This is a genomic window from Stomatohabitans albus, assembly GCF_036336025.1.
In the GTDB taxonomy this organism is placed as follows: Bacteria; Actinomycetota; Nitriliruptoria; order Euzebyales; family Euzebyaceae; genus Stomatohabitans; species Stomatohabitans albus.
Map to the genome: position 1 here is coordinate 670,476 of NZ_JAYKKE010000001.1, position 115,343 is coordinate 785,818.

At 52.1% G+C, this 115,343-nt stretch carries 113 protein-coding genes, 2 tRNA genes and 1 pseudogene (2 of these 116 cut by a window edge); 59 read left to right on the plus strand and 57 right to left on the minus strand.

Annotated features, from left to right (window positions below; all coding sequences use genetic code 11):
- Window positions 1-364: the end of an ImmA/IrrE family metallo-endopeptidase gene (locus VCU37_RS02900; RefSeq protein WP_336249128.1), read on the plus strand. Its footprint begins 734 nt before the window's first position; 364 of the gene's 1,098 nt are visible here — the last part of the coding sequence; its start codon lies beyond the left edge, outside the window; the stop codon is at window positions 362-364.
- 102 nt (window positions 365-466) lie between these two features.
- On the opposite strand, the gene VCU37_RS02905 is transcribed toward VCU37_RS02900, so the two are convergent.
- A complete protein-coding gene (locus tag VCU37_RS02905; protein ID WP_336249129.1) occupies window positions 467-1,324 on the minus strand; it encodes an SDR family oxidoreductase in 858 nt (285 codons plus the stop codon).
- 62 nt (window positions 1,325-1,386) lie between these two features.
- On the opposite strand from VCU37_RS02905, the gene VCU37_RS02910 reads away from it, so the two are divergent.
- A complete protein-coding gene (locus VCU37_RS02910; RefSeq protein ID WP_336249130.1) occupies window positions 1,387-1,785 on the plus strand; it encodes a winged helix-turn-helix transcriptional regulator in 399 nt (132 codons plus the stop codon).
- 219 nt (window positions 1,786-2,004) lie between these two features.
- Here VCU37_RS02910 and VCU37_RS02915 read toward each other — a convergent pair.
- A pseudogene (locus VCU37_RS02915) lies at window positions 2,005-2,718 on the minus strand (class I SAM-dependent methyltransferase); the annotation flags it as partial.
- A 54-nt stretch (window positions 2,719-2,772) separates the two neighbouring features.
- Here VCU37_RS02915 and VCU37_RS02920 point away from each other — a divergent pair.
- On the plus strand, window positions 2,773-3,057 hold the full coding sequence (locus VCU37_RS02920) for a hypothetical protein (protein ID WP_336249551.1): 285 nt from the start codon (window positions 2,773-2,775) through the stop codon (window positions 3,055-3,057).
- 259 nt (window positions 3,058-3,316) lie between these two features.
- On the opposite strand, the gene VCU37_RS02925 is transcribed toward VCU37_RS02920, so the two are convergent.
- From VCU37_RS02925 to VCU37_RS02935, 3 genes are all read right to left on the minus strand, one after another.
- Window positions 3,317-4,165, minus strand: coding sequence for an AraC family transcriptional regulator (locus tag VCU37_RS02925; RefSeq protein ID WP_336249131.1), 849 nt, complete (start codon window positions 4,163-4,165; stop codon window positions 3,317-3,319).
- 141 nt (window positions 4,166-4,306) lie between these two features.
- Complete coding sequence (locus VCU37_RS02930; protein WP_336249132.1) at window positions 4,307-4,723, minus strand: VOC family protein; 417 nt, start codon at window positions 4,721-4,723, stop codon at window positions 4,307-4,309.
- A 73-nt stretch (window positions 4,724-4,796) separates the two neighbouring features.
- Window positions 4,797-5,612, minus strand: a complete 816-nt coding sequence (locus VCU37_RS02935; RefSeq protein ID WP_336249133.1) for a helix-turn-helix transcriptional regulator — start codon at window positions 5,610-5,612, stop codon at window positions 4,797-4,799.
- A 185-nt stretch (window positions 5,613-5,797) separates the two neighbouring features.
- Between VCU37_RS02935 and VCU37_RS02940 the strand changes: the two genes are divergently transcribed.
- Complete coding sequence (locus VCU37_RS02940) at window positions 5,798-6,676, plus strand: M48 family metalloprotease (RefSeq protein ID WP_336249134.1); 879 nt, start codon at window positions 5,798-5,800, stop codon at window positions 6,674-6,676.
- A 248-nt stretch (window positions 6,677-6,924) separates the two neighbouring features.
- The gene (locus VCU37_RS02945) at window positions 6,925-9,636 is read left to right on the plus strand and encodes a cation-translocating P-type ATPase (protein ID WP_336249135.1); all 2,712 of its coding nucleotides are present in this window, start codon (window positions 6,925-6,927) and stop codon (window positions 9,634-9,636) included.
- Window positions 9,637-9,649: 13 nt separating this feature from the next.
- Here VCU37_RS02945 and VCU37_RS02950 read toward each other — a convergent pair whose 3' ends face one another.
- The 3 genes from VCU37_RS02950 to VCU37_RS02960 form a co-directional block, all read right to left on the minus strand.
- Window positions 9,650-11,458, minus strand: a complete 1,809-nt coding sequence (locus tag VCU37_RS02950; RefSeq protein ID WP_336249136.1) for an ABC transporter ATP-binding protein — start codon at window positions 11,456-11,458, stop codon at window positions 9,650-9,652.
- A gap of 68 nt (window positions 11,459-11,526) precedes the next feature.
- A complete protein-coding gene (locus VCU37_RS02955) occupies window positions 11,527-11,940 on the minus strand; it encodes a VOC family protein (protein WP_336249137.1) in 414 nt (137 codons plus the stop codon).
- Between the two features lie 120 nt (window positions 11,941-12,060).
- The gene (locus VCU37_RS02960; protein ID WP_336249138.1) at window positions 12,061-13,047 is read right to left on the minus strand and encodes an NADP-dependent oxidoreductase; all 987 of its coding nucleotides are present in this window, start codon (window positions 13,045-13,047) and stop codon (window positions 12,061-12,063) included.
- A 149-nt stretch (window positions 13,048-13,196) separates the two neighbouring features.
- Here VCU37_RS02960 and VCU37_RS02965 point away from each other — a divergent pair, with 149 nt between their 5' ends.
- From VCU37_RS02965 to VCU37_RS02980, 4 genes are all read left to right on the plus strand, one after another.
- Window positions 13,197-15,263: a heavy metal translocating P-type ATPase gene (locus tag VCU37_RS02965; RefSeq protein ID WP_336249139.1), complete on the plus strand. Its 2,067-nt coding sequence runs from the start codon at window positions 13,197-13,199 to the stop codon at window positions 15,261-15,263.
- A 71-nt stretch (window positions 15,264-15,334) separates the two neighbouring features.
- Complete coding sequence (locus VCU37_RS02970; RefSeq protein WP_336249140.1) at window positions 15,335-15,541, plus strand: hypothetical protein; 207 nt, start codon at window positions 15,335-15,337, stop codon at window positions 15,539-15,541.
- Between the two features lie 116 nt (window positions 15,542-15,657).
- Window positions 15,658-16,419, plus strand: coding sequence for a hypothetical protein (locus VCU37_RS02975; protein ID WP_336249141.1), 762 nt, complete (start codon window positions 15,658-15,660; stop codon window positions 16,417-16,419).
- Window positions 16,420-16,539: 120 nt separating this feature from the next.
- Window positions 16,540-18,003 carry a cell wall-binding repeat-containing protein gene (locus VCU37_RS02980; protein ID WP_336249142.1) on the plus strand — a complete coding sequence of 488 codons (1,464 nt, stop codon included), beginning with the start codon at window positions 16,540-16,542 and terminating at the stop codon, window positions 18,001-18,003.
- A gap of 65 nt (window positions 18,004-18,068) precedes the next feature.
- On the opposite strand, the gene VCU37_RS02985 is transcribed toward VCU37_RS02980, so the two are convergent.
- Window positions 18,069-18,911 carry a class I SAM-dependent methyltransferase gene (locus VCU37_RS02985; protein ID WP_336249143.1) on the minus strand — a complete coding sequence of 281 codons (843 nt, stop codon included), beginning with the start codon at window positions 18,909-18,911 and terminating at the stop codon, window positions 18,069-18,071.
- Between the two features lie 108 nt (window positions 18,912-19,019).
- Window positions 19,020-19,634 (minus strand): cell division protein CrgA, encoded by a 615-nt coding sequence (locus VCU37_RS02990; RefSeq protein ID WP_336249144.1) that lies wholly within the window; start codon window positions 19,632-19,634, stop codon window positions 19,020-19,022.
- Between the two features lie 98 nt (window positions 19,635-19,732).
- Here VCU37_RS02990 and VCU37_RS02995 point away from each other — a divergent pair, with 98 nt between their 5' ends.
- On the plus strand, window positions 19,733-19,948 hold the full coding sequence (locus VCU37_RS02995) for a hypothetical protein (protein ID WP_336249145.1): 216 nt from the start codon (window positions 19,733-19,735) through the stop codon (window positions 19,946-19,948).
- On the opposite strand, the gene VCU37_RS03000 is transcribed toward VCU37_RS02995, so the two are convergent.
- Window positions 19,945-20,679: a VIT1/CCC1 transporter family protein gene (locus tag VCU37_RS03000; RefSeq protein ID WP_336249146.1), complete on the minus strand. Its 735-nt coding sequence runs from the start codon at window positions 20,677-20,679 to the stop codon at window positions 19,945-19,947. The genes VCU37_RS02995 and VCU37_RS03000 overlap by 4 nt on opposite strands.
- Window positions 20,680-20,859: 180 nt before the next feature.
- Between VCU37_RS03000 and VCU37_RS03005 the strand changes: the two genes are divergently transcribed.
- A tRNA-Ile gene (locus VCU37_RS03005) sits at window positions 20,860-20,933 on the plus strand.
- 174 nt (window positions 20,934-21,107) lie between these two features.
- Here the strand turns inward: VCU37_RS03005 and VCU37_RS03010 are convergent.
- The 6 genes from VCU37_RS03010 to dnaN form a co-directional block, all read right to left on the minus strand.
- Entirely contained in the window at window positions 21,108-21,551 is a 444-nt protein-coding gene (locus VCU37_RS03010; protein ID WP_336249147.1) for a DUF3566 domain-containing protein, read from the minus strand.
- Between the two features lie 19 nt (window positions 21,552-21,570).
- Complete coding sequence (gene gyrA, locus VCU37_RS03015) at window positions 21,571-24,135, minus strand: DNA gyrase subunit A (protein ID WP_336249148.1); 2,565 nt, start codon at window positions 24,133-24,135, stop codon at window positions 21,571-21,573.
- Window positions 24,136-26,112 carry a DNA topoisomerase subunit B gene (locus VCU37_RS03020; RefSeq protein WP_336249149.1) on the minus strand — a complete coding sequence of 659 codons (1,977 nt, stop codon included), beginning with the start codon at window positions 26,110-26,112 and terminating at the stop codon, window positions 24,136-24,138.
- A 153-nt stretch (window positions 26,113-26,265) separates the two neighbouring features.
- Window positions 26,266-26,580: a DUF721 domain-containing protein gene (locus VCU37_RS03025; protein WP_336249150.1), complete on the minus strand. Its 315-nt coding sequence runs from the start codon at window positions 26,578-26,580 to the stop codon at window positions 26,266-26,268.
- A gap of 17 nt (window positions 26,581-26,597) precedes the next feature.
- Window positions 26,598-27,734 carry a DNA replication/repair protein RecF gene (recF, locus tag VCU37_RS03030; protein ID WP_336249151.1) on the minus strand — a complete coding sequence of 379 codons (1,137 nt, stop codon included), beginning with the start codon at window positions 27,732-27,734 and terminating at the stop codon, window positions 26,598-26,600.
- A gap of 1 nt (window position 27,735) precedes the next feature.
- Window positions 27,736-28,866, minus strand: coding sequence for a DNA polymerase III subunit beta (gene dnaN / locus VCU37_RS03035; RefSeq protein WP_336249152.1), 1,131 nt, complete (start codon window positions 28,864-28,866; stop codon window positions 27,736-27,738).
- A gap of 370 nt (window positions 28,867-29,236) precedes the next feature.
- On the opposite strand from dnaN, the gene dnaA reads away from it, so the two are divergent.
- The 9 genes from dnaA (at window position 29,237) to VCU37_RS03080 (ending at window position 36,305) form a co-directional block, all read left to right on the plus strand.
- Window positions 29,237-30,631, plus strand: coding sequence for a chromosomal replication initiator protein DnaA (dnaA, locus tag VCU37_RS03040; protein WP_336249153.1), 1,395 nt, complete (start codon window positions 29,237-29,239; stop codon window positions 30,629-30,631).
- A 66-nt stretch (window positions 30,632-30,697) separates the two neighbouring features.
- Window positions 30,698-30,835, plus strand: a complete 138-nt coding sequence (gene rpmH / locus VCU37_RS03045; RefSeq protein WP_336249154.1) for a 50S ribosomal protein L34 — start codon at window positions 30,698-30,700, stop codon at window positions 30,833-30,835.
- Window positions 30,836-30,841: 6 nt separating this feature from the next.
- Window positions 30,842-31,201, plus strand: a complete 360-nt coding sequence (rnpA, locus tag VCU37_RS03050) for a ribonuclease P protein component (protein ID WP_336249155.1) — start codon at window positions 30,842-30,844, stop codon at window positions 31,199-31,201.
- A gap of 75 nt (window positions 31,202-31,276) precedes the next feature.
- On the plus strand, window positions 31,277-31,489 hold the full coding sequence (gene yidD / locus VCU37_RS03055; protein WP_418896439.1) for a membrane protein insertion efficiency factor YidD: 213 nt from the start codon (window positions 31,277-31,279) through the stop codon (window positions 31,487-31,489).
- Window positions 31,490-31,492: 3 nt separating this feature from the next.
- Window positions 31,493-32,290, plus strand: a complete 798-nt coding sequence (locus VCU37_RS03060; protein ID WP_336249157.1) for a YidC/Oxa1 family membrane protein insertase — start codon at window positions 31,493-31,495, stop codon at window positions 32,288-32,290.
- 9 nt (window positions 32,291-32,299) lie between these two features.
- Window positions 32,300-32,782, plus strand: coding sequence for a Jag family protein (locus VCU37_RS03065; protein ID WP_336249158.1), 483 nt, complete (start codon window positions 32,300-32,302; stop codon window positions 32,780-32,782).
- Between the two features lie 1,137 nt (window positions 32,783-33,919).
- Window positions 33,920-34,612 (plus strand): 16S rRNA (guanine(527)-N(7))-methyltransferase RsmG, encoded by a 693-nt coding sequence (gene rsmG, locus VCU37_RS03070; RefSeq protein WP_336249159.1) that lies wholly within the window; start codon window positions 33,920-33,922, stop codon window positions 34,610-34,612.
- A complete protein-coding gene (locus VCU37_RS03075; RefSeq protein WP_336249160.1) occupies window positions 34,609-35,463 on the plus strand; it encodes a ParA family protein in 855 nt (284 codons plus the stop codon). The genes rsmG and VCU37_RS03075 overlap by 4 nt, the downstream gene beginning before the upstream one ends.
- Entirely contained in the window at window positions 35,460-36,305 is an 846-nt protein-coding gene (locus tag VCU37_RS03080) for a ParB/RepB/Spo0J family partition protein (protein ID WP_336249161.1), read from the plus strand. Before VCU37_RS03075 ends, VCU37_RS03080 begins: the two co-directional genes overlap by 4 nt.
- A 179-nt stretch (window positions 36,306-36,484) precedes the next feature.
- Here VCU37_RS03080 and VCU37_RS03085 read toward each other — a convergent pair whose 3' ends face one another.
- From VCU37_RS03085 to VCU37_RS03115, 7 genes are read right to left on the minus strand one after another with little or no spacing between them, the layout of a single operon-like run.
- On the minus strand, window positions 36,485-37,585 hold the full coding sequence (locus VCU37_RS03085) for an N-acetylmuramoyl-L-alanine amidase (RefSeq protein WP_336249162.1): 1,101 nt from the start codon (window positions 37,583-37,585) through the stop codon (window positions 36,485-36,487).
- Between the two features lie 3 nt (window positions 37,586-37,588).
- Window positions 37,589-37,909: a thioredoxin gene (trxA, locus tag VCU37_RS03090; protein WP_336249163.1), complete on the minus strand. Its 321-nt coding sequence runs from the start codon at window positions 37,907-37,909 to the stop codon at window positions 37,589-37,591.
- Window positions 37,910-37,957: 48 nt separating this feature from the next.
- On the minus strand, window positions 37,958-38,896 hold the full coding sequence (gene trxB, locus VCU37_RS03095) for a thioredoxin-disulfide reductase (protein WP_336249164.1): 939 nt from the start codon (window positions 38,894-38,896) through the stop codon (window positions 37,958-37,960).
- A 29-nt stretch (window positions 38,897-38,925) separates the two neighbouring features.
- On the minus strand, window positions 38,926-40,359 hold the full coding sequence (locus VCU37_RS03100; RefSeq protein WP_336249165.1) for a serine/threonine-protein kinase: 1,434 nt from the start codon (window positions 40,357-40,359) through the stop codon (window positions 38,926-38,928).
- A 7-nt stretch (window positions 40,360-40,366) separates the two neighbouring features.
- Entirely contained in the window at window positions 40,367-42,046 is a 1,680-nt protein-coding gene (gene murJ / locus VCU37_RS03105; protein ID WP_336249166.1) for a murein biosynthesis integral membrane protein MurJ, read from the minus strand.
- The gene (locus VCU37_RS03110) at window positions 42,043-43,965 is read right to left on the minus strand and encodes a DUF6049 family protein (RefSeq protein ID WP_336249167.1); all 1,923 of its coding nucleotides are present in this window, start codon (window positions 43,963-43,965) and stop codon (window positions 42,043-42,045) included. The genes murJ and VCU37_RS03110 overlap by 4 nt, the downstream gene beginning before the upstream one ends.
- Window positions 43,962-44,507 (minus strand): NUDIX hydrolase, encoded by a 546-nt coding sequence (locus tag VCU37_RS03115; protein WP_336249168.1) that lies wholly within the window; start codon window positions 44,505-44,507, stop codon window positions 43,962-43,964. The genes VCU37_RS03110 and VCU37_RS03115 overlap by 4 nt, the downstream gene beginning before the upstream one ends.
- A 63-nt stretch (window positions 44,508-44,570) precedes the next feature.
- Between VCU37_RS03115 and VCU37_RS03120 the strand changes: the two genes are divergently transcribed.
- Together VCU37_RS03120 and VCU37_RS03125 are read left to right on the plus strand one after the other, a co-directional pair.
- Window positions 44,571-46,040 carry a CCA tRNA nucleotidyltransferase gene (locus VCU37_RS03120; protein WP_336249169.1) on the plus strand — a complete coding sequence of 490 codons (1,470 nt, stop codon included), beginning with the start codon at window positions 44,571-44,573 and terminating at the stop codon, window positions 46,038-46,040.
- A 128-nt stretch (window positions 46,041-46,168) separates the two neighbouring features.
- Entirely contained in the window at window positions 46,169-46,645 is a 477-nt protein-coding gene (locus tag VCU37_RS03125) for a low molecular weight protein-tyrosine-phosphatase (protein ID WP_336249170.1), read from the plus strand.
- Here VCU37_RS03125 and VCU37_RS03130 read toward each other — a convergent pair whose 3' ends face one another.
- From VCU37_RS03130 to VCU37_RS03155, 6 genes are all read right to left on the minus strand, one after another.
- Window positions 46,646-47,851 (minus strand): Fic family protein, encoded by a 1,206-nt coding sequence (locus VCU37_RS03130; RefSeq protein ID WP_336249171.1) that lies wholly within the window; start codon window positions 47,849-47,851, stop codon window positions 46,646-46,648. It lies immediately after the preceding gene.
- Window positions 47,852-48,155: 304 nt separating this feature from the next.
- Window positions 48,156-49,487, minus strand: a complete 1,332-nt coding sequence (gene gdhA / locus VCU37_RS03135; RefSeq protein ID WP_336249172.1) for an NADP-specific glutamate dehydrogenase — start codon at window positions 49,485-49,487, stop codon at window positions 48,156-48,158.
- Between the two features lie 284 nt (window positions 49,488-49,771).
- Window positions 49,772-50,257, minus strand: a complete 486-nt coding sequence (locus VCU37_RS03140; RefSeq protein WP_336249173.1) for a GNAT family N-acetyltransferase — start codon at window positions 50,255-50,257, stop codon at window positions 49,772-49,774.
- A 121-nt stretch (window positions 50,258-50,378) separates the two neighbouring features.
- On the minus strand, window positions 50,379-51,527 hold the full coding sequence (locus VCU37_RS03145; protein ID WP_336249174.1) for a glycosyltransferase family 4 protein: 1,149 nt from the start codon (window positions 51,525-51,527) through the stop codon (window positions 50,379-50,381).
- A complete protein-coding gene (locus VCU37_RS03150) occupies window positions 51,527-53,662 on the minus strand; it encodes a transglycosylase domain-containing protein (RefSeq protein ID WP_336249175.1) in 2,136 nt (711 codons plus the stop codon). The genes VCU37_RS03145 and VCU37_RS03150 overlap by 1 nt, the downstream gene beginning before the upstream one ends.
- On the minus strand, window positions 53,655-54,107 hold the full coding sequence (locus VCU37_RS03155; protein WP_336249176.1) for a DUF5318 family protein: 453 nt from the start codon (window positions 54,105-54,107) through the stop codon (window positions 53,655-53,657). The genes VCU37_RS03150 and VCU37_RS03155 overlap by 8 nt, the downstream gene beginning before the upstream one ends.
- Before the next feature lie 127 nt (window positions 54,108-54,234).
- On the opposite strand from VCU37_RS03155, the gene VCU37_RS03160 reads away from it, so the two are divergent.
- The 9 genes from VCU37_RS03160 to VCU37_RS03200 all read left to right on the plus strand — a co-directional run bounded on the left by VCU37_RS03160 (window position 54,235) and on the right by VCU37_RS03200 (window position 64,502).
- On the plus strand, window positions 54,235-56,148 hold the full coding sequence (locus VCU37_RS03160; protein ID WP_336249177.1) for a 2-oxoacid:acceptor oxidoreductase subunit alpha: 1,914 nt from the start codon (window positions 54,235-54,237) through the stop codon (window positions 56,146-56,148).
- An 18-nt stretch (window positions 56,149-56,166) separates the two neighbouring features.
- Window positions 56,167-57,225: a 2-oxoacid:ferredoxin oxidoreductase subunit beta gene (locus VCU37_RS03165; RefSeq protein ID WP_336249178.1), complete on the plus strand. Its 1,059-nt coding sequence runs from the start codon at window positions 56,167-56,169 to the stop codon at window positions 57,223-57,225.
- A gap of 16 nt (window positions 57,226-57,241) precedes the next feature.
- Window positions 57,242-58,465: a YibE/F family protein gene (locus VCU37_RS03170; protein WP_336249179.1), complete on the plus strand. Its 1,224-nt coding sequence runs from the start codon at window positions 57,242-57,244 to the stop codon at window positions 58,463-58,465.
- Window positions 58,466-58,538: 73 nt separating this feature from the next.
- Window positions 58,539-59,315, plus strand: a complete 777-nt coding sequence (locus VCU37_RS03175) for a conjugal transfer protein (RefSeq protein ID WP_336249180.1) — start codon at window positions 58,539-58,541, stop codon at window positions 59,313-59,315.
- Window positions 59,308-59,577, plus strand: a complete 270-nt coding sequence (locus VCU37_RS03180) for a hypothetical protein (protein WP_336249181.1) — start codon at window positions 59,308-59,310, stop codon at window positions 59,575-59,577. Before VCU37_RS03175 ends, VCU37_RS03180 begins: the two co-directional genes overlap by 8 nt.
- A complete protein-coding gene (locus VCU37_RS03185; protein ID WP_336249182.1) occupies window positions 59,578-60,219 on the plus strand; it encodes a hypothetical protein in 642 nt (213 codons plus the stop codon).
- Window positions 60,216-62,495: an ATP-binding protein gene (locus tag VCU37_RS03190; protein WP_336249183.1), complete on the plus strand. Its 2,280-nt coding sequence runs from the start codon at window positions 60,216-60,218 to the stop codon at window positions 62,493-62,495. The genes VCU37_RS03185 and VCU37_RS03190 overlap by 4 nt, the downstream gene beginning before the upstream one ends.
- 1 nt (window position 62,496) lies before the next feature.
- A complete protein-coding gene (locus tag VCU37_RS03195; RefSeq protein ID WP_336249184.1) occupies window positions 62,497-63,879 on the plus strand; it encodes a hypothetical protein in 1,383 nt (460 codons plus the stop codon).
- Window positions 63,876-64,502, plus strand: a complete 627-nt coding sequence (locus VCU37_RS03200) for a M23 family metallopeptidase (RefSeq protein ID WP_336249185.1) — start codon at window positions 63,876-63,878, stop codon at window positions 64,500-64,502. Before VCU37_RS03195 ends, VCU37_RS03200 begins: the two co-directional genes overlap by 4 nt.
- Before the next feature lie 9 nt (window positions 64,503-64,511).
- On the opposite strand, the gene VCU37_RS03205 is transcribed toward VCU37_RS03200, so the two are convergent.
- From VCU37_RS03205 to VCU37_RS03220, 4 genes are all read right to left on the minus strand, one after another.
- The gene (locus VCU37_RS03205) at window positions 64,512-65,468 is read right to left on the minus strand and encodes a 1-phosphofructokinase family hexose kinase (protein WP_336249186.1); all 957 of its coding nucleotides are present in this window, start codon (window positions 65,466-65,468) and stop codon (window positions 64,512-64,514) included.
- A gap of 209 nt (window positions 65,469-65,677) precedes the next feature.
- Window positions 65,678-66,949 (minus strand): biotin synthase BioB, encoded by a 1,272-nt coding sequence (gene bioB, locus VCU37_RS03210; RefSeq protein ID WP_418896438.1) that lies wholly within the window; start codon window positions 66,947-66,949, stop codon window positions 65,678-65,680.
- Window positions 66,950-67,146: 197 nt separating this feature from the next.
- Window positions 67,147-68,013, minus strand: a complete 867-nt coding sequence (locus VCU37_RS03215) for a PrsW family intramembrane metalloprotease (protein WP_336249187.1) — start codon at window positions 68,011-68,013, stop codon at window positions 67,147-67,149.
- Window positions 68,010-68,789 carry a hypothetical protein gene (locus VCU37_RS03220; RefSeq protein ID WP_336249188.1) on the minus strand — a complete coding sequence of 260 codons (780 nt, stop codon included), beginning with the start codon at window positions 68,787-68,789 and terminating at the stop codon, window positions 68,010-68,012. Before VCU37_RS03220 ends, VCU37_RS03215 begins: the two co-directional genes overlap by 4 nt.
- Before the next feature lie 86 nt (window positions 68,790-68,875).
- Here VCU37_RS03220 and VCU37_RS03225 point away from each other — a divergent pair, with 86 nt between their 5' ends.
- On the plus strand, window positions 68,876-69,517 hold the full coding sequence (locus VCU37_RS03225; protein ID WP_336249189.1) for an MBL fold metallo-hydrolase: 642 nt from the start codon (window positions 68,876-68,878) through the stop codon (window positions 69,515-69,517).
- 109 nt (window positions 69,518-69,626) lie between these two features.
- Here VCU37_RS03225 and VCU37_RS03230 read toward each other — a convergent pair whose 3' ends face one another.
- The 3 genes from VCU37_RS03230 to VCU37_RS03240 all read right to left on the minus strand — a co-directional run bounded on the left by VCU37_RS03230 (window position 69,627) and on the right by VCU37_RS03240 (window position 72,605).
- Entirely contained in the window at window positions 69,627-70,640 is a 1,014-nt protein-coding gene (locus tag VCU37_RS03230) for a hypothetical protein (RefSeq protein WP_336249190.1), read from the minus strand.
- Window positions 70,641-70,792: 152 nt separating this feature from the next.
- On the minus strand, window positions 70,793-71,767 hold the full coding sequence (locus VCU37_RS03235) for a hypothetical protein (protein ID WP_336249191.1): 975 nt from the start codon (window positions 71,765-71,767) through the stop codon (window positions 70,793-70,795).
- A 4-nt stretch (window positions 71,768-71,771) separates the two neighbouring features.
- Window positions 71,772-72,605: a DUF5684 domain-containing protein gene (locus VCU37_RS03240; protein WP_336249192.1), complete on the minus strand. Its 834-nt coding sequence runs from the start codon at window positions 72,603-72,605 to the stop codon at window positions 71,772-71,774.
- A gap of 164 nt (window positions 72,606-72,769) precedes the next feature.
- Between VCU37_RS03240 and VCU37_RS03245 the strand changes: the two genes are divergently transcribed.
- Window positions 72,770-73,576: a sulfurtransferase gene (locus VCU37_RS03245; RefSeq protein ID WP_336249193.1), complete on the plus strand. Its 807-nt coding sequence runs from the start codon at window positions 72,770-72,772 to the stop codon at window positions 73,574-73,576.
- 83 nt (window positions 73,577-73,659) lie between these two features.
- Here the strand turns inward: VCU37_RS03245 and VCU37_RS03250 are convergent, their stop codons facing one another.
- The 4 genes from VCU37_RS03250 to dnaK form a co-directional block, all read right to left on the minus strand.
- Window positions 73,660-74,052: a heat shock protein transcriptional repressor HspR gene (locus VCU37_RS03250; protein ID WP_336249194.1), complete on the minus strand. Its 393-nt coding sequence runs from the start codon at window positions 74,050-74,052 to the stop codon at window positions 73,660-73,662.
- The gene (dnaJ, locus tag VCU37_RS03255) at window positions 74,049-75,248 is read right to left on the minus strand and encodes a molecular chaperone DnaJ (RefSeq protein ID WP_336249195.1); all 1,200 of its coding nucleotides are present in this window, start codon (window positions 75,246-75,248) and stop codon (window positions 74,049-74,051) included. Before dnaJ ends, VCU37_RS03250 begins: the two co-directional genes overlap by 4 nt.
- Window positions 75,249-75,384: 136 nt before the next feature.
- Entirely contained in the window at window positions 75,385-76,038 is a 654-nt protein-coding gene (locus VCU37_RS03260; protein WP_336249196.1) for a nucleotide exchange factor GrpE, read from the minus strand.
- On the minus strand, window positions 76,035-77,876 hold the full coding sequence (gene dnaK / locus VCU37_RS03265) for a molecular chaperone DnaK (protein ID WP_336249197.1): 1,842 nt from the start codon (window positions 77,874-77,876) through the stop codon (window positions 76,035-76,037). Before dnaK ends, VCU37_RS03260 begins: the two co-directional genes overlap by 4 nt.
- Window positions 77,877-78,062: 186 nt before the next feature.
- Here dnaK and VCU37_RS03270 point away from each other — a divergent pair, with 186 nt between their 5' ends.
- Genes VCU37_RS03270 through VCU37_RS03285 form a run of 4 tightly spaced genes read left to right on the plus strand, consistent with a single transcriptional unit; the run spans window position 78,063 to window position 82,022 of the window.
- Entirely contained in the window at window positions 78,063-78,995 is a 933-nt protein-coding gene (locus VCU37_RS03270; protein ID WP_336249198.1) for a hypothetical protein, read from the plus strand.
- 9 nt (window positions 78,996-79,004) lie between these two features.
- The gene (locus VCU37_RS03275; protein WP_336249199.1) at window positions 79,005-79,514 is read left to right on the plus strand and encodes a glycine cleavage system transcriptional repressor; all 510 of its coding nucleotides are present in this window, start codon (window positions 79,005-79,007) and stop codon (window positions 79,512-79,514) included.
- Window positions 79,514-80,011, plus strand: coding sequence for a peptide deformylase (def, locus tag VCU37_RS03280; protein ID WP_336249200.1), 498 nt, complete (start codon window positions 79,514-79,516; stop codon window positions 80,009-80,011). Before VCU37_RS03275 ends, def begins: the two co-directional genes overlap by 1 nt.
- Window positions 80,012-80,015: 4 nt before the next feature.
- Window positions 80,016-82,022 (plus strand): hypothetical protein, encoded by a 2,007-nt coding sequence (locus VCU37_RS03285; protein ID WP_336249201.1) that lies wholly within the window; start codon window positions 80,016-80,018, stop codon window positions 82,020-82,022.
- Window positions 82,023-82,044: 22 nt separating this feature from the next.
- Here the strand turns inward: VCU37_RS03285 and VCU37_RS03290 are convergent, their stop codons facing one another.
- Window positions 82,045-82,860: an inositol monophosphatase family protein gene (locus VCU37_RS03290; protein WP_336249202.1), complete on the minus strand. Its 816-nt coding sequence runs from the start codon at window positions 82,858-82,860 to the stop codon at window positions 82,045-82,047.
- A gap of 48 nt (window positions 82,861-82,908) precedes the next feature.
- Window positions 82,909-84,465, minus strand: a complete 1,557-nt coding sequence (locus tag VCU37_RS03295) for an MFS transporter (protein WP_336249203.1) — start codon at window positions 84,463-84,465, stop codon at window positions 82,909-82,911.
- Between the two features lie 94 nt (window positions 84,466-84,559).
- Here VCU37_RS03295 and VCU37_RS03300 point away from each other — a divergent pair, with 94 nt between their 5' ends.
- From VCU37_RS03300 to VCU37_RS03325, 6 genes are read left to right on the plus strand one after another with little or no spacing between them, the layout of a single operon-like run.
- A complete protein-coding gene (locus tag VCU37_RS03300) occupies window positions 84,560-84,769 on the plus strand; it encodes a hypothetical protein (RefSeq protein ID WP_336249204.1) in 210 nt (69 codons plus the stop codon).
- Between the two features lie 9 nt (window positions 84,770-84,778).
- A complete protein-coding gene (locus VCU37_RS03305) occupies window positions 84,779-85,399 on the plus strand; it encodes a class I SAM-dependent methyltransferase (RefSeq protein ID WP_336249205.1) in 621 nt (206 codons plus the stop codon).
- A 46-nt stretch (window positions 85,400-85,445) separates the two neighbouring features.
- Entirely contained in the window at window positions 85,446-86,492 is a 1,047-nt protein-coding gene (locus tag VCU37_RS03310) for an HD domain-containing protein (RefSeq protein ID WP_336249206.1), read from the plus strand.
- Between the two features lie 53 nt (window positions 86,493-86,545).
- Complete coding sequence (gene topA, locus VCU37_RS03315; protein WP_336249207.1) at window positions 86,546-89,233, plus strand: type I DNA topoisomerase; 2,688 nt, start codon at window positions 86,546-86,548, stop codon at window positions 89,231-89,233.
- Window positions 89,234-89,235: 2 nt separating this feature from the next.
- Window positions 89,236-89,844, plus strand: a complete 609-nt coding sequence (gene tmk / locus VCU37_RS03320; RefSeq protein WP_336249208.1) for a dTMP kinase — start codon at window positions 89,236-89,238, stop codon at window positions 89,842-89,844.
- A gap of 1 nt (window position 89,845) precedes the next feature.
- Window positions 89,846-90,952 (plus strand): DNA polymerase III subunit, encoded by a 1,107-nt coding sequence (locus tag VCU37_RS03325; RefSeq protein WP_336249209.1) that lies wholly within the window; start codon window positions 89,846-89,848, stop codon window positions 90,950-90,952.
- Between the two features lie 270 nt (window positions 90,953-91,222).
- On the opposite strand, the gene VCU37_RS03330 is transcribed toward VCU37_RS03325, so the two are convergent.
- A complete protein-coding gene (locus tag VCU37_RS03330; protein WP_336249210.1) occupies window positions 91,223-91,957 on the minus strand; it encodes a hypothetical protein in 735 nt (244 codons plus the stop codon).
- A 218-nt stretch (window positions 91,958-92,175) separates the two neighbouring features.
- Between VCU37_RS03330 and dcd the strand changes: the two genes are divergently transcribed.
- The 13 genes from dcd to VCU37_RS03395 all read left to right on the plus strand — a co-directional run bounded on the left by dcd (window position 92,176) and on the right by VCU37_RS03395 (window position 104,061).
- Window positions 92,176-92,742: a dCTP deaminase gene (gene dcd / locus VCU37_RS03335; protein WP_336249211.1), complete on the plus strand. Its 567-nt coding sequence runs from the start codon at window positions 92,176-92,178 to the stop codon at window positions 92,740-92,742.
- Between the two features lie 189 nt (window positions 92,743-92,931).
- The gene (locus tag VCU37_RS03340) at window positions 92,932-94,263 is read left to right on the plus strand and encodes an HNH endonuclease family protein (protein WP_336249212.1); all 1,332 of its coding nucleotides are present in this window, start codon (window positions 92,932-92,934) and stop codon (window positions 94,261-94,263) included.
- A 115-nt stretch (window positions 94,264-94,378) separates the two neighbouring features.
- Complete coding sequence (locus VCU37_RS03345) at window positions 94,379-95,215, plus strand: HNH endonuclease family protein (RefSeq protein ID WP_336249213.1); 837 nt, start codon at window positions 94,379-94,381, stop codon at window positions 95,213-95,215.
- Window positions 95,216-95,438: 223 nt separating this feature from the next.
- Window positions 95,439-96,638 carry an HNH endonuclease family protein gene (locus VCU37_RS03350; protein WP_336249214.1) on the plus strand — a complete coding sequence of 400 codons (1,200 nt, stop codon included), beginning with the start codon at window positions 95,439-95,441 and terminating at the stop codon, window positions 96,636-96,638.
- 115 nt (window positions 96,639-96,753) lie between these two features.
- Window positions 96,754-97,833: a GmrSD restriction endonuclease domain-containing protein gene (locus VCU37_RS03355; RefSeq protein ID WP_336249215.1), complete on the plus strand. Its 1,080-nt coding sequence runs from the start codon at window positions 96,754-96,756 to the stop codon at window positions 97,831-97,833.
- Window positions 97,834-97,890: 57 nt separating this feature from the next.
- Window positions 97,891-98,778 carry a sensor histidine kinase gene (locus VCU37_RS03360; RefSeq protein ID WP_336249216.1) on the plus strand — a complete coding sequence of 296 codons (888 nt, stop codon included), beginning with the start codon at window positions 97,891-97,893 and terminating at the stop codon, window positions 98,776-98,778.
- Window positions 98,775-99,476 (plus strand): response regulator transcription factor, encoded by a 702-nt coding sequence (locus tag VCU37_RS03365; RefSeq protein WP_336249217.1) that lies wholly within the window; start codon window positions 98,775-98,777, stop codon window positions 99,474-99,476. Before VCU37_RS03360 ends, VCU37_RS03365 begins: the two co-directional genes overlap by 4 nt.
- A 157-nt stretch (window positions 99,477-99,633) precedes the next feature.
- Complete coding sequence (locus VCU37_RS03370; RefSeq protein WP_336249218.1) at window positions 99,634-100,395, plus strand: hypothetical protein; 762 nt, start codon at window positions 99,634-99,636, stop codon at window positions 100,393-100,395.
- A gap of 47 nt (window positions 100,396-100,442) precedes the next feature.
- On the plus strand, window positions 100,443-101,177 hold the full coding sequence (locus VCU37_RS03375; protein ID WP_336249219.1) for an ABC transporter ATP-binding protein: 735 nt from the start codon (window positions 100,443-100,445) through the stop codon (window positions 101,175-101,177).
- Complete coding sequence (locus tag VCU37_RS03380; protein WP_336249220.1) at window positions 101,174-101,947, plus strand: hypothetical protein; 774 nt, start codon at window positions 101,174-101,176, stop codon at window positions 101,945-101,947. The genes VCU37_RS03375 and VCU37_RS03380 overlap by 4 nt, the downstream gene beginning before the upstream one ends.
- 197 nt (window positions 101,948-102,144) lie before the next feature.
- Window positions 102,145-102,996, plus strand: a complete 852-nt coding sequence (locus VCU37_RS03385) for an ABC transporter ATP-binding protein (RefSeq protein ID WP_336249221.1) — start codon at window positions 102,145-102,147, stop codon at window positions 102,994-102,996.
- Complete coding sequence (locus tag VCU37_RS03390) at window positions 102,996-103,826, plus strand: ABC transporter permease (RefSeq protein WP_336249222.1); 831 nt, start codon at window positions 102,996-102,998, stop codon at window positions 103,824-103,826. Before VCU37_RS03385 ends, VCU37_RS03390 begins: the two co-directional genes overlap by 1 nt.
- Before the next feature lie 4 nt (window positions 103,827-103,830).
- Window positions 103,831-104,061, plus strand: a complete 231-nt coding sequence (locus VCU37_RS03395; protein WP_336249223.1) for a helix-turn-helix transcriptional regulator — start codon at window positions 103,831-103,833, stop codon at window positions 104,059-104,061.
- On the opposite strand, the gene VCU37_RS03400 is transcribed toward VCU37_RS03395, so the two are convergent.
- From VCU37_RS03400 to rpsF, 11 genes are all read right to left on the minus strand, one after another.
- Window positions 104,055-104,720 carry an endonuclease III domain-containing protein gene (locus tag VCU37_RS03400; protein ID WP_336249224.1) on the minus strand — a complete coding sequence of 222 codons (666 nt, stop codon included), beginning with the start codon at window positions 104,718-104,720 and terminating at the stop codon, window positions 104,055-104,057. The genes VCU37_RS03395 and VCU37_RS03400 overlap by 7 nt on opposite strands.
- Before the next feature lie 714 nt (window positions 104,721-105,434).
- Window positions 105,435-105,686, minus strand: a complete 252-nt coding sequence (locus VCU37_RS03405; RefSeq protein ID WP_336249225.1) for a hypothetical protein — start codon at window positions 105,684-105,686, stop codon at window positions 105,435-105,437.
- Between the two features lie 22 nt (window positions 105,687-105,708).
- Window positions 105,709-106,098 carry a nuclear transport factor 2 family protein gene (locus VCU37_RS03410; RefSeq protein WP_336249226.1) on the minus strand — a complete coding sequence of 130 codons (390 nt, stop codon included), beginning with the start codon at window positions 106,096-106,098 and terminating at the stop codon, window positions 105,709-105,711.
- Between the two features lie 147 nt (window positions 106,099-106,245).
- A complete protein-coding gene (locus tag VCU37_RS03415) occupies window positions 106,246-107,013 on the minus strand; it encodes an Abi family protein (RefSeq protein ID WP_336249544.1) in 768 nt (255 codons plus the stop codon).
- A gap of 405 nt (window positions 107,014-107,418) precedes the next feature.
- Window positions 107,419-107,492 (minus strand) — tRNA-Gly (locus tag VCU37_RS03420).
- 14 nt (window positions 107,493-107,506) lie between these two features.
- A complete protein-coding gene (locus VCU37_RS03425) occupies window positions 107,507-107,986 on the minus strand; it encodes an SRPBCC family protein (RefSeq protein ID WP_336249227.1) in 480 nt (159 codons plus the stop codon).
- Window positions 107,987-107,995: 9 nt separating this feature from the next.
- Complete coding sequence (gene dnaB / locus VCU37_RS03430; RefSeq protein WP_336249228.1) at window positions 107,996-109,480, minus strand: replicative DNA helicase; 1,485 nt, start codon at window positions 109,478-109,480, stop codon at window positions 107,996-107,998.
- A gap of 85 nt (window positions 109,481-109,565) precedes the next feature.
- Window positions 109,566-110,192, minus strand: a complete 627-nt coding sequence (rplI, locus tag VCU37_RS03435; protein ID WP_336249229.1) for a 50S ribosomal protein L9 — start codon at window positions 110,190-110,192, stop codon at window positions 109,566-109,568.
- Between the two features lie 9 nt (window positions 110,193-110,201).
- The gene (rpsR, locus tag VCU37_RS03440) at window positions 110,202-110,447 is read right to left on the minus strand and encodes a 30S ribosomal protein S18 (RefSeq protein WP_336249230.1); all 246 of its coding nucleotides are present in this window, start codon (window positions 110,445-110,447) and stop codon (window positions 110,202-110,204) included.
- Between the two features lie 52 nt (window positions 110,448-110,499).
- Entirely contained in the window at window positions 110,500-110,970 is a 471-nt protein-coding gene (gene ssb / locus VCU37_RS03445; protein ID WP_336249231.1) for a single-stranded DNA-binding protein, read from the minus strand.
- Between the two features lie 36 nt (window positions 110,971-111,006).
- On the minus strand, window positions 111,007-111,309 hold the full coding sequence (gene rpsF / locus VCU37_RS03450) for a 30S ribosomal protein S6 (RefSeq protein WP_336249232.1): 303 nt from the start codon (window positions 111,307-111,309) through the stop codon (window positions 111,007-111,009).
- Window positions 111,310-111,631: 322 nt separating this feature from the next.
- On the opposite strand from rpsF, the gene VCU37_RS03455 reads away from it, so the two are divergent.
- The gene (locus tag VCU37_RS03455; protein ID WP_336249233.1) at window positions 111,632-112,099 is read left to right on the plus strand and encodes a hypothetical protein; all 468 of its coding nucleotides are present in this window, start codon (window positions 111,632-111,634) and stop codon (window positions 112,097-112,099) included.
- Here VCU37_RS03455 and VCU37_RS03460 read toward each other — a convergent pair.
- Both VCU37_RS03460 and deoC read right to left on the minus strand, forming a co-directional pair.
- Window positions 112,071-112,316: a helix-turn-helix domain-containing protein gene (locus VCU37_RS03460; RefSeq protein ID WP_336249234.1), complete on the minus strand. Its 246-nt coding sequence runs from the start codon at window positions 112,314-112,316 to the stop codon at window positions 112,071-112,073. The two genes, VCU37_RS03455 and VCU37_RS03460, sit on opposite strands and share 29 nt — an antisense overlap.
- Before the next feature lie 64 nt (window positions 112,317-112,380).
- On the minus strand, window positions 112,381-113,052 hold the full coding sequence (gene deoC / locus VCU37_RS03465; RefSeq protein ID WP_336249235.1) for a deoxyribose-phosphate aldolase: 672 nt from the start codon (window positions 113,050-113,052) through the stop codon (window positions 112,381-112,383).
- Window positions 113,053-113,179: 127 nt separating this feature from the next.
- Here deoC and VCU37_RS03470 point away from each other — a divergent pair, with 127 nt between their 5' ends.
- Together VCU37_RS03470 and clpB are read left to right on the plus strand one after the other, a co-directional pair.
- Window positions 113,180-114,157: a CpaE/TadZ family protein gene (locus VCU37_RS03470; RefSeq protein WP_336249236.1), complete on the plus strand. Its 978-nt coding sequence runs from the start codon at window positions 113,180-113,182 to the stop codon at window positions 114,155-114,157.
- A gap of 95 nt (window positions 114,158-114,252) precedes the next feature.
- A protein-coding gene (gene clpB, locus VCU37_RS03475; protein ID WP_418896460.1) for an ATP-dependent chaperone ClpB crosses the window boundary here: on the plus strand, window positions 114,253-115,343 show its beginning. The gene runs 1,540 nt beyond the window's last position; 1,091 of the gene's 2,631 nt are visible here — the first part of the coding sequence; the start codon lies at window positions 114,253-114,255; its stop codon lies off the right edge, out of view.

The following is a 115,343-nucleotide window of genomic DNA, read 5'->3' on the forward strand; positions in this document are numbered from 1 at the left end:
GTCTTTGCGAGGTAAAAAGGACGATCAGTGCTGGTTTACCCTCTTCCATGAAATTGGCCATGTACTCTTGCACGGAGACAACGATCTCTATCTTTTGGATGATGAATCCATGGTTGAAGAAGAGGCCAATGCCTTTGCAGCTTCAACGTTGGTCCCAGAGCTCTACCAAGCTCGTCTCCCTGAAAACCGAGATATCGAAGCCATCAAAACCCTCGCCACAGAGCTAGACATCGCACCAAGCTTGGTACTCGGTCAAGCTCAGCGAAAAACCCGTGATTTTAGCTGGGGGCATAAACTTAAGCGTCCGGTGAACCTTGAAACCAGACTGGTTGATAACCGTCTTGTCATCACCCCCACTACCTAGGCGCTTTTCGTTTTCCAATTCTCAAGACGAAGGTAAGTCCATGTAACGTTCTGGGCCTGAAACGTTACCTTTGTCTACCTTCATCGTTGGAGAGAGGTTACGTCACATCTCGCGTAGCCAGGTAGCAACACTACGTGGGGTGTAGCCGAGGACGTTTTGGGCGGCGGTGCGGCGCACGAGTTCGTTGTCGGTGTTGGCGCCGATAGCTTTGTACATGAGGGTAACCGCATGGGCAGATTCGGGGCCGAAAACCGGCTCAAGGCGTTTCCCAAAAGCTTCGGGGGTGATGGCCTCATAAAAGACCGGTTTGCCAAGGTGCTCACTAAATCCTGTGGCCAAATCTTCGCCGGTCAGCCCAGGGAGATGGCCAAGCCCCACCACACCTTCAACCGCTGGAGAGTCAAAGAGGCGAACGGCCACATCGGCCACATCTAAATGCGAACACCACGACACCCGCAAGGTGGCAGGCACGGGATAGTGCAATACCCCTTCGGCTTGAACATCGTCTTGCACCACAGGCAATAACAGGTTTTCGAGATAGAGGCGTGTAGCAATCACTGCCACAGAAATACCACTCTTTCCAAGACCTTCCAACAAGACTTGAATGGCTGATTCGGGTGGGGATTGTAAGCACAGGTCGGGCCGGTCAATCACGCGCCCACTGGTGGATACCACCACTCGGCTGGGTCGAACGGCCTCAACGGCGGCAATCACATTGGTTGCATAGGTAACCAACTCATCTGCCCCACCCAACGGCAGATGCACAAATACCCCATCAACTTGGGCATACGCGTCTTTCAACGTATTGACATCACCGAGGTCCACAGTCACACCTTTCACGCCTGGTGGTACCTGGTCAACATGGCGCACCGCCCCGAGCACATGATGCCCGCGAGCCAAAAGTGCCTTACATACAGGAGATCCTTGGGCCCCACTGGCCCCATGCACAAGATAGTTCATGCCTCATTAGTACAATCATTGCACTAGTTACATCAACTGCACTACAAGGAGTTTTACAAATAATGACTGAGCGCGCACTCCCAGCATGTGGGGTAGCCCGTTGTCTTATCCTCCTCGACGGCCCATGGGCAACCCTGATCATCCGTGAACTCCTCCACGGCCCGCGCCGATTTAACGAACTCCGTAGTGCTCTGCCAGGGATCAGCGCACACACCCTCACCAGCCGGCTACGTAAATTTGAAACCCATGGCGTGATCACCAGAACCGCCCATGCCGAGGTACCCCCACGGGTTGAATATGCCCTCACTAGCCTGGGTGAAAGCCTCCGCCCGGTGCTCGACGCCATGAATACCTGGGGTGAACAAACCCCTGACGCGGCCCTCACCACCGGACACCGATCACCCACCCCTGCATCTCGCAACGGCAGCGCACCACGTGCTGCACCTATGCCCACTAGCTAGAGGACCAACCCCTGCGGGCTACTCACGGCTATCCACTGCCAGGCTCACTTGTGTTGAATACCGCAACTATGCGTTGAATCTCAGCTCAGACAGCCAACACCATGAACCAACCTATACCCGGGCCAAACCAAAGCACCCCGGGCCAGCAGAGAGCACCAGCTGACCCAGGAGCTGCTTTTCATACTGGGTTTGCGTTTAGAAACAGAGAATAGGTCTGGCCTAGGCTTTGGTGGCAGTCCAAATAGTCCAATGGTCCGCGTCAACCACCTTGCCAGGGGTGAGGCGTTCGCCCAGCTGGTCAACCATGGCCATCAACTCAGCTTCGTCGATTCCACGGGTAAACCGGAGTTCAGACCCATCACGCAATGCCTCGATATACGCCTCAACGGTGTCGTATACATGCCGGGTTTCCCACACTTCTTGTTCGGTAACGTCACTCAAGCCAGCGCTGGTTACTAGGTCATGCACGACCTGGCTAGTCACCGCCATATGAGATCGACGTTCGCGCAAGGCCGGCAGCATCTCAACCTGGTAGCCAAAGGGGTAAGTATTGCTCCCCGGTTGCGCATGATTATCCTCAGTAAAATCCTGAATAATCACCTTGCCGCCGGGGCGCAAAATACGTGCAGCCTCGCGGGCAAACCCATCAAAATCCTCCAAATGATGCAACGCTGCACGAATAAAGACCACATCGACGCTGGCATCGTTCAGGCCTGTTGCACTTGCATTACCAAGAACGTGGCGCTGGTTTGACCCGGCCGCAGCCGCCTCACGGGCCACTTCGAGACTGACTTCGTTCGTATCTACACCGGTTGCACTGCTGGCACCCATGCGCAGCCACCCACGCACATACACCCCAGCCCCACTACCAATATCAACCACATCCTTGCCCTTGGGATTGATCAAACCCTGGATAATCTCAATCCAACTCTCATGAACCTCACGGCCTACCTCCGGCCTGAAGTGGTGAGGATGATCACCGTGCCCATGTCTATGCTTACTGTGGCCATGATGGCTGTGACTACCATGTTCATGCTCGCCGTGCGCGTGATGGCTGTGGCCCTCGCCGTGACCCTTCCCACTATGGCCGTGGCCTTTGCAACACCCACCCTTGCCTTCACCATGCGTATGGTGTCCATGCCCATGACCTTTGCCACCACAACAACCTCGGCGCCCCTCGCCGTGATGCTCGCCATGCCCTTGACTATGGCCATCACCATGTTTTTCACTGTGGTGGTGATGGCCGTGATGATGATGCTCGTGATGGTGTGAATTGTCGTGATGGTGTGAATCGTTGTGATCGTAATCGCGGGTGTGTGACATCATTCGCCTTTCTGCTACATCTCAGATGCACGATATACGCACTGTCACCTTTACCCATCCAACCGTTTGGCCAATACACACCCCACCTGGCCTACACCACTGCGCGCAGCAAGCAACTACCCTAACCTAACCATATCTGACCAGCCAAAATAGATGGCTTTATGTGCTTGGCCTTGCCCTACAACACGTATGTATACGGCACAACCTGTCACGCAGCTTTTGCCACAGGAATCCAAACCTCATAGCGTCCCGTCTCTGGATCAGGCTCGATATACACCTCGATGTCTGGGCCACCGGCATAGTCAAACCCAGAGTTTGGAAGCCAATCAACCATGATGTCATGAAAGAGTTGGGTCATCGTGTCGTGCACACCTTTGCCTTCAAAAACGGCATAGGTCAACGCGGGCACGATGAAGGCTTCTAAACCGTCAGTGGGTTCTTTAGTACTGGGGACTGCAACCCAATACTTAGCTGACTGGCCATCCATGGTTGTCAGCCCAAGGCAAGCAAATGGTTCGGCGTTGATCATGGCTGATAGCTTCTCCAGCGTGCCATCACTGACCGCATCTTCCCAGGCTTGTCTAAATATCGGCCCGTTTTCTTCCATGCGCTGACTGAGTTCAACACTCCGGCCAACAACCCGAATCGCATCCTTGTGCTCAATTCGATAGTTCATTTTTTCGACTCCTTTAACCGTGAGCGTGAAGTGAATCGGTGGGTAGGACGTCAAGATGGCACCTTGTTGACGAGCCGCTGATGGGCTCAACCCATGCACAGACTGAAACGCACGATTAAACGCCGTTGGTGATGCATACCCATACTTCAGACCAATTTGCAGCACCGTTTGGTCACTGTGTTGCAAGTCGGTAGCAGCCAATGACATGCGCCTACGTCGGATATATTCGCCCAATGGGATGCCAGCAAGGTAAGCAAACATCCGCTGGTAGTGAAATGACGAACACTGCGCAATCCGGGCCAACTCTTCATAGCTAATCTCACCACACAAGTTCGCCTCAATATGTTCAATGGACGTATTAAAATGCGTAACCCACTTCATCACTTCCTCCTTACAAAACGGAGTGTAGGAGCCACGTTTCTGTACATCCTCTCTTTCTGTGCACCATAAGGCGAGCCACGCCATGAATAAACATGAACAGGCGCAACCAGTTGATCGCGCCTGTCTCCAACCACGGATGAGTTAATCTTCACTCCCGTCGTTGGTGAACACCATCCAGTGAACCCCAAACCGGTCAATAAAGTCACCATATTGGCCAAAGGATTGAAGCCCAAAAGGAACCTGGATTTCACCGCCTTCTGACAATTGTGCAAATGTGCGTTGTGCGAGTTCGAGGTCATCAAACAACATGCTGAGTGACACATTTGTGCCATGCGTAAATGTTTCCCCTAATCCATCTGAGGCCATCAATACAAATGCATCATTAATTGATAACTGCGACCACATCACTTTTGATGGATCCTCTACGCTGTCAATGCCATGCTCAGCAAACGTAGTAACGACCAGTTCACCACCTAAAACCTGTTGGTAGAACGTGACCGCATCGTTGCACTCACCTTTTGAGAAGCGAATAAAAGGGACAAGCGTCCGATTAGCCATGGGTTTCTCCTCTATTGTTTCGGATTCCCTGACCGTACCGTTCTCAGGAGTAGACACTTATCCGATTCTGCGCTCAACTACCTTCGGGTTCGAATACTCGTGCTTCATCAACAAAGGCACGCGATGTGAGCACTGGAAGGGTGATAACAATATGAGCAGGTAAGTCCTTGGGGTCAGCAAGCACAACCTTGAACGGTCTAGTTGACCTTCCCGGTGGTAACACCCTGAGCGGAATACCGCCTTGGATAGGCCGGTCAGTAAGGATTTGCTGAGCCATATCGCTCGGAGAAATAGCGGTTGCTAGCACCCAATAATCCCCCGGTGTCACGTTATGAAACACTACTCGGGTTTGCCCCCGTGGTAGAAGTGTGCCCGTTTCTGGAATGCCCTTGGCAGCACGATTCGGGAAGAGCCCAACATACACATCCAGCGATTCTGCTCCTGATGGCAGTACCGCGTCACCTTCAACCCGACTGCCACCGGGAGTTGTGCCACAAAGATGAAGATGACGAACGGGATAATCGGTGAACATATCGCCTACCCGCTTGAATGCACGTGGTGAAAGTCCAACCTCCGCATGGAAACGTCGACTGAATGTGCCGAGCGAACTAAACCCCAACCCAATCCCAATGTCGGTAATCGATGCGTGGTTATGAAAGATGAGCTCTTTAGCCGTCTTGAAGCGTTGGGTTGCCAGCCATGCGTTCGGCGATACCCCCATGACGGCGCTGAACATGCGAGTGAAGTGTGCCGTTGAATAGCCCAGTTCTTCGGCCAATTCAGGCATTGTCGGCGGTTGGCCAAGGTTGGCGGTTAGAAAGGTCATCGCCCGAATCACAACGCCGACAGCATGCGGCGTAACACCATGTGGGTCCAGGAGATCAGCCATGTCATCAGTATAGGAAGGTGAACCACAAACACCTTCACAACGAATGGTACGAATCAACTGATTCTATGGCGAACATGCAATATTTCTCATAAACCAGCTAGGCTTAGCGTGCACATCCAAGGGGCCAGGTAAGGCCCGGTCCTAGTGACTAGCAACCGCTTTGACCAGTACACGTTAGGTTTTTAGTGACAAAATTAGACAACATCGCAAATAATCAAGTCCTTCAAAAGAAGATCTCTTTTGGGAACTTCCAGCTGACTCTTTCAGCGATCGCAACGGTCCTGTTAGTTGCGCTCGCCGTCCTGGTATTCCTTCAACCTGACATAGACGAAAAGGTCTTATCAGCGGTTGGAGCTGCAATTGCATTCCCCTTTGGTAGCTTCTTGCTCCATCGCTACAAGGTTGCGAAAGCTCGCCTGAATTATGTCGGTATTACAGCCGACCAGTACCCCGAGGTATTTCGCTTAGCTAACGAACTCTGCGCCCAGGCCGGTATCTCACCAACACCGCCCATCTTCTTGATTCGAGATCCCAGCGTTGACCCGTGCACCTTGAACCCGGGCTTACGTAACGCAATCGTCCTTGGCACTGACTTTCTTGCCGGTTCACGTGAAAACAACACGCCAAATGCTGTTCGATTCATGCTTGCCCATCAGATCGGACATTTTGTTGCTAACCACCACAAGAAGCGCTGGCTCCTCTTCTCCGCTGCAGCCATGGGGATGCTAGGCACCAAAACCCTCATCATTCGAAACCTTGAGTTCACTGCTGACGCCTATGCGGCAACCGTTGTTCCTGAGGGCACGATTGATGCTCTTGCCCTCTGTGCCGTCGGCAAAGACAACTACCCCTATGTCAACCCTGATGAACAAAACCGTGTTGCCAGGATGAATCAAGGATTAATGGGTTTTCTTGCCAAGTGGAGTGCTGATCAGGTGCCGCCTCCTGAACGTCTCCGTCGCCTTGACACGGATGGCTTATTGGAGCGGCCTGAGGATCGTGTGGTCCCTGATCACCGTGAGCTCTTCCATGACGATTATTTCACACAATTCAAGAAGGCTTAACGAATCCGATACAAGGGGTTCTCACTATGAGACTTGTAGAGAACCCTTTTATGCATAGCTGTGTATTGCTACCTCTGCTTCACCATATTCATGAATAGGTGGAACCCTTTGGCATGTCTAGGGAGTTGGCAAGTTGCAACTATCCCTGGGTCATCGCACAGGAATAGACACGCTTGATGGTCTCCGTGCCTAGAGCTCTCGGGGCTAACCAACACGGAGTCCAGTAGTGCAACGATAAGGTTGAAGTAATGTCTGACATTCTCCCATCACCGATCAACCTTGAGCAACCGTGGGCACTATCATCCCAAGACGCCCTTAGCCAGTTAGAGACCAGTGAAGAGGGCTTAACCAGGGAACATGCCGAATCAAGGTTGGCCGCCTATGGGAGGAATGAACTCCCTTCACCCGAAGCCACGCCCTGGTGGCGACGCCTATTAGATCAGTTTGACGACATCCTTGTCTATATTTTGATGGGTGCCGCGGTCTTAAAGGCGATTAATAGTGAGTGGGTCGATTTCACGGTTATTGCCGTAGTTGTTATTGCGACAGCTGTAATCGGAGTCATTCAAGAAGGCCGCGCCGCTTCAGCACTATCAAGCCTGAAACAGATGCAGTCGTTAGATGCCCAGGTGCGCCGAGATGGTGCATGGGTGCTCGTTGATGCCGCCACATTGGTTCCTGGTGACCTCGTGCGAATCAGAGCTGGAGATCGCGTACCTGCAGATCTCCGGCTTCTCCGTGGTACCAACATGCGCCTTGATGAGGCGGCGTTAACAGGCGAATCAGAGCCGAGTGAAAAGAGCCCAGAGCCGGTTTCACGTGAAGCAGGGGTTGGTGACCGTGCAAGCATGCTGTTCTCCGGCACCATTTTGACGGCCGGTGAAGGTGTTGGTGTCGTGGTGGCTACTGGCATGCACACGGAGATTGGCAAGATTTCTACCCTTGTCGCAGATCAAGAAACGATTGCGACACCACTTAACCGCCAACTTGCCCACCTTGGTAAACAGCTCTCTATCCTCATTGGAGTATTAACCGTTGCGATGGTGCTCGTTGGTCGCCTCATCCATGATGCCCCAACAGAAGAATTGCTTGAAGCCGCCATTGGGTTTGCCGTAGCTGCGGTTCCTGAAGGTCTCCCTGCCCTTGTCACCATCACATTGGCGTTGGGTGTACAACAAATGGCTAAACGTAATGCGATTACCAGAAAAATGGAATCTGTTGAAACGTTGGGTGCAGTGACGACCATTTGTTCGGATAAAACCGGCACGCTCACCCAAAATGAGATGACTGCTCGGGTTGTTATTACTACTGAAGGCACCTACCGCGTAGAGGGAACCGGATATGACCCGGAGGGTCGAGTCGTCGCGCCTGACGGGAGTAATGCGGCGTTGGCTGATCACCGTGGCCTCGCCGAACTCGTCATTGCGGGTGGGGTCAGTAACGATGCCGGCATTGAACAAACCGCAGTTGGCTGGCGTGTTGTTGGACAACCCACAGAAGGTGCGCTTGATGTGCTGGCCACCAAAGCTGGGGTCAATATTGATAGGGTTACCCGGGTAGCCCATGTGCCCTTTGAGTCAACGCATAAGTTCTCAGCAACCTTGGATGATGTGCCAACAGCTACGGGAACAGAGCGTGTTGTACATGCCGCCGGTGCCCCCGACCGACTCCTTGACCGTTCAACGTATCAGCGCAGCCCTGAAGGCAAGCGTGTACCCCTTGACCGAGCCATGTGGGAAGAACAACTAGAAACATTGACCGACCAGGGCCTTCGTGTACTTGCGGCTGCATCACTTCCCGGTGAGGGGTTAACCGATTTAACCCATAGCGATCTTGATGAAGGGCTTACATTCCTTGGTTTGGTTGGCATTGTTGACCCACCACGCCCGGAAGTTATGGAGGCCATTGACCGAGCCCACCAAGCCGGTATTCGGGTGAAGATGATCACCGGTGACCACAAGGGTACGGCAACCGCAATCGCCCGTGAATTAAAGATTGCCCCACAAGAAGGCCCGGTTGAAGCCTTAACGGGTGCAGATATTGAGCGCATGAAACAGGACGAACTCTGCCAGGTTGTGCGCGATGTAGATATCTATGCCCGCACGTCACCTGAGCATAAGTTACGTATCGTTCGTGCTTTGCAATCCCACGATGAGGTTGTGGCAATGACCGGGGATGGGGTGAATGACGCGCCCTCGATTACTCGTGCCAATGTCGGTGTGGCCATGGGAATTAAGGGTACGGAAGCTACAAAAGAAGCAGCCGACATTGTGCTGGCTGACGATAACTTTGCCACCATTGAACGGGCTGTTGAGGAAGGTAGACGGATCTATGACAATATCCGAAAGTCGGTTGTGTTCTTATTGCCGTCAAATGGGGCCCAGTCCTTGGTGATTCTTTCAGCGATTGTGTTCGGGTACACCCTCCCATTGACCCCACTCCAGATTCTGTGGGTCAATCTGGTCAATGCCATCACCTTGTCACTGGCCCTGGCTACTGAGCCTGCGGAACCAGGCATTATGAACCGACCACCGCGCCCCAAAGATGAACAGATTTTGAACCGTTCATCGTTGTGGCTCGTGCTCCTTGCCTCTCTGTTGATTGGTGCGGCTGCGCTGGCATCCTTCTTGATTACCCTTGACTTAAGCGGTGACCTGCCGACTGCGAGAACTACTGCGGTAACGCTTCTTATTCTTGGCCAGGGTGCCTATCTCTTTAACTGCAGACTGTTGAATACTTCTGCCTTCACACCACGAGTACTCACGGGCAACCCAACAATCTGGATTTCTGTTGGCATCATGATGGCACTCCACTTGCTCTTTACCTACGCCCCATTTATGCAGGCCTGGTTCGCCTCTGCACCCATCGGGATCCTCCCGTGGGGACTAGCCGCTGGCTTTTCAGCACTCATCTTCTTGATTGTTGAAGCTGCTAAGGCCTGGTTACGCCAGTCTCACTGAACACCTGCGATCTTTATTCGTTAATCATCATCGCTTCAACAAAGGTGCGGTACAGCTCATCATCTGCAAGAAGCTGCTGGTGAGAACCTTGTGCGCGTACCCTGCCAGATTCAAGCACGATGATCCGGTTGGCATCTTGAACCGTTGAGAGCCGATGGGCAATGGTGATCACGGCACCACGTTTGGCTTGATCTCTAATCACTTGCTGAATCGCGGCTTCGGTAACCGCATCAAGTTGAGCAGTTGCTTCATCTAAGAGAAGTACTGCCGGTGTGCGCACAAGGGCACGGGCAACGGCGAGTCGTTGCCGCTCCCCTCCAGATAGATTTGTACTGCTGATAAGGGCGTCCAATTGCCCAGGTAAGGTTCGTACTTTTTGGTCGAGTTGAACCTGCTTAAGCGCATCCCAGGCTTCTTGATCCGTGCCATCGTCAAAACGAAACAGCACATTGTCACGGATGGAGCCATCTATGACAGGTGTTTCTTGTTCGACGTAGGCCATTGCACGACGGACAGTACGAACCGTGAGCTCATCATAGGAAGAGCCGTCCAAAAGGATCATTCCAGCATCAATATCGATCAGGCGCAGGAGTACAGAAAAAACGGTGGTTTTGCCCGCCCCTGACGGTCCAACAATAGCGGTATGGCCCGTGCGTGGAATGTCGAGACTGATCTGGTTGAGTACCGGCGTTGATTCATCAGCATAGGTGACGGTCACGTCACGCAACTGAATAACTGCCGATGGGGTACCACAGTTTGTGGTAACAGCTTTTACCTGTGATGGGTCGTTGTCGTCTCGTGTCTTGTTGGGTAACTCGTCGAGTTCTTCGGGGTCTAGTCCGGCTGTCTCTCGAATTCTTTCCGCTGCGGCTAATCCTGACTGTAACTCCATAAATGCTGAGGTCAGGCTGCCAATCGGGTCAACTAAGTTGAAGGTGTAGAGCAAAAAGGCAACGAGGGCAGAGACGCTGAGCGCACCGATACTGACCCGCCAGACCCCGAGCGCAAGGATGCCAATAATGGCGAGTTGCATCCCACCGCCCGCCACTGGCAGGGTGAATGCAGAAATCCAAATGGCCTTGATGCTGAATGCTTTCGCTGCTTCCGCATGGCTAAGAATGCGACTAATCTCACGCTGTTCCGCACCACTCGATTTAACCGTTCGGATAGCGTTAATACGACTTACAAGCGCAGCTCCTACCTTTCCGGTTTCATCTTGGGCAAGTTTTTGGTATTGACCAATCTTTGGCACAAGTATGAGCAACATCACGCCAATAAGTACAACCGCAACAATGGTCACTACGAGTAGTACCCAGTCCAGCAATGCCATCAATACAACGGTGCCAATTAAACTAATCAACCCATTAATGAGTAGGGAAATCGACGATGTTGTTGATTCACGCAATAACACCGTGTCACTTGTAATACGGGTAACCAATTCACCAGCACCAAACTGTTGAACAAGTGATAACTTCGCGCGGATAAATCGTTTCACCAACTGCGCGCTCGCATCATAAACAACTGTTTCAGCAACCCGCCCCAACATAACTGACTGTATAAACATTGCGATAAGTCCAATGACAAGGACAACAACAAGCAATGTAATAGGTTGTGCTAGCGACTGACCAGTACCCAAGGAATCTAGAATCAGCTTTGTCACCATCGGTGTTGCCAGTGATGAGACCGTTCCAATCAAACCTACGACTACACCCAGAATTAAAATACTTATGTGGGGTCTGGCGAATGCCCACAGAAGATATATGTTTTCGCGTTTAAGCACCGCTTTGTCTCGTGGTGAGTCATCAGTCTTGTTGGTGTTCATAGAAACCCCGATATGGCACGACAAACAAATGCACCCAGATCATTCTGGGTGCATGACGCTAGTGAGTACTATTCGTTCGGGCTGATATTAAACATCCAGTTGACACCAAACTTGTCAACAACCGCACCAAACTCCGCACCCCACATCTGCTTTTCAAGTTCCACGTCAATCTCACCACCTTCTGACAAGGCGTCAAAGAGAATATGACCACGATCATGGTCTTCGGTCACGATAGCCAATGAGATACTGGTGCCATAGGAAACGGGCTCACCCGCACCATCGGTGCCCATGAAGGTCATGCCTTCCGGCGTGATCAGCTGGGCATGCATGATGTACTCAGGATGAGGCGCTTCGATGACGCCAGCTTCTTCAAAGCTCGTCATAGACAGATCGCCACCAAACGCCTCCAGGTAAAAGGCCATGGCCTCGCGGCATTTGCCTTGGAATCGGATATAGGGGGCGAGATAATCTGTGGTTTCCACGAGTAATCCTTTCATGAGATGCCCGTTCGGCATCATTTCTGCACAACACTAATACGACTCGGTGGACCCTCGCGCACTACGCAAGGTGATACCTAACTCTTAGCCAGGATTGAGTGCCTTTTATTCGTGCGACAGTTCTGCTGAATCAAGGGATTCGTTGAACACAATTACGCGTTTACCACCTGCAGATGCTGTTTCGAAGTCAGTAAAGGCCTCAATAACCCGATCAACCGGATAGGTTTCGCTAATGACGGGGCGAATAATCCCAGCTTCAACAATCCGAGTCAATCGCTGCAAATCTTGGTTCCGAGGAATGGTTGTTACGACCCGAATGCGCAGGCCCTCAGCGAGCAGTGAGTTCACAAGGGCTGGTGGGTTGGTTGGGGCAACCGTGGCCATGATGCCGCCAGGTACGAGAAGATGCTGGTACTCGTGCAAATTGGGTAGTTCGGCGGCACCCAAGATGGCATCATATTGGCCTTCAATATCAGCAGGGGTAAGGTCATGATAGTTAAACAGGGTTTCTGCTCCCGCCTCACGAGCAACCTCACCGTTGTGACCAACTACAGCATCAATCTTGTCGGTGTAGTGGCGTGCAAGCTGGATAACCGTCGACCCGATACCGCCATTTCCGCCAACGACAAGCAACCTGAGCCCTGGCTGAAACTTCAGGACACGCAGGCACTGCATTGCGGTGAGCCCGGCTGACGGCAGTGCTGCGGCTTCAACAAGCGTGAGATTCTCTGGGGCTCGTCCAATCACCCACCGATGTGTGGTGATCATCGATTGCATCGCCCCGGACCGGCCTGGGTTCATCACGATCCCCCAAACCCGCATTCCGGTACGAATTGAACGCCAATTCGTTGGGACTTTACGGGCAATGCCAGCATAGTCAAACCCGATACCTTTCGGGAAACCGGCACCTTGAATCACCCGCACCCGGCCAGACCGCACCATAACATCCATGTTGTTGATATTGGATGCCGCGACTTCAACGAGTGCTTCATATGGCAGTGGCTGGGGAGGGTTGACGGACTCAACTCGGAGTACGTCTGGGTCCCCATACCGGTAATAGCGAACAGCTCGACATGTGGTCAGATCGGACATTTGGCCTCCCTTAGCTCGCCACTTCTCTTAAGCGATCCTAAGTTTTTTCGCCAAATAATTTGACATATGCGTATATTCGCATATATTTGATTACAACACATGCGATTGTCCCTATATATCGCACTGACTCCCGAAACCTGGTGAATCCCATGAGCGCTTCATGTTGTGGCAAAGACGAAGTTACGCTTGTAGAAACAACGAATTCCGACACCCTGTCCTGGTTTAAAGACATCAACGTCTTGATTCCCATTTTCTCCGGTGTCGCATTCCTTTCAGGCATGGGTATTGAATGGTTTGCACCATCATCCATGCACACCATTGCACACGTCCTCTTTTGGATTGGGCTCGTGCTCGGTGCTTACACCTTCGTACCAAACACCCTGAAACTCCTATTCACAAAGGGGTTTGTTGGTGTTGGGTTACTTATGACCATCAGTGCGATTGGAGCTATCGCCTTAGGCTACGTTGAAGAAGCCGCAGCGCTGGTCTTTTTGTACTCCCTTTCGGAAGCCTTAGAAAGCAAGGCCATGGAAAAGGCGCGTTCTGGGTTGCGTGAGCTCCTTAAACTCGTTCCTGAGACCGCCACACGCATCCAAAACGGTGAAGCGGTCGAGGTTGATGTGAAAGACCTCCTTGTTGGTGATGTCATTAAGGTTCGTCCTGGTGAACGCATCGCAACAGACGGGGTAATCCTCGTCGGCCACTCAAGTGTTGATACCTCTGCCATTACCGGCGAATCCATCCCCGTTGAGGTCGTGCCTGGTGATCTTGTGTACGCCGGCTCAATTAATGCTTCCGGTGTGCTTGAGGTTGAAGCAACAAATGCGGGCACCGATAACTCACTGACTACCATCGTTGACCTTATTGAACAGGCTCAGTTGGAAAAGGGCGATCGTGCTCGCTTGGCTGATCGCTTGGCTCGCCCACTCGTGCCTGGGATTGTAGCTATCTCCGCCCTCGTTGCGATCATCGGCACGCTGGTTACCGGCGATATGTCCTTGTGGGTTACTCGTGCGCTTGTGACACTCGTGGCTGCATCACCTTGTGCGCTTGCCATCTCGGTTCCATTAACGGTGGTCAGTGCCATTGGTGCCAGCTCAAAGTTCGGTGTTGTCATTAAGTCTGGTGCGGCCTTTGAACGCTTTGGTGACATCAACCACATCGCCCTTGATAAGACCGGTACGCTCACCCGTAATATTCCCACCGTCACCCGTTTAGTTTTGGTTCGGGATGCTGACCGTGCTGAGGTTCTTGGCTGGGCTGCTGCGCTCGAAGCCCATTCCACCCACCCCCTCGCAAATGCGATTGTGAAGGCTGCACCAAAGGTATTTGAAGCAACGAACGTTGAAGAACGTGCCGGTGAAGGCGTGACTGGTTTGGTCAACGGATCTATGGTGACCGTTGGTAGCCCACGGTGGCTTGATGCTGCTGAGGCGGCCAAAGACGTTGAAGCCCTTGAAGCTGAGGGCATGACGGTTGTCATCGTTCAACGGGATGGTGTCACGGTTGGGGCAATTGGTGTACGCGATGAGCTTCGTCCAGAGGTACCCGCCGTTATCGCCGCACTTAAGGAGCGTGGTATCGGTGTAACGATGTTGACTGGCGACAATGACCGCGCCGCCCAGGCCCTTGCAGCCCAAGCTGGTATTGATGACGTGCGTTCAGAGTTGAAACCCGAAGATAAGGCTGCAGCGATTGCTGAACTCAATGCCAATATTTCTACCGCCATGGTTGGCGATGGTATTAACGATGCGCCTGCGTTGGCGAGTGCTGACCTTGGTATCGCCATGGGTGCAACCGGTTCAGATGCTGCCATTGAAACCGCTGATGTGGCCTTCACCGGCCATGACATGCGCCTCTTGCCACTCGCCATTGACCATGCGCGCCGTGGTCGCAGGATCATGATTCAGAACATTGTGATGAGCCTGGCCATCATCGTTATTCTCCTGCCCTTGTCTGTCTTTGGGGTACTTGGACTCGCGGCAGTTGTGTTTGCCCATGAGTTTGCAGAAATACTTGTCATCATGAATGGTGTTCGGGCTGGTAGAGTGGATAAACCTGAGATTTCGGCTCGTGAGTTTTATGTCGATACGTGTGCCCTTGCAGACGACGACCACGACCACGATCATGCGCACGACCAAAACGATGGCCATGCGCACGACCAAAACCATGAAGAGAGTGGTTCTTCCACGACACCCATGACCACGGCTTCGTAATCGACAGGAAACCATTCATCACAGTTGTATTTGTGGTGAACCAACACACTGATAAAGGTAAGGAAATGCATATGAACGCACATCACATCCCCGGCGGCGGCAACCACCCCATCGAAGAAACCGAAGAGATCTACACGATTTCTGTTCACCACATCCCTGGTGAAACCCACCCGCTTGACGACGAAGAAGTACAGGCCCACCACGTCCCAGGCCAAACCCACCCCCTCGACGACGAAGAAGAAACCCCTGTAGAGGATCGTCTTCTCGCACTGGTCTAATTGAAAGACACGACGGCGTAACGCCGTTCACCTAAGAGGGTGGGCACGATTTTAGGATCGTGCCCACCCTCTTGTATATTAACGCCTGTAATTACTAATAGGTGTTTGGATGTACCATGACTCTTGATGCCGATACGACCAATAGAGGCCCAACTATAAAGAATATCCTATGCCAAGTATTAGTACATTCTTTGATATTAGCAGCACTAGTATGTAGTATTTATTTGCCGTATTCGCTATCTAAATGTATTACCAGCTTAGAAGAATGTAGCAATCATACTACTATTATTGCTAATATAGTAACATTAATTGGAATTATTTCTGTATTTACTGCCTATTATACATTTAAAAGCAATGAAGAAGAAAAAAGAAATAGAGACTTAGTTCGATTAACTGCTTGGTGGGTATCAGGAGTAAAGAAAGGAATTCCTTCCACAGATAAAACCGTTGATCCTGATGGGTGGAATAGAGATGAAGGTATTGTTATATCTAACACATCCGAAACACTATTCTTTAATATAGAGATATACTATAAATCAAAATATACTTTCCACAGAAAACCCTACAGACAGGATGAAATTCAAAGAATTAAAGAATATGTAGAAGGATATTTTTATATACGATTCCTTCCTCCAGGGAAATATTTCATTAGACATCCAAACCATACTGCAGTAATGCCTAGGCCACTAGAAGAACCATTCTTCCCGATATTTATTAATAATAAATATGATATTTACTGCATTGATTACACCGATGCAATAGGAAAACGTTGGAGATGGCAGCCGAGTACAGGTATATCTGAACTAAATCAGATCTATAAAGAACGAACAGAGACAGATATAGCTGAATTAATCAACAAACTGGAAACCAAAAACTAAATTAACTCACCCTTTATTTTTACCGTTTCTATCCGATTACCCAGGCAAACGTTAACGATGCGCACCATATGGTGTATGCACACTCATCGTCCGATGGGTGATGGATAGAGGAGAGCCAGATTGGCAAATGTCGGATGGAAACGCGTTACAGGACTAGCGGCCGCGTTGCTTGCGTTGAGCACAAATATCGGGTTCGCAGGGCAGGCAATGGCCAAGAATCCAAGCTTGGCTGCCCCAGATGAACGTATCGGCAAAGACATTCACTCCATTTCTCCTGGTAATTTGAACGATCCCGGGTTTGGGGCAGCGGTAGCACAGCGGTTCTTTCCTTCCCAAACGAGCGTGTTCTTAAGTGCCCACAGCGATACCGCCTGGCCAGATGCACTCACAATTGGTCCGGTGGCTGGTAAACAGGCCAAACCGATGTTTATCACAACGGCTGATGGCAACCTTCCCGGCCCAGACGCTGCCTATGTGCGTAAACACATTAAGGACATCACCGTATTGGGTGGGCCGCAGGTTGTTAGTCAGGCGGTCGAACAGTATTGGCAGTCTCAAGGCAAAACCGTCCATCGTATTGCCGGGTCTAACCGGTATGACACTGCGGCACAAATCGCGGCCACCTACTGGCCTAACGGGTCAACGACGGTCATTTTGGCCCGTGGTGACAATCCCGCCGACGCGATAAGCGGTCAGCCATTAGGAACCAAACTCAACGCTCCGATATTGCTTGCAGAACCAGGCCGACTCCCGGCAGAAACCCAGCGCGCCTTAGCGAAGCTACGTCCAAAACGCATCATTGTGCTCGGTGGTGAAGAAGGCATCGGCAGCGATGTCCTCACCCGTATTGCTAGCTCGGTATCTGATGCACGGGTACAGCGTGTTGCTGGTGAAACACGGTTTGAAACGTCTCAACGTATCGCCTCGGAGTACTTTCCCAATAGTTCAGAGCTCTTCGCCGGCCTTAACCACACCCCCAACGACGGTACAACGCTCGCAACGGGACAATGGGCGGATATGTTCCAGCTCGCACCTGCTGCTGGTGTACGCCAAGCTCCCTTGGTACTCCACCCCGCCATTCACCACTATCTGGCCACACCCATCGCCAAAACAGTGTATGCCTACGACCCTGGTACCAAGATCGGCTTGGACTTTTATGAGCATCAACCACTGTGGGGCAATGTTGACTTGGCTTGGCGCGAAGCCGCCCTCATTCGAGCCAAGGCAGGGTTACCCACAAAGAAATCCTGCACGGGCACCTTTGAAAGCCGCTGGCAAGGCTACGGCGGCCCAACCCACAGCGGGGATGGCAGCATCTGGACCAACGGTTGGTCAGCGGCCATTTTCGCCACATCGCCGGGGCATCTGAAGGTGTTGACCTCAAAAGACTCCGACTATATCCGAGTCATCGCCCAAACCCTGCGTGAGTCACATGGTGATAATTACGAATTGAAGAAACCCAATGTCAGCCATTTAATGAATCAGCGTGGGTTGTCAATCCGGGTTGGCACCTGTGTTCCAAATGGAAAGACCCCGGTTTCTCTTGAGCAGCGTCGGATCGGGCCAAATACGCTCAGTCCCTGAGTAAACGATGAAAGGGACACATAACTGACCCCTGATTGCGTACTGCATTCGGGGGTTTCTTAACCTTAAGGCCGAGGTTGAGGCTTGTGTAAAATCACGCTAATTGCCTTGATAGGACTGAAGAACTTACCTATCGGGTGATGAAGCCAAGCACTATGCCATGCCGGCTGTGGTGGTAATGGAAAGTCTGGGTTGTCTGGTTCGTCGTAGATCAATTCCATATGTAACCCATAGCGTTTTGCCAGGTTACGCACCCTGAGGAGGCTCATATTTTGAGTGCGCATCCCTTTGAGCTTGGCATATTTAAACCGTCGATCATCGTCAAGCCAGGGCAGCTTTGCAAGCAAACCAAATAACTCGTCAGCCACCGGTACTGGCATCCACGGCGGGCCAGCGATATTGAGATGCTGCTCGATGGGCCAAATCCGATTAGGTGTCACCATCAATATCTGGCCACCAGGTTTGAGTACCCGGACTAACTCCGTCATGTACGCATGCACGTGTTCAACATGCTCAATAACGTCCATTGACTCAATGATGTCAAACTGTTCGTCACCAAACGGCAATGGGTCTCTCGGACCAATAGGGTGCACCGTTGCCCCCTCATAGGGTTCAACACGGAGCTGAGCCATGGCTACAAACTCAGGATCAACCTCTACGCCTTGAACTTCACTTGCCCCTGCCTGCCACCACGCCAAGAGACTGCCACCAAAGCCACATCCCGAACTCAACACTCGTGCCTGCTCGATAGGTCGCTGACGGGCAACGATTGCTGTCCACTTCACAAAGCGTTGGAAATCAAGGAAGGTTTCAACCATTTGAGCATAGTTGAATTGGTTTTCCTTCCCTGCGAGATGGGCATACACCGCTTCTTCAAACGCAGGTGGGTTTGTGGCTTGGCGAGTCATTGCACTCCCGTCATCCCTCGGGGATCATACCAGCTAAGTCGCTGAGTTATCCACAGTTTGGGGACAAGCTGTGGATGAATGTAAGACATGGAATCCCATTAGTGTTATTTACTTCCAACGACTCAATACGATCAGACCAAGCGTCATGCCGATGAAGCTAACAATGAGCCATCCGTTATAGAACGGTGGTAATCCACGCACCACATAGTTGATAACTAACAGAATGAGACTGACGACGATCAATGTGGTGCCAATCCAAGGGATATACCACGGGCTGTGGTCCTTAAGCTCAATGGGCTTGGGCGGTGTTTTTCCCGGGTTGTAATGCACCTTCTTCTTGCCCTTGCCAGCCTTTGTGGCTGACTTATGTGGCTTTAACCCAGCATCTGCCTTCGGCTTGGGTGTCGGCCGCTTTACCTCATCACGGTCACGATAATGGTCACCAGCATCCTGGTCCTCATCGCCATCAACGGCCGATAAGTCATCCTCACCGTTGTCATCCTCGGTTAGTAAACCAGAATCGTCGTCTTCAGTCTCAGCGAGGTCAGCAGAGTGTTCATCAGCGAGTTCGTCCTCAGCCTCTACAACGTTGGTGTCTTCGCCTAGTTCCGTGTGATCTGATACCTGGTTATCCGCATGCTCAGTAGCCGGTTCATCGGTAGCAACTGTGTCTGTTTCCAATGGATCGGTCTCGTGGTTGTCCTGGTCGTGTTCTTCAGTCATTAAAATCCTCCTTAATTCCTGACAGGTTACCGGGTTGCCATGGACTATGGCTCTAATATCGGTCAGCCTGATCGAATCAGCCTCGTTACTCTGTGGATATGGCCCTTTCACCCAAACCAGATAACCGGCAATCCGGGATAACATTCCCGCGACCGCCAGTTCGGCTTTGGGGCACGAAAAGCCCAGCACTCCCCCTCCCTCCATGGCGTTTTCTTGAGTTGCCAGATGAGGATAGTGACGTGCTGGGATTACTGAACGATATAGAAACACGGCTCGCCCATGCGAGCCGTCGTCTCGACCGGCGCCGTTACTAACCGGCTACGGCCACGCCAAAGAGTTGGCCAATCACCCAGGTAAAGCCCATCGCCGCAGCACCACCAACCACAAGGCGGACCATCGCACGGCTACGGCTGGCCTCACCAAGATGGGCACTGATCCAACCGGTAATCATCAAGGCACTCAATGTGGCTATGAATACGAGCGGAATCTCAAAACCCTTGGGCGCTAATACCCCAGCTAACACTGGAATAATTGCCCCAGCGGTAAAGGCCGCAGCTGACGAATATGCGGCTTGAACGGGACGAATCAATTCATCGGGGTCTATCCCGAGTTCTAACGCAAGATGGGTTTTTAACAAGTCTTGCTTGGCCATTTCAGACGCTGCTTGTTCCGCAGTTTCTGGGGTGATGCCATATCCTTGCAAAATACCCACGAGTTCTTCGTGTTCTTCTTCTTCAAGATGCTCTAACTCGTAGCGTTCTTTTTCAACGAGGGCGGATTCAGTATCCCGCTGGGCCGAGACAGAAACATACTCACCAAGCGCCATCGAAACGGCACCAGCAATAAGGGCAGCCGCGGCAACGGTTAATAACTCTTTACCAGCAACACCGGCGGCGAGCACACCAATAACCAGACCGGCTACGCTAATGATTCCGTCATTAGCGCCAAGGACGGCCGCGCGAAGCCAATTCAATTTATGACCCAGATCAGCGGTACGCTCGACCTCGGTGTGGACTATTTCTGGCTGCATCGTAGAGGTGCTCATAGATACACGGTATCGGCAGTTGAGGGGGTTCGTGAAAGTAAGGAAAGCCGTACAAGACCTTGGGTAAAGCTGCGTTAACCACGGTTTCTAAGGGAACCTAAGTTTTTTCGAGTGGATTATTCAACTGCTTTCGCTGCACGTGTGGAACCGGCAAGATATATTGTCGCTCCTACTGTTTGCGGGCCATTAGCTCAGGTGGTTAGAGCGCACCCCTGATAAGGGTGAGGTCCGAGGTTCAAGTCCTCGATGGCCCACTACCGTAGAGAAACCCACCAGACCTTCCCGGTTGGTGGGTTTTCGTTTTGGAAGGTATGCAAGTAACGTTTCGGACCTGAACCGTTACTCTCCTCTGCCTTCAGCTTGTGAATCGCCTGGTCCGGTCATGCGAAAGCCCCTGGTGATCCAGGGGCTTGGCGGTGCGATGACCTTTAGTTGTCGGCAGCCAGTTCGAGCCGAATACCGCCCATAAGGTCACTAATCAGGTTGTACAAGAACGCAATAAATAAGTTGACCGCACTAGCCACGATCGTATTCAACGTGCCAATAAGGAACACACTGCGTGCGATATTGGCCGGCCGGAGTTCAAAGACCAAATCGACCTTGGCAAGGCCCTGGGTGAGGAGATCCATCAACCCCAACCGCTGAACAACCGCCCATAGCAGCGTCAAGGCAACCATCAACACAATGACCAACGCAAAATGAAGGACAAGGGAGTACTTCAACACGGACCACGGGTCGACGCGGTGGATGGTGGCGTATTGGCGGGCACTGCTTCGCCCTGTCAACCGGACTTCAGCGGTCGGTCGCTTTGGGCGACGGGAACCGGATTCTCCAGAGGAACGGGGTCGATTTGGTTTGGTCGTGGTTGCCATGGAAGTCAGTCTACCTTGCTCATTCGGTTGGCTGGTCGTCAGGGTCTGGCGCCTCAATCACCTTAGCGCCATTTTCATTATTGGCTGGACTGTCTCCCTGGTCGATATCCTCACCAAAGCCATCTTCATCGAGGCCGTCCTCACCCCGAACTTTCGCGACGCTGGCCACCGATTCACCCTCAGCGAGACGCATCACCATCACACCCTGGGTGTTACGCCCGGTTGGACGGACGTCACGCACATCCATGCGGATAATCGTTCCCCGGTCCGTAACGATATAGATTTCTTGGGTAAATTGCGCCACAAGCCCCGCAACGAGTCGGCCACGTGTTTCCGTTAACTTGGCCGTAAGCACGCCCTTCCCACCGCGTTTTTGAACCGGATAGTTCTCAAGGGGGGTCCGTTTGCCATACCCGCCGTCGGTAACAATGACGAGGTAGCCATCTTCCTCACAGATGGCCGCACTCAGTACTTCATCGCCAGCACTCAGCGTCATCCCTTTCACCCCGGCAGCGGCTCGACCCATCAACCGCACATCTTGCTCATGGAAACGAATGCTCTGCCCTTTTGCGGTAACCAAGATGATGTCATCGTCACCATGCGTTAAACGGGCATCGATGAGTTCATCACCATCATTCAAGTTGATGGCAATCAAACTTGTGCGCGGGCTGTCATACTCAGTCAGTGCTGTTCGTTTGACTCGACCAAGTTTGGTAACGAATACAACGTTAACCCCTTCGGCACTGAGATCGGGCACGCCGATAACGGTACGCAGCGTCTCATCCGTTTCGAAAACAAGCCCAGGCACATTGGCAATATAAACTCCGCGGGCTGTTCGGCTCTTTGCTGGAATCTGGTACGCCTTTAAGCGATGGACCTTCCCCTTGCTCGTGAAGAACAAAATCCAGTCATGACTTGACGCCGTAAACAGATCACGGATGACATCCTGGTCTTTCAAATTGCCAGAATTAACACCCCGTCCCCCACGCTTTTGCGTGCGGTATTCGGCTGCCGCAACCCGTTTGATGTACCCATCTTCGGTGACTGTTACCACAACCTCTTCACGCGGAATCAAGTCTTCGTCGTTCAGGTCACCTTCACCGGGCAGAATCTCACTACGGCGGGCATCCCCAAACTTGTTACTAATTTCCTGAAGCTCATCTTTGATAATGGCTCGAACACGACTCTCATCAGCAAGAATGTCCTTCAAGTCATCAATAATGGCCTGAAGCTCATTAAATTCTTCTTGAATCTTCAGCCGTTCCAACGCAGCTAAGCGGCGAAACTGCATATCAAGGATGGCCCGAGACTGCACTTCGGTGAGTCCAAACCGTTTTTGCAGTGCAAGCAGTGCAGCATCAGCACTTTCAGAGTTGCGAATCAAGTCGATAATGGCGTCAATGTTGTCTAACGCAATGAGGTATCCCTCAAGTACATGGGCACGTTCACTGGCCTTGCGTAACCGGTAGTGCGTTCGACGGGTGATAATTTCAACCTGGTGGTCGATGTAGTGCACGATTTGAGGTTTCAACCCCAGCGTGCGCGGCACCCCATTGACCAAACACACATTGTTAATGCCGAAGGAGTCTTGAAGTTGGGTGCGCTTAAACAGCTGATTTAGCACCACCTGGGCATTGGCATCACGTTTGAGTTCAATAACCAAACGGGTGCCGTCACGGTTACTCTCATCACGAATATCGCGGATACCCTCGATTTCTTTGTTATTCACAAGATCCGCGATTTTGCTGGCCAGATTGGCCTTATTCACTTGATACGGCAGCTCAGTTGCAACGAGACGCTCACCACCCGTTGTGGTCTCCTCAACCTCCACACGGGCGCGCATGCGCACACTGCCACGTCCGGTGGCATAGGCATCTCGAATACCACCAGTACCCATGATGAGCGCACCAGTTGGAAAATCTGGGCCAGGAACGAGCGTAAGAAGCTCTTCCAGCTCGATATCAGGATTATCAATCGTGGCACACACCGCATTGGTAATCTCACGCAAATTATGTGGCGCCATCTTGGTGGCCATACCCACCGCAATCCCATCAGACCCATTGACCAGCAGGTTCGGGAAACGGCTTGGCAAGACTGAGGGTTCAGTTGTGGAACCGTCATAGCTGTCCGTCCACTCAACGGTGTCTTCATCGATGTCGCGCAATAGCTCCATGGCGAGCCGACTTAAACGTGCTTCGGTGTAGCGCATCGCAGCAGGTGGATCACCGTCAACGGATCCAAAATTGCCGTGCCCATCAATGAGGGGGTAGCGCATCGCCCACGGCTGTGCCATACGCACCAAGGCGTCATAGATAGCCCCATCACCGTGTGGGTGATAGTTCTTCATCACGTCGCCCACTGCCGCAGCACTCTTCTTGTGTTGCGTGCCTGCGCGCATCCCACCTTCGTACATGCCGTACAAAATGCGTCGATGCACCGGCTTCAACCCATCCCGGCTCTCAGGCAAGGCCCGCCCAACGATGACGCTCATCGCATAGTCGATATAGGACTTTTTCAGTTCACTTTCGATACCGATGGGCTCAAAGTGCTCTTCAAACTCAGCGGGGGTGGTTTCAGTACTCATCTATACGTCCAGGAACTGCACGTTATTGGCGTTCTCGATGATGAACTCGCGTCGTGCATCCACGTCATCACCCATCAAAATACGGAACATCAGGTCGGCGCTGGCCGCGTCTTCCATCGTCACTTGCAACATATGGCGGGTTTTCGGGTTCATCGTGGTGACTTCAAGCTGATGGTCATCCATCTCACCCAGGCCCTTCAATCGACCGACCTCTGGCTTCGTCACCCCGGCAGCAGCCATCTCCTCAAGGATCTGGTCACGTTCTTCCTCATTAAGGGCATACCGGATACGCTCCTTGCCTTTGGCACCCTTGGGTTGAATCTGGTACAGCGGAGGCTGGGCAATATAGACAAACCCGGCACGAATAAGTTCACGCATATGGCGGAACAAGAACGTCAGCACCAATGTGCGAATATGTGCCCCGTCAACATCGGCATCCATCAACATCACAATCTTGTGATAGCGGGCCTTTTCAATGTCGAATTCATCACCCACGCCCGTACCAATGGCGTTAATGAGACTCTTAATCGTGTCACTTTCAAAAATACGATGTGCCGCAGCCTTTTCCACATTCAGAATCTTGCCGCGGAGTGGCAAAATCGCTTGAATCCGGCGGTCTCGAGCCATTTTTGACGTACCACCTGCCGAGTCACCTTCAACGATAAACAGCTCGCACTCTTCGGCATTCTTGCTCTGACAATCAGCAAGTTTGCCTGGCAAGCTTGTTGAATCTAACAGCCCCTTGCGACGGGTTGCATCACGCGCCGCACGCGCCGCACGACGTCCACGCGCCGCTTGAATCGCCTTCTCGAATATGGCTTTGGCTTCTGCTGGATGTTCGGTAAACCAAATCTTCAACTGTTCAAACGTATTCTTTTGAACAAAGGACCGAATATGGGTATTGCCCAATTTGCCTTTGGTCTGCCCTTCAAACTGAGGTTCGGCCAGGTTCACACTGATGACGGCCGTCAACCCTTCACGAATATCACTTGCTTCAAGGCTCTCAACGGCGTCCTTACCCTTTGTTGGTAACACCCCCATATCTTTGGCCACGCGGTTCACCACATTGGTCAGCGCCGCTTTGAAGCCGTCCTCATGGGTACCACCATCTCCGGTGGCGATGGTGTTTGCAAACGAAAAGATCGACTCGGCATAATCCGGGTTCCATTGCATCGCAATGTCCAAGTCGGCATAGCCAGTGTCTTCTTGGTCTTCCATCGCAGCAAAGCGAATGACTTCGCCGTGTAGGGGGTCCCCTTTATGGGCTGCCAAATGGGTAACAAAGTCGGCTAATCCATCGCTGTACTCATGCACCACACGGCGATAGGAACCATCTTCAAGTGGCTCGCGTTCATCGATGAGTTCTATTCGCAGCCCTGCTTTGAGGAAGGCTGTGTCACGGATACGCGTTTCAATGCGATCCCATTCAAGGGTGACGGTTTCAAAAATCTTGGGATCGGGCCAAAAGGTGATGGAGGTTCCCGTCTCATCGTCCTTACCCAAGTCCGCAATGGCTGTTGGGGGGCTTTGTGGTTCAGAGCCGATGTATTCCTGTTGCCACACGTGCTCATCACGACGTACTTCAGCGATCAGTCGTGTGGAGAGGGCGTTGACAACACTGACCCCTACCCCGTGCAGCCCACCTGAAACCTTGTAGGCCTGTGAGTCGAATTTGCCGCCGGCATGGAGTTCGGTAAGTACTAATTCAAGGGCGCTCCGGCCAGTCGAGTGACGTGCGACAGGGATACCTCGCCCGTTGTCATCCACCCGGACCCCGCCGTCACTGCGCAGCGTGACAACAATATGATCGCAGTAGCCCGCCATCGCTTCGTCCACACTGTTGTCCACGATCTCCCATATCAGATGGTGGAGCCCACGAACACCGGTGTCACCGATATACATCCCGGGGCGAACACGTACCGCTTCTAGCCCCTCAAGTGCAGTGATTTGATCTGCACCATAATCCTGAGAACTCATGTATGTCCTTAAAATCGCAAGAATTTAGGCCTCTCGCGCTTGTTTAGTTAGGTGCCCGATTATACACCCTAACCCTCTTGTTTATCCTTAGACACGCAATGAAGGCTATCTTTGCTGGTCAGAGCATTTTAGTAAATGGTGGGTTAAATATCGCTACCGTTCAACGTAGACCCGGATGCGGCTGACTAATGATTCACCCAAATAGTTGTTCACGTTGGCCACCAACTGAGGTTCCATATATTTCAGGCTTGTCGCCCAATCAGACCGTGTCACGGCGACCACGAGCACACCACCTTGAAGGCGGACGGGATGACTGTATTGAGCTACATCCTTACCCGCTATCTCTGCCCAGGATTCAAATACTCGTGCATTACGCAGCTTTGGCCCCCAATGGTGCTCATTGACGAGGTGTTGCACGATCATGCTGGCCGAAGCCAGATTCGATTTTCGTATGCGAAGGGAACCCATACCAACAGGATACGAGGTTAGAGAAGTACCTGGCCGCCCTCAATCATGATCGTCGGGGCATCAACGGGCACCGGCGTACCGGTGGCGACGGTCATGATGACTTGGTCAAAATCCACACATCGCTGTGCCAAACGTTCGGCACGGTACTGATCAAGCTCGGCAAACACATCATCGAGAATCAGAATTGGCTGATCCCCAGTCTCTGCAATAATGCCTACGGTGGCCAGTTTTAATCCAAGGGCCAATGACCACAGCTCACCGTGGCTCGCAAAGTCTTTCGCCGGTAGCTCTCCCAACCTGATAAAGAGATCATCACGTTGCGGCCCTACCAAGGTGACCCCACGACGGCGCTCATCATCAGCTTTTTGCATCAAGGCTGCCTGAAGCTGATCTTGGATATCCCTTGCCGATGGTAATGCCGCATCAGAATGAGCGGTAATACGCTCACCAGTAGCCATCACGTAGTCCAATGTGGGTAGCCGGTGAACATCTTGACTCGGACTCGCCGATACCAAGTCCCCATAGGCTTCAATGAGCGGTGCCGCCAAAGCATTCACCCCGGCAATACGAGCCGCCGTAACAAGGGCTGCATGATGCAGCCATGTCTCCGTGTACGCCGCGAGGACATCTTCGTCTATAGCCTGTCCACGGGCATCTTTTAACAGCGCGTTACGCTGACGCAGCGCTTTATCCGCATCAGCTAACACACCTTTATACGATGCACGACGGCTCCCAAGAAGCTGATCAAGGAACCGTCTGCGATCATTTGGTTCGCCGCGCACCAACGCTATGTCTTCCGGAGCTAACATGACCATACGGATCAGGCCAATGGCCTCCCCCATTGACGGTACGACCACATCATTGACCGCTGCGCGATTTTTTCCCGGATTCAATTCAACCGTAACGACCAGACGTGCCTGAGCATCCGTAACCGCTTCTGCTCGAATCAATGCCCGTTCAGCAGATTGGCGAATAAGCGCTCGGTCATTGCTGGTGCGGTGACTTGACCCGACACCCAAATAGTGGATCGCTTCAACAAGGTTTGTTTTACCTTGGGCATTTGCACCTGACACCACAACAGGACCAGGCCCCAACGTGAGTTGGGTGGCCTGGTGGTTACGGACATCAGTTAGTCCGAGTTTTGAGAGGTACACCTCAAGTGCGGACCGGCATTAACAAGTACAAGGACTCAGTTACGGTCTTATCCTCTTCTTCACCGTCGACAAGCTTCGCAGGCCGAATGACCGCTGGTTTTAAATCATCGTTGAATGCGAAATCAACCATATCGTCATGAATGACATCCAACCCCTCAAGGAGGAACCGCGGGTTAAAGGCGATACGAATGGGTTCCCCACTCAATACGGCAGACAAACTCTCATTTGCTCGACCCGATTCAGATGAGTCGGCAGCCACATGCACCGTGTCTTCTTGAACATCAAAAATGACTGGTGTCATCGTTCGTTCTGCCTCACCGATCACGCTCACGCGCTTGACGACATTCGCCAACGCTGCGCGGTCAATACGTAAATGCCGCTGTGCGTTCGTCGGGATGAGCTGCCGGTATGCCGGATACTTGCCCTCAAGCAAGGTTGTGACGAGGCGACGATCGCTGAACTGGAAGACCGCATGGGTTGGTGTCAATACCATCGTGACTTCGCCACCAAGGGCATCAGCAGCACTCTTGGCTTGATCCATTGCCTTCTTGGTTACCAGTGCTGCCATCTCATCCGGTGAGTTCACTGCGATAGACCGCACACTCAAGCGATAGGAATCTGTGGCAGCGCCAGTCAACACACCGTCAGCGAGTTCTATGCGAACCCCTGTGAGGGCCACGCGTACATCCTCACTCGATACGGCCTTAATGACCTGACCAACCGTGTCAGAGAAAGCTTTGGCGTTGAGAATCACCTGACCAGCCTGCTCCGTTGGAGTAGGAATCTGAGGGAAGTCCTCAATCTGCATCATACGCAAGGTGTATTTGGCTCGCGCGCACACAATCTCTAAGCGATCACTATCAACTGACACATTCACGGCATCGCTTGGTAACCGTGATGCAACATCACGGAGCAGCTTGCCTTGAACAAGGGCAGAACCATCACGTTGCCCTTGAACCTGCAAGGTCACCTCCGATGACATGTTGCCGTCAGTGGAGGTGAGCACAAGCACATCACCTGACAACGTGAGCTTGATACCCGCAAGTGCAGGAAGGCTGGACCGTTCACCGACAGTTCGGTAAATCCACTTGATGGCTTCTTCAAAACTGTCACGTTCAATACGGAACTGCATGCTCTACCTCCAGGAGTGTCATCATGAGATAACTCTCTTATATATGTAAATAGGTCGTAGTAGTAGGGGCGCATCCATCCTGTGGAAAAGTGCCGTCGAGACGGAAGTCATCTCAGTTTTGGCTGTGGACTCACATGGGGAGGATTTGGGTTGCCGCAATGGTATTACATGGATGCCACAAACGATAACTAAATACCATCAATGTAATTTGTTTATTTGCACATTTTATTAACAGGGATATTCCTCACTATTCCACAGTTTTTCAACAGGTATTGGCCTCCTGATCCGAATTTGACTTGGTAGTCGAGCCTATTCAGGCCTAAACTCATGCCCGCAACGCAGGCAAGGATGACTGAGGATTACGAGATCAGTGGAACGAGCTGAACTGACACGAGTGTGGGAAGCCGCGTGCGAGGATCTCAAAGCTCAAGACCTCGGCCGGATTGCTACCGCCATGCTTTTAGATATTCAGCCGCTGGGCTACAGCGACGGTATCGTCGTGCTTGCCGCGCCAGACGACTTTGCGCTTGCAAATATTCGGAAAAACTATTTTGATCGCATCCAAACCGCGCTCAATGAGCATTTAGGGCATGACGTTCAGTTGGCCCTCACCGTGGCGCAACCGGTTTCAAACGTGGCACCCCCTGTGGTTGAAACCCCTCCAGAACCAACCTATCGCCCGGCTGTAGCAACCAGTGAATGGGAACTCGGTGCCCCCGCTATCCCGGTTGCTTCCAACTTGGTGCCCACCTATACCTTTGATTCCTTTGTTATGGGTGCGTCAAACCGCCTGGCCTATTCAAGCGCGCAAGCCGTTGCCGAACAGCCAGCGCGCACCTACAACCCGCTACTCATTTATGGACCAAGTGGGCTTGGCAAAACCCATCTGTTGCAGGCGATTGGAAACTACGTCCGGGAGCAGGATCCGACGAGCCGAGTCATGTATGTGACAACTGAGCAGTTCACAAATGACTTTATTCACTCAATTCGTGTTAAAAAGGCACATGAATTTCATAATAGATATCGGAGTATTGATGTACTCCTTATTGATGATATTCAAGAAGTAGAAAATAAAGACCAGACACAACAAGAGTTCTTCCAAACATTTAATCATTTGCATCTCGCAGGTAAGCAGATTGTGTTAACTTGTGATAAGCATCCTAATGAATTAAAGCTATTGACTGAGCGTTTACGGACACGATTCGCAAACGGACTGGTCTGTGATGTAAGTCCTCCAGAACTCGAAACACGACTCACGATTTTGATTCGCCGCTGTGAAGCTGAAGGGCGAGATGTACCCCGTGAAGTGCTTGAATCCATTGCAAGGCGTGTGGATTCTAATGTTCGTAATCTTGAGGGAGCACTTACCCGTGTCGTAGCTGCCGCTAGTGTGAACAACCTTCCCATCACATTACGTTTGGCTGAAGATACATTGAAGGATATTTATCCTCAAGCAAGCCAAAGAAAGATAAGTGCCGATTCGATTTTGTATGAAACGGCTAATTATTTTGAGATACCTGTTGATGAGATAATTGGGCGTTCACGTACACGAGAAATAGTCAATGCGCGACATGTCGCAATGTATCTCACCAGAGAACTCACTGATTTTAGTTTGCCTGAGATTGGACGACGGTTTGGAAATCGCGATCATTCAACAGTTAAGCATGCCTATGACCGCATTATGGATTTGATTGATAGCAATAAAGAACTATTCCAAGACATTCAACGGCTTACTGCGGTCATTAAAGACAGCAAACACCCATAAAAATTGGGTGCATACACACATTCACACACGTACCCTGGTGCGTCCGCGTAATTTTAAGAGGTCCAGATGTCAAAGCGTACTTTTCAACCCAATACCCGTCGTCGCGCCAAGAAGCATGGCTTCCGCGCTCGTATGCGCACCGTTGCCGGTCGTGCGATTATCGCCGCGCGTCGCCGCAAGGGCCGTAAGCGCTTAACGGCATAGGTTCACGTGGACCGACTTCGGTCCTCGGGTGATATCCGCCACGTTATGACCGCCGGTTCAGGAGCAGGAACCCACGCTGTTGTCGTTCATGTGGCCATTCCGCGGAAACCCTTTCAGGGCACCTCTCGCAGCCATCACCGAGTAGCGGTGGTGGCTGGTCGTCGTGTTGGTAACGCCGTTAAACGTAACCGAGCTAAACGTCGATTACGTGCGATTTACCCAGACACCCTGAGTGTCCAAGACGTGCGTGAACCCCTTGATATTGTGCTTGTTGCAAAGCCCGGTATTGCGAGTGTGGGATATAAGGAACTCCGCAATGATGTTCAATCCGCTTTTTTACGAGCTTGTAAACGGTTGGGTTCTTAAATGTGCGGTCATTCTGAACACAATGCAGCTAGACCTGTTGCCAACGTCACCTATTCCAGCGGTCAGCGTGCAGTCATTAGGTTAATTCGTTGGTATCAAGTGATGCCTCGCCCTCGGGGACATTGCCGATTCACACCGACATGTTCCGCATATGCTGTAGAGGCAGTTGAAATACACGGCCTATGGCGAGGCACTTGGCTAGCCATGAAACGCTTAAGCCGATGTAGACCTCTTGGGGGATATGGGTTTGACCCAGTCCCAATACCCGATCAACCAAACCGGAAATAGGTTATGAATCCGTTCTCATTCCTCTGGCAAGGGTTAAAACACGTCCTGGCCGATACCCTCACCTTCTACGGCAATGCACTTGCATTTATCGACCCCTATCAATGGGGCTTTGCGATTTTGCTGTTGACCATCACGGTCCGGGTGATCCTTGTTCCGCTTGCCATTCGACAGATGAAGTCAATGGAAGGTATGCAGGCGATCAAGCCGCAAATGGAGAAAATCCAGAAGAAGTACAAAACGACGCGTGAAATGATGCGCACCGATCCCGAGCGGTATCGTGCGCGCCAGGCCAAAATGCAAGAGGAAATGTCTGCCCTCTATAAAGAGAACGGTGTTAACCCGGTTGGCGGGTGTTTGCCACTCCTCTTGCAGATGCCAGTATTTTTTGCCCTATTTAGTGTGTTACGTGGCGGACAACAAGGTGTAGAAGTCCTTGTACCTCAACTCATTGATGCACCGTGGTTTGGGATCTCTGTACTGAGCGCTCCCCCACTGCAAGCTGGCATCGGGGCCATCCTGCTTGTTGCAGGCATGGTGGTTACAACCTATTTCACACAGAAGATTTCGATGGCGATGCAGCCTCCCGCCGAAGGGCAGGCTGCACAAATGCAACAGACCATGCTTTGGGTGATGCCACCCATGCTTGGCGTCATGGCAATTAACATTCCTGCCGGCGTACTGATCTACTGGGTCACCTCAAACCTCTGGACAATGGGGCAGACCTGGTTCATTGGAAAATATGTTTCAAGTAATTCCAAGCATCGTGGCAATAACCCCAAGGCCGACAACAACAAAAAATAAGGATGCCTTGTGAGCAACGAATTAAGCATCGAAGACCTCGACCATGACGCCGATGTAGCCGCCGACTTTCTTGAGGGGCTCCTCGACGCAATGGACCTGGACGGTGATCTCACAATCGATGTCACCGAAACAGAAGCCCTTATCTCAATTGAAGACGCTGATGATGTCCTCATCGGTCGTCGTGGTGAAGTACTAGATGCCATCCAAGAAGTGATGCGCACTGCGGTACAAACCAAGACACAGCGCTATACCCGTGTTCGTTTAGACGTAAACGGGTATCGCAAGCGTGAACACGCTGCCCTCCAAGAGCGGGTGCGCGAAGCTATCGCCGAAGCTCGCGAGACAGGTAAAGCGGTTCACCTCAAACCCACCAATGCCTATAACCGCAAACTGATGCACGATGTTGTGCACGCGGTTAATGGTGTTACCTCACACTCAGAGGGTGAAGAGCCACGCCGTCATGTGGTCGTCACCCTCGACAGCGAGCGGTAACCAACAAGCCGCAGCCAACACACCTTCCTAAGCCCCTGGTATCCGGGGGCTTTTTGGTGTCCCAGTTCTCCTTAGGATGGTTGTTGGTGGTGCCTGTCTGGGCACGTTTGCACCTGGGCATGGTTGCGGGTGTTGCTTGGGCATGGTTATGGGTATTGTCTGTCTGGGCACGTTCGCCTGCCGCGGTCCGTGGCGGGAGGGCGGCTCACTGAATTCGCCCATCCTGGGCTCATATCACCCTGGCATGCAATACTCACACCCTCAGCACAGAGCACCGACTCACCGAGTGCTCGTATCACCCCGGCAGCCAACATCCACACCCCCGGCCAGCGGCCCTGCGCCGGCATATACCCTTGATTTTGGCTTGTGGTAACTTCGCTGCCAATGTCTACATGCTTGATGGCATTTGCTATATCGCCAACGATGCCATGACACACCCAAGCCAGTCGGTTACGCGGTAGAGCAGCGGCTAAAGGTGTAACAGCTATCGATGCGTAACCAACGGGCATATTTCTAGAGGTGGGTGCTTGGCTGTGTTGGACAAGCACTCACGATGTGAATTGGGTGCCATCAGGAGGCGTATGGCTCACGTATGACGCAGTAATTCTGGGCGGCATATTCTAGTGCTAGCCACAAAATACCTGTTCAGGGGTTATATGGTCTGTGTTGCTGGTTGTTTGAGTTATTGGATCAAAGGAGAGAAAAACACAGAAAGTGATTGTTTGTATACGAAAAGTGAAATATTGGCCAAGGTGGGGTGGCACCTGGCATCATAATCTTTGTCAAGCACCACTCGTCGAAAGGCCAAAACAATGAAACTCAACACCGCTACCCTTCTTGGTTTAATGGCTGCGATGTTGACTGGCCTCGTCGTCGAAGCTGACACCCTCGTATAGAGCCTCCTGCAGACACTCGCCTGTTTGTTTTTATCACTGTATAGATAAGTTCGTTCTGGGTACTTCAGTTTGGTTGTAGTTGCGTTCAGAACTTGCTTTAAAACCCTCTTGTTACACTCGGAGCCGATGTGATGGGAGGGTTTTATTGTGGCCACGTATGGGTGGCCATTGGGAAGGTTTGTTTCACGTGAAACATGCGAAGATAGGCGTCACTTGTCTGCCGGTAAGGTAAGCTTCTAGTATGCAGGATCAGACCCGCCAACGCCTTGATCGCCTTGCTACGTTGATTGCGGAATCCCCGCACAACCTTGTTTCGGCGCGGGATCGAGAGCTCGTAGCGACCCATCACATCCCTGAGTGTGTAGCGGTCTGCACGCAGTTGAAGCCAGGAGCGCATACCCATTGGATTGACCTTGGTACCGGGGGTGGCTTGCCGGGCTTGGTGTGTGCGATCATGTTCCCACTCGTCGGGTGGACGCTGATTGATGCTACCGCAAAGAAAATCGATGCCGTTAACGGTTTCATCGATGATCTTGAGCTAGAAAATGCCCGTGGGGTGGTAGGACGTGCGGAGCATCTGGCACGAGATACAGATTATCGCGGTGTCTATGACGGGGTGATTAGCCGCGCAGTTGCACGACTTGACGTCGTTACTGAACTTGCGCGTGGGTTTGTCCATCCAGGAGGGCAGATCGTGGTCATTAAAGGTCCTGGTCTTGTTCAAGAACGCGGGTATATGCAGCGATGTGCAGGGCAGTTGAAGGTACACGAAAAAGGAACCGTGATTCTTGGCCCGAGTGATCGTCAAAGCCACGTCATTACCATTATTGCAGATGGGCCAGTGCCGGAGATGATTCCAAGAAAAGATGGCGTTCCTGCTTCTAAGCCACTTGGTGGCCCGCGGACGGTCTACTCCCCTAAGGAGCGGTCGTGAGTTGGTATCGCCATTGGGAAGGTTCGTTTCACGTGAAACATGCCGTGCCGGAACGTAAGGGGAGTTGGGAAAAGGCCATAGCAATTGCGGTGGTAAACCAAAAAGGCGGGGTTGGGAAAACGACGACGACAATTTCATTGGCAGCTAGTCTCGTTGAACAGGGGTATCGCGTCCTCTTAATAGATGCAGATCCACAGGGGAATGCCGGTAGCGGTGCAGGCATCGAACGTAAAGATGAACAAGTGACGCTCTACGACGTGCTTGTCAATGAAGCTGAAGTACAAGAGGCTATGGTGCCAACGGAATCGGGAGTCATTGTGCTGCCCAGCACGATGGATCTGGCCGCGGCTGAAATTGAGCTGGTGAGCGCAATGGGTCGTGAATACCGCCTGCGTGATGCACTTATACCGCTGTTAGATGAGATCGATGTCATACTCATCGACTGTCCCCCGAGCCTGGGACTGCTCACTATTAATGCGCTATGTGCCGCAGATGCGGTGCTTATTCCTGTTCAAGCGGAGTATTTTGCCTTAGAGGGTCTAGGTGCCTTGCAGCAAAACCTGTCTTTGGTGCGTCGTCATCTCAATGCCCAGCTCTATACGCTTGGGGTAGTGATGACCATGGTTGATACTCGGACAAAGTTGGCGACGGCCGTAGAAGACGATGTCCGTGGCTATTTCGGTGATATGGTTTTCTCTGCGCGTATTCCGCGAACAGTTCGACTGGCTGAAGCACCCAGTTTTGCGCAACCCATCACGGTATTTGATAGCCCGAGTCGCGGTGCCATGGCCTACCGTCGGTTGGCTGCTGAAGTGATAGAACGTATTAACCTATGGAAGGGACAAGGATGAGTCGCAGTGGAGGCCTTGGCCGCGGATTGGGAGCACTAATCCCCCAGGGCAGTGCAGGACAATCGGGTCTTGTTGAGCTGACCCTTGATCAACTCAAACCAAATGCCCGGCAACCACGTGATCGCTTTGATGAGGCTGCCCTCGAAGAATTGACGCATTCCATTGCCACGATGGGTATCTTGCAGCCCATCGTGGCACGACCATTACCCGACGGTTCCTATGAAATTGTGGCTGGGGAACGACGGTTTCGTGCAGCGCGGCGGGCTGGACTAGCGCGTGTACCCGTCGTTATTCGCCATACCGAAGATGACCAGCTATTGACAGAAGCGCTTGTTGAGAATATTCATCGGGCCGACCTCGATCCCATAGAAGAAGCCAGAGCATACCGTCAACTGATTGATGATTTTGAATTCACGCACGATGACTTGGCGGAGCGGCTTGGGCGTTCACGCTCGGTAATCACAAACACTCTTCGGCTACTGACCCTTGTTGATTCGGTGGCTGATTTGGTGAGTACAGGCGCTATTTCCGCTGGTCACGGGCGGAGTTTGGCAGTTCTAGAGGCAGATCAGCAACAAGCAATCGCAAACCAGATCGTTACAGAAGGCCTCAGTGTACGACGCACCGAGGAGCTCGTAAAAACAATTACCGAACCACGTCGACAAGTACGTTCAACTCAAGGGACTACACCATCCGTGTTTACGGATGTCGAAGATCAACTGGCTGATCGCTTTGGTACCAAAGTCAACATTCAAGGTAGCCCCCGCCGTGGTCGCATTCAGATTGAATATGCCGGATCTGAGGATTTTCATCGGTTACTTGGCTTGTTGATGGGGGAGTAGGCATGGCACCGGATAGCCATATTGACGGTCCGACAAAAACAAGCCGTGCCCTTGTTGGTCTTGGCTTGGGCTTGTTCTGGGGATGGCTGCTCCTATTATTTGCAGATAAAACCAAGGAATAAGCAATTAGAGCAATAATATGCTTATAATTCCAATACTATCCAATGGGTGAGTGAGGCTTAGTCTTGTTTGGTATAACGCTGAACAAGGCTCGCGATGGCGTTCACCATACGATTTGCAAACGCTGTTTGAACTTCAGGCGTTGACCACGTTGCCAATGATTCCGGATTCGTGCCGTAAGCGGGTTCTATAATGACCGTTGGCATCCGAGTACCTCGAAGCATCGTCCACGTCCGTGGAGCGACCTCAGTAGCCACACCAGGTTCGATTGCACGGACGGCCTGCATCGCCGCATACGCCAAGTCTTGGCCAACAGGACTGGTGAAGGATGATTGGTGAGATGGTGATGCAAAATAATACGCGTGCGCACCAACATGGTTAGGGTCATCGTGTGCGGCCAAACTCAAGCTAATGGTGAGTTTTGCGCCAATACGATTAGCCAATGCGGCACGATCCGCATTGGAAGGGTCGTTGAGTGGACCCCGACTTAAGACTGGCGACATCCCCACCGCTGATAGACGTGCATGCAGTTGGGTTGCCATGGACCATGACCAGTCAGTCAAGACACGATGATCAAGCTGGGCATACTTGATACTGGCCGGATCGATAAGGACAACCATGCCGGGTAGACCAGCACGAGCAGCATGTTCAAACTGCTCTTGGTCACGAACGCGTGCACTTGCCCCAATTTCCATGTGGGCCCGGCGGAGTCGTTTTAATTGAACAAGTGTTCGCGGGCCGGCAACGCCATCAACTTCAATACCCATATGGTCTTGGAACTCGCGTAACGCATTATCAAGCAAATGACTAAACAGCCCATCTTCACGACCGGCTTCAAATCCCAATTGGTTTAATCGTGATTGCAAATCCAAAACGTCGTCGCCACGCATGGGCGGGGTGGAGTACCACAACAACCGGTCACCAAGATGAAAGTCGGCTTCAACTAACGATTCCCAGGTATCGCTATCAACGACTCCACTCGGGGTGAGGCCGCGAGCCTGTTGGAATGTTTTGACGGCGAGGACTGTATTATCGTCGAATTCTTCTCCATACGCCAAAGGAACACCCACAGTAGGGGTGTCCTCTGACCACTTAGATAGGCGGCGACGCAGGTCAAATACCTCGGCGCCAACATCGCCGTATCGTAACGGTAAACCCATTATTTAGATGAAATCGGCCAAATCAACGAGTAACGCTGACTTAGGTTTAGCACCCACAATGCGCTTGACTTCCTGACCACCATTAAAGACGATCATGCTTGGAATGCTCATGACGCGGTAGGTCTGTGCCGCCTGAGGATTCTCATCCACGTTCAGCTTCATTACCTTCAACTTGTCAGCAAACTCAGTACCAATCTCATCAATAATTGGACCGACCTGGCGGCAGGGGCCACACCATTCAGCCCAAAAATCAACTAATACGGGACGATCTGCGCCCAAAACCTCATCGGCAAAGGTGGCGTCTGTTACTGCGGCACTCGACATAGCTCTTCTCCTTCGTTAGGTATTACTCAAGTCTGCCTTAAAACGGTCCTAATGGCTCTCTTGCTTTTCAAGCCAACGTTGTGCATCCAATGCAGCCTTACATCCCTGACCAGCGGCGGTAATCGCTTGACGATACCGGGTGTCGGTAATATCTCCTGCGGCAAAGACCCCGTCAACATTGGTATTCGTGGTTGGTTCATCAACAATGATGTAGCCAACACCATCAACCTTAACCTGGTCCGCAAATGGCTGGCTATTCGGTGAGTGCCCGATAGCCATAAAGACCCCGTCAGCCTCCAAGTTGGTTTCTTCATCGGTGATGGTGTTTTTGATGCGCACACCAGTCACGGCCTCATCACCAAGCACGTCAACGACCACACTGTTCCACGCAACGGAGATATTTGATGTATCAAGTACGCGCTTAGCCATAATGTCTGATGCACGGAACTCATCACGGCGATGAACCACCGTGACAGACTCTGCCAAGGTAGACAAGAACAGGGCCTCTTCCATGGCGGTATCTCCACCACCTACGACCACAAGTTTGCGATTACGGAAGAAGAATCCATCACAGGTTGCGCAGGCGCTTACCCCAAAGCCTTTCAACCGTTCTTCATTCTCGATGCCTAGCCAGCGTGCACTCGCGCCGGTACAGATAATGACCGTTTTTGTATGAATCTCAGAGCCATCATCGAGATAGAGGACCTTCGGGTTGGACGTCAAATCGGTACGAACCACCTGTCCAATTTGCGTGCGTGCGCCAAAGCGCTCTGCTTGGGCGCGAAAATCTTGCATCATCTCAGGACCATGACGACCTTCGGGATACCCAGGAAAGTTCTCAACCTCAGTGGTTTGAGTAAGTTGCCCACCTGATACCGGGCCTTCTAATACAAGTGGATTCTGGCCGGCTCGTGCGGCATAAATAGCTGCGGTCCAACCGGCGGGACCGGACCCAACGATGGTGATGTTCTCTATGGATTGCGTCATGCCGTCTCCTTAGGCAAAAATGGATCCCATTATGGTTGCACTCGTACACGAACGGAACTGATTTCCGCACGGTAACGATCGCTTACTTTGGGAAGCTCACCCGTCAACCAAACGAGTACATATCGTCCTAATTTGGGTGGCGTGATAGCGATAACGTTAGCGTCGTCATCAACCTTTGGTTGTTTTGCCACGATAGTGAACCCATCAAGGCTCTCTTCAGGGGTGGATGCCACACCAATGTGGACATCAAATCCACCATGTGGGGTGGCCAGTTCTACTTCGCTTACTCGTTTGGCTGATCCAAGGTCCAAGACAAATCCGACACCGTCCTTTAACCCCCCAAAGTCAGCGGTGTGATAGAGCTCAGTAGCCCACGAGGTCGCAGGAGCACCATCTAATAATGCGTCAATCTGATGGTCTCGTTCGCGTGAATCACCCTGGGGGTCAAAGGAGTCAACACCCACAATGGCCGTAATGACATCGTTGGTAGCGGTAATCTCCGAAGCAGAACCACCACCGGCAGGATCTTGACCACTCACCGATTTTTTTGAGGATTGCACAAGCCATCCAGCCGCCACAATCAATACGATGACTGGTACAACCCACAGCACCTCGCGTACAAATCGTCGGCGTTTCGGTGGGGACGGTGGCTCAATCCGGGCGTGTTCAAAGCGGGCAAGTGCTTGAGAAACACGACTGGCATCAGCAGGACGATTGTCCGGATTACTTGCCGTTAAGAGTGAAACCAAGTCATCAAGCTCAGTTGGAATACTGCCTCGTTTGAGGCTAGGGCGAGGTAAATCGTCGGATAACCGTGTCTGTAATCGACCGCGAGCCGTAATCGGGTTTTCACCCGTTAACAGCTCATACAAAATCAGTCCTAACCCCCAAAGGTCGGTACGTTCATCAATTGGATGGCCACGCAACTGTTCTGGAGGCGGGGTCGGTGAATCTTTCACCGCACGACTAACCCCAAAATCAGCGAGCTTTACTCGACCATCAGCCGTCAACAGCACATTGTGTGAATGCACAGCCCCATGCAACATGCCACGTTCATGCGCATACGCCAACGCCAACGAAATACGGCGAGCGATGTGCGCAACTTCATCGATTTCAAGCGGGTTGTGCTTTCTGGCAGCAATCGCAGCATCCAACCGGCGGCCATCCATCCATTCCATCACCACGTACTCATCATCCCCATCACTACCAGTATCAAAGATGGCAACGATTCCAGGGTGAACGAGTCGAGCCGCAGCGATAGCTTCTGCTTTGAACCGGGCACGGACCTCAGGTTCTTCGACATATTCTTTACGCAAAATCTTGACCGCAACCGGTCTCGCCAAGACGGTATCCCAGGCCTTCCAAACCGTTGTTAACAGACCCGAATCAATATGTTCGGATAACTCATAGCGACCAGCCAGTATGCGTGGCGGTGGCGTGGGTTTTGACGATGGTGTGGTCACAAGTTCATCATTCTAAGCGATCAGGAAATGTGCGGAGATTGTTCGATCGGTCTGCAAGCCTGCCGTCCAGCGCATCAACCAGTCCGTACCCGGATTTCCATGTCACCCACAGGTAGATCAAACCAGCGACGGCCAAAGACAATATCGCAAGTAACCAGTTTGGCCAATTTCCCGATAGATAGCGGATGATAACCGCTGATGCACCAGCCCCCATCGCACCGGTAAAGACCGCACTGAGGGTGTTATAGAGATGCAACGGTCCTGTGGTTGCACGGACCTTCCGATACAACATGGCAAATTCGGTCCATGAGCCAACGGCAACGCCAAGCCCCAGGCCAACAGCACCGATGCGAGCTATATCAGGTGTCTCACGGAGGGTGGTTTCAAGTGGTCCTAAGGCAGGTAACTGACCCAACATAACGATGCCGTGAGCTGTGAGCCCGAATTGATCAAATTGAAACATTGATACGCCTCCAACCAGTGCTGAAACAATTACACGGGTGATGGAGGCACGTGCCGGAACGGTGGTGTCGTTCAAACTGTATAGCGCTGACTGCATTAAACGACTGAGTGTGGAGGCTAATAAGCCAAGGGACATAACACTGAGGACGAGCCACACCATAGTTGAATTCGATGAGGTGAACTCACCGCGTTCCAGTAGTAAACCGGTGATGTAGTCGCCACAAAATAGGTAGGCGGTTGCGATAGGGACGACAAAGAACGCAATACGGCCAAAGGCAGGGCGGAGTCGTTGTGAAACGGCTTCAGCGCGTACGGTTGACATTTCGGGAAGCTCAGCGGCTGCAATACTCATGCCGAACAAACTGATTGGTAAGAGAAATAAAAAGCTCGCATAGCGCATGGTGCCAACTGCTCCTACGGCTAAGAAGCTGGCTAACCAAACATCTACCCATGCGCTGATTTGAATGACCCCACGAGCTCCAACAACAGGCAAGAATTTTTGGACAACATGACGGGCGTGGGTGTCCCAACGCATCGCCAAAACAAAGTTACGCTCTACCTTTATCACACCTGGTAGCTGGACGATCAGTTGCGCAGCTGCCCCTATGACCGTAGCCCAGCCAAGGACTTTGACGAGCTCAACACTTGTTTGGTCCAGACCGCCTGATGCACCGGCATAGATCGTCCAGCCGAAACCGACCACCATAAAAATCTGAACGAAGTTCCAGATGACGGGGGCAACATAGGACAAGAAAAACTTGCGATGGCTATTGAGTACGCCTAAACACCAGCTTGATAGGACGAGCAGCCCAATGCCTGGGGTTGTGATGCGCACAAGCGTAACGGTGAGTTCGCGCCGTTCTCCGGTATATCCTCCCGCGACGAGGTCGGTGAGGGGACCGGCAAAAGTGATACCCACCCAATCCAAGACAGTCGTTATTAAAATCAAGGCCAACAAGATTGTTGAGGCGAGTTGGCCAGCTTCCTTTTCACGCCCTTCTGCCAACAGCTTGGAATAGGAGGGAATGAAGGATGCGCTCAAGACACCTTCCCCCAAGAGGTTTTGCATCATATTGGGGATACGGAAGGCCGCAGTAAAGGCTTCGATGGCTGGACCAGAACCTAAAAATCCAGCGATAACAATTTCACGGAGAAGGCCGGCAACGCGTGATAAGCCGATACCTGCGGCCACAAGGGCAGAACTTCCTAGACGGGGCAACCTCATTGGTCCTCACTTGGCGAGGGTTCTGACTTGATTGTCTGAAACGGAATGGTTTCATCAAGTGAGGGGAGTGGGCCACTAACTGGTCTTGCCGTACGCCTAAAAATACGATTAGCTGAGCGGTTCCGCCAGCCCCAAAGCACCAAAATACCGATCGCTCCAGCGGCAAATAACAGTGCAGTAACCGGGTAGGCCGTTGAGCGAACACTGATGGTTCCCGATGTGATTAATTGGCCAGTTTGGGGATTCTCAACTTGAACGATGGCACTTGTAATACCGCCAGAGGTTCGCGGGCTGACCACGATGTCTTTGGCAGTGGCATCCCGTGGACGCAAGCGCATATCAACGGTGTCGTTACCTTCAATTTTCAAGTTTGAACTAATGATACGAACACGAACTGTCAATCCAATAGGAGAATCATTGGCCACACTGATGGGGATTGTTCCACGTTGACCTGTCATGGTAATTGGTGGGGGAGAGAGTACTTGGATACCTCCTTCGATTTGTGCCTTGGTATTAAGAACCCTTGTTGCCGCTTGGCTCTCGTCTTCGTTAACAGCGGTCGCAACCAACAACTCATCGTCAAAGTTCAGGGGACTTGTACCATCTTCAAAGGAACGGCGCTCCGTCATAGCCACAATGCCAGGAAGGGCATCACGTGCCGCCTTCAATCTGGCAAAATAATCTCGGCGTTGTTGCGAAAGCACAGGTGACGAAAAGGCCGTCGGTGTAATGACATCTGCGGGGGCATTCATCAGATCGCCTACGCCACCTAAACGGACCCAAGGGGCTGTGGCAAGGGTTTCTTGGAGTACGCGTTGATCCTCTGCGCTCGGTATGGACCGTAAATCAAGAAGCAACGGAGATTGGATTGTTTCACCATCATCAGAAGACGGGTTGGTCTGTTCGGCGTCGGTATCTATCGGTGTGGTGGGTTGAAGTCGTTGGGGCAAGGCTGCATAAGCAATAGCCCATTGCCCCAATGCTGGCCCGTCTAATACGGCAGCTGCTTTCTTAAATGCGGGATCACCAGCCAATATCTTTACTGCATTAAATCGATGGACTGAACCTGCTTGGGTGAGCGTACCTTCCGGGACAAGAATGCCATCCACTGCAGCGGTGCGACTAATGGCTGAAGCGGTAGAGCGATTGATCGTGGTGGGTGATGCAATGACTGGTGCAACCGATACTGAGTCAGTGGCGAGACGATCACTTAACCCTTCACTCACCGTACGATCGATTAAGTCAAACTGATTTGTTTCAGCAAGGGAGAAGAGATCGGCATCATACGCCGGAGTGGGGATGACTTCGCGTGCCAGCGTTGGCATATCGTCGTGTGAACCGACAACAACCGACTGCTCCGTTTGCCCTAATGACCCAACAATGGCCAGGGGAACGGGATTGAGCTGAGGATCCACAACAAGGGCGGTGACGAGGCGAGCAACGCGATGGTTTCCGTCCAGCAGCGTGATTTCAAGCGGGTAGACACCGGTTGCTTCAAAGCGATCGAGATATAAGTCAGTGGTTGAGCGTTCTATAAGGACTGACCGTGACTCACCTTCACCGAGAGGCGTGAGTGACTCAGCTGAAGAACTAAACAGCCAGCCTGTTTCTTGATTTAAAACAGCCTGTTGCAAGTCTTCACGGCTCGTTGCGGGTTCCCGTACCGCCAACGTGATACGAGGATTTGCTAATGGCTTCCCTTGGCCGATAGCGAGGCGTAACTGGAGGGGCTGTGATGGGCTCAGAATACCGTTGATCGATTCAATCGTGATTAGTCGATCTGTGGTTGCTGATGTGGGAGGTGTCGGTGTTTGGCGTGGTGATGCCGGGACCGATTGGGCAATAGCAAAAGGTGTCGCCACGAAGCCACTGAGTAAGGCCAGTAGACAAGCACCAAACCAACGGATCACACCGCTCACGAAACCCGCCGTGATTGTTCGTCTTGTTCGATACGTGCCGAAAGGGGCGTCAACTGTGCAGGCGGACTGGGTGACCGGCCAACTTCAGGGCCAAAGGTATCCATCGCCTTTCGGACAAGCCGTACCTCATTTGGGTGGCTCATCTGCTTAATAGCCTCATCAATGGGAAGCCAAACCACATCGAATGCCTCTTCATCTCGACGGCTGAAATCACCACCCACATAACTCAATAAAAAGTAGTGGACATATTTGTGGTAGCGAACCCGATCCGGACGCCAAACAAACCAATAATCAATAACACCCAATTTGGCACGTACTTGGGTGTCAAGGCCCGTTTCCTCCCGGACTTCACGTATCGCCGTGTCAACTAGCGTTTCACCATCATCGATACCACCCTTTGGGAGAGTCCATAAGACGTCACCGCCAGTTGTTTCATGTGCGATCAGCACAACCCAACGGCCGTCTTCACGGTCGTCATAGACCAAACCGCCAGCACTCGTGGCGTGTTTGGTCAAATACGTCGTCTTGCGAATGCTTGCCAACGGGACCTCCAGAACACAGTCTAAGCAAGAGGCGGTATTGAGTCAGGCCGGTAAGTTGGCTGCATGCCCCAGTCCCTCCCTTTTTCAACTCCCATACCGGCCCTCGCTATTGAGCTTGGAGAAGCATTTGAACATGCTGGTCATGAGCTTGTTCTCGTGGGTGGAAGTGTTCGAGATTTGATTCTAGGCAAGGAAGATATCCCAGATTTGGACTTTGCCACCGATGCGCATCCTGAGGAAACAACACGCATTTTGAACAGGCTCACAACGACAATTTGGGACACGGGTGCACGATTTGGAACAATCAGTGCACAGATGAGCGACTCAGCTGGTGAGGTGTACATCGTTGAAGTTACAACCTACCGAAGTGAGGCTTATACAGCTGGTGACCGGCACCCAGATGTCGAATTTGGTGATGACATCAATGCCGATCTAAGCCGCCGTGATTTCACGGTCAACGCCATTGGGATACGGGTACCGTCAGGTGAGCTTGTTGACCCATTTGATGGGGTCGCAGATATGAAACGCCAGGTGCTTCGCACGCCGGCACGACCTGTTGTGAGTTTTGCTGATGATCCCCTTCGAATGATGCGTCTTGCACGGTTCGTTGGGGTACTTGGTTTTCAAGCTGACTCAGAAGCGATTGAAGCCGCAACAGCCATGGCATCACAAATTGAAACAATCAGTGCCGAACGAGTGCGTATTGAATTGGATAAATTGATTTGCGGTGACTATGCAGACCGTGGCCTTGACTTACTCTGTGAGGTTGGTATTGCAGATGTGGTGTTGCCAGAATTGCCTGCGCTGCGGATGGAGCATGATCCCCTTCATCACCATAAAGATGTCTATACCCACACCCTTGCCGTTGTGATGGGCTGTCCCGGTGACGACCCAATCTTGCGTATGGCGGCCCTTCTTCATGACATTGGTAAACCAGCAACGCGAGCGTTTCATGAGGATGGATCGGTGAGTTTCCATCAACATGACATTGTTGGTGCCCGTATGGCTCGCCATCGGCTACGTGCCTTGACCTACCCCAATCAGGCTATTCGAGAAATCAGTGAACTTGTTCGCCTACATCTACGCTTTCACGGGTACAGCGACGGTGAATGGACTGATTCAGCGGTTCGTCGTTATGTGGCTGATTGCGGGTCAGAGATTCAATATCGCCGCCTCAATTTGCTTACCCGCGCAGATGTCACCACTCGGAATAAGCGGAAGGCAAACCGATTTGCACGGGCCATGGATGACCTTGAAGCTCGTGTTGAACGGCTCAGAGAACAAGAAGCCCTGGATGCGGTTCGTCCTGCCCTTGATGGCGGACAAATCATGGCGTATTTGGGGCTGAAACCTGGTCGTGAAGTAGGGGCGATTTGGAATTGGCTTAAAGATCAAGCCCTTGAATATGGGCCGATGTCCTTTGACCAGGCGTATGGCTTGCTGGATGAATATGCAGCAGCACACGGATTCACTGTGGTGGGCGAGCGCATTGACCCCAAACCACCAAAAGAACCGAAGGAACCGCGCTCGTAACAACCAACATGGGGCGGTGAGGGGTTAGCCACCCCCAAATTCCAAAAGGCCCTCGTTCCCCACTCGAATGGTTGTGGTGTGCCATCGTTTGGAACAGCTCATTACTCACAAGCGCATAGACTGTGTCTATGGCTGATGTGTACAAAGTGACGATGGTGTGTACCGGCAATATCTGCCGTTCGGTGATGGCTGAATATATCGCGCGTGACTTGATTGAAAAGGCTGGATTGTCTGATCAGATTGAAGTTAATTCGACCGGAACAGACTGCTGGCACGTGGGGGAAGGGCCAGACGGGCGAACGATTGAAGTGCTAGACACCCTTGGCATCGATGCACGTGGGCATCGGTCAGTAAAAATCGACCGAGCGATGGCTGACGAGGTTGATCTGATTCTTGTTGCCACTCAAAAACACTATGACACGATCAAAGCAATGGGTACGGCCACCCCAATCCGGTTACTCCGAGAGTTTGATCCTGAACTCGGCAGCCGAGAAACCCTAGACCTCGCTGACCCGTGGTTTGGCGATATGAGCGACTTTGAGTCTTGTTTGGAAGAGGTGCAGCGTTCAGTGGTGCATTGGCTCAAGTTGCACCCCGTGACGTAATTAATCCTCAATGGTGTAATCCGATGGACTTACCCGCAACAAGGTTTCAGTAATTTGTGGACAGGTATAGCGTTTGTTTTTGCGCATTGATGGATCCTGAACCTGAATAATTCCTAGTTGAGAGAGATCTTTCAAAATCTGATTGGCTCGCTGATTAGATACGTTGCATTTCTCTTGTATATCAGCCGAATCAAAATTCAACTGTTCAAATGCCATATCTACGACTTGGTGCGCGGTCTCTGCCTTAAGGTTTGATTCACGAACTTGGGTATGTAAATGTTCGTTAAGGCTCGAAATCTCTTTTATCAGGTCAAGGGTTTGTGCCGATGCATGGTAGATAACCTTTGCCATAAACCTTATCCAGATATTCCAACTGCCGTGAGTACTCACCCGTAAAAGTCGACCATAATAGGCATTGCGATTATGCTCTAACCATGAGCTGATACTCAATACTGGATCACTAAGCTGACCAAGAATCACAAGCTGTAAAAGAATAAGGAGCCTGCCAAGACGCCCATTACCATCAATAAATGGGTGTAGTGTTTCGAATTGATAATGAGCCATAGCTATGGCGACAATTGGGTCTACGGAATGTTGCGGTTTGTTTATATAATCTATAAGATCTCGAAGTGCTATTTCCAGATCATGACCAGGAGGCATGGGAATAAACCTTGCCTGTTCAATGGAGTGGCCTTTTGTACCTATAAAAACTTGTTCAGTTCGAGTTCGTCCCACTTGAGTTGAATCATTCACCATTCCATTCATAAGCTCTTCTTGCATCTGAAAGAGAAGATTGATAGGAATTTGTGGACAATCTTTAACTTGTTCAAAATACCGATATGCGGTCTCAGCTACATTAACAAAGTTCATCACTTCTCGGAGTTCTGTGTTGTCCTTTTGTTTTCGCTGAGCACCAACAACTTCATGCAACAAGGTCCGAGTACCTTCAATACGACTTGTTGCCTGTGCCTCCTGGCGGAGGAGTGCTGGGCGCACAATGGGCAGTGAGCTCATCTGAGCAATATTGCCTTGAAGCAGGCTCAATGCTGAACGTGCTTCAGCAATCCACCTGTACGTTTCGTCAGAGAGGTCGACGTGAATTCTGCTCAGTGAAAAGGGAATAAACGTGATGCCGTGAGCCCCGTTGGCAAAGGTCGTCTCGTCAATACGTCCAGGAGCGGTAGGTAGGAAATCTTCGCGTTGCATAAAGCCTCCTAATACGCGTGCTGGAGCGGTTACAAGGTTGATCCGAGAACAGCCATGTTGGGTTTAGAAACATTCACCAAGTGGTTTATTCGAAATTATTATACGATAAAACTTTCGAGTACCGAGGTTGAGGTGTATTTATTTGAAATGTTTTGTACTAATGTGTTTAGTATTGTTCGGATAGGGAACCGATTTGCACTCGAACCATGTTATAAGTGTAGGAATACCCCAGCCGTGGCCACGAGCGGCAGAGATAAAACCCCAGGACGGGTGCCCTGGGGTTGAGAGAGGAAACTAGATGGGGTTATACGCTGCCCTGGTGGCGCATCGCTTCGGCAACACGCAAGTAACCAGCAATATTTGAACCGGCAACAAGGTTGCCTGGCATGCCGTAGGTTTCGGCTGCCTCCATGCCGGAGGTATGGATATTCTTCATGATGTTGCGGAGGCGTGCTTGGCTTTCCTCGAACGTCCAGTAATCACGCGCCGCGTTCTGGGCCATTTCCAGTGCACTCACGGCCACACCACCAGCATTTGCTGCCTTCCCAGGACCAAACGGCGTGTTGGAATCAAGGAATACCTCGATGGCCTCATTGGTTGAGGGCATATTGGCCCCCTCAGCAACGAGTTTGACGCCATTATCAACTAACGTCTTGGCATCATCAGCATGCAGCTCATTCTGGGTTGCACATGGGAGTGCGATATCTGTTGGTACCGTCCAAACCGATGCATCGGTAAGCAACTTGGCCCCAGGGCGGCGTTCGACATAGTCAGCAACGCGACCGCGCTCAACCTCTTTAATCTGCTGCAAAAGCTCAAGATCTACGCCTTGCTCATCGACAACCACACCAGATGAGTCACTGAAGGTGATGACCTTGGCGCCTTGTTGTTGGGCTAGTTTGATTGCATAGATGGCAACGTTGCCTGACCCACTTACAGAAACCACACGATCGGTCCAGTCCTCAGAACCAAGCATTTCGTTGGCGTACATGACTAAGCCGTAGCCAGTTGCCTCGGTGCGTATCTGGGCACCACCGCTGGAAAGGTCCTTACCGGTGATGGTGCCAGCATCCCACGCATTCCTCACACGCTTGTACTGCCCAAAGAGCCAGCCGATTTCACGGCTACCAACACCAATGTCACCAGCAGGAACATCTGTATTTGGGCCAATATGGCGTGAGAGTTCAAGCATAAAACTCTGACAGAAGCGCTGTAACTCACCCACCGACATCGTCTTGGGGTTGATATTCGCACCACCCTTACCAGCGCCAATACGCTGATTTGTCAGTGCATTCTTGAACATCTGCTCAAAGGCCAAAAAGCGTACTGTTCCAGCCGTGACCGTTGGATGAAAACGCAGGCCGCCCTTATAGGGCCCTAAGGCTGAAGAAAACTGGACACGCCAGCCTCGGTTAACCCGTTCGTTGCCCTGGTCATCAATCCAAGGAACACGGAATTCGATATGGCGTTCGGGTTCGACCATACGGCGCAGCAATGTTTCATCTGCTAACGCTGGAGTCTGTTCAACAACAGGACCCAAGGAGCTCAAAACCTCAGTTGCTGCTTGATGGAACTCGGGTTGACCTTCGTTCAAAGTAATAAGGTCATCAAGGATGCGCTGAATTACGGGGTGCATCTACCCTCCCTTTCTTTCGTACCAGGTACGAAACATCTGACATTAAATGGAGGAGCTACACCGTTGGAGCTAAACCTTGTAACAGTCTACGTGTTTAGTCTACGTAATCAGGTGATCGGGCAAGCCGGGGTCATTTGTTGGCAGGCCGACACGTGACCGCCACTGCAATTCACGATCTAACCCTATGGACCCAAAACCGCCTGGTCGACTGGGGTTTAAAAGCCACCATAACGCAACGAAACCAACCCCACCTAGGAGGGTGAGGCAAAGTAAAGCCCGTTGCATTACACCGTAATGGAATACCCATAGGCGTGAACACCCGGGGCAGGTTGATGGTCCAGTGATGGCTCACGTTCGAACCCAAGCTCATTCAATACTTCATTACGAAGTACAACGTCTTGGACCTGGGTACAAACCACACGTTTTTTGCCGAGTGCTTTGGCTTGATTAATAACGCCGTTAATCATGGCACGTGCAACACCACGCATACGGTGTTCTGTGTCTACCGCAACAAGGCGGATGGCAATGGCATCAGCCTGAGCCCCTTGCCATGTCTGGTACATCGTGAGTGTTCCAACGATCTTGTCACCTTCAAGGCAGACAAGCTGTTGACCATCGGCAACACGGCCATTCACATTCGCGATGTCATGGGCGAAGGACGACCATGCATCTGGCGACATAATGGCGGCGAGGTCGGCATAGGCATCGATCACGAGTGAAGAAACAATGTCGTACTCTTCGGGATTAGCGACACGGATTTCATACGTCATGGGACCCTCCAAAGGCGTTGGTGAGTTGAACTCTAAAGGGCGTAGAACGTTCGGTCCATATTTTCCCCGCCTTTTAACAGAGAATAAGGTCAAGGGAGTGAAAAAATTCTCGTGGCACACATCAGTGCGTCTCCCAAGGTGCGATGCGGTCAGGGATATGACGCCGACCTGCGCCCATACGGCAGGCATCTTCATAGTGGCTAATGAGTTCTTGTGTCAAGGCGAGCCATGACCGATGTTGGACCTGTTTTGCACCAGCTCTCCCCATCCGCTCTCGTTCACCAGGGTTATCAAGCAGCCATTGGACGTGTCGGCGTAATGTTCGCCGGTCATTAGGGCGGTACAGCAAACCGGTTTGGCTATGCGTAATCAAGTCCAGAGGCCCCCCAACCGCCGGAGCGATGACGGGTACCCCACTCGCTTGCGCCTCTTGAATAGTTTGGCAGAAGGTCTCGTGGTTACCCGTGTGAATGAAACAGTCCAAGGAGGCATAGGTCTGCGCTAACGACTGCCCAGACTGATAGCCCAGAAAATGGGCTTGAGGGAGTAAGCGCTGGAGCTTCTGCTGTTCTGGACCTTCACCAACGATGAGTAACTGGATGCCGTCAACCGATTTCAGGGTTTTAAGAAGGGAGACATTCTTTTCTGGGGCGAGACGGCCGACATACCCCACGATTGCATCTCCATTCGGTGCAATGCTGGTACGAAACGGGGTTGATCGGCGCATCGGAGAAAAGGTATCCAGATCAACGCCACGACCCCAAATACGCACCTTTCGGAACCCTTGACGCCGCAATTTCATGGCTGTTGATGATGAGGGTGCCAGCGTGAGTTCAGCCATTTCATGGAGTTCACGCAACCACCGCCAAATGATGCGCTCGGCGACACCGACTCGGTAGTGCCGTGCGAAGGCAGCCATATCAGTTTGAAAGATAGCCACAGCGGGGACACCGAGTTGATTAGCTGCAGTTAATCCCCAGGCCCCAAGCGCTATGGGGCCACCAAGGTGAATAACATCAGGATTAAAGCTACTTAGTGCAGCCCAGGCTCCAGCATTACCGATCCCCACAGGGATTTGGCTATATCCAGGTAAAGGTGCTGATGGAACACGGTAGACCCGCGTTGAAGAGAATGTGCTTGGGCCCTTCCCTGGGCAAATAATGAGCACCTGGTGACCCAGGCGCTCCAGTTCGATTGTTACGCGGCCCGCAGCGTTAGAAACGCCATTGACTGTAGGAAAAAAGGATTCGGTAACAATCGCAACACGCATCAGTTGTCACCAGCAGGTAACGGTGACCCATCGAATTTTTCAGGATCGGGTTTTTTGAACCGAGTGGACGGTACACCACGGGTAATGGCTGTGGTGTACGACGCCCATAATTTCGCAGGCAAGCCGCCACCGGTTTCCTTATTGGGCAACGAATCGCGGTTGTCACGGTTACCCATCCACACCACGGTTGTGTACTCGGGTGTGAATCCGGCAAACCATGCATCACCGTGTCCCTGTGTCGTACCGGTTTTACCCGCTGCTGGACGTCCGATATTGGCTCGCTTAGCAGAACCCGTTTGAATGGTGCTTTGGAGCAGTTCAATCGTTAACCGATCTACTTCTTGATTGACCACATGGTTGGTTGGTACTTGAGCTGAATAAAGCAGTTCATCGCCACGGCGAATCTCCGTGATGGTGTGTGGAATGCGTAAGACACCGTCTGCCGCAATCGTTGCGTAGGCACCAGCTAGCTCCACCGGTGTAACTTCACTCGTACCCAACACCAGTGATGCGTGGGTCGGAAGAAGGTCAGCCCGCGGTCGATCAAGAAGGGTATTGGCTACGTCGGCAACTTCTTGGAACCCAGCTTCATGGGCTAACTGGGCATACACCGTATTCACACTATTAGCCGTGGCATCAGAGAGATTGAGGTTATCGTATGACGCACCTTCAAAGTTGTTGACTGTCCAGTCCTTACCGTTATCTGCTTCGGGCATGGTAATGGATTTTGGTGCCTGGAATATCTGCTCGGGGTCGTTACCCTCTTGGAGCCATGCAATCAAGGCAAAGGGTTTAAACGTGGATCCAGGCTGACGACGAGCACGCAAGGTGTTGAATTGGTCGGCTTTGTAGTCCTTACCACCGACCGCAGAAACAATAGAGCCGGTGTCATTGTCTAACGTAATCAATGCACCTGTAGCGGTGAGGTCATCGAATGTACGGGCAAAGTGCTCTTCTGCCGTTTGTTGTTTTGTCGGATCGATCGTGGTTCGAATAGTTAGCCCGCGTCCACCTTTAAAGCCGCGCGCTTCGAGTTCTACACGCACCAGGTCGGTAAACCAGGGATACGGGTCATCAATCCGTGTAGGCCGTGGATAGGTCAGGGGACGGTTAACCTCATAATCCGTTTGTTGGGTTGGTGAGATGACCCCATCTTCAACCATGCGTCCTAGTACATATTCGTAGCGTCGCTGCGTTGCGCGAGGATTGACCAGGGGGTCATACACACTTGGTGCCGGTAGGACACCGGCAAGCATGGCTGCCTGTGGAACGCTTAAATCCTTTGCATCTACTCGGAAATAGGCTTGGGCCGCTGCCTGAATACCTGTTGCGCCACGTCCGAAGTAGACGTTATTGAGATAGAGCTCAAGGATTTTGTCCTTGCTATAGGTCTGTTCAACTTTTAATGCTTGAGCAGCTTCTTTAATTTTACGGAAAATAGTGGGTGAATCGTCCCCACTTGCCACCTTCACATACTGCTGGGTGATGGTGGACCCACCTTGCACAGCCTCTCCAGAGCGCACGTTCGCAATGAGGGCACGAATAATCGTTGATGGATTGACCCCCATGTGCGTATAGAAACTGTGGTCTTCAGCCGCCAAGACGGCCTGAGGAACATGGGAAGGTAAGGATTTTAGTTCGACATCTTCACGACCGGCGGTTTGCCGAAGATCGGTGTATTGCTGTCCAGTTACATCGAGAAGGATCCCTGGATTGGTGGCTGGAATGGTGGGCACCGAGGACATCCGCACCAACACGGCGATACCGATGACACCGACAACACCAAGGACGACGGTCAACGTCACGACGGTAGCAAATACGCGCAGGAGAAATGTCAGCCACCAAGGGTGGCCGTTGCGTTTTCGCCAAGGATTGACTGCCCACCAGAGCCGGCCGAACAGACTCCGAGGGTGGTTGAGGAGCGGTTTCCCTTGAAGAGGAACTATCTCCTCATCAATCACTAAATTCTTCCGAAACCAGCGTCGTTTTACGGTTACACGCATGGTGGGCGATAAACCCTCAACGTCAGGTTTAGCCTTATCGCGTACCGTATCTTCCAAGGGTTGGCGTCTTGCTCGAATCCTTTTATTTGCAGGACGAATCGGCGTTTTTAAGGATGATGGTCGCCTATTCATGCGAACTCACCCGCATCTGCCGTGTACGTTCAGCGAGATCATGGCCAGGTCGATGGCTAAAACCGCATAGACGCTGGGCAATTAAGTAATTCCAGCCGCAAGTTATGCAACACTCCACGGTCCAAGCCCGAAATGATGGGAAGCGGCGCTCGAAATGGCTTAAATCTGCTGGATTCTCAACTAAATGACCGTTTTTCTGGCGAAGTTCCGTGCCGTACAGCCATGTTGTTTCAACGAGTTGAGGTACTGATCGTGTCGTTTCCAGGTCATCGCCACGAGTTATTTGACAGACTGGGCAGGATCGTTGTGTTGGCATCCCAAGGAAGGTTGAGGCTCGAAGCAATTCTGGGTGCGCATCACAAACCTCGTCTGTGGAGAGCTCACCATTTACAAGACGGCGAACCACAGCGCGCTTGGCGAGTCGGTAGTCAATAGTGCTGGACATGACCTACCCAATTTGCCACGCTTTACACCTCCGGTGTGGACCGGCTATTGGCCGAGGGGTTAGGTGGCTAGTTACGCTACCGTAACTTTCGGTGTTTAATTGTTGGCGCAGGTCCTATGATGGTCCCATGTCTGAAACCCCAACCATTGCTGCTTCGAGTGTTGTAATCCGCTTTGCCGGCGATTCCGGTGACGGAATGCAATTGACCGGCGACCGGTTTACGGCCGAAAGTGCCTTGTGGGGTAATGACATCTCGACTCTGCCGAACTTTCCCGCTGAAATTCGGGCACCAGCCGGCACGGTTCCTGGTGTATCAAGTTTTCAAGTGCATATTGCTGATCACCCCATCACAACGCCGGGTGATCGCTGTGATGTACTGATTGCGATGAATCCAGCCGCATTGGCGGCGAACTGGAAGGATGTTGAACCCCAAGGCACGATCATCGTTGATGAAGGGGCATTCACGAAACGCAATATCACCAAGGCGGGCTGGGATACCAACCCGCTAGAGGGTGACCTGCTGTCCAATTACAGAGTCATCCCGATTGACCTGACTGGTATGACACTGACCGCCCTCGACGAGTTCGACCTAGGCCGTAAAGATAAAGAGCGGTCAAAAAATATGTTTGCGCTTGGGTTTGTCTGTTGGATGTACAACCGCCCGATAGAGCAGACGCTGGCCTTTATTGAGTCAAAATTCTCTAAACTTCCCGAAGTTGCAAACGCCAATATTGCTGCATTCAATGCCGGTTATGCCTTTGGTGAGACTGTTGAAGCGATCGGCCACCGTGTTGAAGTGGCCCCCGCCGCACTACCGACTGGCTTATACCGGCAGATTAGTGGGAATATGGCAATGGCTGATGGGCTGTGCGTGGGCGGCCATCTTGCAGGATTACCCCTTGTGTTTGGGGCGTATCCAATTACACCGGCCTCAGATATTCTGCACTACCTGGCTGCTCGCAAAAATATTGGGGTTACAACCATCCAGGCAGAGGACGAAATTGCTGCAGCCGGTGTTGCCTTGGGCGCGTCGTTTGCCGGTTCGTTGGGGGTGACCGCTTCAAGCGGGCCGGGTATCGCTTTGAAGAGCGAAACGTTGAGCCTTGGGGTTATGACAGAATTACCCATGGTCGTTATTGATGTGCAGCGGGCTGGACCTTCAACGGGGATGCCAACAAAAACTGAGCAGTCTGACCTATTACACGCCATGTTTGGACGTCATGGTGAGGCACCGATGCCAGTACTGGCGGCACAAAGTCCCTCAGATTGTTTTCATATCGCCGTTGAAGCGTGTCGTATTGCAATTGAATACCGCACCCCGGTGATGGTGCTCAGTGACGGCTATTTGGCCAATGGCGCTGAACCCTTTGCTATTCCCGATGTCGCGTCGATGCCGAGAATCAACACCAATATGCTGACCGAACCCAATGGTGAAGATGCTGATGGTAATCCCATATTGGTGCCCTATCAGCGTGATGAACGGTTCGTTCGCCCTTGGGTCGTGCCAGGCACACCTGGACTGGCGCATCGGTTGGGTGGGCTTGAAAAAGATGAAACAGGCAACATTAGTTATGTACCCGAGAACCATGAATGCATGGTAACGGCACGAGCTCAAAAGGTTGCCAGTATTCCAGTTCCTGAGCTCCAGGTTGATGATCCATCTGGTCAAGCCAAGGTGCTGGTATTAGGTTGGGGGTCAACATGGGGGCCGATAGCCGAAGCGATTCGGCGTGTTCGGTTGGCTGGTGGCCAGGTTGCACAGGCACACTTGCGGTACTTGAATCCGATGCCACCAAACCTTGAGCAGGTCCTACGCGGGTATGACCGCGTGGTTATTCCTGAAATGAATATGGGGCAGCTCGCTATGCTGATTCGTTCCCAAACTCTGGTCGAAGTCGAGTCGTATACGCAAGTACGTGGCTTGCCGATCGCGGTTGGGGAGCTTGGTGCTCGCTTGGCTGAACTGGTTGGCATTGACCCAGTCGGTTTAAGTAGTGCCAAACCTGGCGATCCTGTGCTGAATGGAAAGGTCACGGCCTAACGCGGCTGAGGAGATGGTATGAGTTCTGCATTAGAAGCGTTACCAATGGTTGATACCCCGCTCAAGGCGAAGGACTTTGCTACGAGCCAAGAGGTTCGCTGGTGTCCTGGGTGTGGTGACTACTCAATTCTGGCTGGGGTCCGCCAGGTGATGGCTGACCTCGGTATTGATCCAGACCATACGGTTGTGATTAGTGGCATTGGTTGTTCAAGCCGCTTCCCGTATTACATGAACACCTACGGGATGCACTCGATTCATGGGCGTGCACCGGCCATTGCAACTGGTTTGGCCGTGTCTCGGCCAGACTTAGCAGTTTTCGTAGTCACCGGCGATGGAGATGCCTTAAGTATCGGCGGTAATCATCTGATTCATGCCCTTCGGCGGAATGTCAATATGACTATTCTGCTCTTCAATAACCAGATTTATGGGCTGACAAAAGGCCAATACAGCCCCACATCTCGTCAAGGTGCAACAACAAAATCCACGCCATTTGGCAGCCTGGATCGCCCATTTAATCCGGTTTCCCTGGCACTTGGTGCGGGTGCCACCTTCGTTGCCCGTACGGTTGACTCAAATCGTAAGCACCTCGTAGAAACGATTACCGCAGCGGCGCATCATCCGGGTACGAGCCTCGTAGAGATTGCGCAAAACTGCCCCATTTTCAATGATGGTGCCTTTGAACGTGTAACGGGTAAAGAAGCCAAAGCCAACATGGTTGCTCTCGCACACGGAGAACCCGCTATTTTTGGTCTTGAAGACGAATGGGCACTCCGGCGTTCACCGGAAGGTTCCATTGAAATTGTGGCTCGTGACCAGATCAGCGAATCTGATGTTTTCGTACATGATGTTCACCGCAACGATCCGACGACTGCCTTCGCCTTATCCCAGCTTGATGATGGGATCATGAGCGGTGGCCCAATGCCCATTGGGGTATTCCGTCAGGTCATCGCACCAACCTATTGTGGTCAAGTACGCGCCCAAGTTGCACAAGCCGGTGGCAGTAATGGGGCTACAGATGAAGATATCCAAGCATTGATAACCGGCTCTGATACGTGGACAGTCTCTAGGACGGTCTAGACATCAAAGGAAACCCGTGACTATCCAATCGCTACGCACGGCATCAAAAATCTTTCTTATCGCTGGCGCGATCTTTCTTCTAGCGTTCTTGGTGTGGGTAAAAGCAACCACTGGATCTGTTGTCCAAGAGAATGTTGTGGCTGCGGAGTCTGCCTACCACCATGCCGTAATCGAATCGGCCACCGTTGTGGAAGGAAAGGATTTTTCTGACGACCCCACGGTCGCTGTTGGCACCGTAGAAGTCCAAATGACCTTGCGGCTCGATGATGGTCAAGTGGTGAGTTCGCGCGGCCTGGACGAAACAGGGCTATATAAGGCCGGTCGTCGGGTGATCGTGCAATACCAACCCGGTGCATCGGCTGAGTTTCAGTGGGGTGTTGTTGACGTTGAACGCAGCGGCCGCTTGCTTTGGTTGACCGCTGTCTTTGCCCTCGCGGTGCTGGCACTTATGGGTCGTCAAGGGGTGGCGAGTTTAATTGGGCTGGCCTTTAGTATCGCGATGATTGTGTGGATCATTGCCCCGGCTATGCTGAGCGGGCAAAACCCGCTGCTGGTGGCCACCCTAGGCGCCCTCGCGGTCATGTGGGTGACGCTTCCAATGTCGCACGGGTTCAACTGGACGACGGCTGCGGCCATGATTGGAACAGCTGTCGCGCTTGCGCTCACAGTTTTATTGACTGTTGTCAGTGTTGATGGCACGTTTATCACGGGATTGGCCAATGAAGATGCCCGAAATCTGCGCTATCTCATTGATGGATTCCAGCTTGATTTACGGGGTATCTTAATGGCCGGCATCGTTATTGGAACATTAGGCGTGCTCGATGATGTCACGGTATCCCAGGCTTCAACGGTTGCGCAGTTGCGTGCTGCTGCACCGAATGCACCTCGGGCAAAGATTGTTGCTGGTGCATTGAAGGTGGGTCGAGACCATCTCGCGGCGAGTGTGAATACCTTGTTCTTAGCTTATGCCGGTGCGAGTTTGCCGCTCCTCCTTCTGTTTGCTATCGGCGGTGTGAGCCTGGGTGAACACCTGACAAGTGAAACTGTGGCACAAGAAATTGTCCGTGCATTGGCTGGTTCGATCGGGCTCGTAGCGGCTGTTCCTATTACGACCATTCTTGCCGCCATGATTCTGGATGAGGACTCTGCTGTACTGCACGACCATGACCATGGTGAGGTTCATCCTGAACAGGAACGGCTTGTCGAGATGTATGGCGACAACAGTGATAAAACCACGTAAAAACGTCTAAATATTCGCAAACCGTTAACCATGTGTTAACTCTTTTATCTCTGCGGGCAGTCATACTGTCCACATGGAACGTGTATTAACGCCTAAAAGCACAACAAGTAATCTCATCTGGTTTCTTGTTGTCTTTTCACTTCTTTTAAGTGTGGTAGGGCTCGGTATTGCGGTACGCCCAGTATCCATACCGAAACCGCCGGTTTATCCACCGGAGGGGGTCAGTGGTGTCGCTGAGCTGGCCGTCATCACCCACCTGGTGAACGCGGTTGGAACATCAGAACACCGGGTACCCGTAGCCCACACCATTCGTATTGATCCCGCTGGTCAAGACCGTTGGGCAGCACAAGTCGCCGTTCATGATCCGGTTGCGCTGCGGATTTGGCAAGTTCGGGTACACACTGACCAGGGCATTCCTCAAACGGTTGGCTTGCCTGCCCTTGTCCCTAGTCCAACGGTCTTACCCAAGGACACGCCGACCTTCCTGCGTACCCCTTCTGATAGCAAGCTTTATCAAACGGTTGAAGCAAGTTTGTCGGCCCTGCTGACCGGTAATCCGGATCTCTCTCGATATACGAGTGCTGATTCAACAATGACACCTATTAGTCCACCGCCTTTTGTTGGTGTTGATGTTATCGGCCTTACGAAACCGATTGTCCTTGGTCAAGACCACATCGTGTTAGTTGAAGTGGAGGGGCGACGTGCAGATGGCGTTGTTATTCGCGCCCAATACCCGCTCGCACTCACCACGCAAGGAAATGAATGGGAGGTCCGAGGCATTTTGCGCGACCTGCCAGACCACTCAGTGCCTGCTAGTGAACCACAAGAAGGAGGGACCTCAGATGATTGAAACATTAACGAAGGTATTGAACGATGTCGATGGACTACTGCGAACCGCAGTGATGGTGGCTGCTATCGGCTGGGTTGCTGCCACATGGCTGCGATCTAGGGCGCTGGTCACCACTATCAGCGCCATCATTATGGCGGCCATCGTGGTATGGGCCACATCAAATGTTTCGCTGCTTCGTGACAAAGTTGGCGAGGATTTTGAAGGTGGTAGTGGCGGGTCAACGAGCCAAGAGAGCTCGGTTAATACCCTCTTGGGTCTCTAAATGGATACGACGGGGTTGGGGAATGAGGCTCAACGCGAACGGTCCGTTGTCTGGGGCCACTCGTACACCGCTGCCTATCGGTATCAGTTAGTTATGGGTAAGGTTGGTGGCTGGGCTATTCCCTATCCGCTGACCATTCCCCAAGCGGTTACTGGGCTCACAACCGTTGTTAGTATGATGATTACGGCCTCATGGTGGTATCCCTTAACGGGGGTAAGCGGGGCAGTAGCTGCCATCATCGCTCCAGTTTTGGGGATGCGGTTCATTGCTCGGATTCGACCTGAGGGGCGAGCTGTGGCTGACTGGGTACAGGGGTCACTACGGGGTTTCACTCGCTATTACAGCCCTGGCATCGTGCTTGATGTCCGTTGTGTACACCAACACCTTTCACCAGCCGTACGAACTTCACAGCCCGTAGCCGCCGTTCATTCACTAGACAAAACCACGGATAGGCCCCCATATCCGTCACATCAGCGAATGCAAGTGCAACCCGCCCGCCGTCGCTCAAGACCTTCCTGGCTGCCTCAATGGGTACGACGCAACAGTGACAACCGGAAGGGGAACTCCCTACCCTCAACGCACCCGATTCCTATGTTCGATCCTTGGGTGGTCAGTCCTTCGATCCAAAGTGAGGAACGATGATTGGACCTGCACGATTGATGCAAGTGAAAGCCAATTTGATTTGGCGTGCAGATGGGTCTATCTGGGCAGGATGGAAGGTCCTTGAGGAAACCTTCTCGCAAGCCATCGATGGAGATGAGTCACAACAATTACGTACCTTGAGAGCCTTTTTAGCCACAATCGATACGCCAACCCAACTCCTTGGGATCGCAAATCGAGTGAGTACGCGTGACCTCGCTGAGCGTTGTGTTACAGGCGTCAATGAAGCACATCGAGACCGGTGGCGACGCATGGCCATTGCTGATGCGGGATGGATTATGGCTAAACGCCCGATTGTGCGTTCATCCTACGTCTTTGCCCAGATTCAAAGCCCCCAGCCTTTGGCACAATTTCGGGTTACTACGAATCCGAAGCGGGTAAGTCAAGAACTTAAAACCCTCTATCAACGCATGGCGATTGGGCTGGCAATTGCGCCACTCACCCCACCAGAGATATACGCCCTTGAAGGACGGGTCGCTGGCATTAACGCAACGGCTCCCCTCGGGGAAATTAGAGCTTTTGAAGGTGGCCAACCCCACGAACGCGTCGGCTTGCAAGACCGTCAAATCGTGAAGATTCAACACAATAACAACGTCTTTTGGCAAGCCACAGGCATGTTGAGTTTTATGCCTGCTCAGTTTCTCTCCCCTGGTCTTGCCGCCTGGTTCCAGGCTGCCGATACGGTCAATCACCCGATGGACTGGGCAGCATTCATTACGCCTATTCCCAATGCACAAGCGCGTCATCGATGTGCCCAGCAGCGCCGACAGTTAGCCGGTCAAGAAGATGAATATGCCGGTGATCCAGCTGGAGCGCCCCCCGAACTCCAAGCCGCCCTTGAAGCCCTGGACCGTGAACAACGCGAACTTCAAGCTAATCCGAGCGAACCAGCGTTGCTGTTGTCAATGGGGTGGACCGTTCGCCACGCCCAACCTGGAGAAGTGCTTGCCGCATTTGACCAACTAAAGGCAAACTTGGAACCGCAGGGATTTGGCATTGACCGTCCCACAGGCGGCCAACTCGATGGTCTGGTTTCATTGTGTCCGGGGGTTCGAGAGCCAATCACCTTTGGTCACTACACACAACACCTTCTCCCACCTGATATTGCGGCTGGCCTACCCCTATCACCAGTCGGCGTGGGTGATGGACAGGGTATCCCTATTGGGATTGCGCCGAGAGGATATCAAGGGGCTTGTACTGCTGTGTTCTTGGACCCTTCGCTCGGGCCAGCTACAAACCGCTCTGGGTCGTTGGCGGTATTTGGTGCTCTTGGATCAGGTAAGTCCTATTTCATTAAACGCATGATTTTAGGGTCACTTGCCAGGGGTCATCGCGTCAGTGTCCTTGACCGCACCATTCACGGTGAATATGTGCAATTAGCTGGTGTGAGTGGGGTGAGTACGAGAGTTGTTTCCCTGGAGGAAGACCAAGGGCTCGACCCGTTGCGTTGTCTGCCTGGCCCAGCGGGAGAGGAACTTGCTACCGCCGTATTGAGCATCATTGCCCGTGTGCCTCCAGCCGAAGCTGACGGTATCCGCTTAGCTCATGCGGTTCATCAAGTCGCCCTCCAAGGGGGTGGGCTTGGTGATGTACCCACCTACTTAGCACACGACTCAGAAACCGTACATCTTGCGCAACGTATTGACGTGATGTTGCGACAACCACTCGCCAAAGTGCTCGTTGGTACGCCAGACGTGTCTTTAAATGATGTTGACTACTTGTGTTTTCACGCCCCAGGGTTGAGTTTGCCAGACCATGATTCAACTATTCATGCACACCTCGCCCAAGAGGTTCTGCCGGCTCAGATTATTGGTCGTGCGGTCGTACACCTTGTAACGGCAATGAGCCACTATGCCATCATGCGAAATAGGGAACGATTTGGGGTACATGTAGTTGATGAGGCTTGGGCATTGACCTCTAGCCCGGCTGGGCTTGCGATGTTGCTTGATGCCGTTCGAGATGGGCGCAAACATAATGCGGCGCTGTGGTTGTTGAGCCAAGACCCTGCCGACATTGGTGATGACGCCCTGGCACGGTTAATGGGAACAAGGGTTGTCTTTCGTTGTGACGAGGGTGCATTGGATAAAGCATCTGATCTTCTCGCCATTCCACGTAGCCAGTTAGCTGATATTCCAGATTTACCGACAGGATCGTGTGTGATACGTGACTTGTCAGGTCGGGTGAGTCGTGTGGATATCGGGCGAGCTGGTGACCCGGCTATTCATCGCGCACTGAATACCACCCCGTTAGGTGAATGACATGATCCGTCACATCCTCCTTGTGTTCGCTTGTTGTGTGTCCGTGCTGTTCACGCCACACATCGTGAGTGCCCAAAGTCAGGTACCCCAGACAGCAGCAAGTGCAAAGCCCCAGTCAAGTGAACGTCCTTCAGCCTCTCCTTCTCCGGATTCATCAGCACCCAACAGCCCGGTCATGGGTGGTAGCACAGGTATCTTCTTAAAACCAGATCCCAAACCCAGCGCCAAGAATGTTGCCGACCTGAAACCAGAACCGCGCCCATCTTCGCTGGCAAGTTCATTTTTGGGTGCTGATGATTGGTCACAATACACCTTGTCAGGGCCGCGCCCGGCATTCATTGACGGTGATCAACGCATGAGTTTGCCAGTGGCTGAACCAACGATTGAACTCGCACGGCTCTTCAATGGCCTCGCTCGAACCATTGTGGCCTTCACCCTTTGGCTCACCGATCAAGTCGTCACCTTTGGCCTTGCCCACCACATCATTCCAATCGCTATTGCGCTGGGGAGCGGCTTACAAACCGATGTCATTGGCCCCATCCGATTAGGCGATATTGCACTGATTGTGGCAATTGGTGTGATTGCCTATCGCATACTGACGGGCCAACAGGCTCACGGGATGCGGGATATGTTGATTGGGATTGGCGTTATTGGATTAGCTGCCATTGGAATGGCTGCACCGTCTGGGCCGATCTGTGCCAGTCTGTCTGTCGTAGGTGGGCTTAGTCGCTATTTTCTCGCGATAGCCAGTGGAGAGGGCAACACCGCACTGGTAGATATCTGCACAGCCCCCTCCGTGATGACCGCCTCAGTGGTTGCCCCCATCAAAGCGGGACTGTTCACCGCATTTGTTCAGGAACCATTTATGGCCTTGCAGTGGGGCCAACTGAGTGAGCAGTGTCGAACACTGGCCCAAGATATTGTCAATGCTGGATACTTCGGAGATAGTCCAGAACCACGGCACGTCATGACTTCCCACGGGTGTACCCAAGCAGCGGCATTCAATGGATCTGCAGGTATAGACCGTGCCGTTTTCGCGGCCCTCCATCTCATAGTTGTTGCCGGTTGGAGTCTGGGCATGATAGTGCTCTTAGCCCCCTTAGTGAGTGCGCAAGGTGTAGGTGCAGTACTTATTCTGAGTGCACCGATTGTCTGGACAATAGGTGTGGTGCCATCATTTGGTCACCGGCTCCTGGGGACGTGGGTATACACCGGGTTTAAAGCGGCAAGTGCAATGGTTTTGAGTGGAGCGTTGCTCGCTCTCGTATTGAAATTCAGCACCATTATTACCCCCACTGACCAGCGGCTTGTTGCTATTGCACTACCCACGATGGTGGTGATTGGCTTAGCCGGTTTGAAATGGAAACAACGGAAGGGAGTATGATGCACTGGCTAACTCGTGTCACGCTCATGTGGTTGGTAGCAACTGTGGCCATGGGAGCGGTGTATTGGGCCTATCACGACCATCAACAACGCACCGTCATTGCCACCCTTGCCCGATCAGCTCCCATCCCGAATGCAGCCGGTGAAGACGGTCCGCTAGCCCTATTCGATGGTCAAGCCATTCCAGGTGTTCCAGTCAATGGGTATCTCTGTCCCATTGCAGGAAGGCATCACTTCATTGACTCGTGGGGGTTCCCTCGGTCGGGTGGGCGCACCCATAAAGGCCAAGACATGTTTGGCGCGATTGGTACTCCATTGGTGGCCATGGTTGATGGCACAATCTCAAATATGAAGGTCAATCGAGGGCTAGGCGGTACGACCTTGTGGCTGACGAGTGCCCGCGATGGATCAGCATGGTACTACGCCCATCTCAACGGTTTTGCCCCTGGTGTGCACAATGGCCTGTTTGTAAAACAGGGTCAGGTCATCGCCTTCTTAGGCAAAACGGGAAATGCCCGATATACCCCTCCACACCTGCATATCCAATATCGACCAGGCGGGCGAGGTGGCAGAGATGTAAATAACTATTCCATTCTTCGTGCCGCTTGCCCACGGTATAAGTAAGCACAAGCGCTACCAAGATTTCACATCAACATACGCAGGATTAACATGTTCGGGGTTTGGTTGGGCCGATCCCGCCAGTTCAGTTGCGCTTGCCCCATACGCAATAGCAGTTGCTAAACACGCATCAAGATCAGCACCCGATTCATGCGCCATTACATAGCCAGCAACAGTAGCGTCACCAGCACCGATGGGGCTCTTTACATCGACTTTTGGCGGGCTTGCCCAGAGGGCGGTATCGGCATTCACCAATACTGCGCCAGCAGCTCCGAGGGTTACGAGCACGGTATCAACACCCTGGTTCGTGAGGTCAGTGGCCGCATTTACAATCGCTTCCATATTCCCCTGCATGGCATCGGCCTCCAACTGTGCAGCATCCATACCACTGAGTTGGGCGAGCTCATCACTGTTGGGTTTAATTAAATCGGGGGCAGACGCTGGAAAACGCTCAGCCAATGCGCCTAATGGTTCGTGCGATGTATCAACGGCAACCTTGCACCCTAAGGTCCGCAAGACCGGAATGACATCGCTGTACCAATGAGCTGGCATACCCGTTGGTAGTGAACCTGATAGCACGATCCAACTTGCACCCAAAGCAGCTTCAACGACGAGGTCGGTAAAGGCTTGAACTTGCGCACTTGTATATGGTCCACCAAGTTCATTAAGTTTCGTTATCACTCCATCGTGTCCACAAATGGTGAGATTCATTCTCGTAGGCGCATCAACATGAACTGATGTGTATGTCAACCCCAGCTCATCTAAAAGAGATAGGAACAAGTCACCAGGTGGAGCCGGAACAATAGCACGCACATTGCGTCCAGCCTGATGAATAGCACGTGCAACGTTTACCCCCTTACCTCCGGCTTCCACGCTCACTGCGGTGATGGGTTGAATCTTCCCAGGGCTTAGGGGTTGGTCAAGCACGATCGTGCGATCAACACTCGGATTGGCCGTAACCGTAATAATCATATTCTGGCCTCCTTTGAACAGGCGCCAACACGGGATAATGCAACCCTAACGCAATTTGGTGTCCAACCGGTATGAATCAGTGATACTCATCGATGTGGGTAAGGCCGAGTACCCACAAGAAAACCCGGCTTAATAGCCGGGTCGTGGGTCTAAGACCATTCACATTGGCTTTAGAAACCGGTAATGAACGTGGTCAGTAGGTGAGGCGGTTAGGCGTTGGCGGGGATTTCGGTACCTGCCCCACGCTTACGACTGGCGGGTTTGGGTGCATGCCCATCATGACCACCACAGCAACCGTCAACCTCAGCCACAACTGGCTCTGGTTCAAAGACTACTTCGAGTTCGGTTTCAAACTGAGCATCACCGCAAGACCCGGCAGAGGCACAATCGCCACAACCCCCACCACTGCCACACCCAGACGGGGCCACCGTGTGATTGCTTACCTGCTTGGGTAAGGCATCCACATCAATGGGCACGGGGTTTCCTTCGGCATCTTCGAGCACGAAGCCTGCGTCATGAATCATGCGCAGGTCGTCAGCACCGGCAGCACCCTCACTGGTCAGATAGTCACCAAGAAAAATGGAGTTGCACACCTCTAAGGCCATGGGCTGCATGGAGCGTAGGTATTCCTCACGGCCAGCGGCAGCGCGCACTTCGGTAGATGGGTTCAAGAATCGAACCATCGAATAGATACGTAAACAACGCTGTGGGGTGAGATGGTTTTCCATATCAGCCAACACAGTGCCATCAAAGGCCAATAAGAAGTTGATAGGGATACTGTCGGCACCGATACGGTTCAACGCCATGGCGAGGTCAACGAGTTCTTCATCGGACTCACCCATACCCGCAATCATTCCTGAGCATGAATACATACCCGCACCAGCTGCCTTTGTCACTGTGTCCTGACGATCCTGGTAGGTATGGGTTGTGCAGATTTCTTCGTAACGTTCTGGGCTGGTATTCAGGTTGTGGTTGTAGGTATCAGAGCCATACGCAGCAAGTTTGTCCGCCTGACCATCTTTCAAAAGACCCAAGCAGGTGCACACGCGTACGCTTGGGTCAAGATCCTTAATGCCCTCAATCATCTTGCCTACACGGTCAATATCACGGTCAGTTGGTCCACGACCGCTCGCAACCAGACACACACGCTGCGCACCACCGGCCACACCGGCTTTGGCTTGTTTAACAACCTCATCCGGTTTGAGCCAGGAGTACTTCAGCACATCAGCCGTACTATTCACACTCTGGGAACAATAGGAGCAGTCCTCAGGACATTTACCACTTTTCAGGTTAATCAAAAAGTTTGCTTTAACCCGATTATCAAAGAAATGCCGACGGATCCGGCCTGCAGCCATCACGATCGGCATTGTCATCGCATCACTTGCACGAAGAACCGCAAGTGCTTCATCACGGGTAACAGGCTCGCCATTGATTGCGCGAGTGGCCATGTCATCTAGTTGGGCGTAGGTGAGGTCTGCCATAACTCCCTTTCAAATAGTGATGCGAAAACTCTAGACGGATCGTTCACGTGTTAAACCTGTCTGAGGTCCTGAAACGTGAGGGCCAGTAAAGACCGTTCTTGTCCCTAAGGTTCGCACGATCTGTGCAGGCCAAAGGCAGTTTTATACCTATTGGGCCTGCACATACAAATCGTGAAGGGTGTTCTGAGAAAGAATCCTTATGCGGACACCCCACCAAGTTCAGGGTTTGCTGAAAGTAGTTGTGGGGTTGGTGCTCGCCTCCATACGACGATGAGGGCGATAGCGGAAATGACGTAGAAGGCCAATGCGATAGCGAGGGAAACGGGTTCTAGTGCGGCTTCTGGGACTACAGCATCAAGGGGCCAATCAGTATTAAAGAGGAAATGAATCCCGATGGTAAAGAACAGCCACCCAAGTCCACTACGCTTCTTTTCAAAGAGGAACTGACCCATCCCCCAACCAGCAAGGCCAGTCCAAATCATGTGGGCCAAGGGGCCAACGACCAGCCGGAGGAGCCAGGAACTCAACATAGGTTGAAGGTCACTATTGGAGTCGATGAGTGCCATATTGAGGCCATAGGAGACATTTTCGGCAAGGTCAAACCCAAATCCCACCGCCATACCAATGAGCATTGCGTGAACGGGATGTGATACCCATGCTCGTGCAAGGTAGAGCACGGCGAGTGCACAAAAGAGTTTAAAGATTTCTTCGGGTACGGCGCCACCAAGGCTCGATATCCACATCGTTGAACCAGTTAGGGTGCTGAGATTACCAACGCCAAGACCGAGGGTGATGGCAAGTCCAATCGCGTTAATAGAACCCCAAATAAATGCAGTAACGAGCACTTTCGAAGGGAGTGCGGTTCCAAATTTGGTGAATCGCAATACGAGTAAGCCGGCTACAGCCATCACAGCATAGAACACGAATGAGAGGGAAATGATCTCTGGTGAGAGACTCATCACTAGCGGCCCATATAAAAAGGCTGTCACAATTAGCCCAATAGGGGTGACAATGAGGTTAAACCACCACCAGGCATTCTTTGGTTGAATCCAAAATGATGTCATGCGTGATCCACCTCTTTAGCTGTTAAACGGGCCGATTGAATGAGCGAATGAACAACGCTGTCAATAATCTGTTGGTGGTGCGAAACCTCTTGTATCAAGGCTGAATCAGAAGGGGATACGCCGACAACGAAACCGTCTTTAGCACCGTCACCCTGAACGGCAAATGCGGCGCCATAAGGAATGATAGTTCCTTGACCAGTAGCAAGAGCCGCCTTACCACCTTCGATAGTGGTGTCCGATACCTCAAACCGATCACTATCTCGATCGAATATGGCTCGGCGAACGCCTCGGCGTGCAGCAACGTCTAACTGCTCAATGCTGTCACTGGGCATAATCGTTAGGCTCACTTCATCATCTGCTTCACCACACGACAAGGATGTCATGGTCGGGTCTTCCAGCGTTTCGCTGCAATCAACCGGAAGGGTTAGCACAAGATCATGGCTTGGTCCCTCAACCGTGATGGAATCGTTCTGTGCATGTTCAATCGTTATGGGGCCAACTTCCAGTCCCCACAAACTCAATGCCAACACCGGTGCGGCCATCGTGAGTAACGCTACACCAAGAGCCCGCCACGAACGACCCCCTTCAGCCAACACTGGAGTGATGGTCTCACCAGGTTGTACCTGGTCATTGGGTTGAGTGGCGCTCAGTTGGTGCTGCCATTGGGGGTCGTTTCCTTGGCTGCCAGGAGGGTCTGACTCGGTTGGTGGTGAAGGAGGGATAGTCATAGTGAACTTTCGGTCATTCGTTTTGACATAGTGTGGCGTGAGAACCACAGGGTGACTGTATAAAAAATTATTGAGGAAACTTTAGGTCGATACCGGCTTTGGAATAGGTAGCGATATTGGCTCACAATGGGGCTATGAGCAGTCATATCCAGATCCCCATTGAATTACCGGGTGGCCTTTCAATTCATCGCAGTATCGAAGGAGTGCTTGACACAAATGTTTGGCTAATCAGACAACCTTCTGGGGTTGCGGTGTTGATTGATCCGGCTGACAACGCACCAGGTATTCAGTCGCTCATCGGTGATGATGATGTCGCATTGGTTGTAGTGACTCATCAACATGCCGACCATATTGAAGCGCTACGGGAGATTGCAAAGACTACAGAGGCCGATGTGGTGGCGGGAACTCCCGACTGTACGGCCATTGAGTTCCATACCAGTGTGCGTCCTGATCCCGTTTGGCATGGTGACCGTATAGAGGTTGATGACATTGTGCTGGATGTGATTGGACTCGTTGGGCATACGCCAGGAGGGATAGCCCTTGCCCTCATCACAGATGGGGCGCCAGTCCATATTTTTCCTGGAGATAGTTTGTTCCCTGGTGGTCCAGGCAAGACGCTTAACCCTGAGGATTTCCAGAGCTTGATGACCGACCTAGAGGAAAAGATTTTTGATCAATACGGTGACGACACGGTGATTCTTCCTGGCCATGGTGAAGGCACAACACTGGGGAAGGAACGTAGCCACATTGATGAGTGGTGGGCGCGTGGCTGGTAATCCTCCACACGGGGGCGTCTAGGTAAGGCGCGTCAAGTGGAGACGTGCCTACCTCTACGGGGATAGATGCGTGGTATCGATGCCGCCACGCTGGGGATAGGCTAAGGGTCTAGTCATACACGATGGCGGTGACGCTGCCATTTCTAATATCAATCCGTACAAATTCACCGGCTGGATCATCAGTGATGGAGCTATCGACCGGAATCGAACGAATAGTACTGCTCCTATTGGTGATGGTGCCGTCTTCATATAGGCACACAAGGTCAAAATCCAACGCGCCTTGCCCTGGGTTCCAGACATAGCCGTACCAGGAACCATCACGGAGTCGGGGTGTCCCTGGCGTACATCCGTTGCCAAGGGGCTTACCTCGATCCCCGACATCGGAGCTAGCTGAAGGTTGGGCAGATGGGTCAATGCTCACCGACGAACTCGGTGTAGGAATAGCGCTTGGTGTGGGGGTCGGGGTTGGTGTGGGGGTGGGGGTTGCTGTAGGAGATGCTGTACGCGCCGCCTCCGCTGACGCACGTGCCCTGGCCTGCCGAAGTTCTTCTTCGCGTTGGGCGGCTTCGGCTCGTGCGCGCTGGGCTTCTTCTTGGGCTTTCTGGGCTTCTGAACGCGCAGCATTTCGCTCTGACTGTGCAGCCTCTAGCGCCTGTTGCTGAGTAGTTTTCGTAGCTTTATTCGTTTGAAAGAAGATATACCCACCGCCAATCAGAATGATCGCAATGAGCACACCGCTCAAGACAATCAGCCACCCATTAGCCGTAGTCGTGTATGTCGGTGATGATGGGATGTAGTCATTGCTATGAAATCCACCGTCATCTTCAGTATGTGACCCCATAAACCCGTCACCAAATGCCTGGTAACGATCATCGGGGTTGGCATGAATATCTCCGGCTGCGGCTTGTGGGTAAGGATCACCAGGTTGGAAATCTGTTTGATACGGCGGAGGCGTGGGATCAACAACCGTTGGCTCATCGGCTGGATTCGGGTGTGGTGTTGGCGGCGTGGTGTCTTGAAATGTCGGAAACGCCTCATTTGATTGGTCATGCTCTCCTTCTCGACGCTCACGTGATGCCGACTGCGCAGTCGGTTCGTCGGGGAAAGAAGAGGATTCATGCATTACGACACCTGTCAACGGGCAACATACCTAGGCTAGAATTACACGCATTACGGTACCTTGGCGACGGGGTTTAGTTACGATGTGTACGCTGCGTATGCAACGCAATACCTTGCGGCCAACCTGCGGGTGATGGTTATCACGGTGTTCGGTTGTTAGGGGCCTTCAAGCCACAAGTTCGTAATGACACCATCAGAGACGACAATGCCTACAAAGGAGCCCTCGGGGTACTGAAAGCCATTGGCGTTCAGTACACGTAGTTTGCTGTTGTCATTGCGGATACGACCATCGGCGTACAAACACACAAGGTCAAACCTCATCGTGTCGTTGCCTTCGTCAGACGCAAATCCAAACCAGGTGCCATTGGGCAGATGATCCGTTTGGGGTGTACAACCACTCCCTAACAGCCCGGATGAACGCTGGGGTGGCCGTGCCTGTGGTGGTTTCCAATGTGAACCATTGGGTTGGGCTGGGGCCGCAGGTTCAACTGGTGTTGGTGTCACCGGCGGTATCGGTTGTGTGGCTGGCTGGGATGCCTGGGCCAACTGCTGTTCAAGAGCTTCTTCGCGTTGTTTCGCAGCTTCGGCAGCTGCTTGTTTTTCCGACTCTAACGCTATGTTTTCAGACTCAATACGAGCTTTTTCTCGTTCAGCTTCTTCTAACTTCGCTTGTTGTTCTGCTTTCACTGCTTGGTCGTTGAGGTAAAACCAATAACCACCACCGGCTATGACGATAAGCAACAAGCTACTGACAAGCCCTATCAGGATTTTTGATACCCCTTCACGAGCCGTCTCCGAACGTGGTTCTGGGTTCCCTATACGGGGTTCATGACCGACACCCATTTGGGTATAACCACCTGGTGTGAAAGGCGGGGTTGTTTCTTCTTGTTGAGGTTGTGGAGATGGCTCCCATGCCCAAGCGGTTGGATCATCAGTGGCCAGATGTTCTTCATCATAGGAAGGTAGTTCTGTTAGTGGCTCCTGTTGGTCACTCCGACGCTGGTGATCATCCGTACGTGGAGGTTGCGGTGTCGTTTCTGCTTGATGGCCAAAGGGGTCGAAGGCTGTGGGGTCATATCCAGGTGGTAGTGACGGTCCATTGGTACGGTGCGGTGGCTGGGGCGTGCTCATGCTTCTATTCCTCGTGTGATGCGGATACATCGTCTAGATGGGTGGCATCAGGCTTAACACTGGAAACCGAGTCTGATCGCCCAATATCGGTGTTTGGGTGAGCCGGGACAGTGGGTTCGTATCGACGAGGAATTGAACCATAACCGATACCAGACAGTGGTGGGGGAACCGGAATACTTTGGTTCGGACCTGGAATAAACAACCAAGGATCATGCATGAGCATTCGTTCATTGCGATGTGAGTAGGGACCCTCATACCGAGTACCTGAACCAAAGGCGATGATGTAGGTCATGATAAGCGTAACCAGGCTGAGGATAGGAAGGACACCGGAATTAAAAAATATGCCGATAAGGTCAGGTACTTCTTGCCTTAGCCCGCCAGTCACCATCTTGAATGGCAAGGTGACAATACTTGATCCTCCTGAGGCTCCCACTGCGCTGCCGGCCAATATGGCGTAGATCAGTGAAAACCGTTTTCCTTGGCTATAGACGAGCGCTAAATCATAGGCCATCCACATGACGAGAAGGGAAGGTAATAGCCAGGTTGCGCCGCCAATGACTGGAATAAAGTTGAGTATGGATAATCCGATCGACAGCCCGAGTACTAGCCACGGATTTCGACCCGTAATTTTTGCTTGGACATAGGTATTAACAAACGGAATCCAACCTTGCCATGCCGGATATCCAGCCCGTTGGAACAGCTTTCCCTTGGGGATACAACTGATGACATAGACGATGACGGCAATAACCGCAAAAACAACAAGTAGCCCGGCCAGTATGGAAACGATCTGATTAAAGAGGCTGTCTACGGTGTTTTGAAGTTCTGACCCCGAGTCCATTCTAGGTTCTCCTCATCCTTCTAACGAATAGCCGTAGGCATCATATGCAATCCCTGAGAAAAGAAGAAACAGCCTGTTCACATTGTGATAGGAGTGCCCGGGTGTTCATCGATAGGGGGCATAGGAACGTTCAGCCATCGCCCAGCTCACGATAGGCTCCAGGTATGGAAATGCTTGTAACCGTTGAATGGTTGACCGAACACCTTGACGAGGTGACGTGTATTGATGTTCGTTGCGGTGTATCCATGCCAGAAACCCGTACCCATGGCATACCCGGTGCGCGAACCTTAAATATCGACGAAGAAGGGTCGGACCAGTCAAGTGGCCTACCCCACACGATGCTGTCACCGCAAGCCTTTAAAACAGTCCTTCATCAAATGGGCATCCATGAAGGTGACACGATTGTGTGCTACGACGGCTACGGCATGTTTTGCGCCCCGAGAGCGTGGTGGATGTTGCGCTCGGCAGGTATTGCAGCAAAGGTTCTGAATGGGGGTCTACCTGCTTGGGAATCAGCTGGTCATCCTACGGCACCCCATCAGCCTAATCCCGGTGGCGGTACGATTAGCGTTCCAGACGCACTGGTTGGGTTCACCGATATGGCTGGTGTGCAAGCAGCCTTAGCTAATCCAGATACAACGGTTGTTGACGCACGGGCTACCGGTCGGTTTGAAGGTACGACCCCTGAGCCACGTGAGGGACTTACTTGTGGCCACATGCCAGGGGCAATCAATCTCCCATTCACCGATTTACTTGAAGATGGGTATCTGCGACCCGATGCCAGCGAGTATTTCATTACCATTTGTGGTGAACCTCACCCCCTGGTTACGTCATGTGGGTCAGGGGTTACCGCATCACTCTTAGCTATGGTTGCAGTCGGGGCGGGATATAACGATGTCCATGTCTATGACGGTTCATGGGCAGAATATGGACAAACCGGACTGAATCTGGAAATAGTCCAGGGAACTTGAAAAAAGGTAAGCGCATAGAGGCAACAATATGCAAAAAAGAGCTGCTACCCGCTTACCTTAATGGCGGAATGGGGCCTCTCGACCTAATAGCGTCTAATCCGCTTTGCTGGCTCGATTGCCGGAGGATTCCACACAACAATTTCTGTTGATGTGTGGCGGCTAGCTTCACGATGTGCCCTTGCTGCTTCACGGCGGGCATCGTCAACCGCAGCTCGGGCTACCTTGAGTTCGTTTTCAAGGTCTTCAATGCGATCTTGGAGTTCAAGAATGCGCATAACGCCGGCCAAGTTAATGCCTTCGTCTTGAGTGAGGGTTTGAATAAGGCGAACACGATCAACGTCTGCTTGAGAATAGCGGCGCGTACCACCAGCGGAACGGGTTGGGTTGATAAGCCCCTTGCGTTCGTAGGTGCGCAAGGTTTGCGGGTGCACGCCGGTCAGTTCAGCCGCAACACTGATAATGAATAAGCCGATCATTTGCCGTCACCTCCTTGCGTAGTTCGATTTCGTTCTACCGCACGGCGCAGCGATGCGCGTGGGTCAGACTTGTCGGTTTGAGCAAAGTCCTCAATCAGTTTCTTTTGTGTTTTGCTGAGGTTCTGGGGAACGGTCAACTGCACGGTAACGAGCATGTCTCCACGTTCATCTCCAGACCCGTTGTAAACCCCTCGATTACGAATCCGAAGGACCTTTCCAGACGCGGTACCTGGGCTGATTTTGACCGTGACATCCCCATCTGGGGTTGGCACGGCGACGTTTCCACCAAGATTTGCTTCAGCAAAACTGATGGGCAAGGTCATCGTCAGGTTATTTCCGTCACGGCTCCACACCGGGTGTTCACTCACATGGACATTGACAAATAGATCTCCTGCCGGTCCACCATTGCGGCCAGGTTCACCTTTACCCTTCAAGCGTACGACTTGACCATCTTTCACCCCACGTGGTAATCGTGCTTTGAGGGTACGAGGTCGGTTTTCAACCCCTGACCCAGCACAACGGGTGCATGGTTCCTTGATGATCGTGCCACGCCCCATGCAGGTACGGCAGGTCGATGAAAAGCCAAACATGCCTTGGTTGTCAGTAATCACACTGGCACCATTGCATTCGGGGCATGTTTCTGGACTTGTTCCGGGTTGGGCTCCTGAGCCTTTGCAGGCCGAACAGGTTGCCGACCCACTCAACCGTAAGGTTACGGTTACACCGGCGAGGGCATCCTCAAAGTTCAGATTGACATTGGTTTCAACATCGCCACCTTTTCGCGGGGCATTTGTAGCCGTACTGGTTCGAGTGCTTGCTCGTCCAGTACTCGTTCCACCGATGTGGGCATCCCCCATGATGGAAGAAAGTAAGTCATCGATGTCAAAGTTCACAGCCTGTCCACGACGGCTAAAACCAGTGCCCATCCCGCCGGTACGCCGTGCACCAGCACTGAACGGACTTGACGCCATGCGCCGGATTTGATCGTATTCAGCTCGTGAGTCTTTGTTACTCAATACGTCATACGCAGCCGAAATGGTTTTGAATCGCTCATCGGCATCTGACTCGGTGCTGGTATCGGGATGATACTTACGGGCCAGTTTCCGGTAGGCCTTGCGGATGTCTTCCTCAGTGGCACTTGCACTGACACCGAGATCTTTATAAAAGTCCTTCTCTACCCAATCTGCTTGGGCCATAGCGATCCTCCTTTCGGGTATCTGGGGTGGTGATCCATGTGATGTGTAATGAAGGGTTAACGATCACTCAGTAATAACATCAAGTGCGAATGATGAATAGCAGCCAGGATGCACCGACACCCTGGCTGACGTGTTCTTAGTTAATGACACGTACGGTTGCAGCGCGAAGCAGCTGGCCTTTGTACATCCAACCAGTACGGAGTACATCAATGACCTCAGGAACCTCACGGTCTTGGTCATCCTCTTCAGCATGAACCGCTTCGTGGATATTGGGGTCAAAGGTTGAACCTACACCAGGCACGGCTTCCAATCCGCTTTGCTTGAGTGCATTCAATAACTGGTTATGAACAAGCTGAACGCCTTTGGCCATTTGCTCATCATTACTCTGTTCAGCCGCAGCCAAAGCCATTTCAAAGCTATCGAGCACATCTACGAGATTGGCCGCCAATGCTGCCGCACCACGATCACGGGCTTCAGCGACCTCACGCACTCGCCGCTTATTCAAATTGTCATAATCGGCTCGTGCACGAATCAGCTGGTCACGCAATTCAGCCACTTCTGCTTCAAGGGCATCCACAGGTTCTGAGTGCGCCTCTTCAGCGGCCTCCTCTGCGGTTACCTCTGACTCATCAGATACAACGGATTCAACCTCTGGATTGGGAACAGCTACCGGCTCATCACCACGTTCAGTGTCGTCGTAATCAGTCGGTTGGGCATCGACAGGGGGATCGGCTTGAGCCGACGCCCCCACCTCAGCCTCATCGGGGGTGGGGGTGTCGTTTAAGCTCACTTCTCTTCGTCCTCTTCGTCAATGACTTCAGCATCAACGATATTTTCATCGTCAACGGTGTCAGTGCTTGGTCCTGGTGCTGGCTCTTCGTTCTGAGCGGCACCTGCGGCGTACAACGCCTGGCCAACATCCTGGCTGGCCTTGGTCAGCGGAGCCATTGCATCTTTGATGGCATCGACATCATCACCATCTAAGGCATCACGCATCTGCTTTTGGGCGTCTTCCAAGGCCGTCTTTAACTCATCGCTCACCTTATCGCCATTTTCCTTCAACAGCGTTTCGGTCTGGAAGAGCAAACTATCAGCCTGGTTGCGAACCTCAGCGGCTTCCTTCGCACGACGGTCTTCATCGGCAAAGCGCTCTGCATCAGCGATCATCTTGTCGATCTCTTCACGCGGGAGGGCGCTATTGCCCGTGATCGTGACCTTCTGTTCCTTGCCAGTGGCCTTATCCTTGGCGCTCACGTTCACAATACCGTTCGCGTCGATATCGAAGGTGACCTCAATCTGTGGGGTATTCCGTGGCATAGGTGGAATACCGTCAAGCACAAACTTCCCAAGGGAGTTGTTATAGGCAGCCATTTCGCGTTCACCCTGCAATACGTTGATCTCGACTTGGCTCTGGTTGTCCGCACTCGTCGTAAAGATCTCAGAGTGGCGGGTAGGAATCGTTGTATTGCGTTCAATCATCTTGGTCATGATGCCGCCCTTGGTTTCAACACCCAAGGAAAGCGGGGTCACGTCAAGCAGCAGCACGTCCTTTACCTCACCGCGTAACACACCGGCTTGCAGCGCTGCACCGACGGCCACAACCTCATCCGGGTTGACGCCCTTATTCGGCTCCTTACCGCCAGTCAATTCACGGACCAAATCGGCAACGGCCGGCATACGCGTAGACCCACCGACAAGAATGACGGAATCAATATCACTTGAGCTGATACCAGCGTCCTTGATGGCCTGTTCAAAGGGGGCACGGGTGCGCTTTAACAGGTCAGCCGTCATGTTCTGGAATGCCGAACGGGTCAGGGTCATTTCCAAGTGCAGCGGACCGTTTTCGTTTGCCGTAATGAAGGGCAAGTTAATGGTGGTTTGCTGGGCGCTGGATAGTTCCTTCTTGGCGGCTTCAGCAGCTTCCTTTAAGCGCTGGCGAGCCATCTTGTCACCGCTCAGGTCAACACCATTCGTGTTCTTGAACTCCTTGACCATCCAATCAATGATGGCTTGGTCCCAGTCATCACCACCAAGGCGAGTATCACCAGAGGTTGACTTCACCTCAAACACACCGTCAGCGATTTCAAGAACAGAAACGTCAAACGTACCGCCACCCAAGTCGTATACGAGAACGGTTTGTTCATCCTTCTCGTTATCCAGCCCGTAGGCCAACGCGGCTGCTGTGGGTTCGTTCACAATACGAAGTACGTTCAAACCTGCGATTTCGCCGGCTTCTTTGGTGGCCTGACGTTCAGCGTCACCGAAGTACGCCGGAACGGTAATGACTGCATCAGTTACATTTTCACCAAGGTAGTCTTCGGCGTCACGCTTCAACTTGGCCAAAATAAGTGCACTGATCTGCTGGGGGGTATAGGTCTTACCGTCAATATCGGTCGTCCAATCGGTCCCCATATGGCGCTTTACCGACGCAATCGTGCGATCAGGATTAGTTACTGCCTGACGTTTGGCGACTTCACCGATCAGTGGTTCACCTGTTTTTGAGAACCCAACAACAGATGGGGTGGTGCGGGCGCCTTCGGCGTTTTGGATAACCGTGGGCTCGCCACCTTCAAGAATGGAGACAACGGAGTTCGTGGTCCCTAAGTCAATACCTACAGCCTTAGCCATGATGAAAACCTTTCTGCAATGGGGAAGATGAAAATCTGATTGCTAGGCGCTCAATGTTACGTCACATTTCAAACTTGTCACCATATTTGATAGTAAGACGCTCATATTTATTTACTCTTGATGATGAGGTTGTTGGGGCGTGCTGAAAACCGTTGACCTATCAGCAGATTCGCCTACACTCTCACGATGGAGCCTGATCGAAATGAGGATGAAATCGTCGACAAATCGACGATGGATCCATCTCATCCAACCCCACCTCAGGGTTTCCCCCGGGTCGTTGCCGCCTATGACCAGGCTGAAGAAGATGATGAGCTTGTGCAGGCAATGGACGAAGACCCGGACACGGCTGAACAAGACATTGATGATGCCGCTTCAGCAGATGATGCCGGTCCAGTATTTGACAGTACCTACCAGCCCAAGCGCACCCCGACGAAACAAACGCGAGAGGTTCCCTTTTGGGCCTGGCTTGCCATTCCGGTCGCACTCGTCGTCGGCATCATTGCAGTACTCGTCTTTCGTCCCGTTGAGACGTTGTTACCACCTGGAGATGACCAAACCGTTGCCGAACCCTCAACCCGGGCTGATGGAACCAGTTCATCAGAGCGTGACAGTGGGGACGCACCGTTACCACTTACGACACCTGCCCCGCCAGGTAGATTCCAGGCGGTTGGATTGGCCGTCTTTTCTGGCCCGGATGATATTCAAATCAACCCTGGTTCAGTGGTGACCCCCGATACCCGACTCACCTTCCGATTGTCCTATAACGGTGCCCAACTCAAGGATGAGGTAACCGTGAAATGGGAAGTTAATGACCGCTCCTGGGGGTCAGAGACGGTGCATCTCAACCCCTGGACAACGAGCCAGTCCTTTACCCGCGAGCGCCCAGAATCCGGTTGGCCAGAGGGACGATACCGCTTGACGGTGCTGCATGATGACACCGAGGTCAGCAGTATTTTCTTTGAAGTGAATCCAACCGGACAACCCGCTGATCCAAGCACGGTTACCTTCCCTGCTGAAGGTGAGGCTGAAGGCGGTGCGGGCAGCAGCGTTGAAGGCAGCACCTCAAGTTCAGAGTTTAGTTTTCCAGGGAATAGCGATTCCCCCGCACCATCACAATAGGAAGAAGTAATGACCTTATTTGCTGTAACTGCCGTTGGAGCAGACCGCCCAGGCATTGTCGCGGCAGTCGCAAATGCCCTTGAGTCTGTTAACGGGAATATCGAAGATGCAGCCATGCAAGCGCTTGGCGGCCAGTTTGCGATCAGCCTGTTAGTGAATGTGGACGCAGATGCACAAACCTTGCGGGACACACTGGAGCGTGCCGCTAGTGGATTGGTACTCACCGTTTCAGAAGCACAGACTCAAGAACGTGCCGCTTCTCCAACCCATCTTTTCACGATTTATGGGGCAGACCGGCCAGGTCTCGTTGGCACCGCTGCGGCAGTACTATTCGCGCGTGGTGCCAATGTGACGAACCTACAATCGCGCATTTTGCCCGCCGATAAACCCATATATGTGATGGCCTTTGAGGTAAGCCTGCCAGAGGGCACCGACGGGGAAGCTATCTGCGACATTATTCGAGATGCAATGCCAGGGGTTCAAGCAAGTGTTAACACACTGGAAAGGACACAGCTCTAATGGCTGTCGTTCCTGTTGTTCAAGTTGGGCATCCCGTCTTACATCGTCCCACAGAGCCGTGCGGTGCGCCGATTCCTGAGCTCGCTCAAGACTTGATAGACACGATGCGCGTATCCCCAGGTTGTATTGGTCTTGCGGCAAATCAGATTGGGGTCAATAAACGCGCTTTTGTCGTTGACGTCAGCCAGCACTTCAAGGCAAAGAAAGCAAACCACGGGCTAATCGTTCTTTTTGACCCCGAAATCGTTGATGTGGACGGTGACAAAGTCGAACGTGAAGGCTGTATGAGCGTGCCTGATTTTACGGCCAACGTAAAGCGTTGGCGACGTATTGTGTTGCGTGGGATAGGGATCGATGGTGATGAAGTGTTGTTGAAGGCGAAAGGCTTTGAAAGCCGCGCCCTGCAACACGAAATGGATCATCTGAACGGGAAGATTATTTTGGACCGCGTAGCCTCTCTCCGGTCAGATATTTTCCATCGGGTTACCTATCAATAACACCATGCCCCGACGCCAACGAACACTACGTACTCTCGTTTGGATACCCATTCTCATCGTGTTTGTTGTGGGTACGTTGCGAGTTGCCAGTCCACCGCCTGCCACCCTCTTACAGGGGCCAAATCGTGGAACACTGACCGTGGAGCCAGAGGCTCGGGGTAACTATGTGGTTGGTGAATACACCGTCTCATTAACCGAAACCAATATGACCATCATCCATCCCGACGCCCTTGCGGATGTGTGGAGTAGCCCGGTTGAAGAAGGTTTTTTGAGTGCAGCAACTGGTATTTCTCAAATCACCACAACCGGCAATCTCGCTAGAGTCATTGAATCGTGGGAAGGGGAGCTGAGCGAACAAACCATTACCCGCACACGCTTCGATAGTCAAGGTGGTCTATGGACCTACGGTGAATTACGGCAACCGAAGGACCAGGGCAATGAGTCAATTGGGTGGCAGGCGCGGTGGCGAGAGAATCCAAGCTCGGGTGCTCTAGAAGTGCACGCAGAACTACTCTCATCTCGGCTCAATCGGATCGCCTTTTCAACGAAGATGGATACAGATGAGCATTTTTTTGGCGGTGGCCTTGCTTATACTCAACCCGATCAAAAGGCAATTCTGGTATTGCCTAGATTCCAAGGTGTTGGCCGAGGAGATCAACCACTCACACTTATTGAAGATATTTTGAATGGTGAAGGGGGCAGCGTTGATACCTCTCAAGCACCCCTAGCACGAGTAACGACAGATGCCCCACGTACCCAGTGGGTAACAGGTGACACTCCTGTTGTGGTGGACGGCCGTAATACCGGTCGACTATCAATGACCGCATGGTCAAATGAAATAACGTTAACGATGGCGAACCGTCGCACCCCAGCCCAACAAATTGGGCAACTCACCACGCTATTTGGCACGATGCGTAAATCACCAAGCTGGGCAAGTGATGGCCTCATTATCACCGATCCTGGAACAAGTAATGATGCGGTCCTTGCCCATGTAGATCAGTGGGTTAGCCACGGGAATAAACCCGGTGCAGTATTAGTTCGTGAACTACCGGGTGATGATCACGGCGAAGCTCTTCAAACGGCGTTGCATGAACGTGGCATTCGCCTCATCGCAACGGTAACGGTGGGGGCCAATCTTGATGGGTTCCACGTGGACGGTTTTATGGTTGAAGGCGCCGAATTGCTCCAACTGAAATCGGACTATCGAGACGTGCTCCAACGCTGGACGAGTGCGTTGAACACCGCAACCGAACAGATAGATAAACCGGTGATCATGACCCAAGCGATCGTTGATGATTACATTCCGATTCCGATGTTCATCAATGTGGGCAATTTGAATGCAAACTTCAGCATCAATGATGGACTACCAACAGCGGTAAGTGCCATGGTAAACGGTGGTATTTCAGGATTAGCATTTACAAATGTGACCATTGGTGGCGATACCACCGTCAATCGCCCCTTCCTATTAGGTGGTATATTCCGCTCCCAAGAACACATTGCACGGTCGGCACAATTAGCCGTTTTCTCAGGGCAATACCGGACCGGGCTAGATACACCCACCTCAGGTATCCAACTGAGTGATGATGCGGTTTCACAGGCACAAATCAATCGTTGGTTAAGTTTGCGCCGTGCCCTCACTCCGATACGTAATCACCTGAATGATGAGGCCCTCAAAGAGGGGATTCCACCCGTCCGCGAGACGATACTGGTACAACCAGACGATCGGAGTTTTAACCCAGAAGCCCCATCATTCTTCTACGGCAACGACATCTATGTGGTTCCCGTTGTTACGGCTGGCCAGCGAGAAACCACCGTTGACCTGCCCCAAGGAAACTGGAGAAATGTGTGGACAGGTAAAACCCACTTGGTACGCCGAGGGGAACGCGGGCACCTCACCTTGCGGACACCAATTGATCAGTTCCCCCTCTTTACCCGCGTAGGCACCTCATCAGATACGGTTGTCCAACGTTGGATTCAGCGGCACGGCCAACATATTGAAGCAGCCTCATAACGAAAGCATTGGCCACAAAGACCTACGCCTCATCCTTTAATAACGCGGTGGCTTCCTCAACGAGGTAGTCATACCCCGCCAGCATCCAGCTTGTGCCTCCAGCTTCGACCATACGGGTAATTCCGCCGTTGGCCATCAATAAGGCAGCACCGGGCAGACGATCCCATTCGGGGGGTGTGCGACTTAACCACAAGTGGTGCCGTCCCCCGGCAATGGTGGCCATATCTACGCTTGACGACCCTGGTGATCGCCATAATGCGGCAGCAGAACAAACACGAGTCCAGGCCGCTAATGTCTCAGGATTGGCCATGCCATCCACGTGGAGATAGGTCAAGACGCACGCCTTGGAGAGATTTGGGGCGTCAGCTGCGAGATGGGTGGGGTTCCCATTCATCGTTGTCGGGAGTTGACCAGGAGCCCCAACCCATAATCGTTTGGTCATTGGCTCATAGACGGCACCAAGGGTGACGGCGTCATTATGGGCCTGGGGTGGCGCCTGCTGTGGAACAGGGCCACGTAATGCCAGCGCAGAGCACCAGTAGTCAGCACCAGTCACAAAGTTGTATGTGCCGTCCACTGGATCAATAACCCATGTTCGGTCACTAGTACCCGTGTAGTTTGCGCCCTCTTCCCCCACGATGGAATCGTCAGGGCGTAAGGTTCTGATCGTCTCAACAACAAGCCGTTCTGCCGCTCGATCTGCTTCGGTGACGAGATCCGCTACGTTGGATTTCGAGCTCACATCTCGGAGCCCTTCTGCACGCATACTGGCGGCAAGTTCGCCAGCTTCTCGCACAAGACGTGCTGCGAGGTCAGCATCTTCATACAGGGTGGACATCACAACATCCTTCAGTTATAGGTCGATACTGAGTGCTCTACGCAAACCTTATCCATCTTCAGGAGATACATCTTCACGTGGTGTAAATCCAATGGTTAAGACCATCACGATGGCAATACACAAGATACAAGACCCTGCGAGCAAGCTAATGCGAAATGACTCTCCAAAGGCCAATCGTGCGGCATGAATAAATGCTTGAGCATTAGGGGTCTGATCGGCCACACTGAGTGCCCCAGCCAGACTCGTTTTTGCCAGCGCCGTAGCTTCAGGGCTTAAGCCTCCGACCGGTACCTGCGCTCGATACACACTGGTTGCAATTGACCCAATTACCGCGACACCCAGGGCTGCCCCGATTTCACGAACCGTGCCGTTGACGGCACTGCCGGCCCCGATGCGACTCGGTGGCAGGCTCTCTAAGACAACCGAAGTTGCTGGGCTACTTGCCCACGGCAAACCCAACCCAATGAAAATCTGTGCGACGATAAATGGCCAGAAGGGGGCTTCGGGAGTCGTGAAGAAGGATGCAGTCGTTAATCCAAACACGACAAGAATCATCCCCATCATGACCGCGATGCGTGTCCCAAAGAGATCTACCCACCGCGCCGAGAATTGAGCAAAGACCACCTGAACGATTGACAGCGTGATGCCGGCAAATGCTGCTTCAAAGGGCGTCATGCCAAAGACATATTGGAATAGCTGGGTAGAGAGAAAGAACCAACCCATCAACGCAAAGAACATCAATGCGATCGAGAAGGACCCAACGGAAAAACGGCGGTCTCGGAACCACTCAACCTCAACAAGGGGGGTACTGGTATGACGGGATCGGAGCACGAATAACCCCCAAAGCACAAGAGCAATCACACCTGAACCCATGATTGCAGGATTGAAAAACCCATAAATGGGTAGCTCAATAATGCCAAATAGGGTGGACCATAGGGCCAGTACAACTAAAACGGAGCCTATCCAGTCGATTGCGCGTGATTCGGGGTCTTTCGATTCAACCAGAAGAATGGATCCCAAGCCCAAGCCAACGAGGGCGATGGGGACATTCGCAAGAAAGATCGAGTTCCAGTCAAAGTACAGCAGTAACGAACCGCTCATTAACAGCCCAATACCAGCACCGGCACCCGCACATCCAGACCAGATTGCAACAGCTAGGTTCCGTTCACGCCCGACAAATGCAGTGGTAATCAAACTAAGTGTGGCTGGCATCACCAGGCCTGCCGCAACGCCCATCAGCCCGCGGATGACGAAAAGATGTTCGACACCTGTTGCAAATTGGGCGGCCAGTGACGTGATGGCGTAGATCGCCAATCCTATTAAGAGTGCACGCTTACGCCCAAACCGGTCTCCTACAGCACCCATAGGCATCAGTGACCCAGCAAAGGCCATAATGAACACGTCAACAAGCCACTGCAGTTGGGTCTGGCTTGCCCCTAGCTGTCGAGCAATTGAGGGCAACCCCACGACAAGCCCGGCATTTGCCGCCACGACCAGGATGAGGTTTGTACACAAGACCAATAAAATCCACCAGCGTTTTGCATGAACCTCTGGTGGGATTGGTAACGGTGCGTTCGACTCCTTCACAGATGATTGGTCAGCCACGCTCACTCCTTACACACGTTGAGTACACAAATTCTGCACGGGCAGAGGCAAGACGGCACATACTATTCAGGGGGTGCATACCCTCTGGGGCCAAGTGCCAACGCCGCTCCCTGTTCCCATTACACCGGTTGAACAGGTCACAACGTTGCCCGGCGATGTTGTGATGACCTGGACAGACACTGTACCTAAGGATGCTACGTACGCCCTTATTGCCTTCACGAGTTGGGCACTTGCCCTATTGGTCTATACCTTTTGGCGGATTTTCCGTCATCGAGCTCAGCTCCAACATGGCAAAGGAGTCTAGGCTTGCGTTGTGGTTGATCAATACTCCCTCGCGTCCGCCCGGTCTTATGACGGGGTAGCTGGCGACTATTTAAACGGCTGGGCTGATAAACGCCCCCGAGGTATTGCACAGCGTTTTGCGCAACAAGCAGGACCCGAAGCGGTGGTCCTTGATGTTGCAAGCGGGCCAGGACTTGATGTCCGCCTCTTACGTGACATGGGTATTAAACCCGTCAGTGGTGATCTCAGTTTTGGGGTCATGCAAGTTGCTCAAACCCATCACCCCCGTGGTCTTCTGGCTTGTTGGGATTTTCAGCGTCTTCCGTTTGCGGATAATACGTTTGACGGCATTTGGGCACCCGGCGCACTTCACCACCTACCACGCCGGGCATTTGTTCCAGTATTGAAAGAGTGGATGCGTGTTCAAGCACGTGGCCCCATTGTGCTTAGTGTTCCCGAAGGGGATGAAGATCTCGGACTGTACGAGGATCCTCCACTAGAAGACCCGATCCGGGCGAGTAAATGCACCCAAGATCAGCTTCAAGGCTTGCTTCTTTCCCTTGGGTATGTAGGGGTTGAGGTCGAAGTCCGTCTTGATCCACGAGGAACCAATATGCGCTGGGTTCATGCCTGGGGTGTTGCCCCAACCTAGGTCGTGTACGCATTAGTACACCCATTGCCCTAGCTACCATTGATCCATGTCTACTGCACGTCCTCCTATGCCTATGCCCATTAAACGAGTAGTGCGTGAGGCACGCGAAGAAGCTCAAGACTTGGCGATGAGTCCATTGGCAACGAGGGCATTTGGATCTGGTAACCGAGACCGTGCTGAGGACCCTGATCCCTATCGCACCTGTTTTGAACGTGATCGTGACCGGATTGTCCACTCCCTCGCGTTTCGACGGCTAAAACATAAAACACAAGTATTTATTAATCCTGAGGGTGACCACACGATTACTCGTCTCACTCATGTGCTTCAGGTTGCGCAAGTTGCTGAAGCCTTGGCCGCGGCGATGGGTCTCAATAGCGCCCTTGCTGAAGCGATGGCATTAGGCCATGACGTAGGACACACCCCTTTTGGGCATGCTGGTGAGGATGCGCTGGATGCACGGCTAGAAGGTGGTTGGGTACATAGCTATCAAAGTGTGCGTATCTACGAAGTCTTAGAACCGTTGAACCTGTGTGCCGAGACCCGTGAAGGGATTGCCCGTCACCCTTGGAAAATCAACCCTCCCCCCATCACCCCTGAAGGGTGGTGTGTTCGCTATGCGGACCGTATTGCCTATCTAGCCCATGATGTGATGGATGCGATGCGTGCTGGCATGATTCGTGCCCAAGATATTCCGACCTCAGTGACTGATGCGCTTGGTCAACCGGGCAGCAAATGGATTACCCGACTGATTCAAAGTGTTGTCGATTACTCGGTCAGTAATGGGCACGTAGAGATGGACCCCGCATGGTTTCCTATTTTTGATGAACTCCGTGACTGGATGTTTGTGCATGTCTATAAATCCCCTGAACAAGAAAAGCAAGCACGTGCCGCTCATCGGGTTATTAACGACCTCTTTGATTTCTATTTAGCTCACCCCGATAAGTTGCCTGAGCGGTACAGAGATCGCAGTGCCAGCCTGGATATTCAGGTAGCTGATCATGTGGCTGGTATGACTGACCGATACGCCCTTCAGGTCCATGATCAATTGTTTAGGCCACGTCTATTTGACCAACCCCATAGTGGTCTTACATAGTCTTGCCTTTAGTGTTGTATCTCCAGCTTCAAAATTAAGCGCAGGAATGAGTGATGAGTAAACGACTGGTTATTGTGGAATCTCCCGCCAAGGCTCGAAAGATAGGTGAGTATCTCGGGCCTGAGTATGTGGTGGAATCCTCCGTTGGTCACATCCGTGACTTGCCCGCGAATGCCAGTCAGATTCCAGCTAAGGTCAAGGACAAACCATGGGCCACCCTTGGGGTTGACGTTGATCATGAGTTTGCTCCTGTCTATGTGGTGAACCCGGATAAGAAAAAAACGGTCACTGACTTAAAGACAAAGTTGAAAGACTGTGACGAACTTCTACTGGCAACGGATAAGGACCGCGAAGGTGAGGCGATTGCCTGGCATCTTCAAGAAGTATTGAAACCAAAGGTGCCAGTACGACGAATGGTGTTTGGTGAAATTACCAAACAAGCGATTCAACATGCAGTTGAACATACCGGTGAGTTGGATTATCAACTCGTTGATGCGCAGGAAGCGCGCCGTATCCTCGACCGCCTCTACGGTTATGAGGTCAGTCCGGTGCTTTGGAAAAAAGTAAGTACTGGCCTGAGTGCAGGGCGTGTGCAGAGTGTGGCCACACGAATCATTGTGGAACGTGAGCGCGAACGTATTGCGTTTGTGAGCGCAAACTATTGGGATTTAACGGCTGAACTAGCGACAACAGCAGGTAGTCCTTTTGAATCTGGCTTGGTTGAAATTGCAGGTCGGCGACTGGCGAGGGGTAAGGACTTTACTGATCGTGGAACCTTGGCAAATGCCGAGTTACATCGTTTGGATGAAGCCCAGGCTAAGGCCTTGGCTGACGGCTTAACAGGCGGCTCATTCACGGTCCTTGGGGTTGAAACCAAACCATATAGCCGTAAACCACCTGCCCCCTTTGCCACGTCGAGTTTGCAACAAGAGGCGGGGCGGAAGTTGCGCTTTAGTGCACAGCACACGATGCGTGTTGCCCAAACCCTGTACGAAAATGGGTACATCACATATATGCGTACCGACTCCTATCAGCTTTCCGGTGAGGCCATTGCCTCTGCACGGGCGCAGGTGAAGGAGATGTATGGGGCAGACTATTTGCCTGATAAACCGCGCCAGTACGAGAAAAAATCGAAGAATGCTCAGGAAGCGCACGAGGCAATCCGTCCTGCCGGCGATCAGTTTCGTACCCCGGATCAGGTGAAGAATGAATTGACTGCCGAACAATTCCGGTTATACGAATTGATTTGGAAGCGCACATTAGCTAGTCAAATGGCTGATGCGAAGGGCAACAGTGTGCAGGCGCGTTTAACGGCTGAAGCTACCGCTCAGGCGAACGACCTCGCCGGGGCTACCTGTCTATTTACTGCCTCTGGGCGCACGATCACCTTCCCCGGCTTCTTACGTGCCTATGTTGAAGGTAGTGATGATCCTGATGCACAGCTCAGTGATAAAGATGTGATTTTGCCTGAAATGAAGGCAGGCGACGTCTTTACAGCCAAGACGGTGCGTGCCGAAGGCCATGACACTCGCCCCCCGGCGCGGTTTACGGAAGCAAGTTTGGTTCAAAAGCTCGAAGAGCTGGGGGTAGGGCGCCCATCAACTTATGCAAGCATTATCAGCACGATTATTGCGCGTAAGTACGTGTGGAAAAAAGGTACGGCGCTAGTGCCAAGTTTCACAGCATTTGCAACAACGGCCCTACTTGAACAGCACTTTCCTGAGCTTGTGGACTATGCATTCACGGCAAAGATGGAAGACGACCTCGATGAGATTGCCGGTGGTCGGCTAGACCGTACCCCATGGCTCAGCCAATTTTACTTTGGTGATGAGGAGCCGGGTTTAAAGCAGCAGGTTGAGAATAACCTTGGCGATATTGACGCTGCGACGATTAATGCGTTCCCCATAGGGGTTGATGATCAAGGACGTACCATCGTGGCGAAGAGTGGGCGATATGGCCCCTACTTATTGCGTTCAGATGATACGCGTGGTCCTATCCCTGATGATATTTGTCCCGATGAGTTGACGATCAAAAAAGCAACCCAGCTACTGGAGATGCAAACAGAGCTGAAGGTGCTCGGTGACGATCCAGCTACCGGAAAGCCGGTCATTGCGCGTGACGGACGTTTTGGGCCCTACGTTCAAATTGGCCATCCGGATGATGGAAAACCTGAGAAAACAGCGAGTTTGTTAAAAACCCAGCAGCTTGATGCTCTGACCCTAGAGGATGCACTCCAACTATTGACATTGCCTCGTGATGTTGGTCCGCACCCTGAAGATGGTGGCCCTATTGAAGTGGCTAATGGTCGCTATGGGCCGTATTTGAAGTGGGGTAAAGAAACCCGCAGTCTGCCGGATGAGGCGAGTCTGTTCACCATTGATACGAAGGGTGCCTTGGAGCTTTTGGCTCAAGATAAGCGATCAAACCGTTCTACGACGAGCAATGCGGTGCTGCGTGAGTTGGGCAACGATTTGGTCAGTGGGAAACCAATGAGTATTCGGATGGGCCGCTTCGGTGAATACGTCACTGATGGTGAAGTGAACGCTAGTTTGCGGAAAGCCGATTCCATTGAATCGATGACCGATGAACGGGCAAGTGAGCTATTGCAGATGCGTCGTGAACGTATGGCTGCTCAAGGGGAAAAGCCGAAGAAGACAACGAAGAAAGCTGCAACCAAGAAGAGCACGACGACGAAGAGCACGACGAAGAAGGCAAAAACAGCCGCCAAGAAGGCAGAGTAGCGGTGTTTATTGCCTTTGAAGGTGGTGAGGGCGCAGGTAAATCAACACAGATTGAGTTGTTGAAGAACTACCTGACCGAACGTGGGCATGATGTTGAACTCACCAGGGAGCCGGGTGGAACGCCGGTTGCTGAAGCGATGCGTGACTATGTGTTAAACCCTGCGAACACGATTGATGCCCTAGAGGAGTGCTTCATTATCGCAACTGGACGAGCTTCCCATGTTGCGCATCGGATTCGCCCTGCCCTCGCGGCGGGGAAAACGGTGATTACCGACCGGTTTGTGTATTCGTCTTATGTGTATCAAGGGATTGCCGGTGGTTTGGGTCTAGAGAAGGCTAAACGGATTAATGAGCCGGCTATTGATGGTTGTGAACCTGATTTGATTATTTTGCTTGATATTGAAGCTAGTACTGGGGTGGCACGTGCCCGTCAAGCGAAAGATGGTGGAGACCGCCTCGATCAGGCCAGCATGGCGTTTCATGAACAGGTAAATGCAGGCTATCGCACGATTGTGGATGACCGGTGGGCGGTTATTGACGCAAATCGTGATGTCGCAGCGGTGTTTGATGACATCGTTCACGTCATGACCGATCGGGGGTTGTGTGCCTAGCATGATCCCTTGGGAATTGCCGGGTCAAGAACACGCGATTGCGGCCCTCTCGTCAGCGTTCGCACAAGAAGACTATGGCCATGCCTGGGCATTTATCGGCCCAAAGGGGGTAGGGCAAGAACGTGCGGCGCGGCTCTTTGCTGCCGTTACGAATGGTGCAGTATCAGATACTGGCCAGTTGGATCGTTTTTTGCGTGGTACTCATCCTGCAATAACCACGTTTACTCCCATCGGCGCAAACCATCGAAAACGCGATGTGAGTGAGTCGTGGCTTCCTGCGGCAAATCAAACATTGATCGAAGGCAAGGTGAAGGTCCTTCATATCCATGAGGCTGATCGAATGAATATGGAGGCAGCGAATGCCTTTCTTAAAACACTTGAAGAACCACCGGCAGGCACGGTGTGGATTTTGGATATTGCCAATGAGCAGTCCATTCCAGACACGATTTTGAGTCGTTGTCGTCGTGTCCGGTTTTCACCGTGGCGAGCTGAACACTTAGCAACCCTGATTCCCGATCATCCTGACCAGGCTTTATTGATTGCGCTATCCGAGGGCGCGCCGGACAAGGTGGCGGCATTGGCCAGCTCAGTAGCCCTTGGTGAATATCGACAGGCACGCACCTGGGTACCGGACATGCTTGACCGGGGACCAGGTATGGCCATGATGGCTACCCATGCATTAAAAGGTGCAATCAAACGCCGAAGCGACGCGATCGAAGCAGAAGGTAAAGCAGCCATAGCCCAACTTCACGAGGCATATGAAAAAGCACCGCCCACGCTTGTTAAACATATTGACACCCAATACAAGCGGTTGGTACGTGCTGAACGAACCGCAACCATTCAAGATGCACTCGATGCGTGTTTAGGGTACCTCAGGGATGTTATTGCGGTAGCAACCAATACTGAGGCCCCACTACGCAATGTGGATGCCCGAGATCGATTGATTGGTGATTCAACACGGATCAGTGTCACCGCCGCAATCAGCATCAGTGATCGCATTCAACAAACACGTGATGCGTTAGAGGTCAATGTGGCCTGGGAACTAGCTATCCAAGCATTGCTGTTACAAGCGCATACCGACTGCATTGTTCATCGTGTGGGCCAGTGAACTGAAGTAATCCAACACCATTGGGCTAGTGAATACGCTGTCCGCTTGGTACTACCTTGTCGCACACATTCAGCAAACCTGCATGACCATACGGCGCTGATTCCTTTGGGCAAAGTGAAAGGCGGGAGCGTGCTGTCTCCCGCCTTTCTCTGACAGAGGTAGGTGATGAACACTATACATGCTTTACTAAGGTTCACCTAATTAATTCGCTATTTTCGTAAGAAATTTTTTTCGTAAGTCCTCGAAGCCTTACGTTCGTAGCGAATGTGCCTATTTCAGCTGGAGTCCCGGTGCAACCTGAAAGGCCTCACGCAACTGGGTTGCCCGCGCATTTTGGTCCAACTGGTTCAGCCGTTGCACATCGGCTGTCCGTATAAGAAGGTAGCCAGCCGGTTGGGTGTCAGTTTGGACAAGAATCTCAATATTGACACCCGCATCCCGCGATTCGGTAACCATCGTTTCAATGCAGGGGAGAATCGCATTGAAATCACCATCACTCCACGGTTGATAGGCGCGCAAGATCGGTTCACCGGTGGGAGATACATCTTGTTCGGTATGGACACAGGAACGTCGCCCTGCTGCAAGGATGGTGTCAAAGGTCGGGGTATTCCCAGTCCCGCCTTGACTATCGCGCCCATTCCCGTTGCCTGCAGCGGACGAACTCCCCTGGCTACCGAGTTCAGAGGAACCTTCAACAGCCTCATCAGTGGCAATCATTGGCGTTGGGGTTGGCGTGGGTAAATCAAGTGGAGGCAACTCGGGGGTTGCAACAGAAGATGGTTCATCACTTTCTTGCACGCCTTGGGCAGGAAGTTCGATCGTGGTGCGTGCTCGACTTGTGTCATCCGCTTGGATATCAAATAGGAATTTCCCAAGAAAGCCAAGACCCACCAAAACGAGCGCACCCACGATAACCGCACCGATCACCGTGCCGATACGTGTGCCGCGAGAGGCGTTATTCCACCAGAGGGTGAATGTGTTTTTCGTCTTGTACTTTGAAGCCATGGAGTTCCTCGGGGAAAGGTTCCTGTAAATCCTATCTTTGTCAGTCGTTTGCGCGATAATCGAACGCAAACGGTTTACATTCCTGCAGTATCGTCTATGTATCCTGATCCCGTATAGGCAAAATGGCCCACTTTCGGGGGCCAGGGGCGCTTTGGGAGCCTGTTCCAGCTACGTATTCAATGCAAGAAAGGTACGACAACGTTCAATAAGCTGGGCACATGATCTTGTCTGATATCAGCATTCGTGCCGCCCTTGAATCTGGCCATATCACCATCGACCCACTTGGTGACAATGCGATTCAACCGTCTAGCGTTGACCTCCGGGTGAGTGACACGTTTCGTGTATTTAACAATCACAAATACCCGCTGATTGATACGAAGCAGCCATTAGACGGTCTCACCCAAACAGTGACCGTTACCCAAGAAGACCCGTTTATCCTGCATCCCGGTGAATTTGTCTTGGGTTCGACGTTGGAGCGAGTGAGTTTGCCAACTGACCTGGTTGCGCGCATTGAAGGCAAGTCCAGTTTGGGGCGTTTAGGGCTACTCGTACATGCCACAGCCGGTTTCATTGATGCTGGGTTTTCTGGTTGGCTGACCCTAGAGCTCTCCAATGTGGCGAATTTACCTATTGCGATCTACCCAGAGATGAAGATCAGCCAACTTGCATTTTTCCGGCTTGATCAGCCCGCCAGCCGGGGTTATGGAGATCCAGCGCTCGGGTCGAAATATCAGGGGCAAGAAGGGCCAACGCCAAGCCAATTTCACAAGAACTTCTCGTCGTAGTGTGCCTATCTTCAGTGGGCAAAACGAGTATGCCCCCGCCAAGCGATAGTCATGAGCACTCGGCCATTTGAGTGCAGTATTTAGGTTTTTTCTATTTTTCTGTGAAAAAAATTAAAGTTCTACCCGAGTCGAGCCGTACAGCATTGCGTGGGCAACCTATGCCCATAGCTGGGACAGTATGAGGGCGAGATGAATCTACAGGGCGATCCGAAGAAATGGATAACTGATTCAAAGGAAAGTGCTCCTGCCGATCGGCAAGTTAGTTTGGCCATTGGCGGTGTACTGGGTTCTTTTATTCTTTTTTGGGGTGTGCTTGGCTATTTTGCTGGCGATAAGGCAAACCAAGCTGAGCCTATAGTCCGTCAGGACATTGAGACAGTCCAGCTCCTGCCTCGTGGCGGTTCATTGGATGATCCAGATCCGTTGCCTGTCCCCGATATTCCTCCACTAGATGTTCCTGAAGGAAGTGGCGCTGAACCGCCCATCAGCCCCGTTGCCCTGGATGTACCTCAAGATGCAACCTACTCAGATGAAACCACAAATACCGATCAAGAAGACGGTGGTTTCTGGAGCTGGGTGACAAGTATCTTCGACGGGAAGAAAGAGCCAGAACGCCAGTCGCAGAGCCAAACGCGACCAATCGCGAGCCGTCCTGAGCATGTGGTGCCAGCACCACCTGCGGCACCAGCACAACCAGCGGCACCAGTACAACCAGCACCACCTGCTCAGCCTGCTCCCAATCCTCCGGCACGACCGCGGGAAACGCCCCAACATGTTGTTCCGCCTGAAGTGCGGCCAACGCCTGGAGTCCCCGGCCCGTCAACAAAGCCTGAAGCCCAGCTCATTCCACCAGCGGTGATCAAACCGGCCCCAATCGTGCCCGCCCCCCGTCCAACAGATCCGAATAACACCAATAACTCTCAGCCAGACGTTACGCTCATTACCGAACTCTTTGAACGGTTGCGCATCGCCCCGCCCCATGAGGATATGACCTTTGATGAAGATGCGTTCGGCCAAGGTTGGTTGGATATTGATGAGAATAACTGCAGCACGATAGACGACATTTTGGCCCGTGACCTCACCGTGACCGATTCTGGCCGTGGGTGCAGGATTCATGCAGGTTCATTGCATGATCCATACACGAACGAAGTGCTTGACTACTTCATTGAGGATGGACTCGAATCACCCATTGAAGTGAGCCATGTTGTCTCCTTGCCTACTGCTTGGGCAACAGGTGCTCAGGACTTAAGTCAGCGCCAGCGTGAAATCTTTAAGAATGACCCATTGAACCTTCTGGCGGTTAGCCGCGCAGCTAACGCGGAGAAGGGTGATAAAGACGTAACACAGTGGATGCCCACCAATCCTGACTTCACTTGTCATTATCTTGGTCGGCAGATCGCGGTGAAGGCACGGTATGGGTTGACTGTTTCTCCAGAAGAACACGCCGCTATGGCAGAGGGACTGAAGGCTTGTCCGACAGACATGCGTGTCGATGGTGATTCCATCATCAACGCACAATAACACTGAAATCGCTCTAGAAACCCAGGCTATGCCTGGGTTTCTGTTGTAAGAGGCGGCATTGAAGGAGAATGTAGTTCGCTATGTTCTGGATCCGTCCAGATAGGGTTGATAACCAATGTCTGTCTCTTCACGCCAGAAACCTCGCCGGCATACCACTCGGCCTTCTCGGATGATGCTACGCCTCGTGGTCGGCGGTGTTATTGCGGCCGCTGCTGCCTTTGGGTGGGGTGAGATCGACAACCTCGGTTTCAAGCCCACCTCCCCCCAAGAGACGCCGCAACTGGCTTCAGAACCAGCACGGTCTCGTGGGTATCACGCCGACACCTCTATCGTCGATAGCCGAGACGATGCCAGCCAATCAGACGAGATTCGCGCGTTATTAGGGACACTCAAGGTTGCTCCGAAAGAACGTGGCCAGCGGTACCACCGTGATGCGTTTGGTGACGGTTGGACCGATATTGATCACAACACGTGCTACACCCGCAACGATATTCTGCGTCGTGATTTACACGACACGAAGCAAAAAGGTCGCTGCAAAATTATTTCAGGGACACTGGATGACCCGTATACCGGCATGCGAATTCACTATGTGGCGGGGCCAAATACCACAGATGATGTCCAAATAGATCATGTGGTCGCTTTGAAAGACGCCTGGGGTACGGGAGCACAACATATGAGTGCGGAGCAGCGAATCGCATTCTCCAATGATCCCCTCAATCTCCTCGCCGTTGATGGGGAGACGAATGATGACAAAGGGCACCAAAACGCGGCTGAATGGCTTCCACCCAATGCCGGTTTTCATTGTCATTACATCGCCCGTCAAATAGCTGTAAAGGCACGCCATGGCCTCTGGGTAACCCAATCAGAACATGATGCTATGGCAACGGTGTTGCATGATTGCCCACCGGCCATGCGTGTATCTGGAGACACGGTCATTAACGCCGACGAATGAGGCTGCCCGTATTGGCGTTCATACTCAGGATTGAACGCCTCCCGATGTGCGACCCATCGTGGAAGCAAGGATAACGGAAATAGTACGTACCAGGATTCCTCAACCACCAGAATGCGTAGTCATGTCTTGCCCCGTTATGCCGATACATACTGCATGGTGGTATACACGCGCCACATTTATGTATTAAAAATACAAGCTAAATGTATTAAAATGATTGAATAGTATGAAGAACGTTGTACGTAAGGCACTAGATTCATCTGGGCTATCAGCAATAGTTGCTGGCCTGGGGCTACTTGTGAGTTTGCTTCTCGTGTTTGCAGCTGGTGTCACTGTCCTAACCAGTGTTACAGCGGATAAAGGTAATCCCGAAGAGCGGGTTGCCGTCGATACTGTTGTACTTGAACCGGTTGGCCTCCCCGACCCGACACCGGAGCCAATTCCAACTATCGAATTGCCACCGCTTGTGCTTCCTGAGCGCACTCATCCACCTGTTCAAACCCCTATAGAGTCGCCTCAAGATGCGCCTTCTGCTCCCCAACTCGTTGCCGATAGCCGACTGAATGATTCTGCGCGTGAACAAGACCAGCCGAATGGGCAACCTGCTCGATCGTCATTCCTGGGCCGACTGTTTGGGCCGCTCTTTGGAGCAGGCAATACAAGTACACGGCCAGCTGCGAAACCTAAGCCCACTCAATCAACGCCAAGTACGCCCCCTAGTCCGACACCGTCTGACCGTGTGCGTCCTACACCAAGTCCTACGGTTACCCCTGAACCGCCTGCACTCTCACCAGTACCGCCTGCACCCGTTCCACCGCCTGCACCACCCGTGCAGCCAGCACCACCCGCAGCCGGTGATATTGCGGTTGCGTTTGCGGCACTACCGGTAAAACCAGAAGATACTCGGGCGAAATACAACCGAAATGCCTTTGGTAAAGGATGGACACGCACAGATGGGTGTTATACCCGTCAACATATCCTGGCTCGTGACCTTCAACAGGTTCAACGTGACGGCAAGTGCAAGGTCGTTTCAGGTGTTTTACATGACCCCTATACCGGTAAGGTGATCCAGTTTGTTGCTGGGAAAGACACCTCTGACGATGTACAGATTGACCATGTGGTCGCCTTGCGTGATGCTTGGGGGACTGGCGCACAAGACCTCGCTGCTGACCGTCGTATCGAATTGATGAATGACCCCCTGAACCTCCTTGCGGTAGATGGGCCAACGAATAATGCAAAAGGGCATAAAAACGCGGCGGCTTGGTTGCCACCCAATAGCGGGTTTCATTGCCACTATGTGGCACGCCAAGTTGCGGTTAAACAGCGCTATCACCTTTGGGTGACGCCACAAGAACATGACGCCATGGCAGAGGTGCTGGCAGGTTGCCCTCCCATGCGTATGGAGAACAACACCATTACCTCATAAATATTTGCATTCTGCGGTGCGGATTTCACGCTGGGTAGCGGTCCGTGAGTTTGGCAATGAGCGTAGTACATTCCTGCCTCTGCAATTTGGTCGCGAATAGTACAGCGAGAACGAAATGAGCCAAACAAGCACGTCATCAAAACCACGAAGATCGTCGCATCGAGTCAGTGGTATTGCTGGGTTAGCCCTGGCATTGGTGTTGTCATTGGGCAGCATTAGCACCGTTTCACCCGCCCACGCCTTTGAGCAGGGTTCGGTGCACACCATGGCGCTAACGGCATCAACAGCTCAAGGCTGTGATGCACGAGATACTCACCAGCCATCTCGTCCTGGTTGGATTCCACCATGGTTTTGGTCGTTGATTGAACCTGGTGGGCCAAACGATCCTTGTCAATCTGATGAACTTGGCGCCGACCATCACATGGCATCCTCCGATGCGGATTGGCCGCACGACGTTCCACGACCAGAGGTGTCACTGGCACCTATCCCTGAGCCAACACCGACATGGGTACCGCGTACCCCAGAGATACCTGGACCAGAACAACCACAGGACCCCACCCCCGAACCGGACCCTGAGGGCGACGCACCAGAACCACCTACACAACCACAGGGGCAAATTGCCAATTTGTTGGCTAGCCTCGAAACTCGCCCTAAGGACTATCGTCGGCGGTATCAGCGTTCTGAGTTTGGACAGGGGTGGGCTGATATTGATGGCAACCATTGCAACACTCGTAATGACATCCTCGCCCGTGACTTGCGAAATGTGCGTAAACGTGGGCATTGCAAGGTGTTATCCGGCATTTTGAATGGACCGTACAGCGGTAGAGTGATTCATTTTCAATCAGGCCGATACACATCAGCCAAGGTGCAAATTGATCACGTGGTTGCCTTGAAAGATGCGTGGTTGACCGGGGCGCAGAACCTCGACAAAGAACGGCGTATTCACTTAATGAACGATCCATTGAACCTGCTTGCTGTAGATGGGCCTGCCAATGGTGACAAGGGATACAAGAACGCGGCAGAGTGGCTACCCCCAAATGAGCAATTCCATTGCCATTACGTAGCCCGTCAAATTGCAGTAAAAGCTCGCTACCACCTTTGGGTGACCCCACAAGAACATGACACCATGGCAGGGGTGCTAGCAGGCTGCCCACCAATGCGGGTAGAAAATGACAGCATTACGGACGCTGGGTGAAGCACGTTCACCCCTGGGTGTGAGGCGCTCGGCATAGCTTTCTCGTAGCCTTAGCCTATGGACATCGTTGATCGGCCAAGGAAAGCTCCATCACGCGCTTGGGTCCTGGTTCTGGTCCTTATTGCGCTGCCGATCTTGAGTGCGTTGATTGTTGATTTAGGTAATACGACAGTGTTGCTCGGCGTTACTGGTTCAGGACTAGTGCTTACCCTGGCTGTCCTTGCCTGGGCAATTCAGCATGCTCGCAAGCAACAACGTGATTTTGAGGAACGTCTCGCAGCGTGGGCTGCTGAGCGTGCTGTTCAACAAGAACGCCTCCGGATTGCTAGAGACCTTCATGACCTGAGTTCACACGGGTTAGGCACGATCACGGTCCGCGCGGCCACCACTAGCTATCTTGACGGGCCAGATGCTGACGCTGCGCGGCACCAAGCGTTACTCGATATTGAACGGATGAGCCGATCAACGATGGGAGAACTCCGGCGCATGTTGACCCTCTTGCGCAGCCCAGAAGATGAACCGGCTCCACTTCAACCCGCAGATACCTTGGCAACCCTGCCAAGCATCATTAAGGATGCAGAACGAAGCGGACTGATTATCCAGTTGACCATCGATAACCTCACTGACGCGCAAGATGGGTTAGGTGAGCTGGCGCAAAGTGTCCAGAACACGATTTGCGCTATCGTCCGTGAGGCACTGACCAATGTGATCCGACATGCAGGGCCAACAACGGTCCGACTGAGCATCACCCAATCAACCGATATGGTCAACATTGTTGTAGACAATGATAAGAAGAACCCAAACTGGCAGAGCGAACCTGGTGTCGGTCAAGGGCTTACGGGGTTGCGTGAACGGATCTATGCCCATGGCGGCACCTTAACGGCATCTCCCACACCGACCGGGTTCTGTCTTGAGGCGAACCTCCCTGTTGAGGGGGTCCTATGAGTGAACGAGCTGACGTTCTCCAAGCCCCCATTCGAGTGCTCCTGGCCGATGATGAACCGTTGATGCGCCAGAGCCTCCGTATCGTCATTGATAGTCAGCCTGATATGGATGTGGTAGGCGAAGCAAGTACCGGCGATGAGTCGGTGAGGGCGGTACGAAAGCTGAACCCAGATGTGGTGCTCATGGATATTCGTATGCCCGGATCTGATGGAATCCATGCGACACAGACCATCACCAATGAACCATCGTTACGGCACGTTCGGGTATTGGTGCTGAGTATGTATGAACTTGATGAGTACGTGTACGGGGCACTCCGGGCACGCGCAAGTGGGTTTTTGCTAAAGGACGCGCACCCTACCGTGTTACTCGATGCTATTCGGCGGATACACCGAGGTGAGGCACTATTTGCTCCTTCAATCCTCTCCAAACTTGTTGATCATTACATCGCTAATCCCACCGACCAGGTACCTGTCGAGTCCGATCGGGCAGGATGCCGCCTTACCCCCCGTGAGACAGAGGTCTTAACCCTCATTGGTCGCGGCCTATCCAATAGTGAGATTGTGGCGATGCTCTATATCTCTCCCAATACGCTTAAAACTCATATCAGTAACCTGCTGCTCAAACTCCAGGCCAGGGACCGTGCTCAACTGGTAATTGCGGCCTATCAACGGGGTCTTGTGAAACCGACACGCCCCTAGGGTGCAGTTGGTACCACGTTGCCCCATGGTGTTGATTGAACAATTGTCATCACCGCGATAATCACTCGCCCTTAAGGGTGAGGGTACAGACCTACCGGCATAAAGTTCACCGTTGGCGGTGATTTGCGAACCATCCTGTGGCGTTAGCGTCAGGTCTATGTCTACACACGCGGTTTCTCCCCCATCGGCCACCATCGCCATTTACGTTGGTGAGTTCACCAAGGCCATGTCATTGCCTGCCGTCACACGCACCTTACTGTTTGGGACGTTCGCTATCTGTGCTGCGGTGGTTTTCGTCATGATCCAAGTGCATGGCTTCTTTGCTCAGGGGCGTGCTGATGAATTGGGTGGCCTAACGGTTGATGCGCTGATGCGTGACATACTCCACTACGGGCAAGTTATTCCCGTGTTGTTGGGGGCCTGGATCGTTGGTCAAGATAATGCAGTTGGCCCTGGCCGACTAGCTGTACTTGTGGTTGCTCGCCGTGGCACGTTATTAGGAGCCAAACTGTTCACAACCGCTGGTATCGCCTTATTCGCGGCTATCACCTGTACGAGTGCCAGTCTTATCCCCTTGGCGAGTATTGCTGAGGGTGGAACGGGTGCGCTCTCACCCCTTCCTTATGGGTGGGTGATTGGCTATTGGGTACTCATGGCCGTACTCACCGCCGCCATCGTTGCCGCAAGCCGAAATCTGGTCGCCAGTGTGGTCTCAATACTTGTTTGGACCATTGGTCTTTCTGACCTGCTCACCGCACAGATCCCAGCACTGTCAGGAACGGTTGATCAAGCTTTTAAACAGGTCTATCTCCACGGCGGCCCAGTACCACCGGCCTCTTCGTTGATAGGTGTAGCTGCACAAGTGCTATTCGTACTTGTCCTCAGCGTGGCGATCTACCGATGGCGCGATGTTCGGTAACTATCAGGCAACGGGGTGATGTTATTGCTGATTGAAAGGAACAACAAATGATTGAAGTCATCAATCTCACGAAAACCCACGGCGCCATTACAGCGGTGGACCAGGTGAGCTTTATGGCACCAGCAGGAAGTGTCACCGGACTCCTTGGCCCCAATGGTGCAGGTAAGTCATCAGTAATGCGCATTATTTGTGATCTTGACCGTGCTGATAGCGGCACGGCAACGGTTTGCGGACGACGGTACCGTGAACACCCCTTTCCAATGCGTGTGATTGGGGCCCAATTTGAAGGTTCAGGGGCACATCCTTCTCGACGGGCAATCGACCATTTGCGATGGATTACACGGGTGAACCGCCTTCCAGGTACACGTATTACCGAGGTGCTTGAGCTTGTTGACCTTCAGCCACGCGACTGGAAACGGCGTGTTCGAGAATACTCCTTGGGTATGCAACAACGACTCGGCATTGCCGTCGCTCTCCTTGGCAATCCCGATGTGGTGATTGTTGATGAGCCAGCAAACGGGCTTGACCCTATCGGCATGCAGTGGTTGCGTGGACTCCTCACCGGCCTTGCCCGTGATGGCAAAACAGTGCTGATGAGTTCCCACCTCATGAGTGAAACAGAGATCATTGCCGATCGAGTTGTGCTGATGGATCGCAGTCGCGTCATTGGAGAGGGCTTAGTAAACAATCTCGTGCAGGTACACGGCAGCTTAGAACAGGCGTTTTTTACCCATCTCGAACAGTCACGCCAGATGCGTATGCGTACGGGAGCCCACCAATGAAGTTCATTGATGTACTTGGCGGTGAGCTGGTCAAACTCGTTACTCACCGTGCGCTGATGGTAACAATCCTTATCAGCACGGTGCTCACATTGTGCTATTGCATTATTGATTCTGGCCCACCCAGTTCACTCGGGTTAAGTACACCAGAAACGGCCGGGGTATATGCCATGGCAAACTTCTCGTTCATTGCCGCAATCGTGGGTGTATTGATTGCGTCATCTGAATACGAAGGTGGTCAGATTGGCTCATCGGTTCTTGCCGTGCCTCGCCGGGGCAGGATAGTTACGGCAAAGCTCTTGGTGTCAGCCCTCGTGTCAACCTTGCTTGGACTCGTGCTAGCGGTTGCGATTGCGACGATTTACCAAGTGCCACTCGGTGATCAGTCCGTCTATGCCACCGGCGCTGCGAGCACATTGATCGTTAGCCTCGCCCTTGCTATTTGTTCGTGGACGGCCATTGGTGTGCTCAGTACCTGTGTGGCCCTCATTATTCGTTCACAAACCACGGTGCTTGCCGCAATGGTACTCCTTACCTTTGGTGGTACCCCGCTCATGATCGCCCATCCATTCTTTCAGTATCTCCCTATGAATGCGGGCGTATTGATGTTTATTGACCGCGAGACACAGACCGCTGATTGGATTCACCCTCCTGATGTTGAGGTGCCCATTGCGGCCCTAACCCTCGTGCTGTGGAGCGTTGGGGCAATCATCGCCGCTTCGGTGGTATTTGCGCGCCGCGATATCGGTGCGCGCCAAGCCACCGTTGAATAGGACTGTTGTGATGTAGAGGCCAAGGGACCAACCTCGTGTGAATGCCCGTTGTCATGCCACAAGACCGTTGTCGGTATGGTGCTCGGCATGGCTGCTATCGATGCATATGAGAATATCGTATTGACACGTATAAATGTAGTATGTATGCTACATTCCATAGCGATAGTCATAGGTGTTATGGATAGGTGGGAAGCGTCATGGATGCCCTGATTCACGTCAGTGATTTGCACTTTGCCTACGGTGATCACGTCGTACTTGACGGTATGAGTGCTGATATTCATAGAGGTGAAGTTGTGGTATTGCTAGGGCCAAATGGAACAGGCAAAACCACGCTGGTTGAGCTCATCATGGGGTCACTGGCCCCACATGCCGGTTCAATTCGTACCCTCGGACGTGACCCACGAACCCAGCACGGTGCCTGGTTTGGAGAGATTGGGCTTGTCATTCAGCACTATTCAGACCACGGCAAATGGACGGTCAATGAGTTCATGGCGTGGATCTGCGGCCACTACGTGAAAGAGCCACATCACCTCTCACCGGCAGATGCTCTTGAGCTTGTTGGGCTCGGTGATGTGGGCAAGCAGGTGATGGGCACGCTATCGGGTGGGCAGCGTCGGCGCTTAGACCTTGCGGCCGCGGTCGTTGGGCAACCTGAGTTGCTTATTTTAGATGAGCCGACGACTGGATTGGACCTTGAAGCGCGGCAGCAATTCCACCGCATCATTCAAGATCGTGTTGATGAAGGGGTAACCGTGCTGATGACAACACACGATATGGCCGAAGCACAAGACCTCGCTGACCGAGTACTGATCTTGAACCATGGGCATTTGGTTGCTAGCGGGTCACCACAACAACTCCGTGACGAACTGTTGCAACCAACCCAAATCACCTGGTTTGAAGATGGTAAACGACAGGTCCATGCCACCGACTATCCGGAAGTGTTTTTAAAGTCATTGGATTTGGACGCTATCACGGGAATTGAAATAACAAGACCAACGTTAGGTGATGCCTACTTGAAGCTAGTAAATACAACAAAGGAGACTGCGTGATGAGTGCAATAACTTCAGCTTGGATTCAAGCTAAAGCCGATATACGTGTTAACTTGGTTGGGTTTACTATCCTTAATCATATTATTGCTCCAGCAATATTTGTGATTGCAACTATATTGATGATTCGTAATACTGACCCAAGTTATACACCGATTATTATAGGGTCACTCTATTCAGGAATAGCTTCCTATTCAGCCTATGCAATTTTTTTAATTTTTTCTGAATGCTATACTGATCGTCTCTCAGGTAATATGGTTCGTATTAGAACATTACCTAATGGGGTAAGGCAGTGGATGATTGGGAAGCTCATCTTTTGTGAGATTCTATTTCTAGACATCACTATCTTGGCGTTACTGGCAGCAACTATATTTATCCCACAAGTTCAGTTCTCGGTTTCACTCTCAGTAGGGATTCTTGCAGTAGTTGGGTTCGGTATCCTGGTAATGACACCATACGGGTTCATGGTTGGGGTACTTATTCGTTCTGTATTCGGTTTCCTTGTGGTAATGGCTGTCACCGGGGTTCTCTTTATCTTTACGTCAGGATTTGTTCCATTTGACGCATTACCTGAATTCACTTCCTATATGTCGGTGATAAGTCCCTTCTTTTGGTTGGGATATGCCGGATATACACTCCAAGCATCAGCCGGTGTGGGTCCCTTCGGCGTATTCAATGGCATGAGTCCTATCGTTGTATTTGGTGTATTAGCCCTCTGGGGTGTGGTTGGTTGGGCTATCGCGCCTAAGGTTGTGCAGATCATGATGCGAAAAGAAACGATTGGTCGCCTGTCACAGCATAGGCAAAAGACTCGCGAGCTTTCGGGGCTGTAGGCCAATGGCTGAAGAATCAGAGAAGGTTTATAACCGAATTAGTGTGCTTCGTGCTGACCGCAAGGTCAGCCGTCGGCAGTTGGCAGATGATCTTGGTGTCCACTACCAAACCATTGGGTATCTTGAGCGCGGTGAGTATTCACCGTCGCTGGTGCTTTCATTGAAAATTGCAGCCTATTTTGAGGTACCGGTTGAATCGGTATTTAGTCTTGAACCCTTTGCCCCTATTCAATAATCCACGCCTGCACGGGCAAGCAAGCTTGGCCAGTAGGTAGGCCAACCCCCTTGAGTTCTAGCGTGCTTGCTGGCATTAACGATGAGGCCGTGGAAGTGGGCGTGTTCAGCTGCGTTAAATCCTTCTGCTTCAATGACGGGGTCAAGGGTGCGCTTAGCGTGGTTGTAGGTGGTGTATATGCCGTGCCCAGTGGCTTCAATAAGTCGCCTGGCGTAGAGATCATAAATAAACACAGGGCGTTGATAGACATAGAGGAGTAGGTCATCGGCGGTTTCAGCACCTACCCCATGAACACGGAGCAAATCTTGGCGTAGGGTGGGGGTGTCTTGGGTGTGGGCATCGGGGTGATGCTCAATGAACCAGGTTGAGATGTCTTTAAGGTAACGGGTTTTTGCTCGCCGATACCCCGATGCGTAAATCAGCGTTTCGAGGGTTTCTGCTTCGAGCGCTAAGAGCGCATCAGGACGCAAGCAATCGGCCTGCTTGAGGTTGTCAATACAGGTAACCACGTTCTGCCAGTTGGTGTTTTGGGTCAAAATCGCCCCCACAAACACCTCAAAATCTGAATCAGCCGGCCACCAATTGCCAGCCTCTACCGAGGCATCAAGCACGCGATAGATCTCACGAAAGGTTGGTGGTGTGGACAAAGGTGTAGGCATAGGCAATAAGTAGACCAAAACCTGGCTCGGTGCAAGGACGGTTCAAGTGATGAAGCTGGCAATGCTATCGATCTGAAGCATCTATAAAAATATAAAAATCTACCCTGTACTTCTCCTGTTAACGTCAATCATATTACTGGGCTATCATCAAATAGATAGGAAGAGGGATATTTAGGGTTTACTTATATTGTGTTCATATGTAGAGTTAGTAGCTAAATTAGTAAGAATCTAACTTTTGACCAGTCCTGATGGTGTTATAGAGGCTAGATTATAGTTAGCCCCTATGTAAAGGAGTAAAAATGTGGCCTCCAATACTTGGTCAAATTATATTTATTCGTTTGGTTTAGTATTATGTTACGGCTTAGGCCAAGCACTTTACATGCTATGTAGTGTTAAGGTAGTTGATGATGGGCGATCGGTTGGATGGTATATTTCAAGAATAATTATTCTACTGATTCTACTTTATAAGTATATAAATAGAGATTTAACAATAACCTTCTTTGATGTGGTGATTATCACTGTTTGTATTGGGTCTGTGGCACTGGCCATCTATGACAGTGGTAGAAAGAATAATTGATACTCGTATTAGGTGATAATGCATTATCTTGTTAGTCGGCACTTGGCTGGATGCAGAACAGTGCTGTTTGGCTGACGCTCTTGGTGTCCACTACCAAACCATTGTGCAACATGGCCGAGGTAACGGGCTTTGGCGCGTTAAAAACCGGAAGGGCGAATAGGAGCTTCCAGCATGTCACTCGGATAGCCAAGAATCTGCTCAGCCTCAACTCCGTGAGCTGCTTTGAGGGCTATCAAGCTGCGTACTACATTTCGCCACGCAGTGTTTTGGGTAAGCACCGCACCAACACATATCTCGAATGGGGTGTCCGCCGGCCACCACTCACCAGGATCAGTTGTGGCGGCCAAAACGGCATACACGTCACGGAAGGTGGGAAGTCTGGCCGTCATAAGGTGTGCGGGGTATGTTCACCTAATACATCGTGTTGGTGTTGGCTGATTGCTTGGGAATCTGCTGGATAGCATCCCAATGCTCAACGATCTTTCCGTTTGTATCAAAGCGGAAAAAGTCCATCGTCACATATTCCTCTGTGGCGCCATCGCTTGTATGCCAAACCTGGTGGGTGTGGAGTGACACGAGATCGCCTTCGGCAACTGACCGAACAAATGAAATCGTTTTATTGGGATACTCGCTAGCCATACGTTCAAAATAGGCAATGAACCCTTCTGTTCCGTTGGCAACTAACGGGTTGTGTTGAATGTATTGATTGCCTACATACGTGTGAACAGCTTGCCGCGGATCGCCATTAAACGCCATTTCGTAATAGGCGATAGCGTTCTTCTTGTTATCTTCTAAGCTCATGAATGAAACAGCTCCTATTCTTCTTATATAGATAATTAACTATTTAATAATAATACTTTTAGTGCTATAGATTCTACTCATCTGGTAGGAGTTCTATACCAGGATTATTTAGTTATAAAGATAGTATAAGTAGATAAGGTTAATTTTCTATATAGAGCTAGTAAGCAGCTCTATAGGCATCTGTCCGTACTTCACAGGATTTGTTATTCCAGCAGCAAGAAGTTGGTTTGATCTCAGAATAGGGTCAACGGTCTCTGACAGCCAAGTTGTTTTGAGGCCAGAAGCAGATGCGACAAGATTGAGTGCGACAAAAATCTTGTAGACGGAATGGTCTGTAAAGTTGTAATGGTTCTTCTTTGTTCGGCGTACAATATTCCGCTGAATACCTGGGACATCAAAAACAGAATGGTTCCACAATTTGGCACAATGTGCGATTCGGTTACGTAAGTAAACGAATGAACGTACCTGGCTTGACAATGTTCTCTTTGATAGATTCATAGATGTTGCCAAGTCATCTAAGACCCCAGCCCTTCGAGAGGCTTGGATAACACGTGAAAGGTTTCCGAAGGAAAATGCCTCTACGGCCACCCAAACAGGCATATGTTCGTAAGCCTCCGGCGTATACCGCCCTTCTTCCTTTATGTCTTCACGATAGTGAGCGATAAAGGTTTCTTGGCTCCTATTAAGGTTAGCTAAAAGATAGTGCTCTATAGGTCTTGCGATAGATTTTGGTGGATGGGTGAACCCTTCACCCAGTACAAACTTACCGCAAGAACCAACCCTCTCGGCGTAGTGATATGCGAATCTTGTTCGGAGTAACACTTCAATGGGGTGAAGTAAATCGTCGCAAACAATAACTAGGTTCTGTTCGGCTAGGTAGAGATCACGAATAATGTTAAAGGAGGCACCATCTATGAATTGGTTATCACCGTGAGTTGGGTCCCGCTGCCAGTAACGAAAGTATCCAGAAAAGCGTTAGTAGTTGACTTGTGACAAGAACTGAACAGCATCTTCGACGTCGTCAATAACCAACCCACGCTTAGACAATAATGTGGCTTGTTCTTCATAACTGAGCCGTTGTTTGTTCATATCAGTCTCCAGAAATGAAAGGCCCCGGCCATTTGTGCATTACCCTCAGAGAGTAAGAGGCCGGGCCGGGGATCTATCACCTTCAGTGTAGCAGAACAGTGGTGAAGATCGCCCCGACCTCCGGCATTATCCGGGTAATAAAAAAACCTGAGCGGCGTCAAAAGCTATGAACCACTTCAACAGTCACCCTGCGATACGGCACTCGTAACACGAACTGCGGTGAATGTGATGTGGAGCGGGTGAGGGGAATCGAACCCCCGTATCCAGCTTGGGAAGCTGGTGTTCTACCATTGAACTACACCCGCAGGGGTGGAACATTCTATGAGGTATGGGGCATTTCAGCCACTAGCTCTTCTAACCGATTGAGGGTGCCTACAAGGCCTTGGCGGTTCTTGGTGGGTGCCCCAATGAGGGCGAAGAGAGGCGCGTAGGCCCGTCTAAGGGGAATCCACTCGCCCGTGACCAAGGTTTGGCGTGGGCGGAGCGGCTTAAAGCTCCACCGCCATAGTGCGGGCGCGAGGCTTTTCCACGCCACCTCTTTGCCTGGCCGAGATTGCACACAAAAGAGGTTCATCACATAGGTAAAGGGGCCATAGCGCATGTGCACACTAAACGTGTCTCCTGCTTGGAGACGCTGTGGACCGTACGTAGTGCCAGGAATAAGGTCAGCCAGCCCATGGCCATCAAGGTCAGGGTGGCGATGTGGGTTGGCAAAGAGCGCCCAGAGGTCATCTGCTGAGGCATGGATGACCCGCTGAACCCTGATTGGCTTCACCGTTAATGATGAGCGTAACGACATGATCCCATCCTAAAACTCTTCGAGCGGTGGTGGTGGCGGGGTTGCGTACCCCGATGTGGCCACCGATGCTGTTGGCGTGGTGGGTGGTGGCGGAGTGTTATAGCCATTGGCGCTCTGAGGGGGTGGGCCTTGTTGAGCTTGGCGAGCCAAGTTAGCAAACCGAGAGAAATGGCCCTGAAAGGACAGGTTAATAGTTGCTAGCTGGCCGGCACGATGCTTGGCGACGATCAGTTCTGCCTCACCTTTGTGCTGAGAATCTTGTTTATAGACCTCATCACGATAGATAAACATCACAATGTCAGCGTCTTGTTCGATGGCGCCTGATTCGCGCAAATCACTCAACAGTGGGCGTTTATTCTCGCGTTCTTCCGGTTTGCGAGACAGCTGTGACAAGGCAATAACAGGAACTTCTAGTTCTTTAGCCAGGACTTTCAACCCACGAGAAAACTCCGCAACCTCTTGCACACGACCATCGGTCGCTTTGTGGCTTTCCATCAGTTGGAGGTAGTCAACAATGACCATGCCTAACCCATCCGTCTTCGCGTGAAGACGACGGCACTTGGCCCGAATCTCCATCACATTGATACCGGGTGTATCGTCAATAAAAAGCGGTGCAGCGGCAAAAATACCCAATGACCGACTGATTTTTGTCCAGTCTTGCTCTTCGAGGGTTCGTGGATCACGGAGCCGATCATTGTGAACGCCAGATTGGGCGGCCAAGAGGCGCATCATAATTTCTCTATCGCCCATTTCGAGGCTAAACATGGCCACTGGTTTCTTTTCATTGATCGCTACATATTGGGCCATATTGGTCACGAGCGTTGATTTACCCATCGCAGGGCGAGCCGCAACAACGATAAGTTGACCAGGTTGGAACCCAGCAGTGAGCCGGTCCAGGTCATAGAACCCACTCTTGATACCCGTCACCCCGCTCTCTTGTTGGGACAAATGCTCAAGGGTGTCAGCTGCATCGGCGCATAATGTGTTCATGACAGCAAAATCACTGCGCTGTTCTTTATTTGCTAATGCAAAGACCAGGGATTCAGCCTCATCAACGGCTTCATTCCCACGCAAGCGCTCATTAAAGCCAATCTCAGTGATTTTGCCACCCACATCAATGAGTCTGCGCTTGGCTGCAGCGTCGGCAATGAGACGTGCGTAGTACTCAGCGTTCGCACTCGTTGCAACTTCGTTGCTGAGATTGAATACGGCGAGGTCACCACCAACCCCATTGAGGTCGTTAGTTCGTTTGAGGGTCTGAATCACAGAGATGGGGTCGATCGGCTCGCCGTCGCTATTAAGGCTCAAGATCGCTTCGTAGATTTTGCGATTTGAACCACGGAAAAAGTCATCAGGACGAATAATCGGGAGTACATCATTCAAGACATGCTCATTGAGCATGATGGCGCCCAGCAGGCTATTTTCTGCTTCGATGGCCGCAGGAGGACTGCGAAAGGAGCTCGGTTCTTCGCTGTACCCAAAGTCATTATTCATGGACGGTCTTCCTTAACACGTGTGGCCATCACCGAATCGTATCGGCGATGGCCACACGTGTACGAGTATGGAACTCGGTATGTACTTAAGCGTCTTCGCCTTCAGCCGGTTCGCCTTCAGCTGGCTCACCTTCGGCAGCCGCTTCAGCCTCTGCTGCTTGTTCGGCCTCAGCCTGTTCAGCGTCCTTGGCAGCTTGGTCAGCTTCCGCTTTCTTCGCAGCAAGGCGTTCTTGTTCGGCCTTGTGTGCGGCCAATTCGTTAGCGTCCACTTCACCTTCAATAACCAAGGTGATGGTTGCATGCACGTCACGGTGCAAGCGAACCGGTACTTCGTGCTCGCCGGTTGTTTTAATCGGACGGTCGGTACCGATCGTCTTGTAATTGACGATAATGCCGTGCTGCTTCTCAATCAGTTCAGCGATATTGCGCTTACCGACGGAGCCGTACAAGGTGCCATCCACACCGGCTTTAACGCTGGTTGTTAAAGGTGAACCCTCAAGGGTGGCCTTCTGGGTTTCAGCCGTGGCAATGTTGCCAGCTTCACGACGCGCACGTGAGCGAGCCATGAGTTGAGCATCCTTGAGTGCACCGCCGGTAGCCAAAATAGCTAAACCTTTGGGTAATAAGTAGTTGTTCGCATAACCGCGACGGACATCTACAACATCGCCAGCATCGCCAAGGTTAGGAACGTCTGCTTTCAAAATAATCTGCATGAGTTCCTCCTATCGGGTGGAGTAGGGCAGCAATGCCATCTCACGGGCATTTTTGATGGCCTGGGCCACCAGCTTTTGCTGCTGTGGGTTGATACCGGTTACGCGAGACGAACGAATCTTGCCACGATCAGAGATGAAGCGGCTTAACAGCTCAGTGTCCTTGTAATCGATGTACGTAATGTCGTTCTTGCGGAAGAAGTCGTCCTTGCGCTTTACAGGGCGCTGGGGCGCTTGCCTCGGGGCGGGTCGTGCCATGAATAGTCCTTTGAATAAAAGAGAAATCTGTGGTTCCGCTAATCCCTAGGGATTAGAAGGGGATGTCATCACTGGGTTGCTCAACGGGAGCTGGGGCCTGCGCGGGCTGGGGGGCGTTACCAAAACTTGCATCGCCATATCCACCGCCGCTACGGCCGCCACTATTTCGACTTACCTGTACTTGGGCCCAGCGAAGGCTTGGTGCGATCTCATCAATCTGGATGTCGACTGCTTGGCGTTGGTTCCCGTCACGATCGTTATATGAACGCTTCACCAGTCGGCCTATCATGATGACCCGATCGCCCTTCTTCAGGCTGGCGGCAACATTGGCGGCATGGTCGCGCCATACGGTGCCATCAAAGAATCCATCAAGTTGGTCTTCCCACTCATTAGTAGCGGAATTCCGAACACGACGATTCACGGCGACCGCGACACTTGTTACCGGAGTGCCATCGTTGGTGTATCGAATTTGTGGGTCGTTAGCTAAATTGCCGATAACGGTGATCTGATTTTCGACTGCCATTGCGGTTCTCCAATCGGGCCGTTATACGGCCCAGTCCTAGAGGTTTTTGGTACGGGTCTGCGGGCGAACGACTTTGTGCCGAACGATGTCGTCGCTGATCCGCAGCTGCCGATCCAATTCGTTGAGCCCGTCAGCGTCAATCTCAAAATCAACAACGGTGTAATACCCGTGTGTCTTGTGATTAATTTCGTAAGCGAATTCGCGCTTACCCCAGTGGTCGACATTGGAAACCGTGCCACCGAGTTGTGTAATCAAATCGGAGAAACGCTTGACATTCGTATCGACGGTGGTGTCATCAAGCTCACCGTGCTGGATAAACATTAATTCATAATGGCGCATAAGCCATCCTTTGGTCTTGGCGGCCCTAGGGATCCTTGCCGCCCCCAGGGCAGGACGGGCAAACCACTGTAGCGCGATTGGCGCCACCGCAACCAGCTTTTCTTGGCTAATGCGCAGTCAGTTACTACGCGGTGGGCGGTGTGATTAGAAATGGGCATAGGACAGCGGCTACAAACGATGGGATCGGTCCACCTAACGATAGGGGCTGAGGGCAGGTTCCGTAAGGTGTTTTCTTCGTTCTGTGGACAACATTGCGCTATCCACACAGGTTATGTCATTGTATGGATGGACAGGATGAGAACCGTGTAAGACGAGGAATCTCATGGACGTATCAGATGCCCAAGAAGCACTCCGATGGGCACAAGGGAAACGTACCCTTATTCAAGCCATTGGTGAATGGTCGGCTCTCGGTGCGCGGGTCTCTGTCCGCATGTCTGGGGGAACGCTTGTTGGATTTATAGCCGAGTGGGGCGAGGATTGGGTCTGTTTAACCACGTCATCCAAACATATTTATATTCCCGAACGGGAGATTGAATTCGCTGAAGCTGAAATAGGTTCTAGTCGACCGGGACGATACCGGGATCAAACATGGATAGGTTGTATTCGCTCGCTAAATACGAGTGGTGGCCGAGTGGGGATTGCCTTACGTTCTGGTCAGTTGTTGTATGGGATTATTGCCGTTGTTGCCAAAGACCATATTCGACTTATTCAACAAGAAGGGGACGATGGCGCATTAGGGCCAATCGTCCCTGTGGTTGCAATTAGTTGCCTTTGGCAGCAGATTGCTTAGCTGCTCTACCCTCTGATTGTGGTTGAGCGCGAAGCCAATCAACAATTTCGTCTTTGAAGTAGCGAAAGTGGCTACCACCGGGGAGTTTATGGCTTGGGATCTTCCCTTCCCGTGATAGTTTGCGCACATAATCAAGGCTCATATGGAGCATTTCAGCAACCTGCTGAGCAGTCATAATGTCGGGGAAGTCTTGAAGTTGCCGCATCTCTTCAGTCATTACGAATTCTCCTTCGTTGTTTGGTTAGGGTAACACGTTGCGTGTAAAGAAGTGTTAATAAGTGTTAAACAGATAACAATTCTGCAAACACTTGTTTAGTTGCAGACATACCCAAGCGATTTGCTCCTGCTGCAATCATCTTGTTCACGTCATCCAAGGTCCGTACGCCTCCACTTGCCTTGACGCCGAGATGGGGGCCGACAACATCACGCATGCGTTGAACTGATGCTGCATCAGCTCCCCCAGAGCTATGAAAGCCTGTGGATGTTTTGACAAAATCTGCGCCTAAGTCAACGGATAGCTGTGCTGCTTTCGCCGTAAGGTCAAGACCTAGGGCGCGAGATTCCAAAATGACTTTCAAAACCTTTCCTTCACACGCCTCACGGACTGCTGAAATTGCATTCCTGGCACTATCCCAGTCACCACCTAGTACGGCACCAAACGGTAAAACCATGTCTACTTCATCAGCTCCGTCATCAATCGCTTGCGCTGTTTCGCTGATCAACCCACGAATATTCATCGCGCCTAGTGGGAATCCCACAACCGTACAGGTAAGCACAGGAGAGTCCACCAATGCATTTGCGACAACGGAGACCCACATTGAGTTCACGCAAACACTCTTTGTTGCCATATCAACAGCTTCTTGGCAAGTAGTTTCGATATCTGCGCGCGTTGCTTCGGGCTTTAACAACGTGTGGTCCACCATCGCGGCAAATTCACCAGGGGAGAGTGCCATATGTCCTCCAAAAACTCTTGAGCGGAAAATCACGCAGTGTATGTAGCGTCCGACTGTACGTGTCGGATTCGTTCTAGCCGCACCCTCCTTCGTACCTTCGGTCTAGGAAAAACTTAGGGAGGTCTGTGTGGAAGCTGGTACGCCTGGTGACATTATTCGCATTGCTTGTGTTCCAACCGAACGAGATTGGGCTGTAACAATTCAAGCATCTAGCTACCGCTGGCAAACCCTCACATTCGGGCCAGCAAGTCTAGACCTGAATGTCTTGGAGCAGGCAGAAGTTGTGCTCTTTGATCACACTGCCCCTCAAGCGGTGCTTGATGGGCTCGCATCGACCGGCGTTATTGGTATTCAAATGGTCGAACCTGGTGATCAGCTATTGTCAATGGCGTATTTTCATTTGCCCAGCACGATCGCCCCATCGGTGTTAAACGATCGGATTAGGGCGGCATATGAAAGCCAGCATCACCGTCGTCGAACAATCGGACTGATTGGTGCGGTTGGTGGTTGTGGCCTCACTGAAATGGCGGTCTCTATGGGGTGGCGGTGGGCCAGTAAACAATTGCCAACCTTGTTGGTTGATGCATCAACCACTCCTGGTGATATGGGGGTGCGCCTAGGGTTGGATGTACAAGCGGTTATGCCGCATTCGATTGCGCGGGTTGATCCGAAGTCATTGCTGTGGCTACACACCATGGGAGCTCAGGATCAGGACGTCGATGATGTTGCTCAGATGCTCCCAGACAGGTTGCTCCGTCGGATCATTATTGACATGGGAACGAGGCCACTTCCTGGGGTGATGGCCCGACTTGACGACCTGATCATTGTGACGAGGCCAACACCTGGAGGCCTACAGCGAAGTTTGTCGTGGGCACGGCAGTATCCCGGTGCCATCGTTGCGATCAACGGTGAAGCGCCTGGCCCAGGTGCTATTGCGATAACCATGTTGGCCCATGAATTGCCTGGGCAAGTGCATCGGTTGCCTGGCGTTTCTGATGCCTTGACAACGGCTTGGATAGGGCATGTGATTACTGATCCGGAGTGGAGTCGTGCAATAGAGAATCTGCTACCACCACTACCAAGTTTGATTTGGTCGGCAGCGTAATGTTTCTGTTGATATTACGGGGTATCTGAGATAGGTGGGGGAAAATCCATAAGTAAGTGTGAGCATTAAGTGCATTAGTAGATAAGGTAGGACGCATGAACATTGAGCGTCACACTATCAAATCCAAGGAAGCTATTCAGGCGGCTGTCTCGGATGCCACGCGGCGCGGCAACCCCGAAGTCCAGCCAGCACACCTGTTGCTTAGCCTGGTTGACCAACAAGAAGGCGTTGTGCCAACGGTTCTCGCCAAATTAGGCGTAGCCACCGACCAAGTTCGCCGCATAGCAAACGACGTTATTGACACCTATCCGGCAGTCCAAGGGGGATCTAACCCTAACCTTGGTCGTGCCTTTATTTCGGCTATTGAACTAGCTGAACAACTCGGACGTGACCGTGGCGATGAATATACGAGTTCAGAGATGGTCTTTTTGGCTATTGTCGAAGGTAAGGACCGGAGTGCAAAATTACTCGGTGAGGCGGGTGTAACAAGCGAAAACGTTCGTGCGGCCATTGATGCGATTCGTGGTAGCCGAACGGTCGACTCCTCTACCGCCGAATCAACCTATGAAGCCTTAGAAAAATACTCAGTTGACCTCACCGCCATTGCCGCTGAAGGCAAATTAGATCCCGTCATTGGACGTGATGAAGAAATCCGTCGCGTCATTCAGGTGCTCAGCCGACGGACAAAGAATAATCCAGTCCTTATTGGGGAACCTGGTGTCGGTAAGTCAGCCATTGTTGAAGGGCTGGCCCAACGTATTGTTGCCGGTGACGTTCCTGAGGGGCTTAAACATAAGCGGCTAGTAAGCCTGGATTTGGCCGCGATGGTCGCTGGGGCAAAATATCGTGGTGAGTTTGAAGAACGGCTGAAGTCTGTTCTTGAGGACATTGAATCCTCAGAGGGTGAGATCATCAGTTTTATCGATGAGATTCACACAATCGTGGGTGCCGGTAAGGGCGAAGGCAGCATGGATGCCGGCAATATGCTCAAGCCGCTACTGGCTCGTGGTCGTCTTCGTATGATCGGTGCGACAACAACAAGTGAATACCGTGAGATTGAGAAGGACAAAGCACTCGAACGTCGGTTTGCGCCAGTTACGGTTCCCGAACCGACCATCCCAGAAGCAATCGCCATTTTGCGCGGGTTGAAGGAACGGTATCAGGTACACCACGGGGTACGGATTAC

Excerpts from the sequence above, each read along its gene's own strand:
- VCU37_RS02995 (WP_336249145.1), top strand. The coding sequence starts at position 19,733 with ATGGCCCTTTCACCCAAACCAGATAACCGGCAATCCGGGATAACATTC.
- bioB (WP_418896438.1), bottom strand. The coding sequence starts at position 66,949 with ATGGCAGACCTCACCTACGCCCAACTAGATGACATGGCCACTCGCGCA.
- VCU37_RS02925 (WP_336249131.1), bottom strand. The coding sequence starts at position 4,165 with ATGAAGTGGGTTACGCATTTTAATACGTCCATTGAACATATTGAGGCG.
- VCU37_RS02910 (WP_336249130.1), top strand. The coding sequence starts at position 1,387 with ATGACTGAGCGCGCACTCCCAGCATGTGGGGTAGCCCGTTGTCTTATC.
- dnaB (WP_336249228.1), bottom strand. The coding sequence starts at position 109,480 with ATGAATAATGACTTTGGGTACAGCGAAGAACCGAGCTCCTTTCGCAGT.
- VCU37_RS02920 (WP_336249551.1), top strand. The coding sequence starts at position 2,773 with ATGTCTATGCTTACTGTGGCCATGATGGCTGTGACTACCATGTTCATG.
- VCU37_RS03025 (WP_336249150.1), bottom strand. The coding sequence starts at position 26,580 with ATGGGTTCCCTTCGCATACGAAAATCGAATCTGGCTTCGGCCAGCATG.
- VCU37_RS03205 (WP_336249186.1), bottom strand. The coding sequence starts at position 65,468 with ATGATTATTACGGTTACGGCCAATCCGAGTGTTGATCGCACGATCGTG.
- VCU37_RS03225 (WP_336249189.1), top strand. The coding sequence starts at position 68,876 with ATGAGCAGTCATATCCAGATCCCCATTGAATTACCGGGTGGCCTTTCA.
- dnaJ (WP_336249195.1), bottom strand. The coding sequence starts at position 75,248 with ATGGCCCAAGCAGATTGGGTAGAGAAGGACTTTTATAAAGATCTCGGT.
- topA (WP_336249207.1), top strand. The coding sequence starts at position 86,546 with ATGAGTAAACGACTGGTTATTGTGGAATCTCCCGCCAAGGCTCGAAAG.
- VCU37_RS02950 (WP_336249136.1), bottom strand. The coding sequence starts at position 11,458 with ATGAACACCAACAAGACTGATGACTCACCACGAGACAAAGCGGTGCTT.
- VCU37_RS03240 (WP_336249192.1), bottom strand. The coding sequence starts at position 72,605 with ATGGACTCGGGGTCAGAACTTCAAAACACCGTAGACAGCCTCTTTAAT.
- deoC (WP_336249235.1), bottom strand. The coding sequence starts at position 113,052 with ATGGCACTCTCCCCTGGTGAATTTGCCGCGATGGTGGACCACACGTTG.
- VCU37_RS03150 (WP_336249175.1), bottom strand. The coding sequence starts at position 53,662 with ATGAATAGGCGACCATCATCCTTAAAAACGCCGATTCGTCCTGCAAAT.
- VCU37_RS03310 (WP_336249206.1), top strand. The coding sequence starts at position 85,446 with ATGTCTACTGCACGTCCTCCTATGCCTATGCCCATTAAACGAGTAGTG.
- VCU37_RS03200 (WP_336249185.1), top strand. The coding sequence starts at position 63,876 with ATGATGCACTGGCTAACTCGTGTCACGCTCATGTGGTTGGTAGCAACT.
- rplI (WP_336249229.1), bottom strand. The coding sequence starts at position 110,192 with ATGCAGATTATTTTGAAAGCAGACGTTCCTAACCTTGGCGATGCTGGC.
- VCU37_RS02930 (WP_336249132.1), bottom strand. The coding sequence starts at position 4,723 with ATGGCTAATCGGACGCTTGTCCCTTTTATTCGCTTCTCAAAAGGTGAG.
- rpsR (WP_336249230.1), bottom strand. The coding sequence starts at position 110,447 with ATGGCACGACCCGCCCCGAGGCAAGCGCCCCAGCGCCCTGTAAAGCGC.
- VCU37_RS03080 (WP_336249161.1), top strand. The coding sequence starts at position 35,460 with ATGAGTCGCAGTGGAGGCCTTGGCCGCGGATTGGGAGCACTAATCCCC.
- VCU37_RS03325 (WP_336249209.1), top strand. The coding sequence starts at position 89,846 with ATGATCCCTTGGGAATTGCCGGGTCAAGAACACGCGATTGCGGCCCTC.
- dnaK (WP_336249197.1), bottom strand. The coding sequence starts at position 77,876 with ATGGCTAAGGCTGTAGGTATTGACTTAGGGACCACGAACTCCGTTGTC.
- VCU37_RS03365 (WP_336249217.1), top strand. The coding sequence starts at position 98,775 with ATGAGTGAACGAGCTGACGTTCTCCAAGCCCCCATTCGAGTGCTCCTG.
- VCU37_RS03155 (WP_336249176.1), bottom strand. The coding sequence starts at position 54,107 with ATGTCCAGCACTATTGACTACCGACTCGCCAAGCGCGCTGTGGTTCGC.
- VCU37_RS02990 (WP_336249144.1), bottom strand. The coding sequence starts at position 19,634 with ATGACTGAAGAACACGACCAGGACAACCACGAGACCGATCCATTGGAA.
- VCU37_RS03010 (WP_336249147.1), bottom strand. The coding sequence starts at position 21,551 with ATGGCAACCACGACCAAACCAAATCGACCCCGTTCCTCTGGAGAATCC.
- VCU37_RS02975 (WP_336249141.1), top strand. The coding sequence starts at position 15,658 with ATGACTCTTGATGCCGATACGACCAATAGAGGCCCAACTATAAAGAAT.
- VCU37_RS03340 (WP_336249212.1), top strand. The coding sequence starts at position 92,932 with ATGAATCTACAGGGCGATCCGAAGAAATGGATAACTGATTCAAAGGAA.
- VCU37_RS03235 (WP_336249191.1), bottom strand. The coding sequence starts at position 71,767 with ATGAGCACGCCCCAGCCACCGCACCGTACCAATGGACCGTCACTACCA.
- VCU37_RS03275 (WP_336249199.1), top strand. The coding sequence starts at position 79,005 with ATGACCTTATTTGCTGTAACTGCCGTTGGAGCAGACCGCCCAGGCATT.
- VCU37_RS03060 (WP_336249157.1), top strand. The coding sequence starts at position 31,493 with ATGAATCCGTTCTCATTCCTCTGGCAAGGGTTAAAACACGTCCTGGCC.
- VCU37_RS03190 (WP_336249183.1), top strand. The coding sequence starts at position 60,216 with ATGATTGGACCTGCACGATTGATGCAAGTGAAAGCCAATTTGATTTGG.
- VCU37_RS03455 (WP_336249233.1), top strand. The coding sequence starts at position 111,632 with ATGGACGTATCAGATGCCCAAGAAGCACTCCGATGGGCACAAGGGAAA.
- VCU37_RS03085 (WP_336249162.1), bottom strand. The coding sequence starts at position 37,585 with ATGGGTTTACCGTTACGATACGGCGATGTTGGCGCCGAGGTATTTGAC.
- VCU37_RS03290 (WP_336249202.1), bottom strand. The coding sequence starts at position 82,860 with ATGTCCACCCTGTATGAAGATGCTGACCTCGCAGCACGTCTTGTGCGA.
- VCU37_RS02960 (WP_336249138.1), bottom strand. The coding sequence starts at position 13,047 with ATGTCCGATCTGACCACATGTCGAGCTGTTCGCTATTACCGGTATGGG.
- gyrA (WP_336249148.1), bottom strand. The coding sequence starts at position 24,135 with ATGAGTACTGAAACCACCCCCGCTGAGTTTGAAGAGCACTTTGAGCCC.
- VCU37_RS03270 (WP_336249198.1), top strand. The coding sequence starts at position 78,063 with ATGGAGCCTGATCGAAATGAGGATGAAATCGTCGACAAATCGACGATG.
- VCU37_RS03355 (WP_336249215.1), top strand. The coding sequence starts at position 96,754 with ATGAGCCAAACAAGCACGTCATCAAAACCACGAAGATCGTCGCATCGA.
- VCU37_RS03130 (WP_336249171.1), bottom strand. The coding sequence starts at position 47,851 with ATGCAACGCGAAGATTTCCTACCTACCGCTCCTGGACGTATTGACGAG.
- murJ (WP_336249166.1), bottom strand. The coding sequence starts at position 42,046 with ATGAGGTTGCCCCGTCTAGGAAGTTCTGCCCTTGTGGCCGCAGGTATC.
- trxB (WP_336249164.1), bottom strand. The coding sequence starts at position 38,896 with ATGACGCAATCCATAGAGAACATCACCATCGTTGGGTCCGGTCCCGCC.
- VCU37_RS03245 (WP_336249193.1), top strand. The coding sequence starts at position 72,770 with ATGGAAATGCTTGTAACCGTTGAATGGTTGACCGAACACCTTGACGAG.
- VCU37_RS03145 (WP_336249174.1), bottom strand. The coding sequence starts at position 51,527 with ATGCGTGTTGCGATTGTTACCGAATCCTTTTTTCCTACAGTCAATGGC.
- VCU37_RS03410 (WP_336249226.1), bottom strand. The coding sequence starts at position 106,098 with ATGAGCTTAGAAGATAACAAGAAGAACGCTATCGCCTATTACGAAATG.
- VCU37_RS03400 (WP_336249224.1), bottom strand. The coding sequence starts at position 104,720 with ATGCCTACACCTTTGTCCACACCACCAACCTTTCGTGAGATCTATCGC.
- ssb (WP_336249231.1), bottom strand. The coding sequence starts at position 110,970 with ATGGCAGTCGAAAATCAGATCACCGTTATCGGCAATTTAGCTAACGAC.
- VCU37_RS02970 (WP_336249140.1), top strand. The coding sequence starts at position 15,335 with ATGAACGCACATCACATCCCCGGCGGCGGCAACCACCCCATCGAAGAA.
- VCU37_RS03125 (WP_336249170.1), top strand. The coding sequence starts at position 46,169 with ATGGCTGATGTGTACAAAGTGACGATGGTGTGTACCGGCAATATCTGC.
- VCU37_RS03185 (WP_336249182.1), top strand. The coding sequence starts at position 59,578 with ATGGATACGACGGGGTTGGGGAATGAGGCTCAACGCGAACGGTCCGTT.
- VCU37_RS03375 (WP_336249219.1), top strand. The coding sequence starts at position 100,443 with ATGATTGAAGTCATCAATCTCACGAAAACCCACGGCGCCATTACAGCG.
- VCU37_RS03195 (WP_336249184.1), top strand. The coding sequence starts at position 62,497 with ATGATCCGTCACATCCTCCTTGTGTTCGCTTGTTGTGTGTCCGTGCTG.
- VCU37_RS03330 (WP_336249210.1), bottom strand. The coding sequence starts at position 91,957 with ATGGCTTCAAAGTACAAGACGAAAAACACATTCACCCTCTGGTGGAAT.
- rpmH (WP_336249154.1), top strand. The coding sequence starts at position 30,698 with ATGTCAAAGCGTACTTTTCAACCCAATACCCGTCGTCGCGCCAAGAAG.
- VCU37_RS03250 (WP_336249194.1), bottom strand. The coding sequence starts at position 74,052 with ATGATCGGCTTATTCATTATCAGTGTTGCGGCTGAACTGACCGGCGTG.
- dnaN (WP_336249152.1), bottom strand. The coding sequence starts at position 28,866 with ATGCAGTTCCGTATTGAACGTGACAGTTTTGAAGAAGCCATCAAGTGG.
- VCU37_RS03390 (WP_336249222.1), top strand. The coding sequence starts at position 102,996 with ATGAGTGCAATAACTTCAGCTTGGATTCAAGCTAAAGCCGATATACGT.
- VCU37_RS03425 (WP_336249227.1), bottom strand. The coding sequence starts at position 107,986 with ATGTCGTTACGCTCATCATTAACGGTGAAGCCAATCAGGGTTCAGCGG.
- VCU37_RS02985 (WP_336249143.1), bottom strand. The coding sequence starts at position 18,911 with ATGACTCGCCAAGCCACAAACCCACCTGCGTTTGAAGAAGCGGTGTAT.
- VCU37_RS02945 (WP_336249135.1), top strand. The coding sequence starts at position 6,925 with ATGTCTGACATTCTCCCATCACCGATCAACCTTGAGCAACCGTGGGCA.
- VCU37_RS03165 (WP_336249178.1), top strand. The coding sequence starts at position 56,167 with ATGAGTTCTGCATTAGAAGCGTTACCAATGGTTGATACCCCGCTCAAG.
- VCU37_RS03395 (WP_336249223.1), top strand. The coding sequence starts at position 103,831 with ATGGCTGAAGAATCAGAGAAGGTTTATAACCGAATTAGTGTGCTTCGT.
- rpsF (WP_336249232.1), bottom strand. The coding sequence starts at position 111,309 with ATGCGCCATTATGAATTAATGTTTATCCAGCACGGTGAGCTTGATGAC.
- VCU37_RS03120 (WP_336249169.1), top strand. The coding sequence starts at position 44,571 with ATGCCCCAGTCCCTCCCTTTTTCAACTCCCATACCGGCCCTCGCTATT.
- VCU37_RS03230 (WP_336249190.1), bottom strand. The coding sequence starts at position 70,640 with ATGCATGAATCCTCTTCTTTCCCCGACGAACCGACTGCGCAGTCGGCA.
- VCU37_RS03460 (WP_336249234.1), bottom strand. The coding sequence starts at position 112,316 with ATGACTGAAGAGATGCGGCAACTTCAAGACTTCCCCGACATTATGACT.
- dcd (WP_336249211.1), top strand. The coding sequence starts at position 92,176 with ATGATCTTGTCTGATATCAGCATTCGTGCCGCCCTTGAATCTGGCCAT.
- VCU37_RS03345 (WP_336249213.1), top strand. The coding sequence starts at position 94,379 with ATGTCTGTCTCTTCACGCCAGAAACCTCGCCGGCATACCACTCGGCCT.
- VCU37_RS03385 (WP_336249221.1), top strand. The coding sequence starts at position 102,145 with ATGGATGCCCTGATTCACGTCAGTGATTTGCACTTTGCCTACGGTGAT.
- VCU37_RS03405 (WP_336249225.1), bottom strand. The coding sequence starts at position 105,686 with ATGACGGCCAGACTTCCCACCTTCCGTGACGTGTATGCCGTTTTGGCC.
- def (WP_336249200.1), top strand. The coding sequence starts at position 79,514 with ATGGCTGTCGTTCCTGTTGTTCAAGTTGGGCATCCCGTCTTACATCGT.
- VCU37_RS03020 (WP_336249149.1), bottom strand. The coding sequence starts at position 26,112 with ATGAGTTCTCAGGATTATGGTGCAGATCAAATCACTGCACTTGAGGGG.
- VCU37_RS02965 (WP_336249139.1), top strand. The coding sequence starts at position 13,197 with ATGAGCGCTTCATGTTGTGGCAAAGACGAAGTTACGCTTGTAGAAACA.
- VCU37_RS03360 (WP_336249216.1), top strand. The coding sequence starts at position 97,891 with ATGGACATCGTTGATCGGCCAAGGAAAGCTCCATCACGCGCTTGGGTC.
- trxA (WP_336249163.1), bottom strand. The coding sequence starts at position 37,909 with ATGTCGAGTGCCGCAGTAACAGACGCCACCTTTGCCGATGAGGTTTTG.
- VCU37_RS03380 (WP_336249220.1), top strand. The coding sequence starts at position 101,174 with ATGAAGTTCATTGATGTACTTGGCGGTGAGCTGGTCAAACTCGTTACT.
- VCU37_RS03285 (WP_336249201.1), top strand. The coding sequence starts at position 80,016 with ATGCCCCGACGCCAACGAACACTACGTACTCTCGTTTGGATACCCATT.
- rsmG (WP_336249159.1), top strand. The coding sequence starts at position 33,920 with ATGCAGGATCAGACCCGCCAACGCCTTGATCGCCTTGCTACGTTGATT.
- VCU37_RS03160 (WP_336249177.1), top strand. The coding sequence starts at position 54,235 with ATGTCTGAAACCCCAACCATTGCTGCTTCGAGTGTTGTAATCCGCTTT.
- VCU37_RS03180 (WP_336249181.1), top strand. The coding sequence starts at position 59,308 with ATGATTGAAACATTAACGAAGGTATTGAACGATGTCGATGGACTACTG.
- VCU37_RS02905 (WP_336249129.1), bottom strand. The coding sequence starts at position 1,324 with ATGAACTATCTTGTGCATGGGGCCAGTGGGGCCCAAGGATCTCCTGTA.
- VCU37_RS03370 (WP_336249218.1), top strand. The coding sequence starts at position 99,634 with ATGTCTACACACGCGGTTTCTCCCCCATCGGCCACCATCGCCATTTAC.
- VCU37_RS03140 (WP_336249173.1), bottom strand. The coding sequence starts at position 50,257 with ATGACGTATGAAATCCGTGTCGCTAATCCCGAAGAGTACGACATTGTT.
- VCU37_RS03000 (WP_336249146.1), bottom strand. The coding sequence starts at position 20,679 with ATGAGCACCTCTACGATGCAGCCAGAAATAGTCCACACCGAGGTCGAG.
- gdhA (WP_336249172.1), bottom strand. The coding sequence starts at position 49,487 with ATGCACCCCGTAATTCAGCGCATCCTTGATGACCTTATTACTTTGAAC.
- VCU37_RS03175 (WP_336249180.1), top strand. The coding sequence starts at position 58,539 with ATGGAACGTGTATTAACGCCTAAAAGCACAACAAGTAATCTCATCTGG.
- VCU37_RS03350 (WP_336249214.1), top strand. The coding sequence starts at position 95,439 with ATGAAGAACGTTGTACGTAAGGCACTAGATTCATCTGGGCTATCAGCA.
- VCU37_RS02935 (WP_336249133.1), bottom strand. The coding sequence starts at position 5,612 with ATGGCTGATCTCCTGGACCCACATGGTGTTACGCCGCATGCTGTCGGC.
- VCU37_RS03215 (WP_336249187.1), bottom strand. The coding sequence starts at position 68,013 with ATGACATCATTTTGGATTCAACCAAAGAATGCCTGGTGGTGGTTTAAC.